General features: G+C 38.1%; 105 protein-coding genes, 2 tRNA genes, 3 rRNA genes and 2 pseudogenes (2 of these 112 running past the window's edge). 76 read left to right on the forward strand and 36 right to left on the reverse strand.

The genetic code is table 11. The features are described 5' to 3' along the window. Positions 1-882, reverse strand: partial view of a cardiolipin synthase gene (gene cls, locus P3U61_RS03630; protein ID WP_099986639.1) — the 5' portion only. The gene continues 609 nt to the left of window position 1, outside the view; only the first 882 of its 1,491 coding nucleotides appear in the window; the start codon lies at positions 880-882; its stop codon lies beyond the left edge, outside the window. 131 nt (positions 883-1,013) lie between these two features. Here cls and csoR point away from each other — a divergent pair, with 131 nt between their 5' ends. The 6 genes from csoR (at position 1,014) to P3U61_RS03660 (ending at position 5,954) form a co-directional block, all read left to right on the forward strand. Next, positions 1,014-1,301, forward strand: a complete 288-nt coding sequence (gene csoR / locus P3U61_RS03635; RefSeq protein ID WP_014613363.1) for a copper-sensing transcriptional repressor CsoR — start codon at positions 1,014-1,016, stop codon at positions 1,299-1,301. A 12-nt stretch (positions 1,302-1,313) separates the two neighbouring features. Continuing rightward, positions 1,314-1,535, forward strand: a complete 222-nt coding sequence (gene csoZ, locus P3U61_RS03640; protein WP_014613364.1) for a putative copper chaperone CsoZ — start codon at positions 1,314-1,316, stop codon at positions 1,533-1,535. A gap of 3 nt (positions 1,536-1,538) precedes the next feature. Continuing rightward, positions 1,539-1,745, forward strand: a complete 207-nt coding sequence (locus tag P3U61_RS03645; RefSeq protein ID WP_014613365.1) for a cation transporter — start codon at positions 1,539-1,541, stop codon at positions 1,743-1,745. A 100-nt stretch (positions 1,746-1,845) separates the two neighbouring features. Next, complete coding sequence (locus tag P3U61_RS03650) at positions 1,846-4,026, forward strand: heavy metal translocating P-type ATPase (protein ID WP_063279127.1); 2,181 nt, start codon at positions 1,846-1,848, stop codon at positions 4,024-4,026. 85 nt (positions 4,027-4,111) lie between these two features. Further along, positions 4,112-4,258, forward strand: coding sequence for an Lmo0850 family protein (locus P3U61_RS03655; protein ID WP_014613367.1), 147 nt, complete (start codon positions 4,112-4,114; stop codon positions 4,256-4,258). Positions 4,259-5,225: 967 nt separating this feature from the next. Then, positions 5,226-5,954 carry a hypothetical protein gene (locus P3U61_RS03660; protein ID WP_014613368.1) on the forward strand — a complete coding sequence of 243 codons (729 nt, stop codon included), beginning with the start codon at positions 5,226-5,228 and terminating at the stop codon, positions 5,952-5,954. A gap of 49 nt (positions 5,955-6,003) precedes the next feature. Here the strand turns inward: P3U61_RS03660 and P3U61_RS03665 are convergent, their stop codons facing one another. Then, a complete protein-coding gene (locus P3U61_RS03665) occupies positions 6,004-7,212 on the reverse strand; it encodes an FtsW/RodA/SpoVE family cell cycle protein (protein WP_014613369.1) in 1,209 nt (402 codons plus the stop codon). Between the two features lie 153 nt (positions 7,213-7,365). Here P3U61_RS03665 and P3U61_RS03670 point away from each other — a divergent pair, with 153 nt between their 5' ends. The 22 genes from P3U61_RS03670 to P3U61_RS03775 all read left to right on the forward strand — a co-directional run bounded on the left by P3U61_RS03670 (position 7,366) and on the right by P3U61_RS03775 (position 29,316). Next, positions 7,366-8,436 (forward strand): D-alanine--D-alanine ligase, encoded by a 1,071-nt coding sequence (locus P3U61_RS03670; protein WP_014613370.1) that lies wholly within the window; start codon positions 7,366-7,368, stop codon positions 8,434-8,436. 11 nt (positions 8,437-8,447) lie between these two features. Continuing rightward, entirely contained in the window at positions 8,448-9,812 is a 1,365-nt protein-coding gene (locus P3U61_RS03675; protein ID WP_323695715.1) for a UDP-N-acetylmuramoyl-tripeptide--D-alanyl-D-alanine ligase, read from the forward strand. A gap of 280 nt (positions 9,813-10,092) precedes the next feature. Beyond that, on the forward strand, positions 10,093-11,580 hold the full coding sequence (gene cshA / locus P3U61_RS03680; RefSeq protein ID WP_014613372.1) for a degradosome RNA helicase CshA: 1,488 nt from the start codon (positions 10,093-10,095) through the stop codon (positions 11,578-11,580). A 238-nt stretch (positions 11,581-11,818) separates the two neighbouring features. Beyond that, positions 11,819-12,292 (forward strand): PH domain-containing protein, encoded by a 474-nt coding sequence (locus P3U61_RS03685; RefSeq protein WP_323695716.1) that lies wholly within the window; start codon positions 11,819-11,821, stop codon positions 12,290-12,292. Beyond that, on the forward strand, positions 12,285-13,814 hold the full coding sequence (locus P3U61_RS03690; protein WP_099997491.1) for a PH domain-containing protein: 1,530 nt from the start codon (positions 12,285-12,287) through the stop codon (positions 13,812-13,814). Before P3U61_RS03685 ends, P3U61_RS03690 begins: the two co-directional genes overlap by 8 nt. After that, a complete protein-coding gene (locus P3U61_RS03695; protein ID WP_014613375.1) occupies positions 13,798-14,316 on the forward strand; it encodes a PH domain-containing protein in 519 nt (172 codons plus the stop codon). Before P3U61_RS03690 ends, P3U61_RS03695 begins: the two co-directional genes overlap by 17 nt. Continuing rightward, entirely contained in the window at positions 14,313-14,663 is a 351-nt protein-coding gene (gene acpS, locus P3U61_RS03700) for a holo-ACP synthase (protein WP_014613376.1), read from the forward strand. The genes P3U61_RS03695 and acpS overlap by 4 nt, the downstream gene beginning before the upstream one ends. Positions 14,664-14,696: 33 nt before the next feature. After that, positions 14,697-15,845: an alanine racemase gene (alr, locus tag P3U61_RS03705; protein WP_014613377.1), complete on the forward strand. Its 1,149-nt coding sequence runs from the start codon at positions 14,697-14,699 to the stop codon at positions 15,843-15,845. Between the two features lie 84 nt (positions 15,846-15,929). Continuing rightward, a complete protein-coding gene (gene mazE, locus P3U61_RS03710) occupies positions 15,930-16,100 on the forward strand; it encodes a type II toxin-antitoxin system antitoxin MazE (protein WP_014613378.1) in 171 nt (56 codons plus the stop codon). After that, the gene (locus tag P3U61_RS03715; protein ID WP_014613379.1) at positions 16,101-16,454 is read left to right on the forward strand and encodes a type II toxin-antitoxin system PemK/MazF family toxin; all 354 of its coding nucleotides are present in this window, start codon (positions 16,101-16,103) and stop codon (positions 16,452-16,454) included. 57 nt (positions 16,455-16,511) lie between these two features. Next, positions 16,512-17,516 (forward strand): SpoIIE family protein phosphatase, encoded by a 1,005-nt coding sequence (locus tag P3U61_RS03720; RefSeq protein WP_014613380.1) that lies wholly within the window; start codon positions 16,512-16,514, stop codon positions 17,514-17,516. 78 nt (positions 17,517-17,594) lie between these two features. Beyond that, positions 17,595-17,921, forward strand: coding sequence for an anti-sigma factor antagonist (locus P3U61_RS03725; protein ID WP_014613381.1), 327 nt, complete (start codon positions 17,595-17,597; stop codon positions 17,919-17,921). Continuing rightward, entirely contained in the window at positions 17,921-18,400 is a 480-nt protein-coding gene (gene rsbW, locus P3U61_RS03730; protein ID WP_031253870.1) for an anti-sigma B factor RsbW, read from the forward strand. The genes P3U61_RS03725 and rsbW overlap by 1 nt, the downstream gene beginning before the upstream one ends. Continuing rightward, entirely contained in the window at positions 18,375-19,145 is a 771-nt protein-coding gene (sigB, locus tag P3U61_RS03735) for an RNA polymerase sigma factor SigB (protein ID WP_015729428.1), read from the forward strand. Before rsbW ends, sigB begins: the two co-directional genes overlap by 26 nt. Positions 19,146-19,423: 278 nt before the next feature. Beyond that, complete coding sequence (locus tag P3U61_RS03740) at positions 19,424-21,574, forward strand: Tex family protein (RefSeq protein WP_063284941.1); 2,151 nt, start codon at positions 19,424-19,426, stop codon at positions 21,572-21,574. After that, the gene (locus P3U61_RS03745; protein WP_015729426.1) at positions 21,567-22,019 is read left to right on the forward strand and encodes a SprT family protein; all 453 of its coding nucleotides are present in this window, start codon (positions 21,567-21,569) and stop codon (positions 22,017-22,019) included. Before P3U61_RS03740 ends, P3U61_RS03745 begins: the two co-directional genes overlap by 8 nt. Positions 22,020-22,373: 354 nt before the next feature. Beyond that, positions 22,374-22,456, forward strand: a tRNA-Leu gene (locus tag P3U61_RS03750). A 24-nt stretch (positions 22,457-22,480) separates the two neighbouring features. Continuing rightward, a tRNA-Gly gene (locus P3U61_RS03755) sits at positions 22,481-22,554 on the forward strand. Positions 22,555-22,688: 134 nt separating this feature from the next. Beyond that, positions 22,689-24,240 (forward strand): 16S ribosomal RNA (locus tag P3U61_RS03760). A 392-nt stretch (positions 24,241-24,632) separates the two neighbouring features. Continuing rightward, a 23S ribosomal RNA gene (locus P3U61_RS03765) occupies positions 24,633-27,554 on the forward strand. Positions 27,555-27,632: 78 nt separating this feature from the next. Beyond that, positions 27,633-27,747 (forward strand): 5S ribosomal RNA (gene rrf / locus P3U61_RS03770). Together the 16S, 23S and 5S rRNA genes with 2 tRNA genes alongside form the textbook arrangement of a ribosomal RNA operon. 432 nt (positions 27,748-28,179) lie before the next feature. Beyond that, the gene (locus P3U61_RS03775; protein WP_410254253.1) at positions 28,180-29,316 is read left to right on the forward strand and encodes an MFS transporter; all 1,137 of its coding nucleotides are present in this window, start codon (positions 28,180-28,182) and stop codon (positions 29,314-29,316) included. A 69-nt stretch (positions 29,317-29,385) separates the two neighbouring features. On the opposite strand, the gene ilvA is transcribed toward P3U61_RS03775, so the two are convergent. From ilvA to ilvD, 9 genes are read right to left on the reverse strand one after another with little or no spacing between them, the layout of a single operon-like run. Beyond that, positions 29,386-30,654 carry a threonine ammonia-lyase IlvA gene (gene ilvA, locus P3U61_RS03780; RefSeq protein WP_014613387.1) on the reverse strand — a complete coding sequence of 423 codons (1,269 nt, stop codon included), beginning with the start codon at positions 30,652-30,654 and terminating at the stop codon, positions 29,386-29,388. Between the two features lie 12 nt (positions 30,655-30,666). Continuing rightward, positions 30,667-31,239 carry a 3-isopropylmalate dehydratase small subunit gene (leuD, locus tag P3U61_RS03785; RefSeq protein ID WP_014613388.1) on the reverse strand — a complete coding sequence of 191 codons (573 nt, stop codon included), beginning with the start codon at positions 31,237-31,239 and terminating at the stop codon, positions 30,667-30,669. Then, on the reverse strand, positions 31,239-32,612 hold the full coding sequence (gene leuC, locus P3U61_RS03790) for a 3-isopropylmalate dehydratase large subunit (RefSeq protein WP_100006624.1): 1,374 nt from the start codon (positions 32,610-32,612) through the stop codon (positions 31,239-31,241). The genes leuD and leuC overlap by 1 nt, the downstream gene beginning before the upstream one ends. A gap of 3 nt (positions 32,613-32,615) precedes the next feature. Next, positions 32,616-33,665: a 3-isopropylmalate dehydrogenase gene (gene leuB / locus P3U61_RS03795; protein ID WP_063278598.1), complete on the reverse strand. Its 1,050-nt coding sequence runs from the start codon at positions 33,663-33,665 to the stop codon at positions 32,616-32,618. Continuing rightward, entirely contained in the window at positions 33,662-35,194 is a 1,533-nt protein-coding gene (locus tag P3U61_RS03800; protein ID WP_063278597.1) for a 2-isopropylmalate synthase, read from the reverse strand. The genes leuB and P3U61_RS03800 overlap by 4 nt, the downstream gene beginning before the upstream one ends. Before the next feature lie 21 nt (positions 35,195-35,215). Continuing rightward, positions 35,216-36,220, reverse strand: a complete 1,005-nt coding sequence (gene ilvC, locus P3U61_RS03805) for a ketol-acid reductoisomerase (protein ID WP_063278596.1) — start codon at positions 36,218-36,220, stop codon at positions 35,216-35,218. Between the two features lie 34 nt (positions 36,221-36,254). Further along, positions 36,255-36,728, reverse strand: coding sequence for an acetolactate synthase small subunit (ilvN, locus tag P3U61_RS03810; RefSeq protein WP_014613393.1), 474 nt, complete (start codon positions 36,726-36,728; stop codon positions 36,255-36,257). Beyond that, a complete protein-coding gene (gene ilvB, locus P3U61_RS03815) occupies positions 36,725-38,479 on the reverse strand; it encodes a biosynthetic-type acetolactate synthase large subunit (RefSeq protein WP_101457718.1) in 1,755 nt (584 codons plus the stop codon). The genes ilvN and ilvB overlap by 4 nt, the downstream gene beginning before the upstream one ends. 20 nt (positions 38,480-38,499) lie before the next feature. Continuing rightward, on the reverse strand, positions 38,500-40,188 hold the full coding sequence (gene ilvD / locus P3U61_RS03820; protein WP_323695717.1) for a dihydroxy-acid dehydratase: 1,689 nt from the start codon (positions 40,186-40,188) through the stop codon (positions 38,500-38,502). A gap of 543 nt (positions 40,189-40,731) precedes the next feature. On the opposite strand from ilvD, the gene tsaE reads away from it, so the two are divergent. Genes tsaE through tsaD form a run of 4 tightly spaced genes read left to right on the forward strand, consistent with a single transcriptional unit; the run spans position 40,732 to position 43,291 of the window. Beyond that, the gene (tsaE, locus tag P3U61_RS03825; RefSeq protein ID WP_014613396.1) at positions 40,732-41,190 is read left to right on the forward strand and encodes a tRNA (adenosine(37)-N6)-threonylcarbamoyltransferase complex ATPase subunit type 1 TsaE; all 459 of its coding nucleotides are present in this window, start codon (positions 40,732-40,734) and stop codon (positions 41,188-41,190) included. Continuing rightward, the gene (gene tsaB / locus P3U61_RS03830) at positions 41,171-41,827 is read left to right on the forward strand and encodes a tRNA (adenosine(37)-N6)-threonylcarbamoyltransferase complex dimerization subunit type 1 TsaB (RefSeq protein ID WP_063278594.1); all 657 of its coding nucleotides are present in this window, start codon (positions 41,171-41,173) and stop codon (positions 41,825-41,827) included. The genes tsaE and tsaB overlap by 20 nt, the downstream gene beginning before the upstream one ends. Positions 41,828-41,850: 23 nt before the next feature. Further along, positions 41,851-42,276 (forward strand): ribosomal protein S18-alanine N-acetyltransferase, encoded by a 426-nt coding sequence (gene rimI / locus P3U61_RS03835; protein ID WP_049770181.1) that lies wholly within the window; start codon positions 41,851-41,853, stop codon positions 42,274-42,276. After that, entirely contained in the window at positions 42,269-43,291 is a 1,023-nt protein-coding gene (tsaD, locus tag P3U61_RS03840; protein ID WP_063278593.1) for a tRNA (adenosine(37)-N6)-threonylcarbamoyltransferase complex transferase subunit TsaD, read from the forward strand. Before rimI ends, tsaD begins: the two co-directional genes overlap by 8 nt. A gap of 235 nt (positions 43,292-43,526) precedes the next feature. Here tsaD and P3U61_RS03845 read toward each other — a convergent pair. The 3 genes and pseudogenes from P3U61_RS03845 to P3U61_RS03855 all read right to left on the reverse strand — a co-directional run. Continuing rightward, a pseudogene (locus tag P3U61_RS03845) lies at positions 43,527-43,745 on the reverse strand (IS110 family transposase); the annotation flags it as partial. A 528-nt stretch (positions 43,746-44,273) separates the two neighbouring features. Further along, on the reverse strand, positions 44,274-45,857 hold the full coding sequence (locus tag P3U61_RS03850; protein ID WP_100006622.1) for a MutS-related protein: 1,584 nt from the start codon (positions 45,855-45,857) through the stop codon (positions 44,274-44,276). A gap of 362 nt (positions 45,858-46,219) precedes the next feature. Then, positions 46,220-48,172, reverse strand: a complete 1,953-nt coding sequence (locus tag P3U61_RS03855; RefSeq protein ID WP_099987189.1) for an ABC-F family ATP-binding cassette domain-containing protein — start codon at positions 48,170-48,172, stop codon at positions 46,220-46,222. A gap of 151 nt (positions 48,173-48,323) precedes the next feature. Between P3U61_RS03855 and P3U61_RS03860 the strand changes: the two genes are divergently transcribed. Further along, positions 48,324-48,971: a redox-sensing transcriptional repressor Rex gene (locus tag P3U61_RS03860; protein WP_101457305.1), complete on the forward strand. Its 648-nt coding sequence runs from the start codon at positions 48,324-48,326 to the stop codon at positions 48,969-48,971. 119 nt (positions 48,972-49,090) lie between these two features. Here P3U61_RS03860 and P3U61_RS03865 read toward each other — a convergent pair whose 3' ends face one another. Then, the gene (locus P3U61_RS03865; protein ID WP_101457306.1) at positions 49,091-49,315 is read right to left on the reverse strand and encodes a sulfurtransferase TusA family protein; all 225 of its coding nucleotides are present in this window, start codon (positions 49,313-49,315) and stop codon (positions 49,091-49,093) included. Positions 49,316-49,339: 24 nt separating this feature from the next. Continuing rightward, a complete protein-coding gene (locus P3U61_RS03870) occupies positions 49,340-50,425 on the reverse strand; it encodes a YeeE/YedE family protein (RefSeq protein ID WP_187549342.1) in 1,086 nt (361 codons plus the stop codon). A gap of 231 nt (positions 50,426-50,656) precedes the next feature. Between P3U61_RS03870 and P3U61_RS03875 the strand changes: the two genes are divergently transcribed. From P3U61_RS03875 to P3U61_RS03885, 3 genes are read left to right on the forward strand one after another with little or no spacing between them, the layout of a single operon-like run. Beyond that, complete coding sequence (locus P3U61_RS03875; RefSeq protein WP_014613408.1) at positions 50,657-51,604, forward strand: LacI family DNA-binding transcriptional regulator; 948 nt, start codon at positions 50,657-50,659, stop codon at positions 51,602-51,604. Positions 51,605-51,659: 55 nt separating this feature from the next. Continuing rightward, positions 51,660-53,144, forward strand: coding sequence for a sucrose-6-phosphate hydrolase (locus P3U61_RS03880; protein ID WP_101457910.1), 1,485 nt, complete (start codon positions 51,660-51,662; stop codon positions 53,142-53,144). Between the two features lie 3 nt (positions 53,145-53,147). Further along, positions 53,148-54,092, forward strand: a complete 945-nt coding sequence (locus P3U61_RS03885) for a carbohydrate kinase family protein (RefSeq protein ID WP_037542584.1) — start codon at positions 53,148-53,150, stop codon at positions 54,090-54,092. A gap of 59 nt (positions 54,093-54,151) precedes the next feature. Here P3U61_RS03885 and agrA read toward each other — a convergent pair whose 3' ends face one another. The 4 genes from agrA to P3U61_RS03905 are packed head-to-tail and all read right to left on the reverse strand — an operon-like array spanning position 54,152 to position 56,903. Continuing rightward, a complete protein-coding gene (agrA, locus tag P3U61_RS03890) occupies positions 54,152-54,868 on the reverse strand; it encodes a quorum-sensing response regulator AgrA (protein WP_014613411.1) in 717 nt (238 codons plus the stop codon). 13 nt (positions 54,869-54,881) lie between these two features. Then, positions 54,882-56,174, reverse strand: a complete 1,293-nt coding sequence (gene agrC / locus P3U61_RS03895) for a quorum-sensing sensor histidine kinase AgrC (RefSeq protein ID WP_015729415.1) — start codon at positions 56,172-56,174, stop codon at positions 54,882-54,884. A 23-nt stretch (positions 56,175-56,197) separates the two neighbouring features. Further along, positions 56,198-56,335: a cyclic lactone autoinducer peptide AgrD gene (agrD, locus tag P3U61_RS03900; RefSeq protein ID WP_014613413.1), complete on the reverse strand. Its 138-nt coding sequence runs from the start codon at positions 56,333-56,335 to the stop codon at positions 56,198-56,200. A 1-nt stretch (position 56,336) separates the two neighbouring features. Continuing rightward, entirely contained in the window at positions 56,337-56,903 is a 567-nt protein-coding gene (locus tag P3U61_RS03905; RefSeq protein WP_323695718.1) for an accessory gene regulator AgrB, read from the reverse strand. Positions 56,904-57,294: 391 nt separating this feature from the next. Here P3U61_RS03905 and P3U61_RS12255 point away from each other — a divergent pair, with 391 nt between their 5' ends. Further along, on the forward strand, positions 57,295-57,375 hold the full coding sequence (locus tag P3U61_RS12255) for a delta-lysin family phenol-soluble modulin (protein WP_110144734.1): 81 nt from the start codon (positions 57,295-57,297) through the stop codon (positions 57,373-57,375). A gap of 283 nt (positions 57,376-57,658) precedes the next feature. On the opposite strand, the gene P3U61_RS03910 is transcribed toward P3U61_RS12255, so the two are convergent. Beyond that, positions 57,659-58,462: a carbon-nitrogen family hydrolase gene (locus P3U61_RS03910; protein WP_101458021.1), complete on the reverse strand. Its 804-nt coding sequence runs from the start codon at positions 58,460-58,462 to the stop codon at positions 57,659-57,661. Between the two features lie 164 nt (positions 58,463-58,626). Between P3U61_RS03910 and P3U61_RS03915 the strand changes: the two genes are divergently transcribed. Beyond that, on the forward strand, positions 58,627-59,988 hold the full coding sequence (locus tag P3U61_RS03915; protein WP_101457972.1) for an SdrH family protein: 1,362 nt from the start codon (positions 58,627-58,629) through the stop codon (positions 59,986-59,988). Between the two features lie 111 nt (positions 59,989-60,099). Here P3U61_RS03915 and mroQ read toward each other — a convergent pair whose 3' ends face one another. Next, positions 60,100-60,867 (reverse strand): intramembrane glutamic endopeptidase MroQ, encoded by a 768-nt coding sequence (mroQ, locus tag P3U61_RS03920; protein WP_199613453.1) that lies wholly within the window; start codon positions 60,865-60,867, stop codon positions 60,100-60,102. 169 nt (positions 60,868-61,036) lie between these two features. On the opposite strand from mroQ, the gene groES reads away from it, so the two are divergent. The 6 genes and pseudogenes from groES (at position 61,037) to P3U61_RS03950 (ending at position 65,596) form a co-directional block, all read left to right on the forward strand. Next, positions 61,037-61,324, forward strand: a complete 288-nt coding sequence (gene groES / locus P3U61_RS03925) for a co-chaperone GroES (RefSeq protein ID WP_015729412.1) — start codon at positions 61,037-61,039, stop codon at positions 61,322-61,324. Between the two features lie 48 nt (positions 61,325-61,372). After that, positions 61,373-62,992 carry a chaperonin GroEL gene (gene groL, locus P3U61_RS03930; protein ID WP_019167564.1) on the forward strand — a complete coding sequence of 540 codons (1,620 nt, stop codon included), beginning with the start codon at positions 61,373-61,375 and terminating at the stop codon, positions 62,990-62,992. 322 nt (positions 62,993-63,314) lie between these two features. Beyond that, complete coding sequence (locus P3U61_RS03935; protein ID WP_233535992.1) at positions 63,315-63,416, forward strand: hypothetical protein; 102 nt, start codon at positions 63,315-63,317, stop codon at positions 63,414-63,416. Positions 63,417-63,658: 242 nt separating this feature from the next. Then, a pseudogene (locus P3U61_RS03940) lies at positions 63,659-64,288 on the forward strand (SAR2788 family putative toxin); the annotation flags it as partial. A 14-nt stretch (positions 64,289-64,302) separates the two neighbouring features. Then, on the forward strand, positions 64,303-64,908 hold the full coding sequence (locus P3U61_RS03945) for a DUF3885 domain-containing protein (protein WP_015729409.1): 606 nt from the start codon (positions 64,303-64,305) through the stop codon (positions 64,906-64,908). Continuing rightward, on the forward strand, positions 64,895-65,596 hold the full coding sequence (locus P3U61_RS03950) for a S8 family serine peptidase (RefSeq protein ID WP_015729408.1): 702 nt from the start codon (positions 64,895-64,897) through the stop codon (positions 65,594-65,596). The genes P3U61_RS03945 and P3U61_RS03950 overlap by 14 nt, the downstream gene beginning before the upstream one ends. Before the next feature lie 227 nt (positions 65,597-65,823). Here P3U61_RS03950 and P3U61_RS03955 read toward each other — a convergent pair whose 3' ends face one another. From P3U61_RS03955 to P3U61_RS03970, 4 genes are read right to left on the reverse strand one after another with little or no spacing between them, the layout of a single operon-like run. After that, the gene (locus P3U61_RS03955) at positions 65,824-67,056 is read right to left on the reverse strand and encodes an acetylornithine deacetylase (RefSeq protein ID WP_015729407.1); all 1,233 of its coding nucleotides are present in this window, start codon (positions 67,054-67,056) and stop codon (positions 65,824-65,826) included. After that, entirely contained in the window at positions 67,037-67,558 is a 522-nt protein-coding gene (locus P3U61_RS03960) for a methylated-DNA--[protein]-cysteine S-methyltransferase (protein WP_014613423.1), read from the reverse strand. The genes P3U61_RS03955 and P3U61_RS03960 overlap by 20 nt, the downstream gene beginning before the upstream one ends. A 15-nt stretch (positions 67,559-67,573) precedes the next feature. Further along, positions 67,574-68,398 carry an SPL family radical SAM protein gene (locus P3U61_RS03965; protein ID WP_323695719.1) on the reverse strand — a complete coding sequence of 275 codons (825 nt, stop codon included), beginning with the start codon at positions 68,396-68,398 and terminating at the stop codon, positions 67,574-67,576. 58 nt (positions 68,399-68,456) lie between these two features. Beyond that, positions 68,457-69,746, reverse strand: coding sequence for an aminotransferase class I/II-fold pyridoxal phosphate-dependent enzyme (locus P3U61_RS03970; protein WP_020219904.1), 1,290 nt, complete (start codon positions 69,744-69,746; stop codon positions 68,457-68,459). A gap of 234 nt (positions 69,747-69,980) precedes the next feature. On the opposite strand from P3U61_RS03970, the gene P3U61_RS12260 reads away from it, so the two are divergent. The 7 genes from P3U61_RS12260 (at position 69,981) to P3U61_RS04000 (ending at position 76,608) form a co-directional block, all read left to right on the forward strand. Then, positions 69,981-70,091: a Trp-rich small protein gene (locus tag P3U61_RS12260; RefSeq protein WP_409373410.1), complete on the forward strand. Its 111-nt coding sequence runs from the start codon at positions 69,981-69,983 to the stop codon at positions 70,089-70,091. Positions 70,092-70,349: 258 nt separating this feature from the next. After that, on the forward strand, positions 70,350-70,523 hold the full coding sequence (locus P3U61_RS03975) for an SE1626 family protein (RefSeq protein ID WP_014613426.1): 174 nt from the start codon (positions 70,350-70,352) through the stop codon (positions 70,521-70,523). 443 nt (positions 70,524-70,966) lie between these two features. Next, a complete protein-coding gene (pmtC, locus tag P3U61_RS03980; protein WP_014613427.1) occupies positions 70,967-71,842 on the forward strand; it encodes a phenol-soluble modulin export ABC transporter ATP-binding protein PmtC in 876 nt (291 codons plus the stop codon). Next, entirely contained in the window at positions 71,839-72,567 is a 729-nt protein-coding gene (gene pmtD, locus P3U61_RS03985) for a phenol-soluble modulin export ABC transporter permease subunit PmtD (protein ID WP_020219902.1), read from the forward strand. Before pmtC ends, pmtD begins: the two co-directional genes overlap by 4 nt. Before the next feature lie 417 nt (positions 72,568-72,984). Then, complete coding sequence (locus tag P3U61_RS03990) at positions 72,985-73,662, forward strand: GntR family transcriptional regulator (protein WP_014613429.1); 678 nt, start codon at positions 72,985-72,987, stop codon at positions 73,660-73,662. Between the two features lie 23 nt (positions 73,663-73,685). After that, positions 73,686-75,236: a gluconokinase gene (gene gntK, locus P3U61_RS03995; protein ID WP_014613430.1), complete on the forward strand. Its 1,551-nt coding sequence runs from the start codon at positions 73,686-73,688 to the stop codon at positions 75,234-75,236. A 10-nt stretch (positions 75,237-75,246) separates the two neighbouring features. After that, entirely contained in the window at positions 75,247-76,608 is a 1,362-nt protein-coding gene (locus P3U61_RS04000) for a gluconate:H+ symporter (RefSeq protein WP_014613431.1), read from the forward strand. An 87-nt stretch (positions 76,609-76,695) separates the two neighbouring features. Here the strand turns inward: P3U61_RS04000 and P3U61_RS04005 are convergent, their stop codons facing one another. Then, positions 76,696-77,253, reverse strand: a complete 558-nt coding sequence (locus P3U61_RS04005; RefSeq protein WP_037542611.1) for a thioredoxin family protein — start codon at positions 77,251-77,253, stop codon at positions 76,696-76,698. A gap of 179 nt (positions 77,254-77,432) precedes the next feature. Here P3U61_RS04005 and P3U61_RS04010 point away from each other — a divergent pair, with 179 nt between their 5' ends. Further along, on the forward strand, positions 77,433-77,996 hold the full coding sequence (locus P3U61_RS04010; protein ID WP_101457725.1) for an HAAS signaling domain-containing protein: 564 nt from the start codon (positions 77,433-77,435) through the stop codon (positions 77,994-77,996). Then, positions 77,993-78,835, forward strand: a complete 843-nt coding sequence (locus tag P3U61_RS04015; RefSeq protein WP_101457726.1) for a DUF4097 family beta strand repeat-containing protein — start codon at positions 77,993-77,995, stop codon at positions 78,833-78,835. The genes P3U61_RS04010 and P3U61_RS04015 overlap by 4 nt, the downstream gene beginning before the upstream one ends. 100 nt (positions 78,836-78,935) lie before the next feature. Here P3U61_RS04015 and P3U61_RS04020 read toward each other — a convergent pair whose 3' ends face one another. After that, positions 78,936-79,979: a C45 family autoproteolytic acyltransferase/hydrolase gene (locus P3U61_RS04020; protein ID WP_101457727.1), complete on the reverse strand. Its 1,044-nt coding sequence runs from the start codon at positions 79,977-79,979 to the stop codon at positions 78,936-78,938. 712 nt (positions 79,980-80,691) lie between these two features. Continuing rightward, on the reverse strand, positions 80,692-81,081 hold the full coding sequence (locus P3U61_RS04025) for a hypothetical protein (protein ID WP_014613436.1): 390 nt from the start codon (positions 81,079-81,081) through the stop codon (positions 80,692-80,694). 166 nt (positions 81,082-81,247) lie between these two features. On the opposite strand from P3U61_RS04025, the gene P3U61_RS04030 reads away from it, so the two are divergent. Together P3U61_RS04030 and pglS are read left to right on the forward strand one after the other, a co-directional pair. After that, positions 81,248-81,421, forward strand: coding sequence for a hypothetical protein (locus P3U61_RS04030; protein WP_014613437.1), 174 nt, complete (start codon positions 81,248-81,250; stop codon positions 81,419-81,421). Between the two features lie 218 nt (positions 81,422-81,639). Further along, the gene (pglS, locus tag P3U61_RS04035) at positions 81,640-82,689 is read left to right on the forward strand and encodes a 6-phosphogluconolactonase (protein ID WP_101457954.1); all 1,050 of its coding nucleotides are present in this window, start codon (positions 81,640-81,642) and stop codon (positions 82,687-82,689) included. 106 nt (positions 82,690-82,795) lie between these two features. Here pglS and P3U61_RS04040 read toward each other — a convergent pair whose 3' ends face one another. From P3U61_RS04040 to P3U61_RS04055, 4 genes are all read right to left on the reverse strand, one after another. After that, complete coding sequence (locus P3U61_RS04040; protein ID WP_014613439.1) at positions 82,796-84,175, reverse strand: aldehyde dehydrogenase; 1,380 nt, start codon at positions 84,173-84,175, stop codon at positions 82,796-82,798. Between the two features lie 269 nt (positions 84,176-84,444). Next, on the reverse strand, positions 84,445-84,726 hold the full coding sequence (locus P3U61_RS04045; RefSeq protein WP_014613440.1) for a GNAT family N-acetyltransferase: 282 nt from the start codon (positions 84,724-84,726) through the stop codon (positions 84,445-84,447). Positions 84,727-84,755: 29 nt separating this feature from the next. Beyond that, positions 84,756-85,682, reverse strand: a complete 927-nt coding sequence (locus P3U61_RS04050; RefSeq protein ID WP_172425815.1) for a manganese-dependent inorganic pyrophosphatase — start codon at positions 85,680-85,682, stop codon at positions 84,756-84,758. Between the two features lie 57 nt (positions 85,683-85,739). Further along, entirely contained in the window at positions 85,740-86,291 is a 552-nt protein-coding gene (locus P3U61_RS04055; RefSeq protein WP_014613442.1) for a cysteine hydrolase family protein, read from the reverse strand. A gap of 80 nt (positions 86,292-86,371) precedes the next feature. On the opposite strand from P3U61_RS04055, the gene P3U61_RS04060 reads away from it, so the two are divergent. Next, positions 86,372-87,478 carry a glycosyl hydrolase family 28-related protein gene (locus tag P3U61_RS04060; RefSeq protein ID WP_015729400.1) on the forward strand — a complete coding sequence of 369 codons (1,107 nt, stop codon included), beginning with the start codon at positions 86,372-86,374 and terminating at the stop codon, positions 87,476-87,478. Positions 87,479-87,530: 52 nt separating this feature from the next. On the opposite strand, the gene P3U61_RS04065 is transcribed toward P3U61_RS04060, so the two are convergent. After that, positions 87,531-88,334 (reverse strand): prephenate dehydratase, encoded by an 804-nt coding sequence (locus tag P3U61_RS04065; protein ID WP_015729399.1) that lies wholly within the window; start codon positions 88,332-88,334, stop codon positions 87,531-87,533. 43 nt (positions 88,335-88,377) lie between these two features. Further along, positions 88,378-89,448: a nitric oxide synthase oxygenase gene (locus tag P3U61_RS04070; RefSeq protein WP_063278577.1), complete on the reverse strand. Its 1,071-nt coding sequence runs from the start codon at positions 89,446-89,448 to the stop codon at positions 88,378-88,380. A gap of 630 nt (positions 89,449-90,078) precedes the next feature. Between P3U61_RS04070 and P3U61_RS04075 the strand changes: the two genes are divergently transcribed. From P3U61_RS04075 to P3U61_RS04120, 10 genes are all read left to right on the forward strand, one after another. Continuing rightward, positions 90,079-91,554, forward strand: coding sequence for a nicotinate phosphoribosyltransferase (locus P3U61_RS04075; RefSeq protein ID WP_014613446.1), 1,476 nt, complete (start codon positions 90,079-90,081; stop codon positions 91,552-91,554). Further along, the gene (nadE, locus tag P3U61_RS04080; RefSeq protein ID WP_041613345.1) at positions 91,547-92,377 is read left to right on the forward strand and encodes an NAD(+) synthase; all 831 of its coding nucleotides are present in this window, start codon (positions 91,547-91,549) and stop codon (positions 92,375-92,377) included. The genes P3U61_RS04075 and nadE overlap by 8 nt, the downstream gene beginning before the upstream one ends. A 61-nt stretch (positions 92,378-92,438) precedes the next feature. Continuing rightward, positions 92,439-93,008: a DUF2179 domain-containing protein gene (locus P3U61_RS04085; RefSeq protein ID WP_014613448.1), complete on the forward strand. Its 570-nt coding sequence runs from the start codon at positions 92,439-92,441 to the stop codon at positions 93,006-93,008. Then, on the forward strand, positions 92,998-93,186 hold the full coding sequence (locus P3U61_RS04090) for an NETI motif-containing protein (protein WP_014613449.1): 189 nt from the start codon (positions 92,998-93,000) through the stop codon (positions 93,184-93,186). Before P3U61_RS04085 ends, P3U61_RS04090 begins: the two co-directional genes overlap by 11 nt. A gap of 422 nt (positions 93,187-93,608) precedes the next feature. After that, positions 93,609-94,904, forward strand: a complete 1,296-nt coding sequence (purB, locus tag P3U61_RS04095; RefSeq protein WP_014613450.1) for an adenylosuccinate lyase — start codon at positions 93,609-93,611, stop codon at positions 94,902-94,904. 67 nt (positions 94,905-94,971) lie between these two features. After that, positions 94,972-95,274, forward strand: coding sequence for a YerC/YecD family TrpR-related protein (locus tag P3U61_RS04100; protein WP_014613451.1), 303 nt, complete (start codon positions 94,972-94,974; stop codon positions 95,272-95,274). A gap of 958 nt (positions 95,275-96,232) precedes the next feature. Beyond that, positions 96,233-96,922: a heptaprenylglyceryl phosphate synthase gene (pcrB, locus tag P3U61_RS04105; protein WP_014613453.1), complete on the forward strand. Its 690-nt coding sequence runs from the start codon at positions 96,233-96,235 to the stop codon at positions 96,920-96,922. Beyond that, positions 96,922-99,117, forward strand: a complete 2,196-nt coding sequence (gene pcrA / locus P3U61_RS04110) for a DNA helicase PcrA (RefSeq protein ID WP_015729396.1) — start codon at positions 96,922-96,924, stop codon at positions 99,115-99,117. Before pcrB ends, pcrA begins: the two co-directional genes overlap by 1 nt. Before the next feature lie 3 nt (positions 99,118-99,120). Next, complete coding sequence (ligA, locus tag P3U61_RS04115; protein ID WP_015729395.1) at positions 99,121-101,124, forward strand: NAD-dependent DNA ligase LigA; 2,004 nt, start codon at positions 99,121-99,123, stop codon at positions 101,122-101,124. Positions 101,125-101,135: 11 nt separating this feature from the next. Further along, a complete protein-coding gene (locus P3U61_RS04120) occupies positions 101,136-102,341 on the forward strand; it encodes a CamS family sex pheromone protein (RefSeq protein WP_014613456.1) in 1,206 nt (401 codons plus the stop codon). A 388-nt stretch (positions 102,342-102,729) separates the two neighbouring features. Here the strand turns inward: P3U61_RS04120 and putP are convergent, their stop codons facing one another. Continuing rightward, entirely contained in the window at positions 102,730-104,283 is a 1,554-nt protein-coding gene (putP, locus tag P3U61_RS04125; protein ID WP_020219895.1) for a sodium/proline symporter PutP, read from the reverse strand. Positions 104,284-104,637: 354 nt separating this feature from the next. Between putP and gatC the strand changes: the two genes are divergently transcribed. From gatC to dinB, 10 genes are all read left to right on the forward strand, one after another. Next, entirely contained in the window at positions 104,638-104,940 is a 303-nt protein-coding gene (gatC, locus tag P3U61_RS04130; protein WP_014613458.1) for an Asp-tRNA(Asn)/Glu-tRNA(Gln) amidotransferase subunit GatC, read from the forward strand. A gap of 2 nt (positions 104,941-104,942) precedes the next feature. Further along, entirely contained in the window at positions 104,943-106,403 is a 1,461-nt protein-coding gene (gene gatA, locus P3U61_RS04135; RefSeq protein ID WP_014613459.1) for an Asp-tRNA(Asn)/Glu-tRNA(Gln) amidotransferase subunit GatA, read from the forward strand. A 13-nt stretch (positions 106,404-106,416) separates the two neighbouring features. Beyond that, positions 106,417-107,844, forward strand: coding sequence for an Asp-tRNA(Asn)/Glu-tRNA(Gln) amidotransferase subunit GatB (gene gatB, locus P3U61_RS04140; RefSeq protein WP_014613460.1), 1,428 nt, complete (start codon positions 106,417-106,419; stop codon positions 107,842-107,844). A 677-nt stretch (positions 107,845-108,521) separates the two neighbouring features. Continuing rightward, the gene (locus P3U61_RS04145) at positions 108,522-109,454 is read left to right on the forward strand and encodes a diacylglycerol kinase (protein WP_014613461.1); all 933 of its coding nucleotides are present in this window, start codon (positions 108,522-108,524) and stop codon (positions 109,452-109,454) included. A gap of 171 nt (positions 109,455-109,625) precedes the next feature. Beyond that, positions 109,626-110,990, forward strand: coding sequence for a 23S rRNA (uracil(1939)-C(5))-methyltransferase RlmD (gene rlmD, locus P3U61_RS04150; RefSeq protein WP_015729392.1), 1,365 nt, complete (start codon positions 109,626-109,628; stop codon positions 110,988-110,990). A gap of 250 nt (positions 110,991-111,240) precedes the next feature. Beyond that, entirely contained in the window at positions 111,241-112,455 is a 1,215-nt protein-coding gene (locus P3U61_RS04155) for a radical SAM/SPASM ryptide class RiPP maturase (RefSeq protein ID WP_197721697.1), read from the forward strand. Next, a complete protein-coding gene (locus tag P3U61_RS04160) occupies positions 112,448-113,302 on the forward strand; it encodes an MFS transporter (protein WP_241956953.1) in 855 nt (284 codons plus the stop codon). Before P3U61_RS04155 ends, P3U61_RS04160 begins: the two co-directional genes overlap by 8 nt. Continuing rightward, entirely contained in the window at positions 113,278-113,625 is a 348-nt protein-coding gene (locus P3U61_RS04165) for an MFS transporter (RefSeq protein WP_233510569.1), read from the forward strand. The genes P3U61_RS04160 and P3U61_RS04165 overlap by 25 nt, the downstream gene beginning before the upstream one ends. A gap of 389 nt (positions 113,626-114,014) precedes the next feature. Continuing rightward, the gene (locus P3U61_RS04170) at positions 114,015-114,557 is read left to right on the forward strand and encodes a metalloprotease family protein (protein WP_014613471.1); all 543 of its coding nucleotides are present in this window, start codon (positions 114,015-114,017) and stop codon (positions 114,555-114,557) included. Between the two features lie 104 nt (positions 114,558-114,661). Beyond that, positions 114,662-115,343: the 5' portion of a DNA polymerase IV gene (dinB, locus tag P3U61_RS04175; protein ID WP_014613472.1), read on the forward strand. It continues 389 nt past the right edge of the window; 682 of the gene's 1,071 nt are visible here — the first part of the coding sequence; it begins with the start codon at positions 114,662-114,664; its stop codon lies off the right edge, out of view.

Raw genomic sequence — 115,343 nt, forward strand, 5'->3', positions numbered from 1 at the left:
GTGCGATTGAGAGTTCCAGTCTAAAATGAAACGCAACTGAAGTGCACTGACAGCATTCCCTTGAATACGTAAATGTGTATCACGCCAATACCCAAACTTTTTAGATAAGCCGAGATATTCATTTCCGACATTAAAGCCACCTACATAGCCAATTTGACCATCAATGATCACAATTTTTCGGTGATTTCGATTGTTCATTCGTAAATTAATGAGCGGCAGTTTGGATGGGAAAAATGATTCTACATGTCCTCCTTTTTCTTTAAAGCGTTTAAAATCGCGTAATGTGAGTGCGCGCGACCCCATGTCATCATATAACATTTTGACTTCTACACCTTGTTCGAGTTTTTCTTCTAACAGTTTTAAAATACTTTTACCAAGGGTATCGTGACGGAAAATATAATATTGAATATGTACATAGCGCTCTGCATTACGAATATCTTCCTTTAAACAATCGAATTTTTCGTTACCATCTGTCAATAACTTAATTTCGTTATTGTTCGTATAAAAGGCAGCATTGTTATACAGTAACATTTGGATCATACGACTGTAGTTTTGAATATGGGGGTTATCAACTTCAAATTTTCCATTTTTAATTGCAGTAAGTTGATCATTCACGATAGAGTCTAAACCGATACGATCTTGTTTTTCAAGTTTAAAAATGGATTTTCTCTGGATTTGTCGGCCGAATAATAAATAAAGTACAAAGCCTACAAGCGGGAATAAGCCTAATACAAAAATCCATGCCCAGATGGAACTCGCACTTCTTCGTTCCATAAAAATAATGGTAAAGATGAAGATTAAATTTAATAAAAATGCACCGACTAATATGTAATTGAACAGTACATTGTGATTATAAAATATCGCATAAAAAAACTCTGGCATCACTTTTATCTCCTTTTTCGTGAAGTGCTTTTATTGTATCATGTTCTATAAAATAGAGGAATTTTACGCATTGACATATACCTATACAGGGTATATCATAATAATATCAAAATGAATCTGGGGGATGTGACATGACTGAACAAGCACATCATTCTGAAGAAATTAAACGTAACTTGAAGTCGCGTTTGAATCGTATTGAAGGCCAAGTGAAAGCAATCAACCGAATGATTGACGAAGATGTCTATTGTGATGACGTGTTGACGCAAATTAGAGCGACACGTTCGGCTTTAAACAGTGTGGCGTCGCGTCTGTTAGATCATCATATGAAAGGATGCATCAAGCATAAGATTGACGCGGGACACCAAGACGAAGCGATGGAAGAGTTATTAGTAACATTTCAAAAACTCATGAAAGATTAGTGAGGTACAATTATGGAAAATGGTTATGTTAAAGTAACACAACTGACAACTGAAGCACAGCAACAACAGCTATCTGATCGTTTGCTTCGTTTAATTGGTGTCGAGTCTGTTGCTATTGATGTGGCAACACAATCGTTGACGCTCACTTATGACACGCCAGCAAATTTGAACACGATAGAAAAAGAAATTTATGATGCAGGATTTCCTGTTATCCAATCACATAAAGGAGTGTAACTGATGGCAAAACATATGATTGAAGTAGAAGGTATGACTTGTGCGCATTGTAAAGCAGCAGTTGAAGGTGCAGTGAAAGAAAATGCGCATGTGACCCACGTTGAAGCATTTCCAGCTGACAACAGAGTAGAAGTAGAAGTAACAGATGACAGTGCATTAGCAGATGTGAAACAACGTATTTACGATCAAGGGTATGACGTTATATCATAATTTAACAGCAATCAGGGCTTAGTTTTTCATTGAAGAGATGAGAGGTAAGCCCTCATTTCGTATTTAAAATATACCCTCTATAGGTATAGGAGATGACATAATGACTCAAGAAGAAACTTTCAAAATTACAGGTATGACATGTGCCGCCTGTTCAGCACGTATTGAACGGGTGCTCCAGCGTGAAACGGGAATTGACCAAATTAATGTCAACTTAGTGATGGAAAATGGGACAGTGAAGTACGATCCGAGCCAGATTTCGATTGAAGAGATTTATGAACGTGTCGCTAAAATCGGGTATGAAGCTTTTCCAATGGAGACGAAAGATGAAACAGCTAAACGAAAAAGTGATGAATTGAAGCGACAAAAAGGGAAATTCATTATTTCACTCATTTTAGCATTACCGTTACTGTATACGATGTTCGGCCATTTTTCATTTTTAGGTTTTATTCCAGTTCCAGAACTTTTAATGAACGGCTGGTTTCAATTTATATTAGCAACGCCGATTCAATTTGTACTCGGCTGGCAATTTTATGTCGGTGCTTATAAATCTTTGAAAAGTAAAAGTGCGAACATGGACGTTCTCGTTGCGATGGGAACTTCAGCGGCTTACTTTTATAGTCTTTATTTAATGTTGACACATTTGGGCCATAGCGGTCATGTGCCACTTTATTTTGAAACGAGTGCGGTATTAATTACACTCATTTTATTAGGTAAATATTTCGAAATGCGTGCAAAAGGGCATGCGAGTGACGCGATTAGCAAACTTGCTGCATTACAAGTGAAAGATGCGGAAGTGGAACGTGATGGCAAGATTGAAATGATTGCGATAGATGATGTCCGTGTAGGTGACATTGTATGGGTGAGAAGTGGTCAACAAATTCCATTAGACGGTCAAGTGATTGAAGGTTCCACAACGGTCAATGAAGCGATGTTGACAGGGGAAAGTATGCCCGTTGAAAAAAATATCGGCGATACTGTCATTGGAAGTACAATCAACCAAACGAATTTTATTAAACTTCAAGTGACCCATGTTGGTGAAGATTTAGTATTGAATCAAATTATTAAAGTCGTTGAAGAAGCGCAAAATGATAAACCACAAATTCAACGGTTAGCGGACAAAATTTCAAATATTTTCGTACCGACTGTCGTTGTGTTGGCATTACTGTCATTTATCGTATGGTTTTTCGTTGTCACACCGTTTCAATTTACGGCAGCATTTGAAATTTTCATCGCTGTCATCGTCATTGCCTGTCCTTGTGCTCTAGGACTTGCGACACCGACTTCGATTATGGTTGGGTCAGGTCGTGCAGCAGAATCTGGTATTTTATTTAAAACAGCAGAAGCATTAGAACAAGCCCAACACGTCGATACGATTGTCTTTGATAAAACTGGTACAATTACGAACGGCGAACCTAAAGTCGTGCACGTGTACCATGAAACGGAAGAATCAACTATTGGCGCTTATGTTAAAAGTCTGGAAATGCAATCAGAGCATCCACTGTCTAAAGCGTTAGTCGATTATTATAGTGACGAAGCAGTCCACACTGTTTCACAATATGAGACACATGCAGGAAGTGGTATTTCAGGTGTTATTGACGACAACCGTGTGCGTATCGGTTCCATTCGTTTCGTTACAAACAACGACTTAACTCAAGAACAACAAGATAGAATACATTCGTTGGCAGAACAGGGCGCAACAGTGGTTGGTATGACAATTAATGAAACACTCATCGCAATCATCGGTGTGAGAGATGAACCAAAAGCAGAAGCGAAAGCAGTCATTGAAACGTTAAACAAAAATTACGACTTAGTGATGTTGAGTGGAGATAGTGAACAGACAGCGCAAGCAATCGGTCGTGAACTCGGCTTTACACGTGTCATCGCAGAAGTGAAACCAGATGAAAAATCTAAAGTCGTTACTGAACTCCAAAACGAAGGAAAACGTGTCATGATGGTCGGTGATGGCATTAATGATGCACCAGCATTAATGAAAAGTGATATCGGCGTCGCAATGGGTTCTGGCTCAGACATCGCATTAGAATCCGCAGACATTGCGCTTGTACGTAATCATTTGGACGGTATTGCCGAAGCACTTCAACTTAGTCGCCTTACGATTAAAAATATTAAACAAAACTTATTTTTCGCCTTTTGTTATAATTTGATTGGTATCCCTATTGCTGCAGCAGGCTTTTTAGCACCTTGGGTTGCAGGTACAGCGATGGCATTTAGTTCAGTTTCAGTTGTATTAAATGCCTTGCGATTAAAAAATGTGAAAAAATAATTTTATCAATTTACAATTTGGTGTAGTAAAGCGCTACAATTTAGGGTAAGATAAAGGAGTAGATAGCAGAATACGGGGTGATCAAATGGCGAAAAAGAATGATAAGCTTCAAAATGTGGTCCAAATGTTATCTTCAATCGGTGTGAAGGTGAAAAAAACGAAGCCCCGATTAGATATTATGCGATCATTACCCAAACCTAATCCTGCAACTGAGAAATTGAAACCTTATTAAGTATGTTTGAGAAGCACTTAGATGTTGACTGATGTCACGTCTAGGTGCTTTTTTTCAGATTTTTAAACTTTACCTTTTTAAACACTTAGCTAAATATCAACTCTACCTTTTAAACACTTCGTTGAGTATCTTCGATTTTGTAATCGGGGGAGTTATAGAAATATTATTGATTTTGTTGATTGCTCCTCTTTGGCCTTGCTTTCCTAGGGGACTTGCCTCAACTAAATTCGGCTTGATTGGAGAGAACACTGGATGGTGGCCGAATTGGATTTTCGGCTACGTCTGATCCCTCAGGAGTCTCGGCCAGTTCCGCAATCCAAAATCAATATAAGTTTAAGAGAGAACCCGATGACAAAATCGAAGTGTACATCATGGTGAAAAAACAAGGGAGATGTAGCGATATGAACATCAAAATCTTAATATATAAGTTTATATGTTTTTGGTATAGATTGATGTGTTCTATCGATTGAATCTAAAACGAATCAGCGGTTGACAATAGTAATTAATTTTAAGGAGGATTGAATGGTTTTTAGTGGGATAGTTTTACTTATGAAAGCTGCATAATGGTGAAGATTATAAATTTCTGAACGTATTGCTTTTATACAAGAATTAGTACTAGAGATAAAATATAAATTACTTTGTGCTTAAATCTAATTCTAAAATATATGCTTAGTATTTTTATTGATAATACATACGAATTATACGAAGGGCTCACAATAAATAATATATATAAATTAAATTAAAGGAAAACTAAATATAAAAGATTTAAAGTGTTGTTGAATGTAATATCGTTTGTTATGTATGATTGAATAAGATAGATATACCGTGTTTTGTCAATGCTTAGGACACTGTGATTAATTATAAAGAAAGGAGTAAAAATTGTAGTTCATGATAAAAATAAGTGGATGGGTTATATTAATACGCGCTCAGTTACAGTGAAAAAATAATTTTAAAGGGACGAACTCATATGTTAAAAAAATTAATTGTTACAGGTTTGATTGCTACAGCGGCGACACAAGTTTATGCGCATGACACGCAAGCGGCGGAAAAGGGTGCTACAGATGCTCCGAATGTGATGGTTAAGGATGAGGCGAAAAAAGAAGTGACACCGATAATCCATAAACCGACTTGCATTTACCCGCATCTAGAAGGCGAAGATGATGCTGCGTATTTAAAACGTATGGCAACGAATCCACCAGAAGGCGCAGTGCCGTACGGTGTATTGAATAAAGATGGATCGATTACAGAACCGAATACAAATCCACATTTTGATGTTTTAAAAATTGAAGATCCAAATGCGATGAAAGATTTGGTTGATACACCGGCAGATGATCAAGATACGGTACCGAGTGATTTACAAATTGAACCACCAGCATTAATAGGACCAGCTACTAAACATACGGATGGTACGGGAGACGCAAAATCTAATGATGACCACAAAGTAACAAAATCTTCGGGAGCGTCAGCCCAAGATATGAAGAAAAAAGACGTGACAACACAAACTGCACAACCAAAAGCAGATAAAAAGATGGCGACTGCAAAAGTAGCACCAGCGAAACAACAAGATAAAGCAGCCAAAATGTTACCAGCAGCAGGGGAACCACAAGTGAATGCAATCAGTCAAACAGCACTTGCACTTTCAATGATCGCATTAGGTGTCATCGCGTTCTTTACACGACGACGCAAAACAAATTAATAATTAAAAAGAGGTTGGGGAAACATTTTGTTCCTCAGCCTCTTTCTTTTTATGATGTTGTACGTTTTTGTGTAGTTGCTTCATCGTTATACTTTTTCGGTGTATGATAATGAATGCTCAACAACACACCGACGCCTGACATGAGACTCCAGAGCGAACTCCCACCGTAACTTATAAAGGGTAATGGAATCCCTGTAATCGGTAAAAGTTGAATCGTCATGCCAATGTTTTGAAAAATATGGAACAACAATAAACTAATAAAACCGATAATAAACGATTTGTTGAACAGATCATCGGAATTCATTGCCATACGAATTAAGTGAAGGAGTAATAATAAAAAGACACCTAATAAGATGACTGAGCCTAAAAAGCCGAATTCTTCTCCAATAACTGAAAAAATAAAGTCTGTATGATTTTCAGGAATATAAACTTCGCCGTTATTTAATCCTTTTCCGATGAGCTGACCAGAACCAATAGCTTTTAACGACTCTGTTAAATGGAATCCATCGCCAGAACTGTATGCGTACGGATCGAGCCAAGAGTTGATACGTCCTAATTGATACGTTTTAATACCGGCTACATTTTCAATCAAGCTCGGTTTATAAATAATAGACAAGATTAAGCTGCCACCTAGAACGATTGCGCTACCAAATAAAGGGGCTAAAATTTTCCATGTGACACCACTTACAATCACGATACCTGCAATAATCGCTAAAAAGACGAGTGTTGTTCCTAAGTCATTTTGTAATAAAATTAATGCAATTGGAACGAAGCTCACACCTGCAATTTTCAGTAATAACATGACGTCTGTTTGAAATGATTTATTGAAGGTGAAACGATTATGTTGTGCGACAACCTTTGAAATGACAAGAATGAGTACAATTTTCATGAATTCTGAAGGTTGAATACTGATTGGACCGAAACGATACCAACTTTTTGCCCCGTTAATCACAGGTGTAATGGAAGATTCTGGTAGGAGTATTAATCCAAATAGTAAAATATTAAAAATAATGTATACCGTATAAGTGTAATTGCGAATCTTTTTAGGTGAAAACAGCATAATCATGAACGCAATGATTGCACCTAGTATGTAATAAAAAATCTGTCTGACACCGAAATCAAGGCTATATTGACCGCCACCCATTGCCGAATGGATCGTCGTAACACTAATGATACAAAGGATTATAATCAGTGCGATGAGTGGCCAATCTAAGCGGCGCAAAAACGACTTCTGCGTTAGTTGACGAGAGGATACCATGCCAATCTCCTTTACACATAAATTCTATATTGTCATTATATACCGATTTTACATAAGTTGTAATCAAATTGCTAATATTCTCGGAAAATAAATGCAATACAAATAAGAGTCGTGGTAATATGGAGGTTAGATAAAAATTATGGAGGCGGAGTTATGTCGAAAGAAGCATTATGTATCATTTATGGTGGTAAAAGTGCCGAACATGATGTGTCAATTTTAACCGCACAAAATGTATTAAATGCAATTGATAAAGCGCGTTACCACATCGATATTATTTATATCACTAATGATGGTCAATGGAAAAAAATGGACAATATTACCGAAGATATTACTGATGTTGAAGCGTTACGCATTGATGACGTACCGACGAGTGATATTTCAGCGATGTTAACACAAAGTAGTCAAGGTGGCCGTTATGATGCGGTATTCCCATTATTACATGGACCTAATGGTGAAGATGGGACGATTCAAGGGCTGTTCGAAGTATTAGACATTCCATATGTAGGTAATGGGGTGTTAGCGGCATCAAGTTCAATGGATAAATTAGTGATGAAACAATTATTTGCACATCGCGGTTTACCACAATTACCATATGTGAGCTTTTTAAGAAGTGAATACGAAAAATATCGCAAAAATATTATTAAACTCGTGCATGACAAGTTAGCATTCCCAGTGTTCGTTAAACCGGCAAATTTAGGTTCAAGTGTCGGGATTAGTAAATGTGAAGATGAAGCTGCCTTGATTAAAGGGATTGAAGAAGCGTTTCAGTTCGACCGTAAACTTGTCATTGAACAAGGGGTGGATGCGCGTGAAATCGAAGTGGCAGTGTTAGGCAATGACTACCCTGAAACGACATGGCCTGGTGAAGTTGTGAAAGATGTCGCATTTTACGACTATAAATCAAAATATAAAGATGGCAAAGTGAAGCTCGCAATTCCAGCTGACCTTGATCAAGACGTACAAATGACGCTCCGTAACATGGCTGTGGAAGCATTTAAAGCGACGGACTGTTCTGGATTGTTACGTGCAGACTTTTTCGTGACAGCAGACAACCAAATCTACATTAATGAAACGAATGCGATGCCAGGATTTACAGCTTATAGTATGTATCCAAAATTATGGGAAAATATGGGTGTTTCTTATTCAGAATTGATTACAAAGTTAATTGATCTTGCGAAGGCACGTTACGAAGATAAGCAAAAAAATAAACACCGAATCGATTAGGAGTTTTGACTATGATAAATATAACGTTGAAACAACTTGCAGAGTGGATAGACTGTGATATTGATGCGCAATACTTAGACGTTGAAATTAAGGGTGTCACAATTGATTCAAGACATATTCAACATGGGCAGTTATTTATTCCTTTTAAAGGTGAAAATGTTGACGGTCATCAGTACAGTGAACAAGCATTGAACGATGGGGCAGGTGCGACGTTTTTCCAACGAGATAGTACATTGACAGCACCAACGAACGGACCAGTCGTTTTTGTAGAAAACACATTGACTGCACTGCAACAGTTGGCAAAGGCGTATTTACAACATGTGGCGCCAACAGTGATTGCTGTCACAGGTTCAAACGGAAAGACGACGACAAAAGATATGTTAGAAAATGTCTTATCTGGAAAGTTCCGTGTACAAAAAACGCAAGGCAATTACAATAACGAAATCGGCATGCCGTTAACAATTTTAGAGTTGAACGAAGATACGGAAGTTTCAATTTTAGAAATGGGCATGTCAGGTTTTCATGAGATTGAGTTACTGTCTAACATTGCACAACCGGATTTTGCGGTGATTACGAATATCGGCGAATCCCATATGCAAGATTTAGGATCAAGAGAAGGGATTGCCAAAGCGAAGTTTGAAATTGTGTCAGGTTTAAAATCAGAAGGTTATTTCATTTATGATGGAGACGAACCATTGTTAAAACCGCATGTAGAGACGTTAACATCTGCAAATCAAGTGAGTGTTGGTTTGTCAGCTAAGAATGATATGCAATGTCAAATGGTGTCTCATCTTGAAGAGGGCATTACGTTCACAGTGAATGATGACGTGACCTACACGATTCCTATTTTAGGTGAACATAATATGCGTAATGCAACGATTGCAATTGCAGTGGGCCGAATCATGGGTTTAACAGATGAACAAATTCAACAGCAATTAACGTCGCTCAAGCTGACAGATATGCGCATGCAGAAGTTTATGGCGCCGAATGGTGCGATGGTCATTAATGATGCGTATAATGCAAGCCCGACGAGTATGAAGGCTGCGATTGATACATTGAGTCATATGAAAGGAGAGACCATCCTCGTGCTCGGTGATGTACTCGAATTGGGTGAACAATCGCGTCAATTGCATGAGAGTGTTGGGGCTTACCTTGAAAATAAAGGTATTCATCAACTGTATACGTTCGGTGAAGGAGCGATGGCCATTCATGAAAAGGGCAAGGCGTACGTGAATGAGGCGATTCATTTTGATCAAAAAGATAAGTTGATGCGTTATTTGACGTCTATCGTCGAACAACATAGTGTCGTCCTCGTTAAAGCGTCTCGAGGTATGCATTTAGAAGAAGTTGTCGAAGCACTCGTAGAAGCAAAATAGCATCAAGTTTGGAACAGAGCGTGAATCATCACTGTCTTTGTTCCATTTTTAATTTAAAAAATAAAATGTACGCATCAAAAATTATTATTTTGAGATGCGTAAACGGAGCCTAAACTCTGTAGTGATATGAATTCAAAGCATAGAGAATATATAAGAATTTAAATGATAGTGAACTTTCGTTTATTGCGGTATTGTGACGAAAATGGTAATATGTAGAAGTTAGATTAAACTTATTTGACAAAAATATAGAAGAATGATGATTCAAAAAAGGAGAATTACTTTGCAAAAATTTACAGAATTAGGCGTTTCAGAACGTACAGCTGAAACCCTCGAGGCAATGGGATTTACGGAGCCGACCCCTATTCAAAAAGATAGTATCCCATTCGCACTCGAAAACATTGATATCCTAGGTCAAGCGCAGACCGGAACAGGAAAAACAGGTGCCTTTGGTATTCCATTGATCGAAAAAGTTGTTGGAAAAGAAGGCGTGCGTGCTTTAATTTTAGCACCTACACGTGAATTAGCGATGCAAGTAGCTGAACAATTACGTGAATTCAGCCGTGGTCAAAAAGTCCAAGTCGTGACTGTATTTGGTGGTATGCCAATCGACCGTCAAATCAAATCATTAAAACGCGGACCACAAATCGTAGTAGGTACACCAGGTCGTGTGATTGACCACCTTAATCGCCGTACATTAAAACCACAACAAATCGAAACGTTAATTTTAGATGAAGCGGACGAAATGATGAACATGGGCTTCATTGACGATATGCGTTATATTATGGATAAATTGCCATCAGAAAATCGTCAAACGATGTTATTCTCGGCAACAATGCCAAAAGCGATTCAAGAATTAGTACAAAAATTTATGAAATCGCCACGTATCATTAAAACGATGAATAATGAAATTTCTGACCCACAAATTGATGAATATTATACTATCGTTAAAGAACTTGAAAAATTCGATACCTTTACGAATTTCTTAGATGTACACCAACCTGAGTTAGCGATTGTGTTCGGTCGTACAAAACGCCGTGTCGATGAGTTAACTAGTGCGTTACTTTCAAAAGGTTACAAAGCTGAAGGTTTACACGGTGATATCACACAGGCGAAACGTTTGGAAGTATTGAAAAAGTTCAAAAACGACCAAATCGATATTTTAGTTGCGACAGACGTAGCGGCTAGAGGATTAGACATTTCAGGTGTGAGTCATGTTTATAACTTTGATATTCCTCAAGATACAGAAAGTTATACACACCGTATTGGGCGTACAGGTCGTGCAGGTAAACATGGTATCGCCGTGACATTCGTTAATCCAATTGAAATGGATTATATCCGTCAAATCGAGCAAACGAACCGTCGCCAAATGCGCGCGTTAAGACCGCCACATCGTAAAGAAGTTTTAAAAGCACGTGAAGATGAAATTAAGAGCAAAGTTCAAAGTTGGATGGACGCTGCGAAAGAACCACGTGTAGAAAACATCGCGAAACAACTTCTTGAAACATATGATCAAACTGAGCTTGTAACAGCGTTATTACAAGAATTAGTGGAATCTAATGATGAAGTAGATGTACAATTAACATTTGAAAAACCGTTGGCGCGTAAAAATGGTCGTTCACCAAAAGGCAATCGTAAAGGTGGCAACAACAAACGTCATTCAAAAGCAGGACGTAACCATAAGCCAAGTGGTAATAAAAAAGGCAACTTCAAACATAAAAGAGAAACAAAAGTGAAAAAAGGACGCACATTTGCGGATCATCAAAAATAATTAGCGTTCAACCACTTAAATAATTAGCAGCACAGTGCATTTCAATGGAGATGTACGTGCTGCTTTTTTGATGCTGTTTAAGGTGACACATAAGTTCCGAGTCTAAAGTAAGGTAAATCTTTAACTACAGCGTATCGTGGCTAAAATGAATTTTGTCTAACGCCACCATATCGAACTATCAGAATGAAAAAAGTTTATGATATAATAATCCTAAATTTACTAGGGAGTGACTGTCATCATGCAACTTGAATTTACTCAAAGTCCCGAACCTGCACGCCGGTATTTAAAGTTATGGTATTTCTGTCAATTCATCGTAACTTTAATCATCTTATCCGCTGCAGTCACTGTATGGTTTTACAATGATATGCCATTTTACGAGACTTATATTTTCATCGGACTCGTACTGATTGATATTTTATATTATTTGATTCACCCAATACTCCTTTATCGTTACTATCATTATCGCGTGACGGACAGTTATATTGAAATACAAAAGAACTGGTGGTTTAAACGCAATGAAGTGATTCAAATCGAGCGTATCCAGTATGTGAGACGGAAAGCGGGGCCATTGATGAGACGGTTTCAACTGAATCGATTGTCTTTTTATACAGCTGGACATGAGTTAGTGTTGCCGTTACTTTATGACGACACGATTACAGAGATTGAATCATTCTGTCTTACGCAACTAAAAGGGGGTGACAGCGATGTATAGTCCTCAAAGGTTGCACCCTATTTCGTACGTTTTAAGTATTATTGAAGCAGTAAAAAGTAACTTTCTTTTTGTTATCATATTTGTATTGTTTCAACTCGATAGCTTTGATTTCACAGATTGGACCAATTATATATGGCCAGGTTTTATCGCAATATCGTTTACTCTCGTTTTTATTAACCGGACGATTGAAATCTATCGCACACGCTACTGGATTGAAGGCGATTATTTTATCGTGAAAAGTGGCTTGTTTAACTTGGAGCAAAAAGAACTTAATATTCGTCGTATTCAATCCATGGACACTGTACAACCGATTGTGCATCAATTAGTAGGCGGTGTGAAACTCACAATCAAAACACCTAGTGACGGTATTGATTTAAATATGGTGACGAAAAGGCAGAGTCAATGGATTCAAGAAGAGATAGAGAAAGCCAAATCGAGAATTGAAAGTGAAGATGGAAGACAGATGCAGTCCGAGCATTCAAGTATCGCTACAGACGAACACTATGAAGCGCCACCTATCATTAAAACAAATGCACCTACAGAGATGATTTATCAATTATCTACCCAAAATTTATTATTAATGGCAATGACGAGTGGTGCAGTTTTTGTTACATTAGCAACAGTAGGTCCGATAGTCACTGCTTTTGAAGATATTATCCCGTGGGAAGGCGTTTTCGGTCAAGTTGAGAGTTGGATTAAGAATTTAGTGGCGTTAGTCATTACATTAGTAATTGGGATTCTCGTAATCGCTTATATTATAGGCGTCATCATTACAATGGTGAGGTATTATCGATTCACTTTAACACGTTCAGGTGACTTTTTAAAAATCCGTTATGGCTTATTAAAGGTGACAAACTTATCGCTGCCTATCGCTAAATTACAAGCGGTCCAAGAAAAGAAATCCTTTTTTAGACATTTGTTTGGCTTTACGTCATATCATTTTATTATTACAAGTGATATGGAAGTCGATATAGAGGATGATTTTGCGTCAGGTGAAATTATGGTGTTGCCGTTCATTAAACAACGAGAAGGTACGAAAATTTTGGCATCTCTTCTACCAATTTATTCGTTTCAACCGGTTGAAACTGGCCTACCTTGGCAAGGTTTTCATCGCCGTTTTTGGATACCGTCATTCATTTTAATCGGTATCGGTGCACTCATTCATTATTATTGGTGGGTGTGGATATGGATACCAATCGCGGTCATTATTTTGTATTTGATTATTCATAGTGTGATTGCGACGCGTATGTCAGGTTCAGGGTTGACTGATGAAGAAGTATCGATTCGAAAGGTGACATGGTTTGGTTTTAAAACGACGACTTTTAAAAAGGATAAAATTTTAGGTTTCCAACAAACTGCACACCCTTTGATGCAACAGAAACAATTAGTACATTTTGATTTTACGATCGCAAGTGGTTCAGTTTCTAAAGATTTTGGGTTGCGTTTTGAACATCAGGCCAAAGTTACACGTAACAAGCAATGGTATTTAGGAGGTGGAGATATCAATGGAAAAGATGAGTGAAAGTGGCCTTAAAGTGATGCGTATCGCTGCGTTAATCATGTCAGCCATCATCGCGCTATTGTTCATTGGTGCTATCGTATTAGGTTATTTCTTAGCTTGGGATCGATTCGTGATAGCACTGATCATCATATTGGCCATCGTACTGCTCCTCCAACTTATTATCGATGTGTGGCTTAAACCAATTTATAAATATCGAACATTTGGCTACACATATGATTCACATATCGTTACAGTACGAAAAGGGTTTATCATGATTAAACAAACACGTATTCCAACTTTCAGAATTCAAAACGTCGATTTTAAAGAAGGATGGTTGATGCGAAAATATCAGTTAGCGACATTAACACTTTCCACAGCTGGAGGTAATGTCGATGTAACGTTGATCGATAAAGCAACTGCTCAAAAAGTGATGGCATTTATAAAAAACAAGGATGCGAAAGTACCAATATCAGAAGCAAAGCCGATAGTAGAACAAGACGAAAAAGAAGAGGGACCTTTATGATATATGGTGTAGGACTCGATTTAGTTGAAATAGCACGGATTATGGACACTGTACAGCGTCAACCCCGCTTTCCAGAACGCATTTTATCAGAACAAGAGCTCGAACGTTATCACAATTATACGACTGAACGTCGCCGTATTGAATTTTTAGCCGGACGATTTGCAGTCAAAGAGGCTTTCAGTAAAGCGTTAGGTACGGGAATTGGCAAAGAGATTACGTTTAAACAAATTCATTGTGAAAACGATGCACGCGGCAAGCCTACGATTCAGATGGCAGGTTACCATGTACATGTTTCCATTACACATACAGAACATTATGCAGCAGCACAAGTGATTTTAGAACAATAATGGACGAATATAGAAAGAGGAAGGATGACAATCATGTCAGAAAAATATTATCGCACCACCACGATGAAAGTGAATTTAGATGCGATTACAGAGAATTATTATGCATTAACGAAATTACAACCGAATAAAACGATGATGCCTGTCGTAAAAGCGAATGCATACGGTTTAGGGAGTATCCAAATTGCCCAACATTTAAGTCAATTAGGTGCGGAATTTTTCTGTGTGGCCACTCTGGATGAAGCGATTGAGTTAAGAATGCACGGTATAAAAGAGAAAATTTTGATTTTATCTAGCATTCCACCTGATGCCATTAATAAAGCCATTCAGCACCGTGTTGCTGTTACAGTTCCTTCAAGAGCATGGTTAGAAGCGGCGACTGCAGAAATTGACGAAGATAATGAAAAGACGTTATGGTTACATATTAAAGTGGATACAGGCATGAATCGACTTGGTGTGAAAGATATTGAAGCGTATCATGATATTATCAACTTCATTCATGCGCATGAAAATCTCGTCTTTGAAGGCGCTTTCTCACATTTTCATTCCGCTGATGAGGACAATGATTCTGCACACTTGCAATATGAACGCTTTGAAGAAATTATCGAAAGTACAGAGCATCCTACGTACATTCATATGCAAAATTCTGCGGGAACGTTACGCTTTAATCCGTCATTATGTAATGCATTCAGACCAGGTATTGCGTTATACGGTTACTATCCATCAGCGTTCATTGAAAAAATTGCAACTGCACAATTAGCACCAGCTGTTCAACTCGTTACAGAAGTGATGGAAGTGAAATCACTCATTAAAGGTGAAACGGTCGGATACGGTCAAACTTACACGGCACCTGAAGATATGACGATTGCATTATTGCCGATTGGTTATGCGGACGGCTATTTACGTTCGATGCAAGGCGCGAATGTTAGAATTGGCACCACGGAATGTGAAATTGTTGGTCGGGTGAGCATGGACCGTACAGCCATTCGTGTGCCAGCAACAGTGCAAATGGGAGAGGAGGTCATTTTAATTGATGATCAAGCCCATACGTCACAATCTGTAGAAAGCCTTGCAGCACAACAACAAACGATTAATTATGAAGTGTTATGTAATATCGGAAGAAGAGTGCCGCGTGTGTATTTTGTACAAGAAATGGTTGAAATATCCAACGAATTGTTAAAATAGTATGGTGATTCCGCTCTGTTTTTGTTATGATGGACATAATAAAAAGAGTTTTTAATGTGTTGTATTGATATGGAGGTCCTATTTATGTCAGCATTCAATCAAACAAGATTTAAAAATTTAGAACAGTCGTTAAAAGAAGGTTATGTACAGATGGCAGATTTAAATCTCTCCCTAGCCACTGAGGCGTATCCAGTTGAATGTGAAGCTTGCGATTGTAATGAATCACACTTGACAACTGATTACAAGGAAGACTAAATGAAGCGCGGAGACGTTTATTTAGCAGATTTATCACCAGTACAGGGCTCTGAACAGGGGGGAGTAAGGCCCGTTGTCATTATTCAAAATGACACTGGTAATAAGTATAGTCCCACTGTGATTGTAGCCGCAATTACTGGTCGGATTAATAAGGCAAAGATACCAACGCATGTCGAAATCGAAAAAAATAAATATAAGCTCGATAAAGATTCTGTTATTTTACTAGAACAAATTCGAACAGTCGATAAGAAACGATTAAAAGAAAAGTTAACGTTTTTGTCTGAGAAGAAGATGAAAGAAGTTAACAATGCGATTGGTATTAGTTTAGGACTGCACATGAATCATCATAAATAGGCTTTAGGATAACGCTCCTAAAGCCTTTTACAGTTTTAAGTGGAAGGAGAACGTTTAATGACAAATCAGAATGAATCGCGATACTTTCAACTTGTTGATCAATTTTTGCAAAGTGAAAGTAAAGCCAGTGTTCTCAATCAAGCGCATTCTTTTTCTGAAAATTTATCTGATGATGCATTATTGCCAGAAGAATTTGTAGATATACATAGAAAATACGTTCAGAAGTATGAGCTGTCACGTGAAGACATGATTGCGATTTTAGATATTTTAAGAGCGGTTATTGGTAGCTTTGGTTACGATTATGAAGACTATAAAGCATTGGTTGACCGTGTTGAAGTCCATGATAAGGAATTGGACGTCGCTTCACGTTTACAACAAACGATGTTAAAAACAAATATCCCACAGTTTGACGGTATCCAAATCGGTGTCATTTCTGTTGCGGCTCAACATGTGAGTGGCGATTATTTTAACTTAATTGATCATAAAGATGGCACGATGAGTTTTGCGGTTGCGGACGTCATTGGTAAAGGGATTCCGGCTGCATTAGCCATGAGTATGATTAAGTTTGGCATGGATTCGTACGGCCATTCTCAACTCCCTAACGATGGTTTGAAGCGTTTAAATCGCGTCGTAGAAAAAAATATCAATCAAAATATGTTTGTAACCATGTTTTATGGACTTTATGAAGAGATTAATCACGTTCTTTACTGTAGTTCGGCAGGGCATGAACCGGGTTATATTTTCAGAGCGGAATCTGACACATTTGAAGAAATCAAAGTTCGAGGTCGTGTATTAGGTGTAAGCCCACATGTAAGATATCAACAACAAGAAATAGCCATTAACATTGATGATATGATTATCGTTTTTACAGATGGTGTAACCGAAATTCGAAAAGAAAACGGTGAGTTTATTGATACTCGCTATTTACTTAATTTTATACTTGCATACAAGCAATTACATCCACAAGATATCGTTCAACTCTTATATGAAGAATTACTGAGATTGCAAAAAAAAGGCAAACGAGATGATTTAACCATTTTAATTATTAAGCGCGTGCACTAAAGTTGAAAAATGAGATTAATGATGTATTGAAATGGGTAAAATGAACAAGTAGAGAATAAAGTAGGAGTGTAATCAATAATGAACCTTAATATAGAAACTGAAAAGCATGAAACACATTATGATGTCGCAGTAGCCGGTGAACTAGATGTTGCCACAGTACCGGAACTTGAAAAAGTGCTCGTTCCTATACGTCAAGCAGGGACGCACGATATTTATGTTAATTTAGAGAAGTTAAACTATATGGACTCAACAGGTTTAGGACTATTTGTTGGAACTTTAAAAGCGTTAAATCAGCACGAAAAAGAGTTATACATTCTAGGTGTGAATGATCGTATTAAAAGGTTGTTTGAAATTACAGGCCTGAATGATTTGATGCATGTCAACGAAGGAACGGAGGTCGAATGATGATGCAATCCAACGATATCATTGAAATGCGACTTCCTGCTTCTGCTGAGTATGTCAGTTTAATACGTTTGACTTTATCGGGTGTGTTTACACGTGCCGGTGCGCATTATGATGACATTGAAGACGCTAAAATTGCTGTGAGTGAAGCGGTGACGAATGCTGTGAAACATGCTTATAAAGATAAAGAAGAACGAGGCTACATTCACGTCTGTTTTGAACTCGCATCAGATCGCATTAAAATTGTAGTGTCTGATCAAGGTGATAGTTTTAATTATCAAGAAACAAAACAAAAACTAGGCCCTTATCAAGAAAATGAAAGTATTGATTTCTTGAGAGAAGGGGGACTCGGTTTATTCTTAATCGAATCTTTAATGGATGAAGTAACGGTCGATAAAGATACAGGTGTTACAATTAGTATGATTAAGTATATCAAAAAAGAGCAGGTGCGAAATAATGACGAAAGAGTCGAAATCAGCTAGTGCTGTTTCACCTGAACAAATCAACCAATGGATTCAAGCGTATCAGAATGATGAGGATCATGAAGCACAAGAAAAACTTGTGAAACATTATGAAAAACTGATCGAATCCTTAGCTTATAAATACTCAAAAGGTCAATCACATCACGAAGATTTAGTACAGGTTGGTATGGTAGGACTGATTGGTGCGATTAATCGATTTGATTTATCATTTGATAGAAAATTCGAAGCTTTTTTAGTCCCCACTGTCATAGGTGAAATTAAGCGCTACTTAAGGGATAAAACATGGAGTGTCCACGTCCCACGTAGAATTAAAGAAATAGGGCCGAGAATCAAAAAAGTGAGCGATGAGCTAACAAATGAATTAGGACGTTCACCGTCAATCAGCGAAATTGCGGAACGTCTTGAAGTTTCGGATGAAGATGTGTTAGAAGCAATGGAAATGGGACAAAGTTATAACGCTTTAAGTGTCGATCACTCTATTGAAGCGGATAAAGATGGCTCTACAGTGACTTTGTTAGATATTATGGGGCAACACGATGACAATTACGAGTTGACTGAGAAGCGAATGATATTAGAACGGATACTTCCTATTTTAACAGATCGTGAAAGAGAAATTATTCAATGTACATTTATTGACGGATTGAGTCAAAAAGAAACGGGAGAACGTATCGGATTAAGCCAGATGCATGTCTCGCGATTACAAAGAACAGCTATTAAGAAATTGCAGGAGGCTGCGAGAAAATAGTGTTGCGATAAAAGGATTGGGATTGGATTCCGATCCTTTTTGTGTTTATGGCAACTTGAATTTTGTCATCTGTGGCTTGATTTCAAACATAGTGAGGAACATCCTAATCATTTTATCTGTGAAATAGAATAGATATTGAGCTTTCCAGGATTGATAAAAGTTGCATTAGCATGGTTTTTATGAACTATGATACACATGCGTCTTACGTGCTCGCTGACATACTTTTAGAGATACGTGTTAAAATGTAGAAGAAAAGATTGAGAAAGCGGTGAATACTTTTGACAAATCATTTTGTACAAGCAATACATAACCAATATCAATATCCAGTTAAACATATTGAAGCGGTTCTGAAATTATTAGAAGAAAAAAATACTGTGCCTTTTATTGCACGTTACCGTAAAGAAGTGACGGGCGGTTTAGATGAAGTCGAAATCAAACAAATTGCTGATGAATATCACTATATGGAACAGTTGCAAAAGCGAAAAGATGAAGTGATACATAGTATTGAGCAACAGGGTTTGCTAACGGATGAGCTTCGACGTGACATTCAACAGCAAACAAAATTGCAACGTGTGGAAGATTTGTATCGTCCCTATAAGCAAAAGAAAAAGACCCGTGCAACAGAGGCGAAACGTAAAGGCATCGAACCTTTAGCAGAATGGATTTATAGACAAAAGTTAGACGCTGACTTAGGAGAGAAAGCGCAGACGTTTTTAACTGATGAAGTAACCTCAGTGGAAGAAGCGATTCAAGGTGCGCAGGATATCATTGCTGAAAAAATTGCAGATCATCCACAATATCGCAAGCAAATTTTAAAGTTGACGCAAAAAGAAGGGCTCATGACAGCGCTGAAAAAGAAAAAGGCTGAGGATGAAAAAGCCGTGTTTGAAATGTATTATGATTATCAAGAACCTCTCCGTCAAGTTGCGAATCATCGTATTTTAGCGATGAATCGTGGTGAAAATGAAAAAATATTGCAAGTCAAAATTGAAATGGACAAAGCGATTTTGGCACAAAATATTAAAAAACAAGAAGTCAAAGGCCACAACGAATTATCAACAATTGTGGGCGAAGCAATTGATGACGCGATGAAACGTTTAATCTTTCCTTCCATTGAACGTGAAATAAGAACCGATTTAACAGAGCGCGCAGAAGCACAAGCGATTACATTGTTTAGTGAAAACTTGAAAAATCTGTTGTTACAACCACCATTAAAAGGGAAGCAAATTTTAGGCGTCGATCCAGCTTTTCGAACTGGCTGTAAACTCGCAGTCATTAATCCGTATGGGACATTTATCGAAAAATCCGTCATGTACCCACATCCACCTGTATCTAAAGTGGCTGAAGCTGAAAAAGTCTTCTTAAAAATGGTGAAAGACTTCGATATTAATTTAATTGCGATAGGAAATGGAACAGCGAGTCGTGAAACGGAACAGTTTGTCGCACGTATGATTCAAGACCATGCACTCGATGTCCAGTATATTATTGTGAACGAGGCAGGGGCATCCGTTTACTCGGCGTCTGAGATTGCGCGTACTGAATTCCCTGATTTTCAAGTGGAAGAGCGTAGTGCCGTATCGATTGGTAGACGTGTACAAGATCCTTTAAGTGAACTCGTTAAAATTGATCCTAAGTCGATCGGTGTCGGACAATATCAACACGACGTGAACCAAAAGGCGCTAGATGCTGCACTTGACTTTGTAGTTGAAACTGCTGTTAACCAAGTCGGTGTGGATGTCAATACGGCTTCAAGTACATTGCTTCAGCACGTGTCAGGGTTATCACGACAAATTGCTGATAACATTGTGTTGTATCGTGAAGAAAACGGGGCCATTACTCATCATCGTCAACTGAATAAGGTTAAACGATTAGGTGCGAAAACGTTCGAACAAAGTATCGGATTTTTACGTATTGTGAATGGTAAAGAACCGTTAGACAATACAGCAATTCATCCAGAAAGTTATGATGCGACTTATCAATTATTAGAAAGTTTAGAACTCAAAATTACAGATATTGGCACATCTGAATTAGCAAAGGTTTTATCAACATTGAATATAGCAAGTTATGCGACGAAGTTAAACATCGGTGTCCCTACGTTAGAAGACATCGTGAAGTCATTAATCGCACCAAACCGAGATCCTCGTGATGATTATGAAACACCTGAATTAAAGTCAGATGTATTGTCGATAGAGGATTTATCAAAAGGTATGAAATTGAATGGAACAGTGCGAAATGTTGTTGATTTCGGTGCTTTTGTCGACATCGGCATTAAGCAAGACGGTTTAGTACACATTTCAAAACTTGCTAAAAAGTTTATCAAACACCCGATGGACATTGTCAGCGTTGGAGACATTGTAGAAGTGTGGATTGAAAATATTGATGAAAATAAAGGGAAAGTTGCTCTGACAATGATTGATCCAAATGAATAATGAATCTTTGCAGCAACTCACTGAACAACTTGCAATGGAACATTTTGGACTCCCTTTTAAACATCGTATTTACTTTAATCGTCGTTTACGTACAACGGGTGGACGTTATATGTTATCTTCACATGATATTGAAATTAATCCTAAGCAATACGAACATTTTGGTGAGCAAGCACTTGTTGATATTATTAAACATGAATTGTGTCACTACTTTTTGCATTTGAGTGGTAGAGGGCATCAACATAAAGATAGAGATTTTAAAGTATTAGCTGAAAAAGTAGGTGCGCCTAGATTTTGCCAACCGACTGAAAGTTATACATCAAGAGCGAACTATGAATATGAATGCCAAAGGTGCCATAGTAGTTATGTTCGCATTAGAAAAGTTAATGTTGTTAAGATGCGGTGTGGTCGATGTGGAGGGCATTTAAAGTTGAAAAGGTATTTATAAGTTGTTGAGGCACTATATGCTGACTGAAGAATATGAGCGATAGTGCCTTTTTTAATGATTGATTTTATTTTTGTAATATGTGCTTTATGAGAACCAAAAGTTAGAAAAATAGGGAGATATGTATTGACATTATTTGTGTGCCTGATTATAATAACAAAGTCGTCAAAAAAAGTTGTAAGCAGTTCAAAATGATGTTTGACAATGATGACGAAATGTTGTATTCTAAAATTCGTCGCAAAAAGTGAATGTTAAAGACAGATTACAAACATTAAAAAAATATTAAAAAAGTGTTGACACTACTAATGTGATATAATATAATAATCATTGTTCTGAAAAAAGAAAACATTGTTCCAAGCGGTCGTGGCGGAATGGCAGACGCGCTAGGTTGAGGGCCTAGTGGGAGAAATCCCGTGGAGGTTCAAGTCCTCTCGGCCGCATCAACCATCACTTAAATTAAGTACGCGGGTGTAGTTTAATGGTAAAACCTCAGCCTTCCAAGCTGATGTTGTGAGTTCGATTCTCATCACCCGCTCCATAAAACAAATTGAAATGAACATTGAAAACTGAATGACAATATGTCAACGTTAATTCCAATAATTTGAGTACTTCAAAAGTACTTTCAAGAGTGATTGACTTAAACAATCAACGAGCTATATCAAGCTTACTTCTTTTATGGAGAGTTTGATCCTGGCTCAGGATGAACGCTGGCGGCGTGCCTAATACATGCAAGTCGAGCGAACAGATAAGGAGCTTGCTCCTTTGACGTTAGCGGCGGACGGGTGAGTAACACGTGGGTAACCTACCTATAAGACTGGAATAACTCCGGGAAACCGGGGCTAATGCCGGATAACATGTTGAACCGCATGGTTCTACAGTGAAAGACGGTCTTGCTGTCACTTATAGATGGACCCGCGCCGTATTAGCTAGTTGGTGGGGTAACGGCCTACCAAGGCGACGATACGTAGCCGACCTGAGAGGGTGATCGGCCACACTGGAACTGAGACACGGTCCAGACTCCTACGGGAGGCAGCAGTAGGGAATCTTCCGCAATGGGCGAAAGCCTGACGGAGCAACGCCGCGTGAGTGATGAAGGTCTTCGGATCGTAAAGCTCTGTTGTTAGGGAAGAACAAATGTGTAAGTAACTGTGCACATCTTGACGGTACCTAACCAGAAAGCCACGGCTAACTACGTGCCAGCAGCCGCGGTAATACGTAGGTGGCAAGCGTTATCCGGAATTATTGGGCGTAAAGCGCGCGTAGGCGGTTTTTTAAGTCTGATGTGAAAGCCCACGGCTCAACCGTGGAGGGTCATTGGAAACTGGAAAACTTGAGTGCAGAAGAGGAAAGTGGAATTCCATGTGTAGCGGTGAAATGCGCAGAGATATGGAGGAACACCAGTGGCGAAGGCGGCTTTCTGGTCTGCAACTGACGCTGATGTGCGAAAGCGTGGGGATCAAACAGGATTAGATACCCTGGTAGTCCACGCCGTAAACGATGAGTGCTAAGTGTTAGGGGGTTTCCGCCCCTTAGTGCTGCAGCTAACGCATTAAGCACTCCGCCTGGGGAGTACGGTCGCAAGACTGAAACTCAAAGGAATTGACGGGGACCCGCACAAGCGGTGGAGCATGTGGTTTAATTCGAAGCAACGCGAAGAACCTTACCAAATCTTGACATCCTTTGACCGCTCTAGAGATAGAGTTTTCCTCTTCGGAGGACAAAGTGACAGGTGGTGCATGGTTGTCGTCAGCTCGTGTCGTGAGATGTTGGGTTAAGTCCCGCAACGAGCGCAACCCTTGAACTTAGTTGCCATCATTCAGTTGGGCACTCTAAGTTGACTGCCGGTGACAAACCGGAGGAAGGTGGGGATGACGTCAAATCATCATGCCCCTTATGATTTGGGCTACACACGTGCTACAATGGACAATACAAAGGGCAGCGAAACCGCGAGGTCAAGCAAATCCCATAAAGTTGTTCTCAGTTCGGATTGTAGTCTGCAACTCGACTACATGAAGCTGGAATCGCTAGTAATCGTAGATCAGCATGCTACGGTGAATACGTTCCCGGGTCTTGTACACACCGCCCGTCACACCACGAGAGTTTGTAACACCCGAAGCCGGTGGAGTAACCATTTTGGAGCTAGCCGTCGAAGGTGGGACAAATGATTGGGGTGAAGTCGTAACAAGGTAGCCGTATCGGAAGGTGCGGCTGGATCACCTCCTTTCTAAGGATAATATACGGAATATCACCATCAGGTGATAAGCGAATTAACGTGACATATTGTATTCAGTTTTGAATGCTCATTCATTTGAGGATTCAGAATGAATTGTACATTGAAAACTAGATAAGTAAGTATAGATTTTACCAAGCAAAACCGAGTGACAAGCGTTTAAAAGCTTGAAACAAAAAATTATCGCTAGTCGTCAAATGACGACTCACATAATTAATAACTGGTGATTTTGGAAAAGATTGTATTTCGGTAGACGACATGATGTTTTGAAAACGTTTGTCAGTCTATGAATCACAAGCATGAGCGAAGGCGCTTACTGCGCGTAAGTAACTGAGTGAATGTGAAGTGATGAAGCCGAATGCGAACGTTTGCCAAAATATCATATAGATTAAGTTATTAAGGGCGCACGGTGGATGCCTTGGCACTAGAAGCCGACGAAGGACGTTACTAACGACGATATGCTTTGGGGAGCTGTAAGTAAGCTTTGATCCAGAGATTTCCGAATGGGGAAACCCAGCACGAGTTATGTCGTGTTATCTGCATGTGAATACATAGCATGCAAGAAGGCAGACCCGGAGAACTGAAACATCTTAGTACCCGGAGGAAGAGAAAGAAAAATCGATTCCCTGAGTAGCGGCGAGCGAAACGGGAAGAGCCCAAACCAATAAGCTTGCTTATTGGGGTTGTAGGACACTCTGTACGGAGTTACAAAAGAATTTGTTAGACGAATAACCTGGAAAGGTTAATCAGAGAAGGTAATAATCCTGTAGTCGAAAGCGAATTCTCTCTTGAGTGGATCCTGAGTACGACGGAGCACGTGAAATTCCGTCGGAATCTGGGAGGACCATCTCCTAAGGCTAAATACTCTCTAGTGACCGATAGTGAACCAGTACCGTGAGGGAAAGGTGAAAAGTACCCCGGAAGGGGAGTGAAAGAGAACTTGAAACCGTGTGCTTACAAGTAGTCAGAGCCCGTTAATGGGTGATGGCGTGCCTTTTGTAGAATGAACCGGCGAGTTACGATCTGATGCAAGGTTAAGCAGAAAATGTGGAGCCGTAGCGAAAGCGAGTCTGAATAGGGCGAATGAGTATTTGGTCGTAGACCCGAAACCAGGTGATCTACCCTTGGTCAGGTTGAAGTTCAGGTAACACTGAATGGAGGACCGAACCGACTTACGTTGAAAAGTGAGCGGATGAACTGAGGGTAGCGGAGAAATTCCAATCGAACTTGGAGATAGCTGGTTCTCTCCGAAATAGCTTTAGGGCTAGCCTCAAGTGATGATTATTGGAGGTAGAGCACTGTTTGGACGAGGGGCCCCTCTCGGGTTACCGAATTCAGACAAACTCCGAATGCCAAATAATTTAACTTGGGAGTCAGAATGTGGGTGATAAGGTCCATATTCGAAAGGGAAACAGCCCAGACCACCAGCTAAGGTCCCAAAATATATGTTAAGTGGAAAAGGATGTGGCGTTGCCCAGACAACTAGGATGTTGGCTTAGAAGCAGCCATCATTTAAAGAGTGCGTAATAGCTCACTAGTCGAGTGACACTGCGCCGAAAATGTACCGGGGCTAAACATATTACCGAAGCTGTGGATTGTCCTTTGGACAATGGTAGGAGAGCGTTCTAAGGGCGTTGAAGCATGATCGCAAGGACATGTGGAGCGCTTAGAAGTGAGAATGCCGGTGTGAGTAGCGAAAGACGGGTGAGAATCCCGTCCACCGATTGACTAAGGTTTCCAGAGGAAGGCTCGTCCGCTCTGGGTTAGTCGGGTCCTAAGCTGAGGCCGACAGGCGTAGGCGATGGATAACAGGTTGATATTCCTGTACCACCATTATTCGTTTTAAGCGATGGGGGGACGCAGTAGGATAGGCGAAGCGTGCTGTTGGAGTGCACGTCCAAGCAGTGAGATTGAGTGTTAGGCAAATCCGGCACTCTTAAGATTGAGCTGTGATGGGGAGAGGAACTTGTTCCTCGAGTCGTTGATTTCACACTGCCGAGAAAAGCCTCTAGCTAGAATAACGGTGCCCGTACCGCAAACCGACACAGGTAGTCAAGATGAGAATTCTAAGGTGAGCGAGCGAACTCTCGTTAAGGAACTCGGCAAAATGACCCCGTAACTTCGGGAGAAGGGGTGCTCTTTGAGGTTCACGCTTCGAAGAGCCGCAGTGAATAGGCCCAAGCGACTGTTTATCAAAAACACAGGTCTCTGCTAAACCGTAAGGTGACGTATAGGGGCTGACGCCTGCCCGGTGCTGGAAGGTTAAGAGGAGTGGTTAGCGCAAGCGAAGCTACGAATCGAAGCCCCAGTAAACGGCGGCCGTAACTATAACGGTCCTAAGGTAGCGAAATTCCTTGTCGGGTAAGTTCCGACCCGCACGAAAGGCGTAACGATTTGGGCACTGTCTCAACGAGAGACTCGGTGAAATCATAGTACCGGTGAAGATGCCGGTTACCCGCGACAGGACGGAAAGACCCCGTGGAGCTTTACTGTAGCCTGATATTGAAATTCGGTACAGTTTGTACAGGATAGGTAGGAGCCTTAGAAGCGTGAGCGCTAGCTTACGTGGAGGCATTGGTGGGATACTACCCTAATTGTATTGGATTTCTAACCCGCAGCACTTATCGTGCTGGGAGACAGTGTCAGGCGGGCAGTTTGACTGGGGCGGTCGCCTCCTAAAGAGTAACGGAGGCGCTCAAAGGTTCCCTCAGAATGGTTGGAAATCATTCATAGAGTGTAAAGGCATAAGGGAGCTTGACTGCGAGACCTACAAGTCGAGCAGGGTCGAAAGACGGACTTAGTGATCCGGTGGTTCCGCATGGAAGGGCCATCGCTCAACGGATAAAAGCTACCCCGGGGATAACAGGCTTATCTCCCCCAAGAGTTCACATCGACGGGGAGGTTTGGCACCTCGATGTCGGCTCATCGCATCCTGGGGCTGTAGTCGGTCCCAAGGGTTGGGCTGTTCGCCCATTAAAGCGGTACGCGAGCTGGGTTCAGAACGTCGTGAGACAGTTCGGTCCCTATCCGTCGTGGGCGTAGGAAATTTGAGAGGAGCTGTCCTTAGTACGAGAGGACCGGGATGGACATACCTCTGGTGTACCAGTTGTCGTGCCAACGGCATAGCTGGGTAGCTATGTATGGACGGGATAAGTGCTGAAAGCATCTAAGCATGAAGCCCCCCTCGAGATGAGATTTCCCAACTTCGGTTATAAGATCCCTCAAAGATGATGAGGTGAATAGGTTCGAGGTGGAAGCGTAGCGATACGTGGAGCTGACGAATACTAATCGATCGAAGACTTAATCAACATAATTGTTCATAAGGTGATGCTTGTGATAAATATACTTACTATCTAGTTTTGAATGTATAACATTCAACAACTTAATCTGGTGCCAATGGCAAAGAGGCCACACCTGTTCCCATGCCGAACACAGAAGTTAAGCTCTTTAGCGCCGATGGTAGTCGGACTTACGTTCCGCGAGAGTAGGACGGTGCCAGGTTATTTCAAAAGCTTCGAAGCAATCATTATTGTTTCGGGGCTTTTTTAATACCGTAAAGGGTTCCTGTCATCCGCATCACACATAGAGGTGAAATGTGATCCCCCTCAATCAATGCCTTTGTTCATCTATTGCCTATATTCCCGTCATCCTCCCAGTGTGTAACGATTGTTTACAATATCTTCTTAGAGCGCAAAACCTGTCACTATGACATGTTTTCAACTTCAACCTAACTGATACTTGTGCGATCTTATAAAATAAAATATAATACAGATATCAGTTGGCGCAATATTAAGAAAATTTAAACTACTATTCCATTGTACTAAATAACCTCCATTACACGATTCGCACAGGCATCAAGAATATAAAGTTTGGAGGTGTCACACTTTGACACGTAATGCTTAAAAATTAATCATCTTTGGTTTTATTTCTACCATTGGTTCAAGTGTCTTCAGTTTCGCTTGTGCCTTCCATATTTTGAAAAACACAGAAAATAGTTATTTGTACAGTATTTATTTAACTTTGATTGTGATCACAACCATACTTTCTACGCCAATTAGTGGTGTATTTATAGACTCAGTCAACAATAAACGGTTAATTTTGTACTCTCAATTATCAAGTGTGGCTGCACTGATCATTTTTTCTTTGTTATACGATGACAATGTATATATGATTATTTGTTTAGGTCTCTTATTAACGGTTCCTGATGGGATAAACTCTGTCATTATTCAGAAAAACTTACAACTTATCGTGACAGACAATTTAGAGCGTGTGATATCGATTAGACAAACGGTGTCGACATTGACAAGCTTTGTTTCTCCAATCATTGGGGGCATTGTCATTGCATTTATACCGCTGCAAGTCATCGGGATGATGAATATGCTTACTGAAGCGATTTCGATTATTCTTATACAATCATTACCAATTATTAATCACCAACAAATGAAAAGTCAGTTCGTGCACTCTTTTAAAGAAGGTGTGCAATACTTAGTGAAGAAAAAAGAAATTATGACATTTCTCGTTTGTGCGATGTTAAACAACTTTTTAATCAATGTCATAGTTGTTGGCGTACCGATTATTGCGATACAACAGTTGCATCTTAAATCGACACAGTTTGGGATGATTGAATCAGGTTACACGATTGCGCTATTTTTAGTGTCATTTGTGATGTCGATTTATCCTGTGAAAAGAGGGGTCACATTATTTTATAAGATTGGAATTTTGATTGAAATTGTCACTTTATTTTCACTTGGCGTCTTTTTATTGTACCCACATCAAAATTTGACGTCATTTATCTTTCTGATTGCGACATATATGTTGATTGGTGTAAGTTTACCAATTATTAATACACCTTATGGCGTCTATTTACAGAAGGCAGTAGAGGACGAATATAAAGGGCGCGTCTTTTCGCTGAATTCATCTATTGCACAAGCGATTATACCTGTTTCACTGAGCTTTTTTGGGTTTATCCTTAATGATAATGCCGCACAAGTTTTTATGATTGATGCGATATTGATGCTCGTCGTCTTAACTGGATTTAGTATCGCTATGAGAAAGTATCAATCTGACTAATATCTCAAAATTTTAAAAAGGAGCAAATGTGAGAGGTGGTTCTCTCAAGTTTGCTCCTTTTGAATCATCTTAAATTAATAACGAATACAGCATTTTGTTTTCGTTAATATAAATGTTTTTAGGGTCAAATTGATTGACGTTACGAATGAGCGTGTCTAGGTCTGCTCTATTTTGAAGTTGAATGCCGATAATGACAGTTCCGGTATTTTGAGAAGACTTCTTCAGATATTCGAACTTGGTAATATCATCGTGTGGTCCAAGCACATCATTCACGAATTGTCTGAGTGCCCCTGGACGTTGTGGGAAGTTCAAAATAAAGTAATGCTTCATTTCTTCGTATAATAATGAACGTTCTTCAATTTCTTTCATTCGGTTAATATCGTTATTCCCTCCAGAAACGATACAGACGACATTTTTCCCTTTAATTTGATCTTGGTATTGTTCTAGGGCGCTGACGCTTAATGCGCCGGCAGGTTCTGCAACGATGGCTTGTTTCGAATACATGTCTAAAATAGTTGAACAAACAGCCCCTTCGTCAATTTGCACATAATCATCTAATGCTTTACGACAAATGTTAAATGTAATTTCACCCACACGTGCGACAGAAGCGCCATCGACAAATTTATCGATATTGTCCAATGTCACCACTTCGCCTGCTTGTACGGATTGATACATACTGCTCGCGCCTAATGGTTCCACACCAATCAGTTTGGTAGAAGGGGAATGTGCTTTAAAATAAGTCGCTACACCTGACATAAGCCCGCCACCACCAATAGCGCCGAACACATAATCAATTGTGATATTGTCCGTTTTTGCCGCTTCGATCATTTCTTTTGCTAATGTCCCTTGACCAGCGATCGTATGCACATTATTAAACGGATCAATGAAAGTCATATCGTGTTGTTCAGTATAACTCAGCGCCGACTTTAAGCAATCATCAAATGTATCGCCCTCTAGTTTAATTTCAACGTTGTCACCACCGAAAAATTGAACTTGATTGACTTTTTGTTTTGGTGTTGTCACAGGCATGAAGATAACCGCATGTAAGTTGAGGTATTTGGCTGTAAACGCGACACCTTGCGCATGGTTTCCGGCACTTGCACATGTGATACCTTGGTTTCTCTTTTCTTCTGGTAATACAGCAATGGCATTGTAAGCGCCACGTAGTTTAAATGAACGCACCCATTGAAGATCTTCGCGCTTTAAATACACATTACAATCATATTTGAGCGATAAATAATGATCCTTTTCCAATGGTGTTTCTTTAACAATTGTGTTGAGACGTAAAAATGCATCTTCAACATCTTGGGCTTGAACAGGTGTAGTTTTTACAGACATTGTTCCCACTCCTTAAGTATGTTTTAGTTCATAGTCTTTGATTAATGCTTCATATTTTAATGTGATAGCAATATCATCTAAGCCATTCACAAGTTTTTCTTTCCACGTTTCATCAATGTCAAAGTGATAATTTTGCTCGGGTGTTTGGATGATTTGTTGTGGCAAGTCAATTGTGATTTCAGGATAACGCGCAATCGCTTCTCGTGATGCACGGTCAAGTCGAATCGGCAACAGTGCATTTTTCGTACAGTTCATATAAAAAATGTCACTGAAACTTTCCGCAATAATCACTTGAAAACCGAAATCTTTTAACGCCCATGCGGCATGCTCACGACTCGAACCACAACCGAAATTGTCACCGGTAATTAAAATGGATGCCCCTTCATATTCAGGTTGATTTAAGACGAAATTAGGATTATCTGAACCGTCTTCTAAATAACGCCATTCATCAAAGAGAAAAGGGCCGTAACCTGTTTTAGATATCCGCTTTAAATGGACTTTCGGAATGATTTGATCGGTATCAATATTGTCATGAAATAATGGGACCGTTTTGCCCGAATATTGTGTAATTGCTTTAATTTCCATCACGCTTCAACCACCTTTCTCACATCGACAAAGCGTCCGTGAATTGCCGCAGCTGCAGCCATAGCAGGGGATACCAGATGTGTTCTTGCACCTTTACCTTGACGGCCTTCGAAGTTACGGTTACTCGTTGACGCACAGTGGACACCAGCTGGCACTTGGTCGGGGTTCATACCGAGACACATGCTGCATCCAGGTTCTCTCCATTCAAAACCAGCATCTTTAAAAATTGTATCTAGGCCCATGGCTTCAGCCTCTTTCTTTACTTGACGTGAGCCAGGTACGACAATCGCTGTAATGTTTTCGTGTACTTGATTACCTTTGACGATGTGACTGGCTTCAACTAAATCGGAAATACGTGCATTCGTACATGAACCGAGGAACACATAGCCTAACGGAATATCTGTCGCAAGTTGACCTGGTTTTAAGCCCATATATTGATACGCACGTTCGTCATTGACATTTTGAATCTCTGGGAATGGTGTACTAAAGCTGACACCCATTTCAGGACTCGTGCCCCAAGTGACTTGTGGTTCTAATGCTGTCACATCTAATTCAATGATTTTATCGAATTGCGCGTCGTCATCACTGTATAGTTTACGCCAATCATCAAGTTTGTCCTCAATGTTTTGTGAGTAACGACGTCCTTCAAGGTATGCAAAAGTCGTGTTATCTGGTTGAATCAGTCCGTATTTTGCACCTGCTTCAATCGCCATATTACAAATTGTCATACGACCCTCCATCGACAAATTGCGAATCGTTTCTCCAGCAAATTCCAGTGCATAACCTGTACCAAAGTCAACGCCGTGTTGATTGATTAAATGCAAAATAATGTCTTTCGCATAAACACCTTTAGGAAGTTGCCCGGTTACGTTAATTTTTAAATTTTTCGGTTTCGTTTGCCATAGCGTTTGTGTAGCAAATACATGCTCAACTTCACTCGTCCCGATACCGAACGCAATCGCACCGAATGCGCCGTGTGTTGCAGTATGGGAGTCGCCACAAACAATCGTTTTACCCGGTTGCGTTAACCCCATTTCAGGTCCGACCATATGTACGATACCTTGTTCATCAGAGCCCATATCAAACAATGTGACGTTAAAGTCTTTACAGTTTTGTTGTAACGCTTGAATTTGCTTGTTTGCGATATCATCTTTAATGTTGAAAATATCGACCGTTGGTACATTGTGATCTAATGTGCCAAACGTTAAATCAGGTCTTCGTAAAGTTCGTTTTTGCATTCTGAGCCCTTCAAATGCTTGCGGTGACGTCACCTCATGTATCAAATGCAAATCAATGTATAACAATTGCGGTTCACCTTGTTGCCCGGTAATCGTATGTTGGTCCCAAATTTTATCGAAAAGTGTACGCCCCATTCGTTATGCCCCCTTAATGAATGCTTTAAAATGTTTGAAAATGTCCGTAGTGCCGTATTGCCCCCCAAGATCAGCTGTTGTGATCCCTTTAGCTATTAATGTATCGACCGTTGTTTCAATAATTGTTGCCATATCATCTCGTTCAGCTGATTCTCGTAAACACATAGCGAGTGACAACAACATGCCAAACGGATTGGCTTTATTTTGACCGGCGATGTCAGGTGCTGAGCCATGAATCGGTTCGTATAATTTTGGTCCACCTTCACTAAAACTTGCGGAAGGGGAGAGTCCTAGTGAACCAGGTAGCATCGACGCTTCATCACTTAGAATATCGCCAAATAAATTTTCAGTGATGATAACATCAAAATCAGCAGGTCGTTTGATTAAATGCATACTACATGCATCAACAAGTAAATGTTCGACCGTAACGTCAGGATATTGTTCAGCGACTTCATTAACAGTACGACGCCACAATTGACTGCTGGCAAGTACATTTTCTTTATCAACAGATGTGAGCTTTTGGCGACGTGATTGAGCCAATTGAAAACCGACATGCGCAATGCGTATAATTTCCTCTTTCGTATAAGTCATTGAATCACGTGCTTCATCGTCTTTCAGGTAGCGTGGCTCGCCAAAGTAGATGCCACTCGTCAACTCTCTAACGATAACAAGGTCGGTATTTTCGACAATGGATTGCTTTAACGGTGATAAATACGCCATGTCTGTTGTCACACGTGTGGGTCGAATATTGGCATATAAATTCAATGCTTTTCGCAAATTCAGTAAACCTTGTTCAGGACGACATTGTGGGTTCGTCCATTGAGGGCCACCAATCGCACCGAGTAAAATAGCATCTGCACGTTGACAAGCATCTAATGTTGCATCAGGTAGGGGCGTGCCATATTGATCAATGGCACAACCTCCCATCGCATAACTGTCCACCATATAATCAAAATCAACTTGAGATGCAAGTGCGTCCAAACAATCCAATGTACCTGACATAATTTCTGGTCCAATGCCATCGCCAGGTAAAGCTACAATTTTAAAAGTCATTGTACGACACCTTCTTTTTGAATGGATTGCACCGATTTACTTATCGCTTCAACATAGGCTTTGCATGAGGCATATAAAATATCGTGGTCAAAACCAACACCTACATATTCTTGGCCATTGACTTCTACTTGTACATGAACTTCAGCTTGTGCATCGCGGCCTTCAGACACGGCATCAATACGATAATCTAACAGTACAGATTCGACATTGAAAATACGATCGACCGCATTATAAATCGCAACAATGGAGCCGGTACCAATACTAGAATCTTGATAATGTTGATCATCATTATCGCGAACGACCACAACAGCACTTTGAAGGCCATTCGATACAAATTGAAGCTGTAGTGTTTCAAGATGGTAGGCGACATGTTTATCATGCTCACTATTTTGAATCAATGCGTGAATATCTTGATCAGTGACGTGTTTTTTCTTGTCGGCAATCCCTTTAAACGCTTTAAACAATACTTTTTGCTCTTCTAAATCAATGTCATATCCGAGTTGTTTCAATTTATCTTGGAACGCATGTTTACCTGATAATTTTCCCAGTGGCAGTTCCGTTTTTTTCACACCAACGAGTTTCGGGGTCATAATTTCGTACGTTTCCGGGTTTTTCAAGAAACCATCTTGATGTATACCAGACTCATGACTAAACGCATTTTTCCCGACAATCGCTTTATTACGTGGTACTCTCAATCCAGCATAGCGTGCGACCATATCAGAAGTTTGCTTCGTCAATTCGAGTTGAATTTGCGTTTGAATTTGATAATGATCTTGACGGACGTATAAACCTAATACGACCTCTTCAAGTGCAGTATTTCCGGCACGTTCACCAATCCCATTGACCGTTCCTTCAATACGTGTCGCACCATTTTCGATGGCAGCCATGCTATTTGCTACAGCTAAGCCAAGGTCATCATGACAATGGGCACTGTACGTAATTGGGACATCCGACTTGATTTTTTCTGTGAGTGCTTTGAAAATGTTGCCATATTCAGTTGGATACGTATAGCCCACCGTATCAGGAATATTGATAACAGTTGCCCCTGCATCTACTGCAGTTTGTACACTTTGGATTAAGAATGGCAACGGTGTCCGTGTCGCATCCTCTGGTGAAAATTGAACGATATCAAAACGTTCTTTTGCATAACTCACATGTGTCGTTATTGCTTCGAGCACTTCAGATTCCGTCATATGAAGCTTTGACTCTAAGTGAATAGGGCTCGTTGCAATAAAGACATGGATAGAAGGGGAAACGGCATCTTTTGTCGCTTCGTATACGGCATCGATATCAGACTTTAAGCAACGTGCTAAACCTGTAACAGTGGTATGTTTTAACGTTCGAGCGATTGCTTGTACAGATTCAAAGCTGCCTTGACTTGAAGCGGGAAAGCCAGCCTCAATAACATCGACACCCCATTTTTCGAGTTGTTCGGCCAGTTTTAATCGTTCTTCAAAGGAAAAGCTGACGCCTGGTGTTTGTTCGCCATCGCGTAGTGTAGTATCAAAAATCTGAATATGACTAGACATTTTCATTCACTCCTTAAAAAATTATTTTTGAATGCTTTTCGATTTAATAAATGGCATCATTTCACGTAAAGATTGACCGACTGCTGTAATTTGATGTCCTTGTTGTGCTTCACGCATTTGTTTAAATGATTTAAAGCCATCTTCATTATCTTTAATGAAACGAGTGCTAAATGTACCGTCTTGAATATCTTTTAATACAGCTTTCATATTTTCTTTCGTTTCTTCTGTAATGACACGTGGACCTGATACGTAGTCACCAAATTCTGCAGTGTTCGAAATAGAATAACGCATGTTTTCAAGTCCGCCCTCATACATTAAGTCAACGATCAGTTTCATTTCATGTAACACTTCGAAGTAGGCGATTTCTGGCTGGTAACCTGCTTCCACTAACACTTCAAAACCGCTTTGGATGAGACGTGTCACGCCACCACAAAGGACAGCTTGTTCACCGAATAAATCCGTTTCAGTTTCTTCTTTAAATGATGTTTCTAATACGCCTGCACGTGTTGAACCGATCCCTTTCGCGTAACTTAATGCCAAATCACGTGCTTCACCCGATGCATCTTGTTGCACAGCGAATAATGCTGGTACGGCTGAACCCTCAACAAATGTACGTCTAACTAAATGACCTGGACCTTTTGGCGCAACGAGGAAAACATCTACATCACTCGGTGGTTGGATCACGTCAAATTGAATATTAAAGCCGTGCGCAAATGCTAATGCGTTGCCTGCTTCTAAGTTAGGCTCGATTTCATTTTTGTACACGTCACCTTGAATTTCATCAGGGAGTAACACCATCACCACATCGGCTTGTTTGACAGCTTCTGCTACGGTGTAAACATTAAAACCATCTTCTTCTGCTTGGTCGAATGAACGTCCAGGGCGAATACCGATTACGACATCATAGCCATTGTCTTTTAAGTTTTGTGCGTGGGCATGACCTTGTGAACCATAACCAATAACCGCAATTTTTTTACCTTGTAATACATCTTTCTCTACTGATGAATCATAATAAACTTTTGTCATATTAAAATGCCTCCAAATAATATTTTTTGATTTTTCAAATAATTCCAGCTGTACCAGTACGTGCAACTTGCTCAATATGAAATGATGATAGATCGTCTAAAAGGTGGTTCAATGTGTATTGCGGGCCAGTAGCTTGTAAATACAAATATTGACCGTTTTCCTTCAAAATAGAAACTAGCGCATCATACGGTTGTAATACTTTGTCGAATTGCTGTTGTGGTATCGGCTTTTTTAGTTTAATGAGTAGTAATTCGCGATTAAACGTATTAATGTTCGTAATATCTTCAACTGTTAACGTATTGACTTGCTTAATTAACTGTTGAATGATCGTACGTTGTTTTTCGTCATCAGGTACTTCAGCGATAAACGTGATTTCTGAAATCCCTTCATCTAACGTCGGTGTGGCAGTAATACTCACGATATTGATTTGGCGTCTTACGAATAAACTTGTTAATCGGTTGAGTGTGCCGGCTTTATCGAAAACGCGTAATTTGAATGTTCGTCTCATAACAGTCCCTCCATCTCATGGTTCGCTTTGCCACTTGGTACCATAGGCAATACAGGTTCTACTGGTGAAATGCGAATTTCAATTAATGCAGGACCATTGTGTAAAAATGCCGCATCGATTTGCGCTTCTAAACATTTCGGGTCATCGATTAAAAAGCCTTTAACACCATAGGCTTCACTCATTTTCATGAAGTCAGGTTGATCGTTAAATACTGAATGTGAAAAACGTTGGTTAAAGAATTTGTCTTGCCATTGTTTCACCATTCCGAGCGTACCGTTGTTAATCAATACGATTTTAATATTTAAGTTAAATTCGTTCAGCAATGCCATTTCTTGGTTCGTCATTTGAAAACCGCCATCACCGACAAATGCTACGACAGTTTCATTTGGTTTTGCAAATTTTGCACCGATAGCGGCTGGGATACCGAATCCCATTGTTCCGAGTCCACCACTTGTAATCAGTTGACCGTACGTTTGGAAAGGGTAGAACTGAGCCACCCACATTTGGTGTTGGCCGACATCTGTTGCTACATAAGCTTTACCTTGTGTAATTTCACCAATGTATTCAATTGCACGTTGGGGCTTACAAAACTTTTCAAGCGGATCATCGACATATTTGAATGGATGTTTGTCTTGATAGCCTTTAATCGTTGTTAGCCATGCATCGTGATTGATTTTTTCCGTATCATATTTTAATAACGCTTCAATCACATTTTTAACATCTGCTACAATACCAAGGTCAGTTTTAATGATTTTGTCGATTTCTGACGGGTCAATATCGACATGTACAATGGTTGCATTTGGCGCAAATTCATCTGGATTACTTGCTAAACGGTCATCAAATCGCGAGCCAAAGTTAATGAGTAAGTCACATTCCGTCAATGCCATATTACTTGCATAGGAACCGTGCATGCCACCCATACCTAAGAAGTGGGGGTCATCATAAGGAATCGCACCTAAACCGTGAAGCGTCGTCACGACAGGAATTTGATATTTGTCGACTAACTGCCGTAATTGCGAATTCGATTTAGAGAAATGAATCCCTGCACCAGCTAAAATGACAGGGCGCTCTGACGTTTTTAAATAATCATTCAGTTTTTGAATTTCATCAATGTCAGGCTTTGTATTGACGTAATAGCCAGGTGTATTGACTGTATTATCGACGGGTGAATCTGTTGATAAAATGCCCATATCTTTCGGAAAATCAATCACTACCGGTCCTTTACGACCAGAATTTGCGACATGAAAAGCTTCTTTAATAATGCGCGGAATTTCTTTCACATCGTTGACTTGATAATTATGTTTCGTAATCGCCGTTGTCATTGATAAAATGTCTGCTTCTTGGAAAGCGTCTTTACCAATGCCTGGTGTCGCCACTTGACCAGTAATAACGATGAGTGGCAGCGAATCACTGTATGCATCTGCAATGCCTGTAATCGCATTCGTTGCTCCAGGACCACTCGTTACGACTACGACACCTGGTTTACCACTTACGCGCGCATAACCTTCTGCCGCATGGGTTGCACCTTGTTCATGACGGTAGAGAATATGCTTGATTTGCTCGTTGTAAAATGTGTCGTAAAGGGGGAGTACAGCCCCGCCAGGATAACCGAATATGTACTCAACGCCTTCTTCTAAAAATGCATCAACTAACAATTGTGCACCAGACTTTAAAGCGTTCGTATCAGGTTGCAGTGTTGTTTCTTCTGACTCATTGTGATTTTGTGGCACAGTATGATGAGTTTGCGTCATTTGGAACCCCTCCATTTTTATTAAAGTAAGTCTTCAGGAACTTGCATTACGCCACCTGTATTGGCGCTTGTCACTAATGCTGTATAACGTGCGAGATAACCCGTTTTCACTTTCGCTTTGAATGGTTGACGATGTGCTTGACGTTCTGCGAGTACCACGTCATCAACATGTAAAGTGAGGTCGCGATTCACAAGATCAATCGTAATGTCATCACCATCTTCAATTAAGCCGATTGGACCTCCTGCAGCAGCTTCTGGTGAAATGTGACCGACTGCAATACCTCTTGTGGCACCTGAAAAGCGGCCATCTGTAATCAATGCAACATCTTTCCCAAGACCGCGTCCGACGATAGATGAAGTAGGGGATAACATTTCTGGCATGCCTGGTCCACCTTTAGGACCTTCATAGCGAATGACAACGACATGTCCAGCACGCACCGTATGGTTATCAATCGCTTCAACCGCTTCATCATGACTGTCAAAACAAATCGCTTTTCCTTTAAAGGTCTTAATAGATGGATCAACACCACCGACTTTAATCACCGCACCATCTGGAGCAATATTACCGTAAAGAATTGACAGCCCACCTTGTTGATCGTATGGATTGTCTAAACGACGAATCACGACATCATTCGTAATTGCTTTATCTTGGTTATTTTCTCTTAAAGTTTTACCAGTAACAGTGATACGATCTGGATGAAGTACACCTTCTTTTTTCATCAGTTCATTAATGATGGCCGGGACACCGCCCGCTTGATGGACATCATCCATAGAATAAGATGAACTTGGAGCAATTTTAGATAAATAAGGTGTCTTTTTCGCAATTTCATTAATACGTGTTAAATCATAATCAATGCCTGCTTCTTTAGCGATGGCAAGTGTGTGCAGTACAGTATTTGTAGAACCACCCATCGCCATATCTAATGCAAATGCGTCGTCAATTGCTTCTTTTGTTACGATATCACGCGGTTTTAAGTCATTTTTAACATTTTCAACAAGTTGTTTCGCAGCGGCACGAATCATTTCACGACGTTGATCACTGACTGCTAGTGCTGTCCCGTTGTATGGTAGGGCTAAACCTAATACTTCCATTAAGCAGTTCATCGAGTTCGCTGTGAACATGCCTGAACAAGAACCACAAGTCGGACATGCATTTTGTTCCATATCTAAAAATTCCTCTTTAGTCATCGCGCCTTCTTTAAATGCACCAACCGCTTCAAACATAGATGAGAGAGTGAGTGCTTTCCCTTGAGCTGACAAACCGGCTTTCATTGGACCACCAGAACAGAATATCGCAGGGACGTTCGTTCTCATCGCGGCCATCAACATCCCTGGTGTAATTTTGTCACAGTTCGGAATGTAAAAAACCCCATCAAACCAGTGTGCATTAATAACGGTTTCAGCCGCATCTGCAATAATTTCACGACTCGGTAATGAATAACGCATCCCGATATGGCCCATCGCGATACCATCATCCACACCAATCGTATTAAATTCAAATGGGACACCGCCTGCTTCACGAATAGCCTCTTTCGCGATATCACCAAGTTCGCGTAAATGCACGTGTCCCGGAACGATATCAATATAAGAATTACAAATTGCGATAAATGGTTTGTCCATGTCAGTAGGGGATTTTATTTGACCTGTTGCATGTAACAAACTCCTCGCCGGTGCTTGGTGATCTCCTTTTTTAATCATGTCACTTCTCATCTCAAATGCCTCCTCGGTTTTTCAAATAAAAAAGGTACGCCCCAAAATTGAATCTGGGACGTACCTTGTAAGTCCCATTCAACTAGAAATAGGACTTAAGCGTTTAGTAATATGGCTACTAAAGCTCCAGTCCTGAGCGTAATAATAAAATGATAATATTATGATTTTGTACAGTATGGGTCATCATTGCATGTCTTTTCATTGTACATACGCTCCTTTTCTGTCGTGAATGGGTCAATCTCGCTACATCGTTAACTGTTCATCTCGTATACAATGTAGACGATTAGATGTGTGAATTAACATTAAACGCACTTTAATGTTAAGAATAGAAAGAATTGTCTAAAAATTAGATGTCATTAATTTACCTTATATTAGAAAAGAAGTCAACAGTAAATCAAAAAAATTCTGAAAATATTTTAGGTGCGCGGTGAAGCAAAAAATTCCATTAGTGGTGAGCTTTAAATGTTCCAGTAAGTTGATAAGGTCAAAATGATAAAAATTTGTTACAATAGGTTAGAAAATCGAGTCAGGAGTGCGAACGAAATGAGAATTAAAAACAAAACAGCGATGCAAGCATTTGCGAATCAACTTGCAACTTATCTCAAAGCACAAGATGTATTGTTATTAGATGGCGACCTAGGTGCTGGAAAAACAACTTTAAGTCAATTTATCGGACAGGCGTTAGGTGTAAAACGTCCTATCAGTTCACCGACTTTTAATATTATCAAATCATATCGAGGTACCCATTTGAAATTTCATCACATGGATTGTTATCGATTAGAAGATTCTGATGAAGACTTAGGATTTGATGAGTTTTTTGAGGATGAAGCGGTGACTGTAGTGGAATGGAGTCAATTTATTCAAGACTATTTGCCACCACATTATTTGAAAATCAACATTCAAACGATAAACGAAACAGAACGAGAGCTGAGTTTTGAAGCACATGGCTCACATTTTGAAGAGATAAAGGAGGCCATCGAACATGTACAGTTTACTGATTGATAGTGCCAATCAGCCATTATCAGTAGCGATTATGCAAGAGGGTCACGTATTGATAACGCATACGACAACGATAAAACGTAATCACTCGGTGCAGCTCATGCCACTCATTGAATGGTTATTACAACAAGCACAATTGAAGCCGAAAGATTTAGATGAAATTATTGTCACAGAAGGTCCTGGTTCGTATACAGGATTACGTATCGGGGTGACGACAGCGAAAACACTTGCTTACACATTGAATATTCGATTGTATGGCGTGTCATCGTTAAAAGCGATTGCAGCACAAATTCAATATTCTGATGCGTATATTATTCCAGTCATCAATGCGAGACGACAACACGTTTATGCCGGTGTTTATCAATGGCAACAAGGTGAACTTGTTAATGTGATGTCGGATCAATATATACCACTCGATAGGTTAATTGAGCAATGGACAACAAACGACAACGTTATCTTTGTAGGTGAAGATGTGGCACAATTTGAAACGGAATTAGCACCCTTTAAACGATTAAGTGCGCCTCCTCGAGCAGATCAAATGTACCCACATAAAGGAGCGCCACGCGATATTCATACCTTTACACCGCAATATTTAAAACTATCGGAGGCGGAACAAAATTGGCTGAATCAACAAAAATAGAAGATCAGCTTCAAATTAGACGTATGTCCCATGAAGATGTGCCTGAAGTGTTTGACCTAGAGCAGGCGAGTTTTCAACATAGTTCATGGACGATTGATGCCTTTTATTATGAACTGGAACAAAATAACTTTGCACATTATTTCGTGCTCGAATATGACCAACGCATTATCGGTTACTTAGGATTATGGGTCGTGGTCGATCAAGCACAAGTGACAACTATTGCGATAGATGCAGCCTATCAAGGTCATGGACTAGGACAAATGCTATTAAAATATGGGATGAACTATGTGGGGTCTATAGCGACAGTGATGAGTTTAGAAGTACGTGTCGATAATGTCGTTGCACAACATGTGTATCGAAAGCTCGGTTTCCAATTTGGAGGCAAACGAAAAAATTATTATGGTGATGGAGAGGATGCATTAGTCATGTGGGTGAATTTATATGAATGAACAAACAAAGATTCTTGCACTTGAAACGAGTTGTGACGAAACAAGTGTGAGTGTCATTGAAAATGGTCAAACGATTTTAAGTAACAGCGTATTAAGCCAAATTGAGAGTCATCAACGTTTTGGAGGAGTCGTTCCAGAAGTGGCGAGTCGTCATCACGTTGAAAATATTACGGTCATGATTGAAGAAGCGTTACAACAGGCCCATACATCAATTGAAGATGTGGATGCTGTCGCGGTTACACAAGGACCTGGACTGATTGGGGCGTTACTCGTTGGTGTGAATGCTGCGAAGGCACTGGCTTTTGCGAATGATAAGCCGCTCATTCCAGTCCATCATATTGCCGGTCATGTTTATGCCAATCAACTTCAAAGTGGCTTGAAATTCCCATTGATTGCCTTAATTGTTTCAGGTGGTCATACAGAGCTTGTCTACATGGAAAATCATTTGCAATTTGAAGTGATAGGGGAAACACGTGACGATGCAGTTGGTGAAGCGTATGATAAAGTTGCACGTAAAATTGGCTTACCATATCCAGGTGGCCCTGCCATTGACCGACTTGCCGCTCAAGGGGAAGACACGTACGACTTTCCACGAGTGTGGTTAGAACCGGATAGCTATGACTTTAGTTTTAGTGGTTTAAAGAGTGCAGTCATTAATAAATTACATCAATTAGAACAAAAAGGTGATCCGATTATTCCAGAAAATGTCGCAACAAGCTTCCAAAATAGTGTTGTTGAAGTGCTCGTAGGAAAAGCAATGCGTGCATGTGAAGCGTATGGTGTCAAACAACTCATCGTTGCTGGTGGTGTTGCAAGTAATCGAGGTTTACGTCATGCGTTAGAAGTCGCAACTGCTGAGAAAGGGATAGAGCTTGCAATTCCAGAGCCCAAATTATGTACTGATAATGCGGCGATGATTGGTGCAGCAGCGCATGAAATTTATTTAAAAGGAATTCGTGGAGATATGGCGTTGAACGGTCAAAGTAGTATGGATATCGAGATGTACCGAGATTAAGTTGTTAAGTAGGTCTTGAATATTTCAATTATGCAGAGATTCATGGAGATTGCTGAACCATTCTGCGCTTTCTAACAAAATTTAATCAAAAGGGATTGGGATATTTGGTTTTCCCAGTCCCTTTTCCTACGATTTGTCAAGGGTTCAATAATTAAAATTGACATTACTGAACTAGACCGTCCAATTTTTACTTTTTTGAATAAGGTGTTATGATGTATATGATTATATGGTTGCGTTAGTGTGGTGCTTTCTGATAATCATATAATTTATTATTGACTATCAAGTAGTGAATGGTCTTTAATAAGCGATTGATACTCGCTATTACGGCAGTCTTGTGGGTTTTCCCATGAGGCTGCTCTCTTAATTTATAATAATAATCCACAATATGGCTTTGATAATGATTTCTTCCCCTAATAATGTTCATAATGATTTAGTACAATAAACGTCTTGCTTTTGATGGAATTATATTCATTATTGATGAAAACATCGACGAAAAATGAGCATAAATTAGATAAAAAGTTGATGCTATTGTTTTCTAGATTTCATAAACTTGCCCTTAGTTTCGCTGTATTTCATATAATATTACCCAGAAGGCTGAGATGCCTGATGGAATGCATACTGCTGACAGTTGCCGCTTCTCTTTAATAGTGGTTACTGTTTATCGCAGTAGCTGTCTGACTTCTCAATGTTTACACTTTTAAGAAGTCGAGTCAGTCATGCGGGGGCAGTACGGCGAAATCTTTGTGACACATGATATTTCTGTAACGCTCCCCCCAATCCATTAACGCGTCAACAAGTGTAACAGTTTAATCAAGTCGAATTGAGTTGAAGGGCTAGCCCCTAGGAAACGCGAAGCCATGAGGGCAATCAAAAGCATAATTCGTGGGAGAGGGCAATTTTAACGAGAATATCGCATCAATAACATCAAAAATTTTAATGCCCTATCTCCTTTTGCGTTATATTGATCATTTTTAGTATACTTTTAAGTTTCAAGTTGCTTCACATATGCTTGAGCATCCGTGTAAATACGATTTGGAAACTGCATGATGCGAATTAATTCCAGCGCATTTCTCGTATTTGCCGGGCCTTCTTTAATGTGATAATCAAACACAATTTCTCCGTCGGTCACATGCTCATTAAAGTGATAATTAGCATATTGATGAGCTAAAACTTCTGTTAATTCAATATCATGTGTCGCTGCGATAATTTTTAAATGAGACAGTTGGTTTAAATAATCAAGGACGGCGTGTGAAGCGGCGACACGTTCAGTAGTATTTGTCCCTTTGAAAATTTCATCAATAAAATAATAATGTTGAACGGCTGCATCTTGAAGAAACAATCGTTTGAGTGATTTCAATTCTGCCATAAAGTAACTGTCGCCACTTGTGACATCATCGGCATTTGCCATTGTCGTCTTTACCATACCAGGAGTGTAGTGAAACTTGTCAGCGGTCACTGTACGTATCGCTTGAGCCATGATGAGATTCAATGCGACAGCTTTCATAAATGTTGACTTACCAGAAGCATTAGACCCTGTTATCAAAACATTTTGATTGAAATCGAAGTCATTCGGTACCGCTTCATCAATCAGTGGATGGGTCAAACCTTCAAATGTGACATGGTCTGCTTCAACAGGCTCAGACGTATCGTAATGACAACGATATTGATACACTGCTAATAAACTATCCAATTCTCCGATATAGCGGTAACATTCTAAAACGGTATCATAATGTTTGATAAAACGGCGAACGAGTGTGGCGTATAAATGAATATCGACTAAAAACATATACTTAAAAACCATTACGAAATATCCTGGAATCGTTTCGACGTTAATTAATAAAAAACGTAACCGCGAAATCGAACTTAATGGTTTTAATGAATGATTGAACTCAGGTGTTATTGTCATTTTTGAAAGTATTTCAGTTTCTCTTACGACCCGTCCCATAATGAAAAGTTGCTTTAAATCTTTTTCTACATAGTAATTGTAACGAAAACTAATAATAATATTGAGAAAGAAAGCAAAACAAATCCATAAAAGACCAATACCTAAATTGAAAAAACTAATCATAAGGCCTACAAACGGCATAGCAAGTAAAAATGCATAAACCCACTGACATTGTTGTTTTAATATGTCTTTGTCATAATTGGGATAAATCGACTTTCCGAGGTCAACGAGTCTTTTCACGATTTCTCGATGCTGATTCGGGTATGGACGCAGCTGCTCTAAAAATTCATAATGAACGAGTGACGTTTGTAATCGTAATGCACTATATAAATGATTTTCACCTATGGACGTGTATGTCGCATTGAGTTTGTCAAATAGGAGATCCATTGATAAATCTGACCATGTTTTGTCGTCGATTATCGTATTTCTAGCAGTATGCCGAGAATTGAAATATGCATCATAAACAGCGTGAGGATTTTCGGTTGTATCAAACCGTGTGAAATGTTCCAAATGGTAAGTCAATATACGTTGATGGCGGATACGACGCACAGTTTCTGTTATCAATGTCATACCAACGAGTGCCACCACAAGCAATAAAATGAAAAAAGTATTCGAACTCATATGTATAAATCCTTTCAATATTTTTAAGATCATATAAATTTTTACACAATATGATGAGGAAATCAATAAATTGTGAAAGCGTTTGAATCATTGGGACATGATTTCAAATTCATGTAGTAGGAAATCTGTCAAGAGGGAACGTGCGTACTTATGCACATTTTGTGAATAACTTGTGTGTAAGTTCGATGCATTTTCGTGGATAAAGTGGGGATAAGTGTGCATAAAGTAAGAAGAAAACCTCTCCTAAATTGTGGATAACTAGAATAACTTTGTGGATAGTTGATATTATCCGATTCTTAATGTGGATGAATTGTCTGTATTTCGAGTATAAAAAATGAGCGGAGTAGAAAATTCCACCACGCTCAATCCATCTCATCTTCAAATTGACTTAATGTGAGTTGTAATTCTTCCCAATTTGTCATCACTTGTTCTAAAGATTGTTCGATACTTGTTCGTTCGTTAGCTAAAGCTTGTGTTTTTTCATAATCATTCATTGTTGTATCATCGGTCATTGCAACATCAATTGCTGCGATACGTGCTTCTAATTCCGTGATTTTTTGTTCATCCGCTTCGATTTGGCGTTCGATTTTACGTTTTTCACGACGTAACGCTTTTTGGTCTTGATACGTATTTTGTGAACGGGCCGAGTCGTCACTGGTATTGTTGTCTTCACGTTGTTCATCGTATGCAGCAAGGGCGTTTTGTTGCTCTAGCTTTTCTAAGTAATATTGGTAATCACCTAAATACAGATGGCCGCCTGTCTTATTTAAATCAAAAATACGATTGGCAAGTTCATTAATAAAATAACGATCGTGTGATACGAAAATTAAAGTCCCTTCAAAGTTTTTTAATGCTTGTTCTAACATTTCCTTTGAGTCGATGTCAAGATGGTTTGTCGGTTCGTCCAAAATGAGTACATTATTACGCTCTAACATTAATAATGTCAGTTGGAGTCTTGCTTTTTCGCCACCAGAAAGGTCATTAATCACTTTGAGCACTTCATCTTGTGTAAATAAAAAGCGTCCTAACACCGCACGAACATCTTTTTCAGGCATATGAGGGTATTGGTCCCAGACAAAATCTAAAATGGTTTTATTAGAACGGAACTCTGCTTGTTTCTGGTCGTAATAACCAATTTTTAAATTAGCACCTTCAATAATTTGACCGGAGAGAGGGGGAAGTCGTTTCGCTAAAGTTTTAATTAATGTCGATTTCCCAATACCATTCGGTCCGATAATGCCAATGTGATCGCCTTTATTAATTTCAAAACGAATCGGTGCTGTAATCGGTGTACGATAACCTATCTCTAAATCTTGGATATGCATAACGTCATTGCCTGTATTGCGATCGAAATCGAATTGAATGTTCGCACTTCTCGCATCGAGCATGGGCTTTTCGATACGCGTCATTTTTTCTAACATTTTACGACGACTTTTCGCCATACCGCTTGTAGATGCACGGGTAATATTTTTTTCGACAAACGTTTCTAGTCTTTTGATTTCGCTTTGTTGACGTTCATACTCCGCGAGTCGCTTTTGAAAGTATTGATCACGTAACTGAATAAATTTTGCATAATTGCCGACATAATGTTTCACTTCGCCTAGAGAGACGTCATAGATTTGCGTCACAATTTTATCGAGGAAGAAGCGGTCATGTGAAATAATGACGATAGCACCTTTAAAATATTTCAAATAATCTTCTAACCATTCTGTTGTTGCCATGTCTAAATGGTTTGTCGGTTCATCGAGTAATAGCAAGTCTGGCTCACTCAATAACATTTGCGCGAGTGAGAGCCGTGTTTTTTGACCTCCACTAAAATCATTAATAGGTCGGTCGTAATCAGCCTCACTAAAATCAAGGCCATTTAACACAGTTTTGATTTTACTATCATAATGATAGCCTCCGAGTTGTTCAAATTCATTAGATAATTGTTCATATTTTGCGATATGCGTTTGATATTCCGTCGTTTCATAAGCTTCCGCATGTGCAGCAAGCCAGTCGGTTTCTTCTTGCATACGTTTGCCAATCGCTTTCACTTGTTCAAAAGGTTTTGCCATTTCTTCAAAAACTGTATTTTCAGTATTTAAAGTCATTTGTTGTGTTAAATAGCCGAGTTTTAGACCTTTGATTTTTGAGATGTGGCCTGAGTCATATGATTCTACACCTGCGATAATTTTCATCAATGTGGATTTTCCCGCACCGTTTCGACCTACGATACCAATGCGCTCACCTGTTTTCACTTCAAAATTAACGCCTTCAAAAATTTCTTCGCCATCAAACGATTTCGTAATCTGACTTAACTGCATTAAAATCATAGGGCATACTCCTTTCATTCTTATTTATTGTACAACAAACCCTATATGTATCAAATACTAAATGTTTCCTTATCATATAAATTAAGTTATAATTAAACACACACTGTGAAAGCTATCACATATATTAGAAATCATATCGGAGGACTTCAAAATGGGAAAATCAATGAACAAAATTCCTAGAGCGACTTTAAAACGTCTCCCTTTGTATTATAGATTTGTGAATACTTTAAAAGCGAAAGGCGAAGATCGTGTTAATTCAAAAGCCATTAGTGAAGGCTTAAATATAGATTCAGCCACAATACGTCGAGATTTTTCTTATTTTGGTGAATTAGGTAAAAAAGGTTACGGTTATAATATTGATAGTTTATTAGAATTTTTTAAATCAGAATTAAGTGATTCAGATATTATCAAAATTGGTATTGTCGGTGTCGGTCACTTAGGTACGGCGTTAATTTCTTACAACTTTTCAATACATGATGATATGACCATTACAGAAGCTTTTGACATTAGAGAAGACATTATCGGTACTACAGTCGGGGATATTACGATTAAGTCGATGGATGACATTAAAGAAACTATTGCTTCAGGAGAATTAGAAGTTGTTATTATTACGACACCTGAATCAGCAGCACAGGCAGTGACTGATCAATTAGTCGAAGCAGGTATCAAAGGTATCTTGAATTTTACGCCTAAACGTGTTCACGCGCCACAATCAGTACAAGTACATCAAATTGACTTAGGGATTGAACTCCAATCGTTACTCTTCTTTATGAAAAATTATGGTGCGACGGAAGGGTAAATGTTGACGAACTGAGCTTATAAACAATTGCTCTTTTTAGAGTTTGCTAATAATGACTAGATAACAAAAAAGCAACGTCCTTGTGAATAAGGCAGGCGTTGCTTTTTGTGTGTCAATCATTAAGCTTTTTGCACGGTAATGGTCCAAGAAGCATCACCTAATTGCTCGAATTCAGTAATGGGATAATTCTGTTCTGCTGCCCATTGAGGTATAGCTTCTGTAGCTTGTGTGCAATCGAAATCTATTTTTAACTCATCACCAATATTTAAATCTTCCATTGTCTTTTGTGCTTCTATTAATGGGAAAGGGCATACCATTCCGATAGTGCCTAATGTGTGTTTCATTTTTTATCACCTTTCTTTAATGATTTAATGAGATGCGCTTGCTGAAGTACTCGCAATTTGCGTTTGACGTCGCGCGGCATTTAATGGTTTTACAAATAAGAAATAACTCATGAACCATGTCCCTAGTATTATTGAAGCTAAACCTAACCATCCTTGCCATGAAAGTGCTGCTGTAGCAACTAAGCCATTACCGATAGAGCAACCTCCAGCGACTGCCGCACCAAAACCCATAAAGGCGCCGCCAATGGCACTGTTGCGAATGGTTTTAATATCCGGTAAACGCCATTTGAACTCTTTTGCACCACGCGCAGCAACATAAGAACCTAAGAAAATGCCTAAAACAAGAAAGACGCCCCAATCGATTAGAGATAAATCCCCTGTAGTTAAAAATTGTATGATATGTGCAGAAGGTGTTGTAATACCTAAACCACCTTCACGCCCGGTTGAATAACTCATCGGCCAAGCAATTAACGCAATGAGTCCTACTGCAATTGCTGCAACAAATGGATGAAATCGTTTTTCAAATAAAAAGTAACGTACACCTGTATAACGTGATTTTAATTTCGGAATCATTACTTTAGGTTTTGGCTTGCGTAAAGTTTTGATGACTAAAAATAGTGTAATACTTACTAAAGCGGTGATCCAAACCCAACTTGGTATACCAGTTGAAGTAGAAATATCTGCATTAGCGACAGTTGGGCTGTTAATCACATTTTTCAGTGGTAATAAAATGCCAAATTTTGAAATCGCAGCAAACAATCCATACATCACTAATGCGATCCAACTCCCTATAAGGCCTTCACCAGCACGATACCAAGTTCCCGTTGCACATCCACCAGCTAATACAATACCTACACCAAAAATAAATGATCCAATGATGGTGCCGATAATAGGGTAGGTACCATTATGTATAGTCAACACACCTATTGACGTTAAAACAAATAACCCGACCGCTTGAATTGAAATAGCAACCAGTAAGGCATAGAACATTTTATTGTTTTTTTGCACATACATATCTCTAAAGCCTCCTGTTAGGCAAAATCGTGTACGTTGCATCACGAAACCGAGTAAAACCCCAACAGTTAAACCGCTAATTATTGTCCACATCAAAATAACCCCTTTCCATATCCGACTATTTAAGTATGTATTATAAGGGATGCACAAAAAGAATGCAATAAAATCCGTAAAATAATATTCGAACATACGCATTGTCACTACATGATGAAATTGCTCACTAAGACTTGAATGTTAAATTTTATTTTTACACTGCATCGTATTTTATACAGTAATCGTGAGGGGTTTTATGATAAAATAGCTATTGAGACTGTGAGGTGATGAACAATGAATATACAGGATATCGCCAATTTAGCGGGCGTTTCTAAAAGTACAGTTTCAAGGTATTTAAATCAAGGATCGATTAGTTTAAAAACAAAGCGAAAAATTCAACACGTCATTGATACATACGGTTATGAACCGAACCAATTTGCTCAAAGTTTAAGAGCACAAAAAAGTATGATGATTGGTATTATTTTCCCGAGAATGTATTCTCATGCCGTGTCACAAACCGTTAAAGGGATTAAAGCGAAATGTGACGCATTTGGCTATCAAATGTTGTTAAATTTAACTGAGCGTCATGTGGAACAGGAACTTGATGCGCTGAAATCTTTTAAAAGAAGTAAAGTGGATGGCATTTTATTTATGGCGACTACTGTGACAGATGCACATATGGCTGTCATTCAAGAAATTGATAAACCAGTCATCATCATTGGCCAAGCACATGCATCGTTAAGTTCGGTTTACCACAATGATTATCAAGCTGGTCAACTAATGGGACGAGAAATTATGGCACAAGGGAAGCAACATGTCATTTATGCGAGTATTCAAGAAGATGACGTCGCGGTCGGTGAGCAACGTTTTCGAGGTTTGATTGAAGTGTTAACCGCAAATCAGGTGACATATGAGACATTGATGACATCGTTTGATTATGAAACCGCACTGCAATCAATTAAAGGTCAGCTTACCCAACAACCATCTGTGGCGTACGTCGGTGCGACAGATACGATTGCTTTGGCGCTCTATCAAGCGTTGATGCACGACCATATGACCGAACCGCCGTGGATTGCTGGTTTTGGCGGAGATCCTATGACACAAATTGTTCATCCAACGATTTTTACCCTACCTTATCAATATGAAGCGGCAGGACGTATCGCATTTGAACAATTACAGCTTCAAATGGAACAGCCGGACCTTATTCAAAGTTGTCAACTTGACGTGAATTCCAAATTATGAGGGTTTATCTCAAAAGAGGTGGAACCGTTACCAATGTGTTAAAAGGAGGTATATCATGGAGCAATGGAGTAGAGAAAAGCGTTATCGTAAGTATGAAGAAGCAACACATGAGGAAATGGAGTTATTAACGGCCAAAGTGAACCGCTCTCCATTTCGACAAACCTACCATATTCAGCCCCCAACAGGATTATTAAATGATCCAAACGGTTTGATCTTTTTTAATGGTCAATATTATATCGCACATCAATGGTTTCCACTAGGTGCCGTACATGGTTTAAAATATTGGCGGTTACTCACAAGCAACAATCTCGTACAGTTTGAAGATCTTGGTGTCGTATTACGCCCGGATCAAACGTTTGATAGTCACGGCGTCTACAGTGGGAGTGCATTTTCGTTTGATCAAAAATTGTATTATATGTACACAGGCAATCATCGTGACAATGAGTGGAACCGTCACAGTAGTCAAATCGTAGCAGAAGTGCAAGCAAATGGGTCAGTCCGTAAACTATTACCTCCAGCCATTCCGGCACCTCCTCAAGGGTATACACAACACTTTCGCGATCCTAAAGTGTTTGAGAAAGATGGGAAACTGTATGCATTGCTAGGAGCACAACGTGAGAATGAAACAGGGTGTGCCGTATTATACGAAGCTGAACGCCCTGAAGGACCGTGGCAGTTTAAAGGTGAAATTCAAACCCAATTAGAAGATTTTGGTTATATGTGGGAGTGTCCAGATTATTTTCAAATTCATGGAAAAGATATTTTGCTATTCTGTCCACAAGGCATAGAATCTGAAGGCGATGCGTATCAAAACATTTACCAAAGCGGTTACATAATGGGAACGTTAAATTTTGATACATTAGAATTTGATCATGGTCCGTTTATCGAACTTGACCACGGGTTTGATTTTTATGCCCCTCAAACGATGACTGATGAAGCGGGGCGACGTGTGTTAATTGGTTGGATGGGTCTACCTGACACCGAATATCCGACAGATGATGACGGTTGGGCACACTGTTTAACTTTGCCAAGAACATTAACGATTGAAGACGGCAAATTAAAACAAAAACCGCATATGCATTTAAGAAAGTTACGTAAAAATGAAGAAGTTGCGCTCGGTTATGCGAACAAATTTATTAAACAACTCCATCCTTATGAAGGAGTGCAATATGAGTTGGTCGTTGATATTTTAGAAAATGAGGCTTCTGCGTTTGAATTACAACTCCGTGCATCACGCAATGAATCCACAACGATTCGGTATGATACAACGACACGTCAGGTTTCACTGGAGCGCTTTGATAGTGGGGCATTACCGTATCCAGTTGAAGGAACGATGAGGGTGACGCAATTACATACGGATTTGAAACAATTACGTATTTTCGTGGATACATCAAGCATTGAAATCTTTTGTAATGAAGGGGAACGAGTGTTGACGTCACGCATTTTCCCTAAAGCGACATCAAATAAGTTTAAAGTCGTCACAGATTCCGGTCAAATTTATTTGAAAATGACTAAATACGATATTGTGGAAGGAGGATAATGAATGAAACGTTTTTATGCAATAGGTGAAGCGCTCATCGATTTTATTCCTACACAAAGAGAGACGCCATTGAAAGATGTGACAGGGTTTGAACCGCAAGTCGGTGGTGCACCGTGTAATGTGGCTGCTGCTGTTCAAAAATTAGGTGGCAACAGTCATTTGATTACACAAGTGGGTGAAGACGCTTTTGGTGACAAAATCATCGAGACGTTACAAGCGGTTGAAGTAGACACCTCACATATTTTAACGACAAAAGAAGCGAATACAGCACTTGCATTTGTCAGTTTATCTAATGATGGAGAACGAGACTTTTCATTTTACCGGAAGCCGAGTGCAGACATGCTATATGAAGCTGAAAATATTGACACAATTGAGTTGCAACAAGGTGATTTAGTACATTTTTGTTCGGTAGCATTAGTTGACAGTCCTATGAAACGCGCACATGTGACATTACTGGATAAGTCGGAACAAGTCGGTGCGACCGTTGTGTTTGATCCGAATGTGCGCTTACCTTTATGGGATGACCATGATGTTTATTACGAGACATTGCAAGCATTTTTACCACGTGCACATGTTGTTAAAGTTTCAGATGAAGAACTCTCATTTGTTACACGACATGAGGATGAAGCGGAAGCGTTAAAATCACTGTTTGTCGGCAACGTGCAAGCGGTCATTTACACAAAAGGCAGTCGCGGAGCATCTTTAATTTTCGAAGATGGCTCAACAATTGAAGTGCCCACACCGCCAGCGCAAGTGGTGGATTCGACAGGAGCAGGCGATGCATTTATCGGTGCAATCAGTGCGAAATTATGTCAATCCGAGCAACAACCAATTGAGACATTACGCCAACACGGGCATGATATTTTAAAATTTGCACATCAAGTTTCAGGTCGCGTCGTGTCCCAATATGGCGCCATTTCAAGCTTACCAACATTAGAAGAACTTTAATTAAAAAGCCAATCTCCCACCTATCCGGGAAATTGGCTTTTTAATGCGATATATAGCTTTTAAATTTTCTTCAAATTACGCACCGACACGTAACAAAATTCTTCATTTTTGAAATAAGCAATCCGTTCTTTCGTATCGACACTTGTAATATTTCTTCTGTTTAGCACATAACTGTTGTGGCATCTGAAGAATCGATCATCGAGTTGAGCTAACTCTTTCAAATTGCCGTAAAATTCGATTTGACGATTGTCTAAATGCGCGATTAAACGATGTGACTTCGGTGAAGACTCGAAAAACATCACGTCGTCATAGTTCACGTAAACCGAGCTTGTTCCACGTTTGAGTTCCAAAGTTTCAACAGTATGATCTTTTGTTAATAAATCAAGCCGTTTTAATGCTGTTTCTAAACAATCGATAATGCGTGTCCTTAATTCTTCAGGATCATCTTTAAAAATAAAATCCATGGCAGCCACTTTATAGACAAACGTCAAGTACGTCAGCTCACTATGACTCGTCACAAAAATAATATTCCCAACAGGATCGTGCTTACGAATTTCGCTCCCTAATTTAATCCCGTTAATATCAGACTCTAATTGAATATCTAAAAAGTAGCAGCCAATATCAGTCATGTTTTTAGAAGTTTCTAAGATAGCATAAGGGTCATTGGTAGCAAGCTCAATTTTCATCGGCTTCTCTTCAATCATAATATAGTTTTCAATAATGGACACCATACGTTCGCGTTGTTTAGGATCATCCTCACAAATCAAAATTTTCATGATACACACATCCTTATTCATAATCGTTCATAATCTCTAGTTTTTGAATAAAATAATGGTTTTCGATCGTCGTATCAAGGAATACATTGTCCGTTTGATCAATAATCTCTTTTAATGTTGTTAATCCTATACCTCGATTGTTTCCTTTAGTTGAAAACCCATCCTGGAACAAGGTATGTAACTTAGGCATATCTTTTGGCGCTTTGTTCATAATAATAATCATTACGGACTCATCCGTCTTAATAAATGCGATTTGAATGATAGGGTCCTCTATCGTGTTGGAAGCTTCTATCGCATTATCCATAATAATACCTAACACACGGCTGAGTTGAATCGCATCCATATCAATTTGCGTGATTTCATCCGCCACTTCAACAGTGATTTCAATATTATTTTCTTGCGCTTGTAAAATTTTAGTCGTAATTAAGCCTTTAATTTCACGGACTTTTAGATTCTCAATACCATTCAGTCGCATCGTATTGGATTCAAATTCGCTTTTTAAAGGACTAATATGTTCATGGTAATATTGCTTCAAACCTTCTAAATCATCTTCACGTAAATATTCGGACATCGTTAATAAAATATTCGTATAGTCATGTCGGAATTTACGCATTTTGTTGTTAATTTTTTCAATTTGTACTGTATATTTATAATAATCGTCTAATTCTTGCTTTTTCCGTTTATAATTGATTTCGCGTTCTATTGTTAAAGTGGTTGCTATAATTAATATAGCGAAAACCGAAAAAGAAATAAAACAAATGATACCAAAATATTGAAACTCATAGATATCATCAACTGATCTTGGTAAAAAAGAGAAAAAAATGACAAATCCACACGCTAAAAATACAACGAGAGCGATTAAATAAAATTTATTAATATACAGCCAAGATGTTTTAAGTTTATTAAACAATGTAATAATAATGTAAGAAAAAAGGCAACAACCTAGCGCAAAGACCACCATATAGATTAATGATGTCACGTAAAAATTGATGTGATATGTATTAAGATATGCAAAAATCCATGTCGCGATGAAATCATTAATCATTAAAACAAGAATTGTAAGTAACACTGTAATAATTCCAATGATTTTTGCTCGTCTAAAATAGAAGATGAAAAAGCAAAGAATTAAATAAAGCAAACTGTATTTATCGAAAATTAAATATAAAATAATAGAAGGGATTACTATCCCGAGGATGAGAATAATGTAATCCCTTTGACTATATTTATATTTTTGAATAATACTTGTTACTGATGCGAAAATAAAGGATTGAAATAATACTATAAATATGGCTAAAAGTATTTCCAATTTTATACACACTTTCTAACTTTTTATTTGTCCTCTTCTAACAATTCCTCAGGGATTTCTGGCTCATCAAAAAATCCAGTACTAGTAGGGATTTTAGCAAAAGTACCGATTGATTGGAATAAATTTGTAATAAGGTTGAATAAAACTTCTAAAATTCTCATGTTAAACTTCCTCCTTAGTAGAAAAAATAGGTAATAATGTGAATGATTGTAATAATACCCCATAAACGACAAAGCGATTATAAGGCGTTGGTACGATGAATGCAAGAGTCATGAGTAAAATGAATACAATGATTGATTTGATTTTAAGGCCTTTCACTCTTCTTGGAGCTATTGGTCTTTTTTTCGTTGCAGCGGGTGCATATTTGATTACGATCATCGCAGCCAATATACTCAAGCTTAACAAAAATTGAAACGAAAGGTCATATTGTACTATTAACCATGGTAAAACAACGAATGAAGCAATGTTTTGTACATGACAAAGCATTGAAGTTTTCGCGTGTGCCCCATGAGAATAAGTCCTCAAGGCAAGAAAAGTTAGGTGAACAATGAGTGTGTATAAAAAAATGTTTAATAGGAGTGCAAGCCCGTAAGTCACAACAGCTTTAAATGAGTTAATCACGACAACTTGCATGCCTAAACGCACTTTTAAAAACTCAATATGACTTAAATTCTGTCGTTGTTGGAGCTTCAGCGCCATTTTTTCAATTCCATTGTCAATAAGTAACATACGGCTCTCCTCCTTGTCTAAATTATAATACACAACTATTAAAACGCTTTATTTTTTGCCTAACTGTTCATTTATCATTCCTAACTGTTGTGATTGGTTGTTTTTTAATATTTTACCATAAATTTTTAAACAGTTAAGCATAAAAATCAACAACTTACGCACTGGTTAACACAAGGACCAAAAAACATGTTGTAATATAGTCATCATCACATTGGTGATGGAGATAAAGTGATTTTGTATTAAGTGTTGTCGAGTACACTTAATCAAATTTACTGATTAAGTTAAGTCAGATGTTCTTAGTCATTGTATTCTTCGCTCAGCTTACATGACTAAGGGAGCAACAATCTATTGGAGTCTTTGATTTTATTTATAATTTAAGGAGGTGCTCACTATGGCAGCAGATATCATTAGCACAATCGTTGAATTTGTTAAACTTATCGCAGAAACAGTAGAAAAATTTATCAAAAAATAAGATTTGATAAAAGTATTTGTTAGAATCTTTTTCCTTACTTAGACTAAAGTAAAATCAGGTTTCGATATTGAAGCCATTGTAGCAATATTTAATAATCGGTAAATTCACTAAATTTTTTCATAATTAATAACATCCCCAATTAAATAGAATAACTGTAAATAAAACATTCCCTTAATATGAAGAACAGGCGAGTCCCTCCCAAGCTCGTCTGTTCATTTTTATTTGATGATCATGATAAAAAAGGCGTTACTTCTCTTGAATAAGAGAGGTAGCGCCTCATATTTTATATTTCTTTTTGTGCGTAGCGGTATACAGACGGTCGCATATTTTCGAAAACCGGAATAGCACGGCGTTGTGTGTCTACTTTTTGAAGATCTAATGTGACGGTCATCACTGTTTCATTTTCATCTGCTTCAGCGATTATTTCTCCATTTGGATCCACTACCATTGAATGACCTGCATACGTTGTTTTACCATCATGACCACTGCCATTGACAGCAACCACATACATATCGTTTTCAACGGCACGTGCTTGTAATAACTGACGCCAATGTGTGAGTCGAACTTCGGGCCATTGTGCGACATAAAACATCACTTTTGCGCCTTGTGCTGCAGGGTAACGACTCAATTCTGGAAAGCGTAAGTCATAACAAATGATTTGAGAAACACTTGTACCGTCAGAGAGCGAATAAGGATAGGGGACAGACTTGCCACAGGTTAAAAAGTCTGGTTCATTTAACATCGGGACAAGATGAATTTTATCGTATTCATAAATTTTTTCGCCACGTCGATTGACGGCAAAGGCTGTATTGTATACGGCACCTTCTTTTCGGTTAGAAACAGATCCCGCAACAATGTCCACTTGATAATTTTGTGCTAATTTTTGTATAAAAGCATAACTTTGTGCTAAATCTTCATCTGCTAACTTATCTAATTGAGGCAATGCATAGCCGTTATTCCACATTTCAGGCAAGACTACGACATCCGTTTGATCATCTAAATGTTGTTCAAATAACGTAGCGATTTTTTGTTCGTTTTGACGTGAATTAGCGATTGCGACATTAATTTGAAATAATTGTATTTGCATCGTTATCATCCTCATTTCTGAATTAATCTTAGTGTACTAAATGATGAACGGTTTAACAAAAATCTTAATTGAATACAATCATATATACATGAGGGTGGTAATCGTAGTCACTTTTGTTTATACTGGCTTTGTTAAAAAACTTTAAACAATCAGAGGTGAATCTGATGGTAGAATATAAAAAAGAACATAGCGTAAAGCGACTATTAAAATTTGGAATCGGTTCAACGAGTATTTTATGTGTTGTATCACCTCTATTATTAACACATGACGTTGTTCAAGCAGCAGATATCAATAACAGGATGCCAACTTTGAGTACATTGAGGGCCACTTCATCATATGATCAAACGGAACACATGGATGAATTACGAAACGCCATTACTTCAGATAGTGACACTACTCAAACACCATCATTCAATGAGATAACTGTGTCTTCAACTAATGAAACGGATGCAGCGTCAATGGAAAATGTGAACCCGAGTGATGAGGTCCCGGCAAAGGATGAAAGTGAATCAACGACACCGAGTACAGAACAAGATACATCTATAGAAGAAACGGGTACTGAAGAAGTGCCATCTCATGAAGACAATCATCACAACACCCCAAGTCAAGAACAGCAACCGTCTCCGCCTGATCAACCAGGAACAAACAAAGATGAAGAGAGTGGAGAAAAACCGAATAAAGAAAATCATCGGAAGCCGAATCAACCGAACAAAGACCAACCTTCAAAAGATGAGAATAAAAAACCTGACAAAGGAAACAAACCAGCACCACCGTCTAAAGCGCCAAATCGCCCGCATCAAAAGGAAGATGGTTCAAACAACACCCCACCACCTGCCACTGATAACGGTGGAAACAGTAATGACGGTACAACAACGGGTCCCAATGGTGGAGGTGGCAGTGAAGCAAGTCCACCACCGAATGAGCAACCGTCAAATGGCAATGCAAGCGATACCCATCAAAACGGTTCAGTTTCAAGCACCAATCATTCGAATCAGTATGGTACATCGGCTTATGATGAATACGCAGGTTTATTGAATAATAATTATAAATATAATCCATTGTTTAAAGAAGAGGTTGCGCGTTTAAGTCAATTTGGAAGTCAAGACCAACATGATATTGCAAGTTTGAGTCGTAAAGAACAATTTTCTCAAAATGCATTTTTAGATGACTTGCAACAAAGTACAGATTATTTTAGATATCAATATTTTAACCCGCTTTCCACAGAGCAATACTATCATCGTTTAGATAAACAAGTACTAGCACTCGTTACGGGGGAATTTGGTTCGATGCCAGATTTCAAGAAAAGTGGTGATAAGTCATTGGTTAATAAGCATCAGCAAGATAAAGTGAAGAAAATTGAACAGCAAGGAGAAAATATTAATACGCATCATATGAAAAATACGAAAGAAGATACAGGAAAATCATTAAGTTACAAGCCGATGATTTATATTGGCATTGTCATGGTCGGTTTTGTCGGCCTGATCAGTATGATTTTATGGAAACGACTGCATCATTTTTGGAAATAAATCAAAAAAGGGTTAGGCCGCTTTAACTAAAGTCGTCTTAACCCTTTGTGCATTGTAAAAAATAAATATGAAGTATTTAAAAGTAATTTTGTGAAGCAGAACGTGTATAGTTTATGAAAGGAAAAAAGACATCCAATGCGAAGTCAATAAAAGAATGAATTGTGTTTGCTTAACGGCTTCTTCAATCATTTTTTCAGGCATCATGAGTTGAATGAGTGCAACCAAACCATTTTGAGCCATATGAATACCAATCGACACACTCAAACGTTTTGTATAAATATAAAATGCCGAAAAGATGATACCCATGACAAAATAAGCTAAGAAATGTGAAAAATCCATATGGACAACAGCAAATACTGCAGAACTGATCGTCGTTGCAATCGTGAATTTGACCCATTGATTTGCATTAATTGCGTGATACAGTTCACCAAACAATACTTTTCTAAAGACAAACTCTTCTAATAATGGTCCGACAATCGCTATCAACACAATAAATATTGGCATTTGACGAGCGATTTTCATGATTCTTAACGTATTCTCGCTCGCAGGATTAGCCCCAAATAGTTGGACAGAAATGAGATTCACAACCATTTGTGCGATAAACACAATGACTAGACCTGCTAATATATAGGGTAGTACATAGCGTTTTTTCTCTTTTGGACCAAGTTCAAAGTTCAATTTATTTTTCACGAACAACTGAAGTATGATGATTAAAATGGCGACAATGATAAAAGCAGTGAACTGAACTGCTATCGATTGCCGCAACAATTGTGCTTGGTTGCCTGTTTGAATCCAGCCAACCGCACGTGCAATATAAGGTGATATTTGTGCAAGGATGTATAGTACTACGGTGAGTAGTGAAACCCAAAATCTCTTCATAATTAGCCTCCGTTCAATCTCTTTTATTCTAACGGAAAATAAAGGTATGGACAATGGCTTTAAAGGTAAACGCTTGAAATTTTGACCAATTTTGATTATTATAGAATTAAATTAGCACTCAATATATGAAAGTGCTAAATTGATGTTGAACATAAGGAGGCACTCATACATGCTTAGACCATTAGGAAATCGTGTAGTCATCGAAAAGAAAGAACACGAACAAACAACGAAAAGTGGTATTGTTTTAACTGATTCAGCTAAGGAAAAATCAAATGAAGGTGTTATCGTTGCGGTAGGTCCGGGACGCATTTTAGACAATGGTGAACGTCTCAAACCTGAACTCAACGAAGGCGATCGTGTTGTGTTTCAACAATATGCAGGAACTGAAGTGAAACGTGACGACAAAGAATACTTAGTGTTAACTGAAGATGAAGTTTTAGCTGTGATTGAAGACTAATCAAACATTGAATATAAAACAAATGAATCCAACAACGGAGGTAATAGAATGGCAAAGGAATTAAAATTCTCTGAAGATGCACGTCAAGCAATGTTACGTGGTGTCGATAAATTAGCAAATGCTGTTAAGGTGACAATTGGTCCAAAAGGGCGCAATGTCGTACTTGATAAAGAATTTACAGCACCGCTTATTACGAACGACGGTGTAACGATCGCAAAAGAAATTGAATTAGAAGACCCTTATGAAAATATGGGTGCGAAACTCGTTCAAGAAGTTGCGAATAAAACGAATGAAATTGCAGGGGACGGTACGACAACAGCGACTGTACTTGCACAAGCAATGATTCAAGAAGGACTTAAAAACGTGACAAGTGGTGCGAACCCAGTCGGTATCCGCCAAGGTATTGATAAAGCTGTGGCAGTCGCAATTGAATCATTACACAATATTTCTCAAAAAGTTGAAAATAAAGAAGAAATTGCACAAGTCGGCGCGATTTCTGCAGCAGATGAAGAAGTGGGTCGTTACATTTCTGAAGCAATGGAAAAAGTTGGTAATGACGGTGTTATCTCAATTGAAGAATCGAACGGTTTCAACACAGAACTAGAAGTTGTTGAAGGGATGCAATTTGACCGTGGCTACCAATCGCCATACATGGTGACAGATTCTGACAAAATGATTGCTGAATTAGAAAGACCATACATTTTAATTACTGACAAGAAAATCTCTTCATTCCAAGACATCTTGCCTTTATTAGAGCAAATTGTACAATCAAACCGTCCAATTTTAATCGTAGCGGACGAAGTAGAAGGCGATGCGTTAACAAACCTTGTCTTAAACCGTATGCGTGGTACATTTACAGCGGTTGCAGTTAAGGCGCCTGGTTTCGGTGATCGTCGTAAAGCAATGTTAGAAGACTTAGCGATTGTAACAGGTGCACAAGTGATTACAGATGATTTAGGTCTTGAATTAAAAGAAGCGACTTTAGATATGTTAGGGACTGCAAACAAAGTTGAAGTGACTAAAGACAATACAACAGTGGTTGATGGAGACGGTGATCCTGCGAACATCGATGCACGTGTAGGTCAATTAAAAGCACAAATTGAAGAAACTGATTCTGACTTTGATCGTGAAAAACTGCAAGAACGTTTAGCAAAATTAGCTGGCGGTGTAGCAGTCATTAAAGTTGGTGCGGCATCTGAAACTGAATTAAAAGAACGTAAATTACGTATTGAAGATGCATTAAACTCGACGCGTGCAGCGGTAGAAGAAGGTATCGTTGCTGGTGGAGGTACGGCATTAATGAACATTTTCAAAGACGTCCAAGCAATCGAAGCGGAAGGTGACGAAGCAACAGGTGTGAACATTGTATTAAAAGCATTGCAAGCACCAGTACGTCAAATTGCTGAAAATGCAGGTCTTGAAGGTTCAGTCATCGTTGAAAGAATGAAAAATGCTGAACCAGGTATCGGTTACAACGCTGCTACAGATGAATGGGTGAATATGTTAGAAGCAGGTATCGTGGATCCAACAAAAGTGACGCGTTCTGCATTACAACACGCAGCAAGTGTTGCGGCAATGTTCTTAACAACTGAAGCGGTAGTTGCAAACATTCCTGAAGATAAAGGGAATGATATGCCACAAATGGGCGGCATGCCAGGGATGATGTAAAACAGCTTATAAATGTTGATTTAATGGCATTTTATAATTGTGAATGACATATTAATAACATAAAAGATTTCAAAAAGATAAAAATGCCGTTTAATTCAGATGAACCAAACGGACATTTAAATTCATTCTTTTGAGGCGTTTTCCTTAAGCGAGCAAAACTTATGGGAAGCGCCCTTTTGTGTGAATTGATAATCTCAGCATAAATCTTTAAAGTCGTATTTTTAAACAACTGTATTAGGTAAGCGGCGCATAAATAGGGTGTCCCAGCCCCTTTCCTACGATTAAATATTTAACTGTCTTTAATTTCACCTTTCAATCAAGTATTAATAAACAAGAAATATTCACATTAAAATCCATGCATTTTCAAGAGAAGAGTATCAATATATACTTCATAGGTAACAGTGGGGGACATAACAATTTTTAATTGTCTTACCTTGATATATTTTCATCAAATTGCCTCATTAATAATCTTTTTAAATTTTCACAATTGATGTCATGGACTCGCATTTCCTAGGACTTGCCTCAACTCAATTCAGCTATTGACAGTGTACACTGGTATGAAGCCGAATTGGATTTTCGACAGCATATGATCCCTCAGGAGTCTCGTCCATTTTAGCAATTTGAATTTAAATACTTTGAACCAATAAATATATTATACAATAATAAAATAAAAACATTAAAAATACCAAAATTAGTGAGGATAAAAATGGCGAAGTGTCACGTCTTTCTACATCGATAAATAATAGAGAATTAGATTTAGATACTGTATTAACTAATGATTTCAAAACAGGAGACATTAATTTATCCGGGGAAATCTCTAATATAGAAGAATCTAAACAGGTAGATTATACAATTGATTTAACATATGCTGATGAAAAAGACATAGCTGGGTTTTTAATAGATAATTTAACTGGCGAGGAACATGAATTTGATACAAGATTGGCTGAAGCTTCTGCCGCACCTATAGTAGTTGTGGCGGTAATGGCTGCTAGGTATGGTATCCAGTGGACTATTAAAAAGTACGGTAAAAAGGCAGTGAGTAATGCTATAAAATCAAATACGCATAAAGTGGCGAAAGGAATAAACTCTAGCCCTCTAACTAGTAAAGGAGTGGATATCGGAAAATTCACACAAAAAGTGAGAGGGAAAAACCCAGTCTATAGAGATCCTAAAACTGGATGGTCTATTTCAAAAAATAAAGGGCAGCCTCATGGAGGATCTTATTGGAAATTGTTGGATAAAGGTGGTACAAGAAAAGCTACTTTAACTAAAGATGGAAAAATACTTCGTAAATAGGGTGATTGATAAAAATGAGTAATATTATTAGTTGTATGGAAGTAAGTGGTTTAAAATTCTCTGAAGGTGAAAATGCTGTTCATTTAGATTTAAGTGAAGGCGAATACCCTTTTTTAGATGATGGAAAAAGCTTTAACAAAGATTATTTTGCAAGGATTCATAACAATGCAATTCAAATTTTACAAGATTTGTTTCAACAAAGTAATACTATTGATATAGTTCTTTTATATTATTTATATGGGGACTCATTTAAAAAAACTAGATTCAAAGAAAAGTTTAGTTATTTCAATAATAACGAAATACCAGATTTTAAAGAATATATTAATGATGAAGGCATTCAATGTTATATTTTTTCTTATAAAAATAAGAATTTGAAGGATTTAAATTATAAAAAATTAGTGCGAGCAATTTCCAATCAAGATTTTAAGGGTTTATTCCCAACAATTAACCAAAAAGACAATTACTTAGATATATATTTAATGGATAGTAAAAGAGGCATATTATTTCACTTGTATGATGATAGAGGACTGTGGCTATATTTTCTAAATAAGCAGTCATATAAAATTTATTCTCAAAAATACAGCAACCTCTTGTTTGATGTAAGTCATGAAATGGATTAAAGTTTATTTAAAATTAATAATACTAATTTTATTATCGGTATTTATATATTTGAATTATAATTGCAAGTATGAAAAAAGTAAAATAGCAGTTCTAGATACAGGTGTTGAAAAGAAAGCTATTAAAAGCAAAGTAATATCTCGTAATTTTACTCTTGACAATAACTCGAATAGCGTACATGCTAATAAAGTTTCAAAAATTATAGAATATGAAGCAGATATAGTTATTTACGATGCTAAAGTTTTGAACCATCATGGTAACGGAAGATTGGAGGATACTATATCAGCACTTGACTGGGCAATTAAAAATAATGTCGATATAATAAATATGAGTTATGGCTTTACTAAAAATTATCCTGAATTACATAGAAAAATAAAAGAAGCTCATGAAAAAGGCATTATTATTGTAGCTGCAAACGGTAACGACATTTTTGGTGGTAAAGAATTTCCAGCTTCCTATAAAGAAACTATATCGGTTGGAGTCTTGAATAAGGAAGGTTCAAAGTCTGTCTTTAATTCTAACGATGATGCTGACGTATTCATTTCGGTTGATAATAAATTGCCTAATAGCGGTGAGAATACTTCTATGGCTACAGCTTATGTATCTAATAAATTGACTAAACTGTGCAATAGGAACTTGAGAAACATGGACAAAGATGAAATATTAAAGTTAATTAATGAGTTAAATTAATTAACAACGTATAATAATTATGTTTTCACAAAAGTTAAAAATACGAATCAATTTTTAACATTTATGAGGCAATTAGGTTATTAAGTTTGAGATATGTGATGCTAGAATGACATCATACTCGTTATGATATAGCCTCATCACACTTCATAACAAAATAAAAACCACTTTACTAAATGATGTCACGACATTTGGAAAGTGGTTTTTACGTATTGTGAAAATGTTTACGATTACCGCTCAGGTTTCTCATACCATGATTTTAAAAATGTATACAAGACTTCCGTAAAATAATCCAAATCTTGAATGCGAATTTTTTCATTCGTTCCATGGGCTTCGTCGAGTTCGCCTGGTCCATATAAAATGGTTGGAATGCCAAAGTCTGCGGTCCAACCGCCATCTGTTACTGTTGTGCTCATTGTCGTTTGAAGCGGTGCCTGGTGTACGTCTTCATGTGCTTTAGCTAACATGTGAAATCCAGGATGAGATGTCGGTAAAGTGAAGCTTGGGAAGATTTCACCTTTCTCTTCAATCATAGAAGCGCCACCCCATTCGAATTGAAGTGGATTTTGACTAAGCCATAAATCACTATCGGCAATTTTATTTAAATACGTTTCAATTTCTTCTATAATGGTGGCGTAACTTTCGTCAGGCAAATAATGCACGGTAATCCATAAGCGACATTGGTCAGCGATAAAAGCAGGATGACGCCCGCCTTCAATTACAGCTGGATTAATCGTATTGGCGCCTGGTGGCATGCCGGGATAAGATTTCGTAACTGCCCAATGCCGTTCGAGTTCTTGTAAGGCTTGTATGATTTTTATCATTTTTTCAATCGCACTCGCACCATGACGACCACCACCTGCGTGAATGATATGACTGCGCGCACCGTCATGGATCGTCTCCTCACTTTGAATTGTGATCCATCCGGTAATGACGCCGCCTTGTCCCATCGCAATGTTATTGCTTGTATCTAACACAAGTGCTAAATCAGCTTTTGGTGAATGTTCACAGGCGACTTTTGTACCTGCTTCGCCAACTTCTTCGCCGACAACAGAGTGTACGATAATATCGCCTTCAGGTTGTAAGCCTTCTTGGTGCAAGCGTTCTAAATTATAAAAAAGGGCGGACATGCCACCTTTCATATCAGCAACGCCTCTACCAAATAGAAAATTATCTTCTGCAGTCAGTTGAAAAGGATTGAAGCGCCAAAATTGTTCATCTTCAACTTCTGCAACATCGACATGTCCGTTTAAAATTAGACGTGCTGCTTCTGGATTCCGTCCTTTTAAAGTGCCGACGACAATACAGTCATTGTCATAAAATGGAATCGTTTGGACTTCAAAACCTATGTCTTCAAGCCAAGATGCAATTTGAAGTTGTAACAGGACGGTATTGCGGGCAGGAGGACTCACTGTCGGATGCGCAATTAATGTTTGAAGTATATCAAATTGTCGTTGTTCCATAAGGATGCCCCTCCAATGCTAATAAGCGCTTTTTACGATGCAAACCACTATTAAAACCACCTAATTGCCCATCTTTTCGTAAGACACGATGACACGGCACGATAATAGACAACGGATTTTGACCGATAGCAGATGCCACAGCACGTACACTTTTTGGACGGCCAATCATTTGTGCGATGTCACTATAATTTACAACCGCCCCAAAAGGAAGTTGTTGAAGGGCTTGCCACACTTGTTGTTGGAATGGTGTACCAATGACGTGTGCGACAGGTGTCTTGAATGTGTGACAATGCCCATGAAAATAAGCTTCCAACTCTAAAGCAATTTGGTTCACAATTGGGTGGTATGAAATTTGAATGAGTCGTGCTTGCTTTTGAAAATGTTTCAATGCAGTTTGATAATCTTTTGAGTCTGTAAATGATAAACCTAACAAGGCGTCATCATTCACAACAGCAGTCATTAACCCAAGCGGTGTATCAATATGTTGAAAGTAAAATGACATCCGGTTCGACCTCCTTTAATTTGATTGAAATGGCACGAAACCATTACTACTGATCGCAATGTTGTCATGTGGAAAAGCGTCTTGTATTAATTTTAACACATGCAGATAGGTGTCTGGATGATACCAAGACTGTAAATCGAAATCTTCGTATAAAGACTGAATGCCGAGTGATTGTGTGCGACGACCGTTTGACCCATCACCCATAAAGTAATCGTCAATCGTAACACGGTCGACATGTTTAGCTAAACGTTCGCCAAACTGATTCGTACAAGGTAGGACAGATGCAACGGCAATTTGTGTTGGAATATGTGCTGCACGAAGTTTGTCCACAGTTTTGAGACGAGATTGAATACTCGGTGCTTTGGGTGTGAAATGCCGAATGATGTCTTCACGGTCGCTTTCTACGGTCATACTCACGATGAAATTACCAGGATAAGATTGAAGGATGTCGATATCTCGTTGTATAAGCGGGCTACGTGTTTGAATGAACAAAAAATCAGGCGGACAGTCATGCATTTCAGATAATAAATAGCGCGTCATTTCATATTTTTTCTCAAGTGGCTGATACGGGTCGGTAGAAGAGGACATGAATACTGTGAAAGGTCCTTTAGCTTTATTTTTCTGGAGCTCTTTTCGAAATTTCAGCTGTTCATCTGTTTTAGCAGTGACCCAATCGCCCCAAGTTTTACCTGAAAAGAGCGAAATCGGTGAGCGACGTACGTAACAGTAAGTGCACGCAAATTGACAGCCCATGTATGGATTCAAAGTATGTGTATAATCTTTTAAATAGCCACTCGCTTTCGTTAAAAATTGTTGTGGCTGACGTGATTGGATGTCCATCAAATCCTCCTAAAATAAAAACAGACAGGTGACTTGCGACGACCTGTCTGTGCTGGATTTATGCTTGTAATGTTTCAATCGCTGTAGCAATAGATTTAAATACGTGTGGTAAATCTTCTTTTTCAATACAACTAAAGGCGATGCGAATATCAGTTTCGTTAAGCGCAACGATACCGATTGAATGCTTCTCAATCAAATGTACACGTAATTCTTCAGCATTCACACCTTTCACTTTCAACGCCATGAAGTAACCAGAGTTAAAGTCATACGGTTGCCATAATGATTGGTATGCTTCATCATAAACAAGTTCTTTTGTCACTTCATAACGTGCTTGTAAAATTTGAATGTTATGTTGCACTTCATCATTGAAAGATGCCCCTTGTTTCAGCGCGTGTTGGACGGCTGCTTGAGAAGGTGTAGCACCACTTGAGTTGTTGCTACGAATGAGCCCTTTCATTTTAGCTTCTAACACGGTTTTAGTCGTGTCATTTGTAGTACCAAAAGTTAAGAAACCGACGCGGAAGCCCCATGCGAAAAACTCTTTTGTCGCACCATCTAAACGAATAGGTAACACACGTTCATTGTTTAATCGTGACAGTGCAGTGAAAATCGATTGTGTATAAACATCTTCATAAAATAAGCCATAATATGCATCATCAACAACAGCAACGACATTGACACCGCGTTTTCCCAAACGGTCAATTGCTTGAACAATTGCTTCAACTTCATCCGTTGTAGGTGTGTAACCAGTTGGGTTGTTTGGATAGTTTAACAGCATGATGACTTTATCTTCTTCAAATTGATCTAACGTTTTCACGAGGTGCTCGATTGTGAAATGACCTTGTGCATCAAAAATAGGGTAAGTTTGCATTGTTGCTTGGTGACGAATACCATACACGAGGTTATAGTTGCCCCAATTATGTTGCGGTAATAATACAGTGTCACCTGGGTTTACAAATAAATCACCAATTAATGATAAACCGTGTGTTAAAGCGTTCGTCACGATAGGTAAACTCATCGCTTCTTGCGTTAAGTCAGGATTCTCTTTTAACATTTTTTGTTGCCATAGTTCACGTAATTCAGCTAAGCCTTGTGGTGGGGCATAAGCAAAAACTTCATCTGTCGTTAAATGATCAAACATGCCATATAACGTTTCAGTGTACATTTTACCTTCGGCTGTTGTAGCCATACCGATTGTCGCGTTATATTTTGTCGCTTTGGCTTCAGCAGATTGTGTCAAAATACCTTTTGGATAATACATATTTGTTCCAAGGTCGGAAAGCATATCTAGGACGACTGGATTTTCTTCACTTAACTGTTCGTTTAATTGTAGCGCTAAAGGGTTCATAAGATTCGACCTCTTTCTATTTTTTCATCATATACGTCTATCATACAGTGAATAACAATAAATTTAAAGAATAGACTGATAGAAAATTCAACTTAAAAGCGCAAAATAAGAACACATGTTCGGTATTTTATGTTAAAATAAATGTAGCCACCACTCCCTACATTTTTGGCGCTTTATAGGAAAACGGTTTCTAAAAGTAGGAGGTGTTTAATCATGTCGTGGACAGAATTTTGGATGTTATTAATTAATGGTGGCATTCTCATTATTTTTAGGTGTTGGGTCGAATCGAAGTGGAGAAGGCGAGATCAGGAAAAACAACAAAAAGATGATTCAACACATACATGAACTAAGGCCCAGCAAACAAAAGCCCCAAACTTGCGGCAACAAGTTTGGGGTGTTTAATCATGTGTGGATACACTATTATTTTATCACCTTCACAATTTGGAGGCAAACGATTTATTTACGAAAGATATGTAATGTTTAGGTGGTGAGTTTAAGAATGGGTTTGGAGGAACTCGACGTTATCAGTTCATGAAGTGCTGTTGACAAATGGCTCAGCTTTTTCTAATGTTTGAATCAGCAATTAATTAAAAGGAGAATCCAATGAAACATTTAACAAAAGTTTTTGTCATTATTGCGTTATTAATTTTTGTTATTGGCATCATCTTACAGTTTTTAGGGGAAGAAACGTCAGCCATCAAACTGTTTATCGCGACCATTTTATTTATGATTTGTGCCTTTATTAGCCGTCATAATGATCGGAAAAAGCAACGTTAAGCAATTAAAAGCATTGAATTTGATGAAATGTAATGTAAAAAAGTTTAAAATTTTAAATATAACAAGTTGATAGTTGTTTTCTATCAGATGATTTTGTTATGTTAACGAGTGTTGAACATTTCTATTCACGACAAATGCTTTTGGGAGAAATGTTGAAGTGTTGACATATAGAAGTATTCGCACTCAGTACATAGGTGTGTCGTCATTTATAACACGAGTTCAGTCTATCCTTAATGATAAAGGGGAATTTTCAAAAAGTGCAGTCGAAAATATACATATTTCACATTTTTTGACTGACCAATACTATTTAACAGGATGCGCTATTAAGACGATAGTGAGTTGCTCAAGGTTCAATGAGCCATACTTTATGATCAGTAATCGCAATTATATGAGTGAAGTCATTTCAAATGTATCATCTAATCAATAAACAGGAGGATTCGTGGATGGAATTGAAACAAATCACCAAACAATATGGCAACAATACTGTCATTGATCGCGTTGATTTTGCATTTAATGATAGTAAAATTGTTGGATTAATTGGTAAAAATGGTGTTGGTAAAACAACATTAATGAAAATTATGAATGGCAATATTATTAATTACCAAGGAGACGTTCAAGTAGTCAATGACGATAAAATCGGTTATTTAATTGAACATCCGAAACTTTACGATAATAAATCAGGTCTATACAATTTAAAACTTTTTGCGCAAGTTTTAGGTACTGGTTTTGATAAAGCGTATACGAATCATATTATTAAAGCGTTTGGTATGGAGTCCTATATTAAGAAAAAAGTGAAAAAATATTCAATGGGGATGAAACAAAAACTGGCTATCGCTGTTTCTCTCATGAATAAACCGAAATTTTTAATTTTAGATGAGCCAACAAATGGCATGGATCCAGATGGTTCAATCGACGTCTTAAAAACCATTGAACAACTTGTACAACAATTAGACATGAAAATTCTCATTTCGAGTCATAAATTAGAAGATATTGAACTCATTTGTGACCGTGCTGTATTTTTGAGAGACGGTCATTTTGTTCAAGACGTGAATATGGCTGAAGGTCAATCCACAGCTCAAACGATTATTCAAGTGGACCCTGATGACTTTGAACAAGCATTATATTACTTAACTGATCATTTTAAAGTCGTACAATCACAGAAAGAATCAGGAGAAATTATTTTAAATGTGCAAAGCGATTATCGCAATTTCCTTAAAGGATTAGCACAAAAAGGTATTTTCCCACAATATATTGAAACACGTAAAGTATCATTACGCGACACTTATTTCAATATTAATCAACGAGGTGGTCAATCATGAATATATTGCAATTGTTCAAATTCGACATCGTGAGTATTTTAAAAAGTCCGCTTACTTATTTAGCGATTCTTCTCGGTATTGCACCATTGCTCATTACAGTCATTATTTTAGTCACGAACGATAATCCGGTAAATGCGAATACAATGTTTAGTGTCGGAAAATGGTTCTTTTCGCTCATTGGTCTACTATTCGTTATCAAAACGATTACACGTGATACCGCTCAAGGAACGATCCAACTCTTTTTAAATCAAACACAGAGTCGTATTGGTTATTTTATTGCGAAAACATTATCTATCATTTTCATCAGTATTTTCACTACAGCTGTTGTCGTTTTAGTCACATATTTAATTCAATGGTCAACTGATGGTAAAGATTTAGATAATGATCAGTCGTGGAAATTACTCGTATTTTATTTAATTTTATTCTTTGTCTATGGGCTATTACTGTTTTTGATTAACCTTATTGTTCAAAAACCAGCATTAGTGTATACACTCGGTATTTTATTGTTACTTTTATTACCAGTCGTGAAACCGTTTATTCCGCTTATTCCTGAAATTGGCGATAATATTCAAGATTCATTAAAGTATATTCCGTTTAGTTACTTAAGCGATAAGACTTTAGGAAATGGTGTGACGTTTACGAACTGGCAGTGGGTCATTAATGTTGGATCCATCGTCGTCTTGTGGTTGGCAAACTTAGCGTTAATCGCGAAAAAAGATATTTAAAACTTACGTCGACTTTTATATAGTAGCTTAATGATTGCTACAGTGAGACGCGCATTCCAAGTGGCTGACTAGAGCATAGGTGTAGGGAAGTCATGCAACTACTACGTTAAGCGGCGACCACTCTCAAAATTAAAAAAATCATTGTGTTTCCAACTTTATGCATCAGGAGTCTTGTACTCCGACGAGCCATTAAAAACATCACTCTACTTCAAAAGTGGGGTGATTTTTTATGCTTTTAAAATGTAACATCATGTATATTGCCACGCCTTACTTTTGAGATTATGTCTTTTTTAATTGCTAGGGTTTGTACTCAAATCATTCGATGAACAATCTTGTAAAAATAAAAATCGATGCGTAAGCGTTTACATTTATATCTTTTTACTTTAGAATACTTGTATACAAGTTAGGAGTGATGAGATGGAAATTCCTAAACAATGGTTGACGTATTTATCAAAAGGGGAGGCCATAGCTGCTACTTTACGCTTAAGTATTATGAGTGGGGAACGTGCTACTCATAAATTACTGACTGAAAACCAAGTCGCAAATGAGTTTCAAGTGAGCCGTTCACCTGTGCGAGATGCGTTTAAAATTTTAGCGCAAGAACGTTTAATTCGTTTGGAACGCATGGGAGCTGAAATTATTCCATTTACAGATAAGCAGCGTCAAGAATTGACTGATATTCGCCTGATGATTGAATCGTTTGCTTTTACGAAAGTTATTCAACGGTCTGATTGGATGGAAATTGTGCAATCAATGCAACAAGCATTAGCTATGATGCAAGTAAATATCCAATATAAAGATGCTGCGAGTTTTGCCGAAAATGATTTGAAATTCCATGAGTTAATGGTTTTAGCGTGTGATCATCATTATTTAACGCATTTATGGCAACAAATTATGCCGACAATGCTATGTCTGAACTATATGAGTATGAAAAAGCGAATGGACGAGAATTTTGAGGATTTTGAACGAGTCATTCAAAACCATGAACTGTTTGTTACAGCGATTGCACAAAAAGATAGAAAAATGATGTATGAAGCATTCGAAGCCAATTTTAATGATTTAAACAACGATATCGGCGCATTTTGGGCACAGTAATATTAAAAGAAAGGTGTATCACTATGGAGAAATATATGATTGGAGTAGATATTGGAACGACCAGCACGAAAGCTGTGTTGTTTAACACTGACGGGGGAGTTCAACAGAAAGCACAGATAGAATATCCATTGCACACACCACGTGTGGATGTTTCAGAACAAGATCCAGATATTATCGTCAATGCAGTGACAGAAACCATTGCAGAAGTGGTACGGAAAGGTGACGTACAACATGAAGCTCTGCAATTTATTTCGTTCAGTGCGCAAATGCATAGTTTATTACTTATTGATGAATTCGAACATCCAATGACTAAAAGTATGACGTGGGCGGATAATCGTGCACGTTTTGCTGCTGAAGATTTACTGAATCATCATGACGGTCATGGCATTTATCAACGTACTGGAACACCGATACATGCGATGTCACCGTTAAGTAAATTATGGTGGTTGAAACAAGATGAAAATGAACTTTTTGAAACGGCAACACGCTATGTCGATATTAAATCATATGTTCTGTACCAATTGACAGGTGAATGGGTGATGGATGCTTCGATTGCCTCAGCTACAGGATTGTATCATTTACAAAATAAAACGTGGGATGAAAAAGTGTTGGCGTTACTTGATATTCCGCCTTCGAAATTACCAACACTCGTATCGACGACGCATCAACTCCGTTTGAAAGATGACTATATAGCTGAAAAACTTGGATTGCGTCGCGATTTGCCTATCATTGCGGGTGCGAGTGATGGTGTATTGTCGAACTTAGGTGTGAACAGTTTTGAACCAGGAGATGTGGCTATTACGATTGGAACATCAGGCGCGATTCGTACAGTTGTCGATCATCCTGTCATTGATGAAAAGGGGCGTATCTTTTGTTATGTGCTCGATGATGAACATTATGTCATTGGTGGGCCGGTCAATAATGGGGGTGTCGTATTGCGCTGGCTCCGTGATGAATTGTTAGCGAGCGAAATCGAGACGGCAAAACGATTAGGGATTGAAACTTATGATGTGATGTCTCGCATTGCACAAAATGTTCAACCAGGCGCGCAAGGTTTATTGTTCCATCCTTATTTAACAGGTGAACGTGCGCCTTTATGGACATCTGATGCACGCGGTTCATTTATCGGATTGACTTTATCGCATCAGAAAGAACATATGATTCGTGCAGTGATGGAAGGCGTATTATTCAATTTATATACTGTCTTTTTAGCATTAATAGAAGTCATTGGCACGTCACCACAATCGATTAAAGCAACAGGTGGCTTCTCAAAAAGTCATTTATGGCGTCAAATGATGGCTGATATTTTTAATACAAATGTTGAAATACCAAAAAGTTATGAAAGTTCATGTCTCGGTGCCTGTGTTTTAGGATTAAAAGCACTCGGACAAATTGATAACTATGACATTGTTAAATCTTGGGTAGGTGCGACACATCAACATCATCCAGAAGCAGTGCATGTCAATGTGTATCAAAAATTGGCTTCTATCTTTATTCAAATTAGTAGAGATTTAAGTCCGTCATATCAAACATTGGCACAATTTCAACGTGATTTAGAAAATAATAAAGAATAGAGGGGATTGTATGTTTCAGGAAATTTGGCCACTGTTGAGTGTGGCTATTGCAATTATTGTGTTATTAATCTTAATTATGAAATTGCAGTTAAATACATTTGTCGCACTGGTTATTACGGCAATGGTGACCGGTATTTTGCTAGGGATGCCATTTGATAAAATTGTCGCAACGATCGAGACAGGTATGGGCGGTACATTAGGCCATATCGCCTTGATTTTTGGTCTCGGTGCGATGCTAGGGAAGTTGCTTGCAGATGGTGGTGGCGCGACGCAAATTGCGGATACGTTAATTGCTAAACTCGGTAAAAAATATGTGCAGTGGGCGATGGTGATTGCATCATTTATTATCGGGATTGCATTATTTTTCGAAGTCGGTCTTGTGTTATTAATACCACTTGTCTTTACGATTGCGAAACGAATGAACGTGTCTCAATTAAAAATCGGTATGCCTATGGTAACCGCATTATCAGTAACACATGGTTTCTTACCGCCACATCCAGGTCCAGTCGTTATCGCTAAAGAATTAGGCGCAAATATTGGAGAAGTTTTATTATACGGCTTTATTGTTGCGATACCTGTGACAATTATAGCGGGGCCTGTTTTTGCGAAAATTGCACCACGTTTAACACCGACAGCGTTTCAACGTGAAGGCGATATTTCATCATTAGGTGCAACGAAGTCCTTTAAAGACGAAGAATTGCCAAGTTTTGGATTAAGTACATTCACAGCATTATTACCTGTATTACTCATGTTATTTGCGACACTTTGGCAACTGATTTCTGGGCATGAAGGAAAAGCGCACAATACACTTGAAAGTATGATTTACTTTATCGGTAGTGCAGGTACAGCCATGCTCATCGCGGTTGTCTTCGCGGTTTTCAGTATGGGTATTCGTCGTGGTATCCCAACGAAACAGGTGATGAATACATTAACACAAGCCATTTATCCGATTGGGATGATGCTGTTGATTATCGGTGCAGGTGGCGCATTCAAACAAGTACTCATTGATGGAGGCGTTGGTGGGGCGATTGAAAAAATATTTACTGACGTGAATATTTCGCCAATTCTATTGGCATGGTTAGTCGCAGCCATTTTACGACTTGCGCTCGGTTCAGCAACAGTAGCGGCAATCTCAACAACGGGTATCGTGTTACCGTTGTTACAAACAGCAGATGTCAATTTAGCGCTCGTTGCATTAGCGATTGGGGCAGGTAGTATCTTCTGCTCTCATGTAAACGACGCAGGTTTCTGGATGTTCAAAGAGTATTTCGGATTAACAGTGAAAGAAACATTTTTAACATGGTCATTAATTGAAACGATTATTTCAGTGAGTGGACTCGTGTTTGTACTGTTTATCAGTCTATTCGTATAAGCTTTGTAAAAAATTAGAGGTTGGAACGTAAAAATTTTTAGATATAATTCATTCAAAAATTTGCATGTCCCAACCCCGTCTTATTGATTAAACGAGTCGAGACATAATCGATTCATACACATCATGCCAAAATGATGCGTCTGTCAAATAACGCTCTCGAATCTTGAGATGTACTTCTTTTTGTTTTTCCTCAAAGCTCGGATCTGTTTTATCCGGCAATGATGCTTTTCGTAACGCCTCAACAAATTTTTGGACATTGAGTGCACGAGGACCCCATACCGCTTTTTGTTCAAACTTCTCATTCATAAAAATATAAATTGGGATGGAACGTGACTTACCATTTGTTAAATATTGATCGATTAAATCTGTGTTATCATCGCGGTGAAATACGCGTACTTCCAAATTGGCTTGTTCTGCAATATGTTTCAAAATAGGGTTATTCATCATTGCATCGCCACACCAATCCTCTGTAATGACAAGGACATATTTGTAGCCGCTATCTTTAATTTTTTCAATTCTCTCATCATCAGTCGGCATATCGAAATCTTTATAAATGTTTAAGAGTTCTGTTTGATTTTGTTCCATATCTTGAATATACTGTTCGAAAGGTTTAGCTTCTGCGTAATAAGTTCTTAAATGTGCCATAAAATACCCCTCCCTTTTTATTCATTATACCAGTGTATGATTTTAAAGAAAATTAAAAAGATTACGACAAATTAAGATTATGACATTTACAATACAAATATTCAAAAAGTGTTTAATTTTACAGCACAACTCCTTATAATTTGAGGTGATAAAAGATTGCAATAAAGGGGGGAGCTGCGGTGGATAAAATTACGTTTTTGAATGAATTAGAATACCAATTACATCGATTGCCTAATCATGTCGTTGACGAAGTGATGAATGAGTATGAAAACCATTTTTATCGTGAAGGTTTGGATGGCAAATCGGATGAAGCCATCGTCAATGCTCTCGATACACCAAAACAAATCGCGAAGCAACGTTATGCGAAATACGCAGTCAAAAATGCTGAAAAGAAACCAGATGTGACGCATTTAGTCCGCGCTGTTTTTGCAACGATTGGCATGAGCATGATTACATTGTTTTTTATTGTGATTCCGCTCTTTTTTGTGGGCTTACTTCTACTCATAGGGACATTTCTCGCTTTAGGCATGTTGTTATCGCCATTGTTACTGTTGATTACAGATGTTTGGTCAGGGATGTTTTCTTTTTCCTTCAGCAATTACTTGTATAGTTTTGCTTATTTAGGACTGGGCATGATGTTTATCGTTATGATTGTTAAACTGATTGCTGCGATTAAAAAATTACTTATTAAATATCTAAAATGGAATGTCAATTTTATTAAAAAAGGAACATCACAGTCATGAGAAAGTTATTTGTATTTGGACTCAGTTGCTTTTTAATTTGTTTTATTTTGGGAACAACCGTGTGGTTTGGTTTTGAAAAGAAAAAACAATCTGTTGAGAAAATCGATAAAACCTTTGAAAAAAACGCAATCAATCAAATTGTAATTAACGTTGATTCGACGCATATAAAAATGGTGCCGAGCGATGACTTTCATATCTCGTATGAAGGCAAACAAGATATGAAAGTTTCAAAACAAAGTCGCGTGCTGACCATTACTGAGATGAATCGCTCAGGTTTTCGAACGCCGAATCTCAACCCCTTTAATAATTTAGAAGGGCAGCTTGAAATCGGTATTCCTCAAAATCAACTTAAAGAAATCGATCTCACTTCGAATTTAGGTGCGATAGATATAGTAGATGTCAATGTTGAGCATGCAACGATTTGGAATGGTGACAGTGGAGAATTGAATATTCATAATAGTGAGTTGACCCATTCTAAATTTAGCGCCAACGAAACGCTTGTCAATATTGAAAACAGTCGCATAGATAAAAGTGAATTCAATATTAAACAAGGAAAAATTAACGGTGAAAAGACGCTACTCAAGAACAGTATTTTTAAGTTGAATAGTGGTGATATTCACTTGAAAGAGATGCAAACGGATTGTGATTTCAAAAGTTCAGTGAAAGATGGCAACATTTACTTAGGGTATCGTCAACCGCCAACTGACGTGATGCTGTCGCTTAATCCTGAAAATGGTAAAGCTATCATCAATAACGACGAGATTAAAAAAGGAAAAAATGGGACAGGTACACATCAAATAGAACTTTATACGACACGTGGCGATATTACTGTTGATTAGGCAAATAATACAGAGGCTTGGATATGAGGTGATCCGAGCCCTGTATTTTTTATATTGTGACGGGGATTTGACATAGAAATTTTATGTCCCATCCCCAACATTAATGTGTAGCAAAGTGAATGTCAGTATCGAGGTGACCTGTTAATATAGTTTTGTCAATTGGCTGGCCATTAAGCCAGGCGCCGAAATCAAATTTGATGGGCGGTTGATTTTCACCTAAAGTGATCCAGGCATAAAGTTGTCGTGGTTCATACATCGTTGTGTGAATCGTGCCACTCCAACTTTTAAATAATTTACTATAGAGTTCATATTGTGGGTCATTAAAACGTTTGAAAATATCGAAACGTGATGGCTCAGATGACTGGACTTGGCCATCTAGCCGCGCCAAACGTTCTTCTGACTCTTTGGTATAGTTACGGTTTTCATGTGTTAGTAATTTAAAATGATTCGTACAAGTCGTATCGTAACGGACATCAATGCTTCTCGGTGTCACTTCAACAATGGCGTGTGCACCTGTCTTATCTTGCACAATATAGCTGAATGAGCTTCGATGGGGCAATACATTTAGAAATTGAATCGCTTCTTCGACATTACGACAATATTCTAATACTAAACGCCCAATCATATAACACACAAAGCCATTCGCAGGTTTTTTGCGGTGCATAAAATTATAAGCCATAACTAATCCATGCTCGTTCATCCCATCCATACGCCCAGTTGTTCGTGACATCGGACCAATTTGCGCATAGCCACCATCAGTGGGTTGGAACAGTTGATAACGTGCATCGTATGTGGCCGGATGATAATCGTAATTGCGTACTAAGTAATCTCCTCCAACAAATACCGAGCAACCACTCTCAGGTAATGTCGTAAAGCGATAATGTGCAAAGTTTAAAATCGCTTGTCTTGTCGGTATGTTTAACACATCTTGAATCCCTTGAATTTCATCCCATATTTTAGGAGCGAACTGTTGGAAAATTTGATAGGTTTTTTCTACATCTATGTCAAAACGAGGGACGCGCTTTTTCCATTCTTTTTCTCTATTTTTCAACATGGCAGTTTGTTGTAGCCATTGACCGGTAGCAACACCATAATCATAATGTGTACCACGAAAAGTTGAAACGTCTGATGATACTTGTTGCATGTGTATTCATCCTTTCTGACATCTGTATAACATAATTTGTTAATAGGTTGTAATATTTCCTTAATGGTAATTCATACACTATTTTAATATACTTATTTTATCATTATAACAATTCGAAAAGTATATTAAATCAATAGGGGGGAAGTATATGTGGGAATACTATTTTAAAGCTAAGCGTTGGTTCTATAGAAATTTCACCAAATAACTGCTGTTTTGAAGTTTTTACGAATAAGTTTAACATGCATACACGATAACACGATGCGTATATGAAAGCGTTTCGTATAGGTTTTAAATATAAATAACACACGAGCAAAAACGAGAACGAAATGAAATAATTTCGATATGAGTAGGTTACAGTGAGAAGTCAATAAGGATATTTACTTGAGGGAACTGAGGTATGGTACGTATCTCGGTTCTTTTTTATGAATGAACCCGTGTGTGTCACAACAAAAGTGGGGCAGAAATCTCCCTTCAAAAGATGGGGCCGTCCCACTTTAACATGTTGAACGATAACTGAAAATCCTGTGTATCGTCGCGCTTTCAGTCCAATTTACGCCAATGAAATGAAGTGAGAAAGAGATGTTGTGCATGTGAAAGATTCAATTGCTGAACTGCATCGTGATTGAAAGGAGGTCTGATGTATACGTCTTGCACTCACCTTATTCAGATAAATACAGTTTGAAGTGATGGCGTCAAGCATTCAATGATGGCGTTATGTTGAGTGAATTTCTGTGACATTTGTTGTGATGTAAATCGTTTTAATACGATGGTTGAGTGATTGCGTGTCTCCAAATGTTATGGCAACAAGTGTTTTCGTTGTTTTTGGATAATCTGGATTTTCTACGGAGTATACATAAAATATAATCATTTGATCGTCGTTGATTTGTGCACGATGAATCATCTCAAAATTCCATTGTGTATCTTTCATTTTGGAAATCTGATTCATACGTTTTCGCAACATATCGATGACATTTGATTTTGTGAGTGACTGTGGTTCTCCGAGTTCATTCACATAATATGCAGCGACACGATCATCTAGCATATCCTCAATTTTATCAATATCATTGTTTTTCCATGAACTTACTAATGATATATATGGCATTTTAAGAGCCCTCTTTCATTATTCTTTATATTGATAATGTAACATATTGGCTTTAAAATTTGAATTGATTTCTGATTAATAAAGTCGAGATTAGGGTATAAGTTTAATGATGTTGTATTTTTATGGTATGATAATTGTAACATCAATAATTTAGAGGTGAAGAGTTATGTGGAATTTCATTAAGGGATTATTTAAATTTTTATTCGTTTCAACACTAGTGATTACTGGCGTTGTAGGTGTTGGTTTAGCAGTGTTGACATATGTATTTAAAAAAGACTTTGAAGAAATCGAAAGCAAAACGAAAGAAATTATTGCTGATATCGAAGCGAACCAAGGTTAAAAGTAACATTCGCTTTTAAAAAGATAAAAGCGTCTTTTGAAGCGTAACCATTTTTATGATTTTGAGAACTGAGAGCGGGGATATGAAGTCTATGAGAGTATTAGATTTCAATCTCGCTTTTTTTATTGTCAAGGTGAAGCGAGATATGAAACGTTTCTCGTGTGTCTCATCATCAAAATTTGGTAAAATAGGCGTAAGAAAATGGAGGGATGCATGCCATGGTAAAAGGTTATATTGGTTCTTATACAAAAAAAGACGGTAAAGGAATTTATCGCTTTGAATTAGATGAACAAGCAGGACGTATTGAAACGGTTGAAACAGGATACGAATTGAATGCCTCAACATATCTTGTCCAACATGAAGATACATTAATCGGAATTACGAAAAATGATAAAAACGCTGGTTTAGCCACATTTAAAATTAAACAAGATGGTAGCCTTGAAAAAACAGGGGAATCATTGGAGTCCTTTAAAGGTTCGGGCTGTTATGTCGCAGTATCACCAGATGGAAAGTATGTTTTTGAAGCGGTTTATGGTGATGGGGTGGCCCGTATTTATGAACTTGATGCTGCAAATAACCGCATTACCCGCTTAATAGAAGAAGTGATTCACGAATACCCACATGGCCCTAATGTAGAGAGACAAGAGCAGTCACATGTGCATTATTTAGATGTCACACCTGAGCACAAATATGTGGTTGCTGTTGATTTAGGTGCTGACTTACTCGTGACATATCATTATGGTGACCAAGGCTTAGAAGTAGCACACAGAACAGCATTGGAACCAGGTGACGGACCTAGACATATTGCTTATCATAAAACTGGACGTTATGCTTACGTCGTTAATGAATTGTCAAATACTGTTGTTGTGATGGCATATGAAGATGGTAGTTTTACGGAATTAGAGCGTCACTTAACGATTCCTGAAGATTTTCTGTTACCTACAAAATTAGCTGCAGTCCGTTTATCACATGATCAACGTTTCTTATATGTAAGTAACCGTGGACACGACAGTATTGCTATTTTCAAATTATTAGAAGACGGTGCCAAACTTGAATTAGTCGACATCGTTTCAAGTGGTGGCGCATTCCCAAGAGATTTTAATATTACAGAAGATGATGCTTACCTTGTAGTGGCGCATCAAGAAGAAAATTCAGAAGTGGTCGTATTTAAACGTGATCTCGATACAGGTCGATTAACTAAAACAGACGATCAACAAACAGCTCCAGAAGGCGTTTGTGTGAAGTTTTTGGACGAAACACACTTATAATCATGTAGAAAAATAATGAAAAGGCTCAGGCATTTTTAAATAATTGCCCAAGCCTTTTTCTTTTGAGTTAAAGTTTGACATAATTGAAGGGGAAAAATAGATACCTTTATTTCTTAAACAGCTTTTTCATGTAGCCGAGTTTCCCTTTATACGGCGGAAACAATAAGCCTGTTTCTAACTTTGTCGTTTTGAAAATGTATGGTTTTTGATGTGAAAATGTTTCGAATGAATATTTGCCATGATAACGGCCAATACCTGAAGCGCCAACCCCGCCAAAAGGAAGTTTCGGATTGGCTAATTGTAAAATCGTATCGTTAATCGCACCACTGCCGAATGACAGTTCATTCAAAACGCGTGTTGTGGCATTTTCATCTTCACTGAATAAGTAAAGCGATAATGGCTTTGGTTTCGATTGGACATATGCGATAGCTTCGTCAAAATCACGGTATGTCAAAATTGGTAAAATAGGTCCGAAGATTTCCTCTTGCATTATCGGGTCATCCGCTTGAACACGATCGAGTAACGTTGGCGCAATGTATCGTTGCTCTGCTGCTGTTTCGCCACCGACAATGATGTTCGATTGATGTGCTGTTAGAAGTTGTGCTAAACGGTCAAAGTGGCGATCATTAACAATACGACCTAAATCTTCACTGTCAATCGGGTGGGTACCATAAAATTCACGAATCGTCGTAGTTAGTGCTTCAATAAAATCAGCCTTAATCGTTTCATCAATAAGGACATAATCCGGCGCGACACACGTTTGACCGGCATTCATAAATTTACCAAAACAGATTCGTTCACTTGCGACTTTTAAGTTGGCAGTTCTATCAATAATGGTAGGTGACTTACCGCCGAGTTCGAGTGTCACAGGAATCAGTTGTTTTGCCGCTGCTTCGTATACGATTTTGCCGACCTTTTGACTGCCTGTGAAGAAAATGTGATCAAATGGCAGTTCCAATAAAGATTGAATCGTTTCGGCACCACCTTGAGCGACAGCAACATATTCTGGGTCAAATGTCTCTGTAATAATTTTTTCAATGACAGCAGCAACATTTGGCGTTAGTTCGGATGGCTTCACAATGGCAGTGTTACCTGCAGCGATGGCCCCAATTAAAGGTTCAAAAATTAATTGAAATGGATAGTTAAAAGGTCCGATAATTAAAACTGTGCCTAAAGGTTCGTTGACAATAAAGCTTTTGGCTGGAAAAAGAAAAAAGGGTGTGTCGACCGCTTGCGATTTTGCCCATTTTGATAGGTTTTTACGCATATAGCGAATGTTATTTAACGTATAACCTATTTCTGTGCCAAATGCTTCAACTTCATTTTTATTTAAATCTTGTTTGAGTGCATCGAAAATCTCTTGTTCATGCAGTTTAATTTGTTTAGCTAACTGTTTTAAAGCTTTTTTACGTGATTTGAGCGAACGTGTCGCATGTGATTGAAAATAACGTTGTGTTGCATTGAATTGTGTGTGAAATGGATTCAATAGGAAATGCTCCTTTCAAATAATCAAATGTCTTTGATCAGTTCAAATAGGGTAAAGTCAGTTGATGTTGCATTTATTGCTATCGTACATGTAACGCTTCATTATGTATGATTGTAACATACTCAGTTAAAATTCATACGCAATAGGATACTCGTATTGCAATCATGTTCAAAAACAGTTTAAATACAATCTTAAATTGACGGTATCGCGATTGTGGTCAAAAAAGAATCGAGACACGTTGGATTGTGCCTCGACTTCAAGTCATCTTTTTATTCCGCTCGATATGGTGCGAGTGATGCATCACGTTCGAATTGATGCGCAACATAACTGCAAGATGGAATAATTTTTAAATTTTCATTTTTCGCTTTTTCAATGACAGCATCAAACAATTGTTTTGCCACACCGCCACCGCGTAAAGAAGGACTGACATAAGTACTATAAACATCGATCACATTTGTATCATAGTAAGAAAATAGAATTTGTGCGTCGGGTCTATTTTCAGTTTCACCGTAATAGAATTTATGATGTCCTGCTTTCACATTTTCAGACATGTTATCACACCTTTGTTTATATTTTTAAATTATGATAATGCTTCTGTAATCGGTGGTACAATTTGTTTTTTACGAGAAACAACGCCTGGCAAAAATGCTGTGTGATTGTCTAATGTTGTGTTGAATGCTTGAGCAATTTTCTCTTGTTCTGCACCAACAACAAGAATTTTTGAGTCGCTATTAATAATGTCTGTAACGACAAGAATAAATGTGTCGTAACTATTTTCAGCACTTGCTTTATTCATTGCATTTTCAAGCGCTTCTTGACGTGCAAACACTTCTTCGACATCCACACTGTTCACTTGTGCGATACGAACTGTGTAGTCCCCCATACTGAATGATTTTGCATCTGTATTTAATAATTCGTCTTCTGTTTTATTTGTTGTAGAAGCACCAGCTTTTAACATCTCTAAACCGTATGTTTGTAAATCGACATTAGCGATTTTAGCGAGTGCTTGTGCTGCATCAATATCTTGTTGTGTACATGTTGGGGATTTGAATAATAAACTGTCTGAAATAATTGCAGATACCATTAAACCTGCAATCTCAGGACGAATTTCATAGTTGCGCTCATTATACATTTTGTACAAAATCGTTGCTGTACAGCCCACAGGCTCCGAACGGTAATAAAGCGGACCTGCTGTTTCAAAATTCGCGATTCTGTGATGATCAATGACATGTCGAATATTCGCTTTTTCAATGTTGTGAGCGCTTTGTTGAAACTCATTATGGTCAACTAAAATGACGTCTTGCCCAGTTAAGTCATCTGTTAAGAATTCTGGAACTTCTACGTTGAAATAATCTAACGCATATTGAGTTTCAGGACCTAACTCACCAATACGAAATGCTTTAGCTTCCTTGTTTCCATGTTGTTGTTCGAAATCTGCCATTATGATTGCCGAAGAAATGGCATCAGTGTCTGGGTTTTGATGACCAAAAATATAAGTTGTCATTATTAAATCTCCTTATTCATATTATAAATTTCAGTTCTATTTTAGCACGGCGAATAGCAATTATTCTACCTGAGCGCCCAATGTCGTTTTAAAATGTGTGAGTGCCCATTGGTGTCCAGCTTCATTAAATGTCGCTACACCTTTTTTAGGGATAATTAATTGATAATTTAAATTGTATGCGCTAATCGCAGTGTGTAAGACACAAATATCTGTACACACGCCGACAATTTCAATAGTGTCGACTTGGCGTTCGCGTAACATACTATCTAAAGGGGTGCCGTAAAATGAATCGTAACGGCGTTTATCTATAAAATAAACATGTGCGCTATCTTTTATCGTATCATATAATGCTTTCACTTCACCATACAATTCACGACCTTTTGTGCCTTTAATATTGTGTGGTGGGAAACATTTTGTCTCAGGATGGTAAGGATCATCTTCAAAATGTAAATCCATCATGAAAAAAATATTTTCTTGTGCTTCGTGGTATGCTTTTATACGTTCCACAATGTACGGCTCAATAGCTTGACCAGCCGCACCACAAGTCAGTTTACCATCGTCTGCAACAAAATCATACGAATAATCAACAACAACTAAAGCTTTATTTGACATTTCATTCTCTCCTAAAAGTGGTATAAAGATTAAACAACAGTATAATAAGTATAACTTAATCGCGAAAGGAAGGCACGTATATGAAAATAAATGTTTTAGATTTTGGTGCAAAAGGCCAGAATCGATTGTTAGATACTTGGGGCATACAGCGTGCGCTCAACCAAGCTCAAAAAGGACCGATTACTGTCTACATTCCTAGCGGTACTTATCATATCGCAAAAGCATTAAAGATTTATGAAGGAACGACGCTCATATTAGACCCAGATGCACAAATGTTAAGGACTGGAAAAGATGCATTGTTGAAAAACGGCACAAGTTTAAAACGCTATTACGGATACAATGGCAACAGTCACATTAAAATTCAAGGCGGCATTTGGAATATGAATGGCGTCCATTACCCTTACAATAATACAGCAATGTGTTTAGGACATGCACAAGAAATTGAAGTTTGTCATTTAACAATTAAAAATGTTGTAGGAGGTCATGGGATAGATGCTTGTGGGCTCGACGGTTTGCACGTCCATCATTGCAATTTTGTTGGATTTTATGATGTGACTGGTGAACGTTGGTTTTCAGAAGCGGTACAATTAGATTTATTTGTTGAAGGCGCCTTTCCAAAATTTGGTGTCAATGATGGCACGATTACGAAAAATGCGGTCATCGAACATTGTTATTTTGGTAATTCGTTTGAAGGAGATATGCAAAGTTGGAATCGTGCAATAGGTTCACACGCGACACGCTTCGATCGTTTTTATGAAAATATCATTATTCAACATAATGTTTTTGAAGATACGCAAGATTATGCGCTAACGCCATTAAAGGGTAAAAATATCTTTATTCAGCATAATCTGTTTTTAAACTGTACAGGTGGGATTCGTTATTTAGGTGTACATCAAGGTAAAAATGCAGTGACTTTAGAAGGAAATCATGAAGGTAAACAAGGAGGCGACGGTTTGTATGTAATGCACAATGACTTTGTGAATAACGGGGCTAAAGATGTCCTGCACATTCGAAGTCACCATGATGCACCCCATACCGATGTCAACGTGATAGGCAATACATTTATGGGCGGACATCAAGTCGCGCAATTAACAGGTGTACATGACATTGCTATTTTAAATAATGAACATTCACCTCAATGGAATCAAAAGCATGTCACAGCATTCATCACAGATAAAAGTGAGTAACTAGGAAGGGGGATGGGACATTAAGTTATCCCATCCCCTTCTTCAACAATTATTAATGAAAACGGCCTAAATTTTTAATTTTGAAATCAAGAGTCTCTAATATCGTTAATATTTTGTTTAACACTGTTGTATCTGGGCATTCGGCTTGAACGAAAAAGCGATACATGCCTAATTGTGTTTTGAGTGGTCGAGACTCTATCCATTTTAAATTGACTTGAAACATCGCAAACGTGTTCAAAATACTCGCAAGGAGACCTGGTTTATCTTCTGTCGGTGTAATGACTAATAAACATTCGGATCCACTTTGATTTGTCACTTCAGAAGCATGTTTTAAAACGAGAAAACGCGTCATATTATGAGGATAATCCTCGATGTGTGTCGCGAGTGCCTCATATCCATACATTTCTCCACTTCCGAGAGGGGCAATCGCACCAGTTGTGGCATCAATTTTTTCGAGTGATGCGACAGTGCTCGTCGTATAATCATAGTCAAATTGTTGTTCATGAATAAACTTTTGTGTCTGACTAATCGCTGGGCTGATAGAATAGACACGCTGAATATCTTTGAACGATTGATTTGGTAAACCGTACAGTGCAAAGGCGATATCTAAAAATATTTCTTCAATGATGACAAAATTTTGTTCGATAAGTGAGTCGGCAATCACATTAATCGTACCTTCAATAGAATTTTCAATCGGCACAATTGCACTCGCTGACGGGTCTTTTTGTAAGGATGACATCACTTCATACAAATTAGAACGTTCGACCAATTGTTCTTTTTGATTTGTCTGAGATTGTAATTTCAAAGCTGCTAAATATGAAAAAGTACCTTTAGGACCAAGGTAGAAAAGTGTCATAACCTCATTCCTTTCACATGAATTGCCTTTATTTTACATGATGTTAGTGAAAAGGACAGCCTGTTGATGTATTTTTCTTGTAAAAAAAGTTCGGTTGACGTGTTTCGTTGGAAAAACCGTGATGATAATTGGTGGTCAAAGTAGGTGACAACGGTGGTGCGAGCCAAGACCATTTGCCTGTAACAGTTCTGCCTTTACGTGCTTCGGCGGTTTCGAATTTTTCAAACTGTTTAGAGGCCGTTAAATGATCGACCATGGACACGCCAGCTTTTTTAAATGATTGTAAGACAGCATCATTGATTTCAACGATCACGCGGTCTTTGTTAAAAGTTGCATTTCGTAAATCTGTATAGCCCATCGCCGTCGCAAATGTTTCCAGTAAATTGTAGCGGTATGTATCTGTAAAGTTGCGAACAGCAATTTCTGTCACCATATACCAACCATTGAAAGGTGCTGTCGGATAAGTGATACCGCCTATTTTTAAATCCATATTTGAAATAATGGGTACAGCATACCATTTCAAATTTAGCGCTGACACATTCGGAAATTGGTCATGTGTAATCGGTACTTCCATAATCCAATCTGAAGGATAGTCAAAATACTTCACAGGTTGATTAGGGAGTTGATAAATGAGTGGCAACACATCAAAGTCGGTATGTGCGCCCGTCCACCCTAAATGTTGAGCCAGCTTCGTGATCGATTTTTCACTTGGATCGCCTTTATCGTCATATCCTGCATACCGAATCAGCTGATTATTCCAAATTTGAGGCCCCTCTTCATCCGACTGCGCATAAATCGTTATACAAGGCTTGATACGACCGTCATTAGTCGCAGTTTTGATGTGTGATTCAATGGATTCTAAAAAGGGTGTTTCTTCTTTAATATCCCGCGCATCAATCACCTTCAAGCTTTCCCAAAATAAACGACCGATACAGCGATTAGAATGACGCCAAGCTACACGTGCACCATAGGTCAGTTCATCTGTCGTATGTTGGTATGTCCCTGTTGTATGAATGGCTTGTTCTATTTCTGCTAAGCGCGCATCACGTTCAGTTGTAGATAAATCTAATTCATCATACATTTGTTTAATAAATGCTTGTGCTTCTTTTAGCATATTCCCCACCTCATCGTTATTATAATGAAATTCATGTCACCTTTGAAATGAATATGACAATTGTCATAATATTGTTTGACTTTAATGATTCTTGAAACAGTAAATATCGGCAATTTGAACCTTAGTTGAGTTCATTACGTTAATCTCACTCGTTATACTTATAGAGTGAAAAAGTACAATGAAAGATTGCCAAATGATAGGAGACGCTTGAGGAATCAGCTGAACCTGAAAATCCATCACCAATTTTGAATAGCCACAGATACATAGTTGATGACTACTTTGAAAGATTAAGGCATGGCATATTAGAATAGAAAGGGAATATCACGATTGATAAGACTTTCGCATAAAAAGGTTTGAAGTGAATAAAATTGCAGAATGCCCCGAGACGCCTGAGGTATTAAAGCGAAATTGAAAATACACCAAGCCTTTCCTTTCTGTAACAGTTGAATCAAAACGTTGGTTAGTGGGAGTGAGCGTCTAGGAACGCAAGGGTGGGTTCGCAACCAGTATGGTAAGGACAAAGAATAAATTTAACTTTAGAGCCCTTAAAATTGAAATGTTCAAACGCAAGAAACCTTTCCTATTGTGTGATATGATAGCAATAATAAGAAAAGATAAAAGGAGTCTATCATGTATCAATATAAAGATGACAGTTTCATGTTACATAATGATTTGTATCAAATTAATATGGCCGAATCGTATTGGTTTGATGGTATCCATGAGCGTAAAGCAGTATTCGACCTCTACTTCAGAAACATGCCTTTCGGAAGCGGTTATGCCGTATTCAATGGTTTACAACGCGTCATTCAATTGATTCAAAATCTTCATTTCTCAGTCACAGATATTGAATACCTTAAATCCATTGGTTATCAAGATGACTTTTTAAACTATTTGGCTGATTTAAAATTTACTGGCAATATTCGTTCAATGAAAGAAGGCGAACTTTGTTTCAATAACGAACCGCTCATGCGTATTGAAGCGCCACTCATTCAAGCACAGCTCATTGAAACAGCATTGCTCAATATTATTAATTTCCAAACACTCATCTCAACAAAAGCGAGTATTATTAAACAAGTAGCTGTCGATGATGTATTAATGGAATTTGGTACAAGACGTGCACATGAATTTGACGCTGCGTTATGGGGCGCGCGTGCTGCAATCATTGGTGGCTTTGATTCGACAAGTAACGTACGTGCAGGGAAACTTTTCAATATTCCAGTCTCTGGTACACACGCGCACGCATTTGTACAAACGTATGGTGATGAATATACTGCTTTTAAAAAATATGCAGAACGACATCGCAATTGTGTATTTCTGGTTGATACGTTCCATACTTTAAAATCAGGCGTACCAAATGCGATTCGTGTCGCAAAAGAACTTGGCGACCGTATTAATTTTATCGGTATTCGCTTAGATTCAGGTGATATCGCTTATTTATCGAAAAAAGCGCGTCAAATGTTAGACGAAGCGGGTTTCAAAGATGCGAAAATTATCGCGTCAAACGATTTAGATGAACAGACGATCAGCAGTTTGAAAGCACAAGGCGCTGCTGTTGATTCTTGGGGTGTCGGCACAAAATTGATTACCGCTTATCAACAACCTGCTTTAGGTGCTGTGTACAAACTGGTTGCTGTAGAGAACAACGAGGGCAAACTTGTCGATCGGATTAAGCTTTCCAACAATGCTGAAAAGGTAACGACACCAGGTAAGAAAAAAGTGTACCGCATTATTAATACGAAAACGAACAAATCAGAAGGGGACTATATTACGCTAGAACATGAAGACCCGAATGAAGAAAAAGTTTTAAAAATGTTCCATCCGATTCACACATACAAAATGAAGCGAATTAAAAACTTTAAGGCCGTTGATTTACATCATGACATTTTTAAAGACGGTCAGCTCGTTTATGATTGTCCGACAGAAATGGAGGCGAAAGCATATTTGAAAAGCAACTTGGAATATTTATGGGAAGAAAACAAGCGTTACTTGAATCCTGAAGAGTACCCTGTCGATTTAAGTACGTTATGTTGGGAAAATAAACAAAAGCGCATTTTTGAAGTCGCTGAAAATGTAAAGGAGATGGAAGAAAAGTATGACCATGAGTGAAATGCAGGCGATGATTGTAGAAGAGATGAAAGTGAAACCGAGTATCGATAGTGCTGAAACGATTAAGGAGATGCAACATTTTATCGAACAATACCTCCATGCACATACGTTTGTTAAGACGTTAGTGCTCGGGATTTCAGGAGGTCAAGATTCTACTTTAGCCGGAAAACTTGTGCAGCTCGCTGTAGAAAATATGAGAAATGCTTCAGGTAGAGATGTTCAGTTTATTGCGGTGAAGTTGCCGTATGGTGTGCAAAAAGACGCTGATGAAGTCGAGGATGCATTGAACTTCATTCAGCCTGACCGTATCCTGACTGTAAATATCAAACCGGCTGTCGACCAAAGTGTGCAGTCGCTAAAAGAAGCGGGTATTGCATTAAGTGATTTTCATAAAGGGAATGAAAAAGCTCGAGAACGCATGAAAGTGCAATATGCGATAGCGGCGAATACGAGTGGGATTGTTGTCGGTACAGATCATTCTGCAGAAAATATCACGGGCTTTTTCACAAAACATGGAGACGGTGCGGCAGATATTGCGCCACTATTCGGTTTGAACAAACGTCAAGGTCGTCAACTGTTACAATATTTAGGCGCACCCGCACATTTATATGAAAAGGTCCCGACTGCGGATTTAGAGGATGACAAACCCCAACTTCCGGACGAAGAAGCTTTAGGCGTGACTTATGAAGCGATTGATAATTATCTTGAAGGAAAAGGCGTATCACCAGAAGACGCAGCAGTAATCGAGCGTCACTACGTCAGAAATGCACATAAACGTGAATTGGCATACACACGCTTTTCATGGCCTAAATCAGATAAGTAATGACAAATATAAAAGAACTTGATACAATGAGCTAGATTTTTAAAAGGAAAAGAGGGTGCGTATGAGTTTAATCAATGACAATCCTTGGCTAATGCTCATTGCCATTTTCGTCATTAACGTTGCCTATGTCACAGCACTGACGATGCGTGTGATTTTAACGTTAAAAGGTTACCGTTATGTTGCGGCACTTGTTAGTTTTGTAGAAGTGTTTGTCTATATTATCGGTTTAGGTTTGGTGATGTCGAGCTTAGATCAATTTCAAAATATTATTGCCTATGCCCTTGGTTTCTCTGTGGGGATTATTGTAGGAATGAAGATAGAAGAAAAACTCGCACTCGGTTATTCGGTCGTCAATGTTACGACAGCAGACTATGAGTTGGATTTGCCTCGTCAGCTGCGTGCACTAGGATATGGTGTAACGCACTTTGGTGCACATGGCCGTGACGGTGACCGTTTAGTGATGCAAATTTTAACACCGCGTCGTTATGAATTGAAACTAATGGATACGATTAAACAATTGGATCCTAAGGCATTTATTATTGCGTACGAACCTCGAAATATTCACGGTGGTTTCTGGGTTAAAGGCGTAAGAAGTAAAAAAGTAAAGGCGTATGATACAGATGAAATTTAAAGTTGAACCTGATGAAACGATTCAAGATTGTTTAGCAAGAATGAAAGCGGCAGGATATATGCCAGTGAAACGGTTTGAAAAGCCCGTGTTTATCGAAAATGAGCACGGTGACATCGAAGTGTTAAGACAAGAGATTGAATTTACAGGTAAAAAAATACCGGATGCTTTTGAATCATAAGAGAAAGGCAGCACATAACAATTGAACATGTGCTGTCTTTTTTATAGCTATGATGTACATTGAATATGTTAAAGCAATCCAATGACAACGTGTTACTCGAAAAAGAAATATCGAATGTTTTAATGATTTAACTTTTTAATGTTCGTCTTTGTTGTGTGTTGTCAAGAGTGAGACATGAACTTGAAGTACCGAAAACGAACATGTAGAAATGCAAATCAAAGCACGATAAACTTTGAATTATCAGTATTTTGATGGTTGGATTACATTGGAATTTACTATGCGTATGAATGAAAACAATAAATTGACACGAATAAGCATTTGAGGCTTGATTACGAACGATAAATTTGTTTGAATAATACATGTACACGATTGATTGTTTTGATACAATGAAACTAACATTACAAGATTGGAGTTTAATAAACATGATCGAACGTTATTCAAGAGAAGAAATGGCTCAAATTTGGACGGATCAAAATCGTTATGAAGCTTGGTTAGAAGTGGAAATCCTTGCGAGTGAAGCATGGAGTGAGTTAGGTTACATTCCGAAAGAAGATGTGAAAAAGATTCGCCAACATGCACGTGTAGATGTGGACCGTGCAAAAGAAATCGAACTAGAAACACGCCATGACGTTGTCGCTTTCACACGTCAAGTCTCAGAAACTTTAGGTGAAGAGCGTAAATGGGTACACTATGGTTTGACTTCAACTGACGTTGTAGATACAGCGTTAAGCTATCAGATTAAACAAGCGAATGACATTTTAGAACAAGACATTCAACGTTTCATTGATGTTTTAGCAGCGAAAGCGAAAAAGTATAAAACAACATTAATGATGGGGCGTACACATGGTGTGCATGCTGAGCCAACGACTTTCGGTTTGAAAATGGCGTTATGGTATGCAGAAATGCAACGTAACATGGAACGTTTCAAAAATGTAAGAACTGAAATCGAAGTCGGTAAAATGAGTGGTGCAGTGGGGACGTTTGCAAACATTCCGCCTGAAATTGAAGCCTATGTTTGTAAACATTTAGGTATTGGTACTGCACCGATTTCTACACAAACGTTACAACGTGATCGTCATGCATACTACATTGCGACGTTAAGCTTAATTGCAACTTCTCTTGAAAAATTTGCTGTCGAAGTGCGTAATCTTCAAAAAACAGAAACGCGTGAAGTGGAAGAAGCATTTGCTAAAGGGCAAAAAGGCTCTTCAGCAATGCCGCATAAACGTAATCCAATCGGTTCGGAAAACATTACAGGTATCGCGCGTGTGATTCGCGGTTACTTAACGACTGCATATGAAAATGTCGCATTATGGCACGAGCGCGATATTTCACATTCTTCAGCTGAACGTATTATGTTGCCGGATGTAACGATTGCATTAGATTATGCATTAAACCGTTTCACAAATATTATTGATCGTTTAACAGTTTATGAAGAAAACATGACTGAGAATATGAATAAAACGTTTGGTCTGATTTATTCACAACGTGTGTTGCTTGCGCTTATTGATAAAGGTATGGTCCGTGAAGAAGCTTATGATACAGTACAACCAAAAGCAATGGAATCTTGGCAAACGAAAACGCCATTTAGAGAACTTGTAGAAGCGGACACGAAAATTACAGATAAGCTTTCAAAAGAAGAACTGGATGCTTGTTTTGACCCTAGACATCACTTGAACCAAGTTGATACAATATTTAAAAGAGTCGGTTTAGAATAATTTCACTACACTTTAATCTATTAATCCGTTAAAATAGTCATAGATTATGAATATAGGGGTTGTTCGCATGCAAATAGAAAAATTACGCGGAAAAGCTTTAGATGAGTTATTCGATGCAGTTTTAACTTTAGAGACGCGTGAAGAATGTTATCAATTTTTTGATGATTTATGTACAGTGAATGAGTTACAATCTTTATCACAACGCCTTCAAGTTGCGAAGATGATCAAGCAAGGTTACACTTATGCAACGATTGAAAAAGAATCAGGTGCATCGACGGCTACAATTTCTCGCGTTAAACGTTCTTTACAATGGGGAAATGATGCCTACACAATGATTTTAGACCGTATGAATATTGAAACTAAATTGTAACTGAATGAAATAAGTAAAATGAAGAGACTTCTTTCAACATTGACTTTTAATAAAGTGAATAGCGAAAGAAGTCTTTTATTTTCGAGGCAGTTAACATACCGCGTTGAAGTGAAAAGGACGTCTCTTATTGATAAAAAGTCAGCAGATGCACTTTGGTTGATGATAGCATTCATTTTTGCGAAGTGGTTAATTAATGTGAAAATCATGACCAAAGTCTGAACTGTTTCTTTTATTTGAGCAATGCACACGCACCACTCAATTTTCGTGCGAGAGTATCAAATGAAACAGTGCGTTCAAATCACACTACAAAAAATACAAATAAAGCACTTTTGAATCACGGAATGGTTATCTTTTAAGTGGCTGTCTGACAGTTGGAAGAACATGATAAAAAGTCAGCAGATGCACTTTGGTTGATGATAGCATTCATTTTTGCGAAGTGATTAATTAACGTGAAAACCATGACCAAAGTCTGAACCGTTTCTTTCATTTGAACCATATACCCACATGTTCATATTAAACGCAGTAGCTATCTAAATAACGTTAACTGAGTGAGATGCATGACATTGCTCTCCTCCTTTGCTTCTGTTCATGCGAGATTGCCGGATGGACGAGACTCCCGAGGGAACAGCTGATCCGGAAAATCCACCAACGCTTACAACAATTGTCACCGTAAAATCAAAGCGTTGGTTAGTTGAAGGATCAGCCCCTGGGAACGCGAGTCCAAGACGGCAATAGTATGCAAGTGACATGTTCAAAAGGAGCGTATGCAAGTGACATGTTCAAAAGGAGCGTATGCAAGTGACATGTTCAAAAGGAGCGTATGCAAGTGACATGTTCAAAAAGGAATGCATGCATATGACATGTTCAAAAAAAGTAAGCACAATCATCAAATGAACTTAGATATCAACCACCAAAAGTGCTATAATATGAGTTACGAAAATTAAAGGAGTCACCAACGATGTATGATATCAAGGAATGGCGTCATATCTTTAAACTTGATCCTGCTAAAGAGATTTCAGACGCCGATTTAGAACAGATTTGTATGTCAAATACGGACGCCATTATGATTGGGGGCACAGATGATGTCACTGAAGATAATGTCATTCATTTAATGAGTCGCGTTCGTCGTTATCCATTACCGTTAGCCTTAGAAATTTCAAATCTTGAGAGTACGATGCCAGGATTTGATTTTTATTTTGTGCCGACAGTATTGAATAGTACAGATGTGACATACCATAATGGATTATTACATAGTGCGCTTAAAGCCTATGGACACATGATTGATTTTGATGAAATGGTGTTTGAAGGTTATGTCGTGTTGAATCCTGAAAGTAAGGTCGCGACAAAGACAAGTGCACAGGCCACATTAGATGAATCAGATGTCGTGGCTTATGCGCAAATGGCTGAATCGTTTTATCGTTTGCCCGTGCTCTATTTAGAATACAGTGGGCAATACGGCAATCCTGAAATCGTCCGTGCAGCGAAACAATCGCTTAACCATACGCATTTGTTTTATGGCGGGGGAATTGATGGCGTAGATAAAGCGATGGAAATGGCACAAATAGCAGATACGATTATTGTAGGTAATGTGATTTATGAAGATTTAAAAGCAGCACTTAAAACGACGAAAATAAAGGAGAGAACATAATGAATCCACTCGTTGCAAATATGAATAAAGAACAGAGTGAAGCGGTGCGCACGACTGAGGGACCGCTTTTAATTATGGCAGGTGCAGGTTCTGGTAAAACGAGAGTACTCACGCATCGAATTGCCTATTTATTAGATGAAAAAGATGTATCTCCATACAATATCTTAGCGATTACTTTTACGAATAAAGCGGCAAAGGAAATGAAAGAACGTGTGCAAGCACTTGTAGGTGAAGAGGCAGAAGTGATTTGGATGTCAACATTTCACTCTATGTGTGTGCGCATTTTGCGACGTGACGCTGATCGTATCGGTATTGAACGCAACTTTACGATAATCGATCCGACCGACCAAAAGTCAGTCATTAAGGATGTTTTAAAACGAGAAAATATCGACCCGAAAAAGTATGAACCGAGAATTTTTATTGGAGAAATCAGTAAACTTAAAAACGATTTATTGACACCTGCAAAAGCTGAGGCAGAAGCAGATGACTTTTATTCACGTATGGTCGCTACGGTATACAAGGGCTATCAACAACAGCTTGTTCGTAACCAAGCATTAGATTTCGATGATTTGATTATGACGACAATTCGATTGTTTGAACGTGTGCCTGACGTGTTAGATTTTTATCAAAACAAATTCCAATATATCCATGTAGATGAATATCAAGATACGAACACAGCACAATATACATTGGTGAATATGTTAGCGCAAAAGTTTAAAAACCTATGTGTTGTAGGGGATTCAGACCAGTCTATTTACGGTTGGCGTGGCGCAAACATTCACAATATTTTATCGTTTGAAAAAGATTATCCGAATGCACGTACAATCTTTTTAGAGCAAAACTATCGTTCGACAAAGACGATTTTACAAGCGGCTAACGAAGTTATTCGTCATAATACTGAACGTAAACCTAAAGGACTATGGACTGCCAATCAGCAAGGTGAAAAAATTCATTATTATGAAGCGATGAGTGAGCGTGATGAAACTGAATATGTCGTGAGAGAAATTTTTAAACAACAAAAAAAGGGTAAACGTTATAAAGATATGGCGGTACTTTATCGAACAAACGCACAATCACGTGTACTTGAGGAAACATTTTTGAAATCCAACATTCCTTATGTCATGGTCGGCGGTCAAAAGTTCTATGATCGTAAAGAGATTAAAGACTTACTAAGTTATTTGCGTTTAATTGCGAATAGTGCCGATGATATCAGTTTACAACGTATTATTAATGTGCCAAAGCGTGGTATAGGACCGTCTTCAGTTGAAAAAATAGCAACCTATGCTGTAGATCATGAATTGACAATGTTTGATGCATTGGCAGAAGTCGACTTCATCGGGTTATCAAAAAAGGTAACACAAGCGGCGGCAGAATTTTATCAATTGATGTCGAACTTAATGCAAGAACAAGAATTTCTAGAGGTTTCAGAAATTGTTGATGAAGTGCTCGAAAAATCAGGGTATCGTGAAATGTTAGAGCGTGAACAATCAATAGAATCACGTAGCCGTTTAGAAAATATTGATGAATTTATGTCTGTACCTGTCGATTATGAAAAGAACACACCTTTAGAGGAGCAGTCGCTGATTAATTTTTTAACGGACTTATCATTAGTGGCGGATGTCGACGGAGCGAACTTAGAAGATGGTGTGACGTTAATGACGATGCACTCAGCGAAAGGGCTAGAGTTTCCAATTGTATTTATTATCGGTATGGAAGAATCCATTTTCCCGCACATTCGTGCAATTCAAAGTGAGAGTGATCACGAAATGGAAGAAGAACGACGCATCAGTTATGTTGCCATTACGCGTGCTGAAGAAGAGCTTTACTTATCACATGCGACATCACGTACGTTATTTGGACGTCCGCAAAGCAATGCGCGTTCACGTTTTTTAAATGAAATTCCAGAAGAACTGCTTGATTTACCAGAACGTCAATATGCAACGACGATTGGTTCGAGAAAACGTCAACCGGCGAAACGAGGCTTTAGTCAACGTGCGGTGAAAAATTCAGCTTCATCATCAACAGCGTCAAATTGGAAAGTCGGCGATAAAGTGATGCATAAATCATGGGGAGAAGGCATGGTTTCGAACGTCAATGATAAAAATGGCTCAATCGAGTTAGATATTATTTTCAAATCTGAAGGACCTAAACGTTTACTTGCTCAATTTGCGCCTATTGAAAAGAAGGAGGATTAAAGGATGTCATCTATAGCTCAACGTGTTGAAATATTGCACAAATTATTGCATCAATACAACTATGAATACCACGTTCAAGACAATCCAAGTGTTCCAGATAGTGAATACGACAAATTATTACATGAATTGATTGATATTGAGACAAAACATCCTGAACTGAAAACTTCGGATTCACCTACTGTACGTGTAGGCGGCGAGGCACAGTCATCGTTTGAAAAGGTCAATCATGATACCCCGATGTTAAGCTTATCTAACGCATTTAATGAAGCGGATTTAAGAAAGTTCGATCAACGTGTGCGCGATGCAGTCGGTGAAGTTGAATATATGTGTGAATTGAAAATTGATGGTTTAGCCGTATCATTAAAATATGTCGATGGAAAGCTCGTTCAAGGCTTAACACGCGGTGACGGCACAACAGGTGAAGATATTACTGAAAATTTAAAGACGATTTATGCGATCCCACTTACTTTAGACAAAAAGATTTCCTTTGAAGTGCGTGGTGAGGCTTACATGCCGCGTCAATCATTTTTAAAGTTGAATGAGGCGAAAGCGGCGCGTGATGAACAACCGTTTGCCAATCCGAGAAATGCCGCTGCAGGATCGTTACGCCAACTCGATTCAAAACTTGCAGCAGCTCGAAAATTGGACATCTTTTTATACAGTATTAATGACTTTACAGAACTTGATGCGTCATCTCAAAGTGAAGCATTAGATGAACTGGACGAACTCGGTTTTAAAACGAACCATGAGCGTGAAAAAGTAAAAACGATTGATGAAGTGCTGGAATATATTAAAAAATGGACAAATCAGCGTGAACAATTACCTTATGATATTGATGGAATTGTCATTAAAGTGAATCATCTTGAGCACCAAGAGGAGATGGGCTTTACACAAAAATCACCGAGATGGGCGATTGCATACAAGTTTCCTGCTGAAGAAGTCATTACAGAACTGTTAGATATTGAGTTGAGTATTGGTCGTACAGGGGTAGTGACACCAACTGCGATACTCGAACCCGTACGTGTGGCAGGCACAACCGTTTCTCGTGCGTCGTTACATAACGAAGACTTAATTCATGAGAAAGACATTCGTATTGGTGATAGTGTCGTCATAAAAAAAGCAGGAGACATCATTCCGGAAGTCGTGCGTGTCATTTTAGATCGTCGTCCAGAGGGTGCCGAGACGTATCACATGCCGACACATTGTCCAAGCTGTGATCATGAACTTGTACGGATTGAAGGCGAAGTGGCACTCCGCTGTATCAACCCAAAATGTCAGGCACAGCTCGTTGAAGGTTTAATTCATTTCGTATCTCGACAAGCGATGAATATTGACGGCTTAGGTACGAAAATAATTGAACAATTGTATACACACGCATTGATTAAAGATGTAGCTGACATTTTCTACTTGACGAAAGAAGATTTATTACCGTTAGAACGTATGGGTGAAAAGAAAGCGCAAAAGTTAATTGATGCGATTGAAACTTCAAAAGCACGCTCCCTCGAAAACTTATTATTTGGACTGGGTATTCGTCATTTAGGTGTTAAAGCGAGTCAAGTACTAGCAGAAAAATACGAAACGATGGACCGACTATTAACAGTCACTGAAGATGAATTAGTTGAAATTTATGACGTCGGTGAAAAGTTAGCGCAATCGTTAGTGACGTATTTAGAAAATGAAGACATTCGCGCACTGATTGAAAAGTTGCAATCAAAAGGTGTCAATATGACGTTTAAAGGGCAAAAATTATCGCAAATTGAAGGCCATCCAGAATTTGCAGGTAAAACAATCGTCTTAACAGGTAAACTTCAACAGATGACACGTAATGAGGCAACGAATTGGTTGAAACTACAAGGTGCAAAAGTAACAAGTAGCGTAACGAAGTCCACAGATCTTGTCATTGCAGGTGAAGATGCAGGTTCAAAATTAACAAAAGCGCAATCACTTGGTACAATGATTTGGACAGAACAAGATTTTATTGATAAGCAAAATGAAATTAATGAGTAAGGGGATAGGCGATGAAAAAGTCAATAGTACTTCTTTTAGGTTTATCACTTGTATTATCAGCTTGTGGTCCAGATGAAGATGAATCAAAGTCCTCGAAAGAAAAAACAGAAGCGCAACAACGAGACCACAATAAAGTAAAAGAAATCGCAACAGATAAAAATGTGCAAGGAACAGATTATCGAACAATTTTGCCATTTAAAGAAAGTCAGGCACGTGGATTAATTCAAGAAAATATGGCGAATAGCTATAACGGTGAAGATTTTGAAGATGGCCTACTCAATATCAGTAAAGAAGTGTATCCAACTGATGAATACTTGTATCAAGATGGTCAATATTTAGATAAAGACACGATTAGAGCTTACCTGCGTCCGAAATATACGAAAAAAGAACTTGATAAAATGAGCGACAAAGAAAAAGAGAATAAAAATGCGACAGCGAACTTAGGATTAAATCCATCTGTGAATGGCGAAACAGATGAAGAAAAAATCGCTAAAAAATCTCCTGCTTATTTATCTAATATTTTAGAACAAGATTTTTACGATAATGGTGACACTAAAGGTAAAGATATTGAAGGTATGACAATAGGTTTAGCAATGAATAGTGTGTATTACTATCAAAAAGAAAAATATGGCGAAACATATCATGAAAAACTCGATGAAAAAGAAATTAAAAAGCAAGGCCGACAAATGGCTGAAGAAATGTTAGTACGTTTAAGAGAAAATGATGATTTGAAAGATATTCCAATCACCTTTGCGATATACATTCAGTCAGCACAAGAGGACATTATTCCGGGTCGTTTTGTGAGTTATGCGACAGCCGAGAAAAAAGGGTCTAAACTGTCAGACTGGCATCAAATTGATCAAAAGACTGTGTTGTTACCGTCAAGTGAGGCATCAGATTTGAATGAAAATCTCAATGCGAACTTCAAAGACTTTAACAGTGCATTACAATCTTACTTCTCTAACTTTACACAAGCTGTTGGTAAAGCAGAGTTTAAAAACAAAAAAGTACAAAATTTAACTGTTGATTTACCAATTGATTATTATGGTAAAGCGGAGTTAATCGGGATTACGCAATATGTGACACAGCTCGCTGAAAAAGACTTTAAATCTGTGGATCAATATGAGATTCATATTAAAGATGGAAGTCAGCCACGTGCGCTTATACGTAAAACGAAAGAAGAAAAGTCACCACAAGTACATATTTATCAAAACTAATATGAATGGTGAATAAAATGAGAAAAACGACCACGATACCATGAGTTCATATGACTCTAAGGTAACAGTGGTCGTTTTTTAAGGCAGTCATTTTGAGAATCAAAGTAGTTATTCTTTTTAAACATGGTAGTTAAAAGCGTAATATCAATTCGTCGTCACATTTGTAAGTACTTTTTATTTTCCAGATAACTCTATATGATGACTCGTCCAACATCAATGCATGTCGATTCTATATTTCGAGAAAAAGCGTAAAAAACATTGAAAGTCCGCAGTTTGGACAGCATAAGCTAAATAAAAAAGACCGGGCATTATCCCAGTCTCTCAGTATAATCATATCATGGAACACATTCACAATAAGCAATTGATTGTAAAAATTGTATCGTTTCTTTTAATTTTTTAATTTTGCGTCATTCAATTGCTTGACGACTTGATTCAAATCGTCTTCTACAAAGGCACCCGGTTTTTGTGTCATATTTGAAACCAGGATAGTAACGACTAAACTCACAATAAAGCCTGGAACAATTTCGTATAAGTTAAAGAAATCGTTCACGTCACCGTATGGATGCGCAAATACAATCCACAAAATCACAGTTAACGCACCAGCAACCATCCCGCTTATTGCCCCTGTACGTGATAACCCTTTCCAATACAATGAAAGTATAACTAACGGGCCAAAAGCCGCACCAAAACCTGCCCATGCATTACCGACTAAGTTTAAAATCGTGTTGTTCGGTGTCCAAGCGATGGCAATAGCAGCAACCGCTACAATCATTACAGAAATACGTCCTACTAACACAAATTCTTTCTCATGTGCAGCGGCATTGGCTTTGTCACCACGAATCAGTTTGTAAAAGTCTTCTGTTAATGAACTAGACGTAACGAGTAATTGAGAAGAAATGGTGCTCATAATCGCTGCTAAAATCGCTGCAAGCAAGAAACCACCGACTAATGGATGGAATAGCAACTGACTCATCAAAATAAATAATGTTTCTGGGTCTTGAATGTGAACACCTTGTGCTGGAACGAACGCGATACCGAGTAGCCCGACTAACACAGCACCTAACAATCCGACAATCATCCATGCAATCCCAATACGACGTGTAAGAGGGAATAATTTCACAGTACGAATCGACATGAAACGAACAAGAATGTGAGGTTGGCCAAAATACCCAAGTCCCCATGCAAAGAATGAAATAATCCCAATCACGGTTGTCCCTTTAAATAAATCTAAATTGGTCGGTTTCATTTCTGCAATCGTATGGAATGTGTCTAAACCATTTAACTTTAACATCACAACAATAGGTACCATGACCATTGCCACTAACATAATGACCCCTTGAAAAAAGTCAGTGATCGAAACAGCGAGATACCCACCGAAAAACGTGTAGAGAATAACGATAACCGCAATTAAAATTAAGCCGACATGATAATCTAATCCGAATGCACTGTCGAATAACTTACCACCTGATACTAAACCAGCATGCGTATACAATGTAAAGAATACGACAATGATTAAGCCGGAAATTATTTTAATTAAATTCGACTGATCATCTAAACGGTTTTTAAAGAAATCTGGTAACGTAATCGCATCACCGGCAATTTCTGTATGTGCACGAAGTCTTGGTGCAACAACTAAATAGTTAATGTAAGCACCGAGTGTTAGACCGATCGTAATCCATACGGCAGATAACCCAGTTGAATATACTTCACCAGGTAATCCCATAATCATCCAACCACTCATATCAGAAGCACCGGCAGAGAGGGCAGTTACCCATGGACCAATGTTACGGCCACCTAACATATACTCACTCAAGTTACTCGTTGCTTGTTTATAGCCATAGTAACCAATGCCGAGTAAGATAATGAAATAAATGGCAATCATAATATACGTTTGCCAATCGAGATTCACTTGATTTGACAAAGTAGAACCAAATAAAACCATATTGATCTCCCCTTTTGTTTTCACTTGCATAAGATTATTATACAGAATTGTATATGAAAGGAAAGAAGTATTTCACAGTTTATGTGTAATTTAACCTTGTCATCACAAGAGAAATAGCGATTTAGGCGCATAAGCAGAGAGAAGTTGAATATCGATAATTATTAAGTTTAATGTTATAAATATAAATAAAACATATAGTGAGGCGGCGTACTTGTGAAAAATGATAGCGTCGTCCGTGTTCGTTCGTGTCAACATTGTGTCGTGATGCGCCTTGTTTGAAATATTTTAGATTTTTATGCTGAAATTTGGTACAATTTATAGATAAAAGAGTATTTTTAAGGAGGCTTTACCGGCATGGCTGAGATTACCAAAAAACAAGTTGAGCATATTGCGAATCTTGCACGCTTAAATGTGACAGAAGAAGATACTGCCGATATGCAACAGACATTAGAAGGTATTTTAAATTTTTGTCATCAAATTGATTCTGTCGATACAGAACAAGTTAAACCTACAAACCATGTATTAGATTTACAGAATGTGTTACGTGACGATGTGGCGGTAACAGGATTGCCACAAGAAAAAGCATTAACGAATGCAAAAGAAGTGGAAGCTGGACAATTTAAAGTACCAGCAGTTATGAACAGGGAGGACGCATAAAGATGAGCATCCGCTATGAATCTATTGAAAACTTACAAAAGATGATTAAGGATAATCAAATTAAACCTTCTGAAATTGTGAAAGATATTTACGATGCAATTGAAGAAACAGATCCAACTATCCAATCATTTTTAGCGCTCGATAAAGAAAATGCGATGAAAAAAGCTGAAGAATTAGATACCTTACAAGCGAAAGGTGAAATGGAAGGTAAATTGTTCGGTATTCCAATGGGGATTAAAGATAATATCATTACTGAAGGTCTAGAGACGACTTGTGCAAGTAGGATGTTAGAAGGCTTTGTGCCGATTTATGAAGCAACAGTAATGAAGAAGCTACATAATGAAAATGGTATTCTTATCGGTAAAGTGAATTTGGACGAATTTGCGATGGGTGGTTCTACAGAGACGTCTTACTTTAAAAAGACGGTAAACCCATTCGACCATAAAGCCGTTCCAGGTGGCTCATCAGGTGGTTCCGCAGCAGCAGTTGCAGCAGGGCTTGTACCATTTACATTAGGTACAGACACAGGTGGTTCTATTCGCCAACCTGCAGCGTATTGTGGTGTTGTAGGATTAAAACCAACATACGGTCGTGTGTCACGTTTTGGTTTAGTTGCCTTTGCGTCATCACTGGATCAAATTGGACCGATTACACGTAATGTTAAGGATAATGCATTAGTGTTAGAAGCTATTGCTGGTGAAGATGAAATGGATTCAACAAGTGCACCAGACGTTGCGACAGACTTTACTGCTGATATTGGTAAAGACATTAAAGATATGAAAATTGCGTTGCCAAAAGAATATATCGGTGAAGGTGTCGACGAAGAAGTGAAAGAAGCGGTATTAAAAGCTGCAGAAACACTTAAATCTTTAGGTGCCATCGTTGAAGAAGTGTCATTACCAAGAACAGCATATGGTATTCCTTCATATTACGTCATTGCTTCAGCTGAGGCATCATCTAACTTGGCACGCTTTGATGGTATTCGTTACGGTTATCATTCAAAAGAAGCACAAACTTTAGAAGAACTTTACAAATTGTCTCGTAGCGAAGGCTTTGGCAAAGAAGTGAAACGTCGTATTTTATTAGGAACATATGTGTTAAGTTCTGGTTATTACGATGCTTACTATAAAAAAGCACAAAAAGTACGTACATTAATTAAAAATGACTTCGAAAATGTTTTTAAAGATTACGATGTGATTTTAGGACCTACAACACCAACTGTTGCGTTTGATTTAGGTGCTGAAATTAATGATCCATTAACAATGTATGCCAATGACTTATTAACAACACCAGTGAACTTAGCCGGTTTACCTGGTATTTCTGTACCGTGTGGTTTAGCGGAAAATGGTCGTCCAATTGGTTTACAACTGATCGGTAAACCATTTGATGAAAAAACGTTATATCGCGTCGCACATCAATACGAAACACAATTTAACTTACACGACCAATATCAAAAATTATAAGGAGTGGCAATCAATGCATTTTGAAACGATAATCGGACTTGAGGTCCATGTTGAATTGAAAACGGACTCAAAAATGTTTTCAAATGCGCCGGTAGCATACGGTGCAGAACCGAATACAAATACAAGCGTCATCGATTTGGCGTATCCTGGTGTTTTACCAACAGTGAACCGTCGTGCAGTAGATTGGTCAATGCGTGCGGCAATGGCATTAAATATGGAAATTGCAACTGAATCAAAATTTGATCGTAAAAACTATTTCTATCCAGACAACCCGAAAGCTTATCAAATTTCACAATTAGACCAACCGATTGGTGAAAATGGTTATATCGACATTGAAGTGAACGGCGAAACGAAACGTATCGGTATTACACGTTTACACATGGAAGAAGATGCTGGGAAATCTACACATAAAGACGGTTACTCACTTGTCGATTTAAACCGTCAAGGGACACCATTAATTGAAATCGTATCTGAACCAGATATTCGCTCGCCAGAAGAGGCGTATGCATATTTAGAAAAATTACGTTCTATTATTCAATATACAGGCGTATCTGACGGTAAAATGGAAGAAGGTTCATTGCGTTGTGATGCGAACGTATCTTTACGTCCATATGGTCAAAAAGAGTTTGGTACGAAAGCTGAACTTAAAAACTTAAATTCATTTAACAACGTGCGTAAAGGTTTAGAATATGAAGTCAAACGTCAAGAAGAAGAATTGTTAAATGGTGGCGAAATTTTACAAGAAACACGTCGTTTTGATGAATCCACAGGTAAAACGATTTTAATGCGTGTTAAGGAAGCGTCAGATGACTACCGTTACTTCCCTGAACCTGACATTGTACCTTTATATATCGATGAAGCATGGAAAGCGCGTGTTCGTGAATCGATTCCTGAATTACCAGATGCACGTAAAGAAAAATACGTAAAAGAATTCGGTTTACCTGCATATGATGCACATGTTTTAACATTAACAAAAGAGATGTCAGATTTCTTTGAAGCGGCTGTTGAAGAAGGCGCAGATGTGAAAATGATTTCGAACTGGTTAATGGGTGGCGTAAACGAATATCTCAATAAAAATCAAATTGAGTTACAAGATACAGGCCTTACACCAGCAAACTTAGCAGGTATGATTAAATTAATTGAAGATGGCACAATGAGTAGTAAAATTGCGAAAAAAGTGTTCCCAGAATTAGCGCAAAATGGTGGGGACGCAAAGCAAATTATGAAAGATAAAGGTCTTGTTCAAATTTCTGATGAAGGTGCTGTGTTAGAATTTGTACAACAAGCAATTGCTGAAAATCCACAATCTGTTGAAGATTATAAGAATGGGAAAGGTAAGGCGATGGGCTTCTTAGTTGGACAAATTATGAAATTGTCGAAAGGTCAAGCGAATCCACAGCTTGCAAATCAGTTGTTGAAGCAAGAGTTAGATAAACAATAGGTTGTTTTGAATAGAGGCGAGTAGATGGAATGCAATGGTGATGATTGTATTTCACACTCGTCTTTTTTGTGACATTTTGTTTTTTGAGTATGACGTAAGATGTCGTATTGATTATAACACCTTGCAATCGCAGAACTAGGGCTCGCTTTCATAATGTGAATATCTGTATGGATTGCCTTTTAGGGTTTGCTTTCCTAGGGCTGTTCCCAAGTAATCAACGCTTAACTGAAACTGTTATAAGGTGGAGGCGTTGATGGATTTCCGGCGCATCTTTTCCCTCAGGAGTCGCGCCCTGAATGGTAATCAGTTGCGTAACAAGGAATGAAAGCGAGCTTGTTCTAGCAATCTTAGTTGCGGTGCTCAAACGAGTTGAAATGACGAATAACTCTTACCAAACAGACGGCGCATGTATTAATCATACGCATGCATTTTTTCACTCATTTTATTTATATGATTATTAATTGATCTTAGGTGTAGTGGTGAAAGAATGATGAAGTAACTCAATTTCTTTGCTTGGCTAGGAAAGTTGAAATGTCAACATATGACGCAATCGCCTTTTGAAAACGGGATTGACGTTATTTTCTTATCATTTTTACGCTTTTGGTTGTTTTTAGCTTTCATTACATCTTTGTTTACTATAATATAAGTTGTGAGTACTGAAAAATTGAGGGATATAAATGAGAAAACGTGCGAGAATAATCTATAATCCTACATCGGGTAAGGAAGTGTTTAAACGTGCATTACCTGATGTACTAATTAAAATGGAACAAGCTGGTTATGAGACGAGTGCCTATGCGACTCAAAAGGTTGGCGATGCGACAGAAGAGGCGGCGCGTGCGATTGAGGCCCAATACGATTTGTTAATTGTCGCTGGTGGAGACGGTACATTGAATGAAGTCGTGAATGGTATTGCTGAAAAACCGAATCGTCCTAAGTTAGGTTTAATTCCAATGGGGACGGTGAATGATTTCGGTCGAGCACTACATCTCCCAACTGATATTTTTGAAGCCGTGGATGTCATTTTAGATGGTAAAACTGTTCAAGTTGATATTGGTAAAATGAATAGCCGTTATTTTATTAATTTAGCTGGCGGTGGTAAAATTACGGAAGTTTCGTATGAAGCACCGAGTAAATTAAAATCGATAGTCGGACCTTTTGCGTACTATATTAAAGGATTTGAAATGTTACCTCAAATGCATGCAGTCGACGTGCGGATTGAGTTTGATTCGCAAGTCTTTGAAGGTGAAATCATGTTGTTCTTACTCGGCTTAACCAATTCAATGGCTGGTTTTGAGAAGTTAGTACCAGATGCGAAGTTGGATGACGGTATGTTTACACTGTTGATTGTTGAAAAGGCAAATATTGCAGAATTGGGACATATTATGACACTTGCCTCACGCGGTGAACATATTAAACATCCGAAAGTACATTACCATAAAGCGCAATCGGTAAATATTTCTTCCTTTAGCGATATGCCGTTAAACGTAGATGGTGAATATGGGGGTCAATTACCAGCGAACTTTTTAAATTTAGTTCGTCATATTGAAGTTTTTTCTCCGGCGCAAGAAGATAATGCGTTGTTAATTGATGAGCCTACGCAATCTGAGTAACGATCCAGAGGTGTGCTGAAAATAAATAGGTAGTGTACGCAAAACCGCATGATGTAATGACATTACTCTCGTGGGAGCGGGACGATGAAATTTGACTCAGATGTTAAGTTTTTGGTCCTGCTCCTTTCCCTTTGAAGTAGATTCTGTTTATAAAAAAGTGAGATGAAATTGATGGTTTTAGTAAAGAAAAATGAAGTGTATGAGGGAAAAGTGGTTGATTTGACACATGAAGGGCATGGTGTGATTAAACAAGATCGCTATCCGATATTTATCCCTCAAACGTTAATTGATGAAGAAGTGCAATATAAAGTGATTAAAGTGAAAAAGAATTTCGCGATTGGCAAGCTGATGAATGTGAAAACAGCAAGTCCAGATCGTGTTACACCGCCATGTGATTATTACCAACAGTGTGGGGGATGCCAACTTCAACATTTGTCGTATCGTGCGCAATTAGAGATGAAGCGTAAACAAGTGATTAATTTGTTTCATCATAAAGGAAAAATGACAGAGGTGCCGATTCATGACACGATTGGAATGGATGATCCTTGGCGTTATCGAAACAAGTCTCAAATTCCGGTTGGGACGAATCGCAATGGTCAAATCCAAATGGGCTTTTATCGTCAACGCAGCCATGATATTATCGATATGGACCATTGTCTCATACAAAATGATGATCAAAACGACATGATGAATGTGATTAAAAGTTTACTGGAAAAATATCATATTCCAGCTTATAACGAACACATACATCAAGGTCTCGTACGTCATGTCGTGATTCGTAAAGGCTATTATACGAATGAAGTGATGGTTATTTTTGTGCTCAACGGAAAAAAGTTACCACATCATAACGATATTGTGACCGCTTTAACATCACAGTTTCCGCAAATTGTGAGTATCAAGTTGAATTTCCAAACGAACAAAACGAATGTCATTATGGGGCATACGTCCAAAACGATTTTCGGTAAAGACATTATTGAGGATACATTAGATGATTTGACTTTCGAAATTGGCGATTTGTCCTTTTATCAAATCAATGTGACACAAACGCAAAAGTTGTATCGTCAAGCGTTACAGTATGCGAATTTAACGGGTAATGAAGTCGTGTTAGATGCGTATTGTGGTATTGGGACGATCAGTTTATTTATGGCACCCCACGCCCAACATGTATATGGTGTAGAAGTTGTCCCTGAAGCGATAGAAGATGCGAAAAGAAATGCGCGCTACAATCAATTGAACAATACAACTTTTGTCGCTGGTGCTGCTGAAGACGTGATTTTAAAATGGCAACAAGACGGGATTCAGCCTGATGTGGTCACAGTTGACCCACCGCGCAAAGGGTGTGACGCGACATTTATTGAAACTTTAAACGCGTTAGCCCCAAAACGTATCGTCTATGTGTCATGCAATCCAAGTACACAATTACGAGATATTGAAATGCTAAGCGCGCAATATGAACTAAAAGAAATGACACCTGTCGATATGTTTCCGCATACGACACATGTCGAGACAGTTGCGTTATTAGTAAGAAAATATTGATATAGATGAATCATTCAAGGGTTTTTTGAGAACATTTTTGAGAATGTGACTTAAAACCCTTTTTGTTTTGGTGCTATTTTAGGAGCGTTGATACTGGAACTGATTTGACAGTGTTAATCTCTAGAGAATGGCGAGTAATGAAGTTTTGAAGTTATTCTAAATATAAAATAAAAACATTGTTCTGTATATTCAAAATACACATTTACATATTCTGTATTCATACGCTATATTAAAGATATAAGATTAAGAAATGGAATTTGATTATAGATTACGTGAATGGTTGGATACACCTTCTTCTAATAAAAATCAATTTTCTTCTGATACACTTTATAATGAACTTTTGTTATCAGAGTCAAAAAAGAAAATACAAATATCTTTAGCAATTACTTATTCTTGTAATTTAAGATGTAGTTATTGTTTTCAGCAGAACTATGATCATCTCGTTAGAAAACCAATAACTATAGAAGCACTTGAAAAAATTTTAGATAAGGTTTCATTAATCCTTTATCAAAATCCAGAAGTTGATGTTTCTATTGGGTTATTTGGTGGGGAACCACTATTGCCACAAAATGAAAAAATTATTGATAGAGTTTTTCAATATTGTGTTGAAAACAAATTGAAGATAGACATTACTACTAACGGAAGCTTTTTGCCTTATTTTGCCAAAAAGATAGTGATACATAGAAGTATTATATCTGTTATAGCAATTACTATTAATACGTTACCGGACAAATATAATGAGACAATTAAAATAACGAAAGTTGCAAACAATGTTGAGGAATTATTAGCTGTTACTGATTTATTATTACACTATAATATAGTTGTAGATGTGGGGACAAATTTTGATAGAAATAATTTAAGTGAACTGTTGCCAATCTATCACTATTTTTTCGACAAAGGGTATTTTTCAAAGTGGAATTTTCATTGGAATATCGGAAGGGTTGACGATCGCCTTTTTGATACTGGTTATGATGAATATATTGTTTCTGAGACTGATATACTTCTACAATTAATGAAAATACCTAAACCAGTACCATCAAACCTTCATGCAGGCTTTATTCAAACGTGCAAGAACTTAACTGATAAATTGAACTTGTCTTTTAATGAATCTCAAATTAAAGGCACATATCATTACTGCTGGAACGTGTCTCCCTATGATAGAGTTTTCTATATTGACAATGAACTTAATTTGTTTAGATGTACTGTAACAGTAGGGCGCCCTCAATATATTTTAGGAAACTTAAAAGATATTGATTTAATGAACTACCAACATGAAACAAAAAGCTTCTTAGATTATAAAGATTGTCAGATTTGTCATATAGGCGGTTTTTGTTCTGGTGGGTGTAAGTTATCTGCTGACATTGATTTTGTTAAACAATGTGAGATGGAAAAAAAGGAATTTGAAAAGTTTGTGGAGGCCATTTTAATTCCACAAGTAAGGGAGAAACTGAACAGAAATGACTAAGGCAATCAAACAATTATTGATTTCTCAAGCAGTTAGTAATTTAGCTGATGTGTTTCTTAGAGTTGTAGTCATTGCAAATGTATTCACCATCACAAAGTCAGTCATTGCGACATCAATGGTGCCTATTCTGATAGGTTTATCTTCTTTTATTGCAAGTTTTTTTGTCCCTTTAGTTACCAAAAAAATGTTATTAAATCGGGTGCTTTCATATACACAATTGTGTAAAACGATTTCGCTAGGATTACTTCTTGGGTTAATGTGTTATAGCGAAGTGATTGATATTTCGATTTTGTACTTTTTTGTTGTTACAATTTCTATACTTGATGGATTTGAAGCACCTGTAGCTTTTGCCATCGTGCCAATCTATGCAACAGATTTAGGAAAAACCAATACCGCGCTTTCAATGAGTGGTGAAGGTGTAGAACTAGTGGGGTGGGGATTAGGTGGATTATTATATGCCACTTTAGGTTTGATAATGAGTACTGTAATCATTTTATTTTTATATGTCATATCCACAATTCTATTTTTGATGTTACCAGCTGTCAAAACAAAAGTGATAGAATCTGAGACAAATATAGAAACATTGACGAGGGGATGGCGCTTAATCATTGTTGAGCCTAAACTACGATTTTTTGTACAAACGAATCTTTTAGAAATATTGGCGAATACGATCTGGGTGTCATCGGTTATTCTAGTGTTTGTGAATGAATACTTGCATAAAGATGAAAGTTATTGGGGATATGCAAATACCACTTATTCTATTGGTATTTTGTTAAGCGCTATCATCGTTTTTCGATTATCAGACAAAATACTGCAATATAAATGGCAAAGCATCTTTTTTCTTTAATGTTCATGGCTATAGTAACAGTTTTAATTATTGAATTTAAGAATGCTTGGGCTTTTTTAATATTCTCATTAATTATTGGTGTGCTTTCTCAGTTAAAAGAAATAGCAGAACGCGTTTTTTTACAGGAAATTGTGGATGAAGCAGATTTGGTCAATGTTTTTTCTGTATTTGAGGTCATCTCTACACTCGCATTTTCAAGTTTTGTTTTTGTGATGAGTTCAATCACTGATGTTTTTGGGGTAATCTTTAGTTTTTGGATTGTCGTCATTTGTTTATTATTGGCGTGTTTGCTAGTTTTTAAAAAAAGAAAGCAAATCGTCTGACATTTCATGTATGCATTTTTCTACAGCCCATATAATCACATGATGAGGCACTTATAACATATAAGTGTCTTTTTTGCACTTATTCAATGAGCAAAACGATGTCAAATGTATGCAAATCAATATCTATGAATGGTCCTACTATATAAATGATATTTGGAGTTGAAGCAAAAAGGAGATATCCTCTGTAAGATTGAAATATTTCAAAATCTGATGAAAAGTGCTAAACTATTAGCTGAAATGTGTCTTCAACACCTCATGAATATGGAAGTAAATGAACATTGTGATCGATGGGATAAATTTAGGGCTTAAGTCTTACAATTTGCTTGCATAGCTAGGGTATAATAAGAATGACCATGAAGCCTAACGATACATCATAAGAGGGTGAATGCATGTATAAAATTGATCTATTTCAAAATCAACAGATCATGAAACGTTTTTTATTACTTCAATTTATTGTCATTCTTGCGTTCATTGTATTAAGTTACAAATGGTCGATGGCGGCAATTTCATTACAAGAGCAACACTTTTCAACCAACCTTTTCATAGGAATCATTGGATTTTTAGTGACAGTGTTATGTCATGAAGGGATTAAGACGATATTACTCAAAATGATGTCCGTGAAGACACGTCGTTACCAGGTGAAAAACGGTGTCTTATTAACATTTCTTCCGCAATATTACTTCAACCGAATGACATTTTCTACTGTGATGTTAATGCCCGTTGCGTTAGTTGGGATGTTGTTGTTTATTGTTTTTATTAATATGCCCTATACGTCGATTATTTTTACGTTTGCGATTTATATGGGTTATAGCCTATTGTCGTTCTACTTAGTCTTTTTAGCGTTAAGAGATAAAAAAGCACAATATATTGAAATGACTGAAGCAGGGTTATTGGTTTCTCGCAAAAAACCAGCTGAACGAACTGCACATTGATAGGATGGATCTTCCGCGTTTTTACTGGCGTGTGAAGGTTCTTTGTTTTTGAAAGGGCAATCAAAATGTGGATAAAAATGAAGAGATAGAAAGGAGGGGCTTATGTGAAAGAGCGGCGAATCATTCATATTGATATGGACTTTTTCTTCGCACAAGTCGAAGTGAGAGATCATCCGAGTTTACGAGGCAAGCCAGTCATTGTCGGTGGTAAAGCGAGTGGACGCGGTGTTGTCTCTACAGCATCCTATGAAGCGCGTGCCTTTGGTGTTCATTCAGCTATGCCCATGGCGCGTGCTTATCAACTGTGTCCGAATGGTTATTATGTCACACCACGGTTTGAAGCCTACCGTGAAGTATCACAACAAATTATGGAAATATTTAAAAGTTATACTGAATTGGTCGAGCCGCTTTCACTTGATGAAGCCTATCTGGATATTACAGAACTTGTTCGTCCAGACCTCCCAGCTTCAAAAATTGCGGAATATATTCGCCGCGATATTTATAATCAAACACAACTGACAGCGAGCGCAGGTGTATCTTATAATAAATTTTTAGCAAAGCTCGCAAGTGGGATGAACAAGCCAAATGGTCTGACGGTAATTGATTACCAAAATGTACACGACATATTAATGCAACTCGATATCGGTGACTTTCCAGGTATTGGCAAAGCATCGAAAGAAAAAATGCATGCAAAAGGGATTTATAATGGTCAAGACTTATACGAAAAATCTGAGCGCGAACTGGTCTATTTATTCGGTAAACGAGGACATCAGTTATATCAACGTG

It is taken from the genome of Staphylococcus pseudintermedius (genome assembly GCF_034042775.1).
In the GTDB taxonomy this organism is placed as follows: Bacteria; Bacillota; Bacilli; order Staphylococcales; family Staphylococcaceae; genus Staphylococcus; species Staphylococcus pseudintermedius.

What these genes read in the sequence shown, in the direction of transcription:
- csoR (WP_014613363.1), top strand. Translation starts at nt 1,014, where the DNA reads ATGACTGAACAAGCACATCATTCTGAAGAAATTAAACGTAACTTGAAG.
- csoZ (WP_014613364.1), top strand. Translation starts at nt 1,314, where the DNA reads ATGGAAAATGGTTATGTTAAAGTAACACAACTGACAACTGAAGCACAG.
- P3U61_RS03645 (WP_014613365.1), top strand. Translation starts at nt 1,539, where the DNA reads ATGGCAAAACATATGATTGAAGTAGAAGGTATGACTTGTGCGCATTGT.
- P3U61_RS03650 (WP_063279127.1), top strand. Translation starts at nt 1,846, where the DNA reads ATGACTCAAGAAGAAACTTTCAAAATTACAGGTATGACATGTGCCGCC.
- P3U61_RS03655 (WP_014613367.1), top strand. Translation starts at nt 4,112, where the DNA reads ATGGCGAAAAAGAATGATAAGCTTCAAAATGTGGTCCAAATGTTATCT.
- P3U61_RS03660 (WP_014613368.1), top strand. Translation starts at nt 5,226, where the DNA reads ATGTTAAAAAAATTAATTGTTACAGGTTTGATTGCTACAGCGGCGACA.
- P3U61_RS03665 (WP_014613369.1), bottom strand. Translation starts at nt 7,212, where the DNA reads ATGGTATCCTCTCGTCAACTAACGCAGAAGTCGTTTTTGCGCCGCTTA.
- P3U61_RS03670 (WP_014613370.1), top strand. Translation starts at nt 7,366, where the DNA reads ATGTCGAAAGAAGCATTATGTATCATTTATGGTGGTAAAAGTGCCGAA.
- P3U61_RS03675 (WP_323695715.1), top strand. Translation starts at nt 8,448, where the DNA reads ATGATAAATATAACGTTGAAACAACTTGCAGAGTGGATAGACTGTGAT.
- P3U61_RS03685 (WP_323695716.1), top strand. Translation starts at nt 11,819, where the DNA reads ATGCAACTTGAATTTACTCAAAGTCCCGAACCTGCACGCCGGTATTTA.
- P3U61_RS03690 (WP_099997491.1), top strand. Translation starts at nt 12,285, where the DNA reads ATGTATAGTCCTCAAAGGTTGCACCCTATTTCGTACGTTTTAAGTATT.
- P3U61_RS03695 (WP_014613375.1), top strand. Translation starts at nt 13,798, where the DNA reads ATGGAAAAGATGAGTGAAAGTGGCCTTAAAGTGATGCGTATCGCTGCG.
- acpS (WP_014613376.1), top strand. Translation starts at nt 14,313, where the DNA reads ATGATATATGGTGTAGGACTCGATTTAGTTGAAATAGCACGGATTATG.
- alr (WP_014613377.1), top strand. Translation starts at nt 14,697, where the DNA reads ATGTCAGAAAAATATTATCGCACCACCACGATGAAAGTGAATTTAGAT.
- mazE (WP_014613378.1), top strand. Translation starts at nt 15,930, where the DNA reads ATGTCAGCATTCAATCAAACAAGATTTAAAAATTTAGAACAGTCGTTA.
- P3U61_RS03715 (WP_014613379.1), top strand. Translation starts at nt 16,101, where the DNA reads ATGAAGCGCGGAGACGTTTATTTAGCAGATTTATCACCAGTACAGGGC.
- P3U61_RS03720 (WP_014613380.1), top strand. Translation starts at nt 16,512, where the DNA reads ATGACAAATCAGAATGAATCGCGATACTTTCAACTTGTTGATCAATTT.
- P3U61_RS03725 (WP_014613381.1), top strand. Translation starts at nt 17,595, where the DNA reads ATGAACCTTAATATAGAAACTGAAAAGCATGAAACACATTATGATGTC.
- rsbW (WP_031253870.1), top strand. Translation starts at nt 17,921, where the DNA reads ATGATGCAATCCAACGATATCATTGAAATGCGACTTCCTGCTTCTGCT.
- sigB (WP_015729428.1), top strand. Translation starts at nt 18,375, where the DNA reads ATGACGAAAGAGTCGAAATCAGCTAGTGCTGTTTCACCTGAACAAATC.
- P3U61_RS03745 (WP_015729426.1), top strand. Translation starts at nt 21,567, where the DNA reads ATGAATAATGAATCTTTGCAGCAACTCACTGAACAACTTGCAATGGAA.
- ilvA (WP_014613387.1), bottom strand. Translation starts at nt 30,654, where the DNA reads ATGTCTGTAAAAACTACACCTGTTCAAGCCCAAGATGTTGAAGATGCA.
- leuD (WP_014613388.1), bottom strand. Translation starts at nt 31,239, where the DNA reads ATGGAAATTAAAGCAATTACACAATATTCGGGCAAAACGGTCCCATTA.
- leuC (WP_100006624.1), bottom strand. Translation starts at nt 32,612, where the DNA reads ATGGGGCGTACACTTTTCGATAAAATTTGGGACCAACATACGATTACC.
- leuB (WP_063278598.1), bottom strand. Translation starts at nt 33,665, where the DNA reads ATGACTTTTAAAATTGTAGCTTTACCTGGCGATGGCATTGGACCAGAA.
- P3U61_RS03800 (WP_063278597.1), bottom strand. Translation starts at nt 35,194, where the DNA reads ATGTCTAGTCATATTCAGATTTTTGATACTACACTACGCGATGGCGAA.
- ilvC (WP_063278596.1), bottom strand. Translation starts at nt 36,220, where the DNA reads ATGACAAAAGTTTATTATGATTCATCAGTAGAGAAAGATGTATTACAA.
- ilvN (WP_014613393.1), bottom strand. Translation starts at nt 36,728, where the DNA reads ATGAGACGAACATTCAAATTACGCGTTTTCGATAAAGCCGGCACACTC.
- ilvB (WP_101457718.1), bottom strand. Translation starts at nt 38,479, where the DNA reads ATGACGCAAACTCATCATACTGTGCCACAAAATCACAATGAGTCAGAA.
- ilvD (WP_323695717.1), bottom strand. Translation starts at nt 40,188, where the DNA reads ATGAGAAGTGACATGATTAAAAAAGGAGATCACCAAGCACCGGCGAGG.
- tsaE (WP_014613396.1), top strand. Translation starts at nt 40,732, where the DNA reads ATGAGAATTAAAAACAAAACAGCGATGCAAGCATTTGCGAATCAACTT.
- tsaB (WP_063278594.1), top strand. Translation starts at nt 41,171, where the DNA reads ATGTACAGTTTACTGATTGATAGTGCCAATCAGCCATTATCAGTAGCG.
- rimI (WP_049770181.1), top strand. Translation starts at nt 41,851, where the DNA reads ATGTCCCATGAAGATGTGCCTGAAGTGTTTGACCTAGAGCAGGCGAGT.
- tsaD (WP_063278593.1), top strand. Translation starts at nt 42,269, where the DNA reads ATGAATGAACAAACAAAGATTCTTGCACTTGAAACGAGTTGTGACGAA.
- P3U61_RS03850 (WP_100006622.1), bottom strand. Translation starts at nt 45,857, where the DNA reads ATGAGTTCGAATACTTTTTTCATTTTATTGCTTGTGGTGGCACTCGTT.
- P3U61_RS03855 (WP_099987189.1), bottom strand. Translation starts at nt 48,172, where the DNA reads ATGATTTTAATGCAGTTAAGTCAGATTACGAAATCGTTTGATGGCGAA.
- P3U61_RS03860 (WP_101457305.1), top strand. Translation starts at nt 48,324, where the DNA reads ATGGGAAAATCAATGAACAAAATTCCTAGAGCGACTTTAAAACGTCTC.
- P3U61_RS03865 (WP_101457306.1), bottom strand. Translation starts at nt 49,315, where the DNA reads ATGAAACACACATTAGGCACTATCGGAATGGTATGCCCTTTCCCATTA.
- P3U61_RS03875 (WP_014613408.1), top strand. Translation starts at nt 50,657, where the DNA reads ATGAATATACAGGATATCGCCAATTTAGCGGGCGTTTCTAAAAGTACA.
- P3U61_RS03880 (WP_101457910.1), top strand. Translation starts at nt 51,660, where the DNA reads ATGGAGCAATGGAGTAGAGAAAAGCGTTATCGTAAGTATGAAGAAGCA.
- P3U61_RS03885 (WP_037542584.1), top strand. Translation starts at nt 53,148, where the DNA reads ATGAAACGTTTTTATGCAATAGGTGAAGCGCTCATCGATTTTATTCCT.
- agrA (WP_014613411.1), bottom strand. Translation starts at nt 54,868, where the DNA reads ATGAAAATTTTGATTTGTGAGGATGATCCTAAACAACGCGAACGTATG.
- agrD (WP_014613413.1), bottom strand. Translation starts at nt 56,335, where the DNA reads ATGAGAATTTTAGAAGTTTTATTCAACCTTATTACAAATTTATTCCAA.
- P3U61_RS03905 (WP_323695718.1), bottom strand. Translation starts at nt 56,903, where the DNA reads ATGTTACTTATTGACAATGGAATTGAAAAAATGGCGCTGAAGCTCCAA.
- P3U61_RS12255 (WP_110144734.1), top strand. Translation starts at nt 57,295, where the DNA reads ATGGCAGCAGATATCATTAGCACAATCGTTGAATTTGTTAAACTTATC.
- P3U61_RS03910 (WP_101458021.1), bottom strand. Translation starts at nt 58,462, where the DNA reads ATGCAAATACAATTATTTCAAATTAATGTCGCAATCGCTAATTCACGT.
- P3U61_RS03915 (WP_101457972.1), top strand. Translation starts at nt 58,627, where the DNA reads ATGGTAGAATATAAAAAAGAACATAGCGTAAAGCGACTATTAAAATTT.
- mroQ (WP_199613453.1), bottom strand. Translation starts at nt 60,867, where the DNA reads ATGAAGAGATTTTGGGTTTCACTACTCACCGTAGTACTATACATCCTT.
- groES (WP_015729412.1), top strand. Translation starts at nt 61,037, where the DNA reads ATGCTTAGACCATTAGGAAATCGTGTAGTCATCGAAAAGAAAGAACAC.
- groL (WP_019167564.1), top strand. Translation starts at nt 61,373, where the DNA reads ATGGCAAAGGAATTAAAATTCTCTGAAGATGCACGTCAAGCAATGTTA.
- P3U61_RS03945 (WP_015729409.1), top strand. Translation starts at nt 64,303, where the DNA reads ATGAGTAATATTATTAGTTGTATGGAAGTAAGTGGTTTAAAATTCTCT.
- P3U61_RS03950 (WP_015729408.1), top strand. Translation starts at nt 64,895, where the DNA reads ATGAAATGGATTAAAGTTTATTTAAAATTAATAATACTAATTTTATTA.
- P3U61_RS03955 (WP_015729407.1), bottom strand. Translation starts at nt 67,056, where the DNA reads ATGGAACAACGACAATTTGATATACTTCAAACATTAATTGCGCATCCG.
- P3U61_RS03960 (WP_014613423.1), bottom strand. Translation starts at nt 67,558, where the DNA reads ATGTCATTTTACTTTCAACATATTGATACACCGCTTGGGTTAATGACT.
- P3U61_RS03965 (WP_323695719.1), bottom strand. Translation starts at nt 68,398, where the DNA reads ATGGACATCCAATCACGTCAGCCACAACAATTTTTAACGAAAGCGAGT.
- P3U61_RS03970 (WP_020219904.1), bottom strand. Translation starts at nt 69,746, where the DNA reads ATGAACCCTTTAGCGCTACAATTAAACGAACAGTTAAGTGAAGAAAAT.
- P3U61_RS12260 (WP_409373410.1), top strand. Translation starts at nt 69,981, where the DNA reads ATGTTATTAATTAATGGTGGCATTCTCATTATTTTTAGGTGTTGGGTC.
- P3U61_RS03975 (WP_014613426.1), top strand. Translation starts at nt 70,350, where the DNA reads ATGAAACATTTAACAAAAGTTTTTGTCATTATTGCGTTATTAATTTTT.
- pmtC (WP_014613427.1), top strand. Translation starts at nt 70,967, where the DNA reads ATGGAATTGAAACAAATCACCAAACAATATGGCAACAATACTGTCATT.
- pmtD (WP_020219902.1), top strand. Translation starts at nt 71,839, where the DNA reads ATGAATATATTGCAATTGTTCAAATTCGACATCGTGAGTATTTTAAAA.
- P3U61_RS03990 (WP_014613429.1), top strand. Translation starts at nt 72,985, where the DNA reads ATGGAAATTCCTAAACAATGGTTGACGTATTTATCAAAAGGGGAGGCC.
- gntK (WP_014613430.1), top strand. Translation starts at nt 73,686, where the DNA reads ATGGAGAAATATATGATTGGAGTAGATATTGGAACGACCAGCACGAAA.
- P3U61_RS04000 (WP_014613431.1), top strand. Translation starts at nt 75,247, where the DNA reads ATGTTTCAGGAAATTTGGCCACTGTTGAGTGTGGCTATTGCAATTATT.
- P3U61_RS04005 (WP_037542611.1), bottom strand. Translation starts at nt 77,253, where the DNA reads ATGGCACATTTAAGAACTTATTACGCAGAAGCTAAACCTTTCGAACAG.
- P3U61_RS04015 (WP_101457726.1), top strand. Translation starts at nt 77,993, where the DNA reads ATGAGAAAGTTATTTGTATTTGGACTCAGTTGCTTTTTAATTTGTTTT.
- P3U61_RS04020 (WP_101457727.1), bottom strand. Translation starts at nt 79,979, where the DNA reads ATGCAACAAGTATCATCAGACGTTTCAACTTTTCGTGGTACACATTAT.
- P3U61_RS04025 (WP_014613436.1), bottom strand. Translation starts at nt 81,081, where the DNA reads ATGCCATATATATCATTAGTAAGTTCATGGAAAAACAATGATATTGAT.
- P3U61_RS04030 (WP_014613437.1), top strand. Translation starts at nt 81,248, where the DNA reads ATGTGGAATTTCATTAAGGGATTATTTAAATTTTTATTCGTTTCAACA.
- pglS (WP_101457954.1), top strand. Translation starts at nt 81,640, where the DNA reads ATGGTAAAAGGTTATATTGGTTCTTATACAAAAAAAGACGGTAAAGGA.
- P3U61_RS04045 (WP_014613440.1), bottom strand. Translation starts at nt 84,726, where the DNA reads ATGTCTGAAAATGTGAAAGCAGGACATCATAAATTCTATTACGGTGAA.
- P3U61_RS04055 (WP_014613442.1), bottom strand. Translation starts at nt 86,291, where the DNA reads ATGTCAAATAAAGCTTTAGTTGTTGTTGATTATTCGTATGATTTTGTT.
- P3U61_RS04060 (WP_015729400.1), top strand. Translation starts at nt 86,372, where the DNA reads ATGAAAATAAATGTTTTAGATTTTGGTGCAAAAGGCCAGAATCGATTG.
- P3U61_RS04065 (WP_015729399.1), bottom strand. Translation starts at nt 88,334, where the DNA reads ATGACACTTTTCTACCTTGGTCCTAAAGGTACTTTTTCATATTTAGCA.
- P3U61_RS04070 (WP_063278577.1), bottom strand. Translation starts at nt 89,448, where the DNA reads ATGCTAAAAGAAGCACAAGCATTTATTAAACAAATGTATGATGAATTA.
- P3U61_RS04075 (WP_014613446.1), top strand. Translation starts at nt 90,079, where the DNA reads ATGTATCAATATAAAGATGACAGTTTCATGTTACATAATGATTTGTAT.
- nadE (WP_041613345.1), top strand. Translation starts at nt 91,547, where the DNA reads ATGAGTGAAATGCAGGCGATGATTGTAGAAGAGATGAAAGTGAAACCG.
- P3U61_RS04085 (WP_014613448.1), top strand. Translation starts at nt 92,439, where the DNA reads ATGAGTTTAATCAATGACAATCCTTGGCTAATGCTCATTGCCATTTTC.
- P3U61_RS04090 (WP_014613449.1), top strand. Translation starts at nt 92,998, where the DNA reads ATGAAATTTAAAGTTGAACCTGATGAAACGATTCAAGATTGTTTAGCA.
- purB (WP_014613450.1), top strand. Translation starts at nt 93,609, where the DNA reads ATGATCGAACGTTATTCAAGAGAAGAAATGGCTCAAATTTGGACGGAT.
- P3U61_RS04100 (WP_014613451.1), top strand. Translation starts at nt 94,972, where the DNA reads ATGCAAATAGAAAAATTACGCGGAAAAGCTTTAGATGAGTTATTCGAT.
- pcrB (WP_014613453.1), top strand. Translation starts at nt 96,233, where the DNA reads ATGTATGATATCAAGGAATGGCGTCATATCTTTAAACTTGATCCTGCT.
- pcrA (WP_015729396.1), top strand. Translation starts at nt 96,922, where the DNA reads ATGAATCCACTCGTTGCAAATATGAATAAAGAACAGAGTGAAGCGGTG.
- ligA (WP_015729395.1), top strand. Translation starts at nt 99,121, where the DNA reads ATGTCATCTATAGCTCAACGTGTTGAAATATTGCACAAATTATTGCAT.
- P3U61_RS04120 (WP_014613456.1), top strand. Translation starts at nt 101,136, where the DNA reads ATGAAAAAGTCAATAGTACTTCTTTTAGGTTTATCACTTGTATTATCA.
- putP (WP_020219895.1), bottom strand. Translation starts at nt 104,283, where the DNA reads ATGGTTTTATTTGGTTCTACTTTGTCAAATCAAGTGAATCTCGATTGG.
- gatC (WP_014613458.1), top strand. Translation starts at nt 104,638, where the DNA reads ATGGCTGAGATTACCAAAAAACAAGTTGAGCATATTGCGAATCTTGCA.
- gatA (WP_014613459.1), top strand. Translation starts at nt 104,943, where the DNA reads ATGAGCATCCGCTATGAATCTATTGAAAACTTACAAAAGATGATTAAG.
- gatB (WP_014613460.1), top strand. Translation starts at nt 106,417, where the DNA reads ATGCATTTTGAAACGATAATCGGACTTGAGGTCCATGTTGAATTGAAA.
- P3U61_RS04145 (WP_014613461.1), top strand. Translation starts at nt 108,522, where the DNA reads ATGAGAAAACGTGCGAGAATAATCTATAATCCTACATCGGGTAAGGAA.
- rlmD (WP_015729392.1), top strand. Translation starts at nt 109,626, where the DNA reads ATGGTTTTAGTAAAGAAAAATGAAGTGTATGAGGGAAAAGTGGTTGAT.
- P3U61_RS04155 (WP_197721697.1), top strand. Translation starts at nt 111,241, where the DNA reads ATGGAATTTGATTATAGATTACGTGAATGGTTGGATACACCTTCTTCT.
- P3U61_RS04160 (WP_241956953.1), top strand. Translation starts at nt 112,448, where the DNA reads ATGACTAAGGCAATCAAACAATTATTGATTTCTCAAGCAGTTAGTAAT.
- P3U61_RS04165 (WP_233510569.1), top strand. Translation starts at nt 113,278, where the DNA reads ATGGCAAAGCATCTTTTTTCTTTAATGTTCATGGCTATAGTAACAGTT.
- P3U61_RS04170 (WP_014613471.1), top strand. Translation starts at nt 114,015, where the DNA reads ATGTATAAAATTGATCTATTTCAAAATCAACAGATCATGAAACGTTTT.